Raw genomic sequence first — 115,343 nt, 5'->3', positions numbered from 1 at the left:
GCTGGTGCCGTTGCACTAAAATCGATGTGCATAGTTTCTCCTTTCCTAATTTGATAAAAATATTATATCAAGAAAGGTAAGAATATCAAAAAAAGGAATTAGCTTAGGTTATTCAAAAAGGTTTTTTTCAAGAATTAGTTGTTCAATTTGATTTTCTTTCATACGAGTATCAACTAATTTAAAACCGAACTTTTCATTTAGCTCAATCATTTCTGGATAGCGAGCATCTGTATGAGTACGTACTTTTGAGAACCCCTCACCTTTGGCCCACTCATGCTGTCTTTGCATAAGCTTTGTCGCTAATTTTTGACCTCGGTAAAATGGCACAACTCCACCTACCCAGCTATAGAAGTAATCACCACAATCATAGCCAACTTTAAAAGCGATAGGCTGGCTACCATCAAAGTAAAACTGCGCAAGAAACTTAGTACAGTCCTTTGTTTTTGAGTACATTCTGTCGACACTATACGGCGTACTAAAGATCTGAGAATTCGTTTGAGAAACGATTTCAAAGACCTCATCAGAGATTTGTGAATATTCTTTATACTCGTAATGATTCATAAGGACGGAGAATATATCATAAAATTTCAATACTTTACAAATAAATAGCTCTAAATCAATCTAAGTAAATATTATCTACTAGCTTATCATTTCATCAATACTTCGTTATTAAACTCTAAAACAAATTACGCAAGGTGTAATCGATGAAGAGTCTTTTCACGATATTATTTTTAATATCACTATCAACAGCTGTATCAGCACAATCTGACTTTCTAACAAAGCAGGAAGCAGATAAAATTAACGAATACATGGATGATATTTGTATGGATACATATTGTGGTGGTGACATCAATTGGTACACAAAAGGTATGAACTGTAGTGGTGACCAATGTACAATTTCATTTAAGGCCTACACTTGGGAAAATGATGCAGATACATTTGACGCAGACCTCCTAAAAGCAATAGAAGGAAAAACTAAAAACTTTCCTCGTCTAAGCTCATCACTTAAATTTGAAAACTACCAACTTGAAAGTAAGAAAAGAGCTTCTGTGAATATCTCATGTACGATGTACGGACTCAATAACGAAGAGCTTGCTAAATACGATAATGACAAACAAGAATACCTTTATATGACGATTCTTGAGTCATGTGTTGACCCTGTTGAAACACTCATTTTAAATTACTAAGAATATATAAGGGCCAATTAAATTGGCCCTTTTTTGATAACGACAGCTCTTTACTTCATTTAATTAACTTCTATGCTACAGATGTCAATTAATTAGACACCATCCCAGCTCTAAGACGCTGAAATCAAGTAACTTTACTGGCATATACTGGCATATAAACTGCATCATTTAAGTTGATGCTCAAATATACTTTTCTCATATTCATCCTAAATTTTTCTGCTTGGTCAGCAGACCTCCATCTCTTTAATTCAGATGATAGTTTTAATGATAGTTATGGAGAGAATATTTTTTCAGGAGATCTTAAGGCCGGTGAAAATATCCACTTAAAGAATAAAGTCGTAACCTTCAAAGAGATTTTAGGTAGTGGAAATACAACACTCATTCTTAATGTATACGATGAAGGATTACAAAGAAATCTCGCCTTACGCCTACCACATGGAAATGAAGAAAAGCAATATACACTCTATGATGGAAAGAAGTTCATTAACTACTCCTATGAAGGTTATAGCGAGTTAAATGAAACAGACCTTTCAATACCTAAGATTCACGAATATGAGAAAAGCTCATATCTTCTTGTGGACTTAATAGAAAATGATTTTGACTTAAAAGAATACTTTAACCATATTGAAACGATAACAAGCGACCAAAAAGTTCTAGTTGAAAATGCACTAATCGAATTTGCAAAAGAAAGTGCTATCTATCAATCAATAGGTGATTTCCATAACGAGCAACTAGTCTACTCAATGAGTAAACGTAAATGGTTTCTACTTGACTGGTCTTCAGGGCATACTCTTGCAAGACAACCTTCTTCACCGGTCCTTTTCACAGATCATTTTTTCACAAATAGTAAACGAGCGATTAGTGACTATGAAAGAGAGCTAATGATTCGATTAAACGAAGCGATATCAGCAGAGAGAACGAAACAGATAGGTCTAGATAATATTGAAATTGAAAAAATCAAAAGTAAACTTAGTGAATTATCAAGTCATGAAGAAGTTTTAAAAGTCTACAGTAGTCTTAAGGGCAGACATATGATGTCATTTTATACCCTATTACAAAAAGACTTTATTACAAATCACCTATCAAAATTTCCTACAGGGAAAATAAAAAAGAAAGAATTAGAAATCCTATTAAATAATCTTGGAAAGTTTTCACCTTTCTACTTTTCACAATTTACTGAAAAAGTAATGGCAAATATCTATGATCTCGAATCATTTATGTTCATCTATAAAAAAATGAATGAAATAGGATTAGACGAAGAACTTGAAGATGATATTTCTTTAATCATAGCTGATAATATGCAAAGAATACTATCCAATACAAAACATAGTGAAGAAGCATTAACGACAATAGAAAAACTAAAATCTGACTATGGACTAATTAGCTATCAAACAAAAGATATCCTCGAAAAGGCTTCAGAATTTCTTATACCTGCAAGAAGCTGTAATCAAGTCCTGTCTGAAATCTTAAATAACTAAAAAGTCTACCCAATGTTCCACTTCATTTAATGGGGACACATCAATACTCACTACTAATAAAGATTTTAAGTAAGCTTTTCAATAACTTCAATATGTTGAGGAAAAAGTTTAGAAAGCTCAGTTCTATCGGCCAATACGAAATCATTAAAATCAAAACCTGGTGCAACTGTACAGCCAACAAAACTATAGTCAGAGCCACTATTTGTATGTCCTCCAAACCAGTAACCGGCCGGCACGACATGCTGAAGTTTCTCTCCCTTTAAGATATCTTGTCCCAAAGTAATAATTTCCAAGGCACCGTCCGGAGAGATTTGATAAATAGTCATTGGTCCACCTAAGTAGAAGTGCCAAACTTCATCTGATGCGATCTTATGGAGAGAAGACTTCTTGCCTTGAGGCATTAAGAAATAAATTGCTGTTGAGTAATTGCGATCACCATTAAAAGGTTCTGGCAGTGACTTAAAGCTGTCGTGGCTACGGTATGATTCTTTAAAATACCCACCTTCCGGGTGAGCTTCTAATTTATACTTATCAATTATTTTTTTTATTTCAGGACTATGCATAATATAAACCTAACGAATATTCGATATAAGCCACTGAGTGAAATCATTCACCTCACCTTCATGAGATTGTAGATCTTCTTTAACAGAAACAAGAGCTTCTTCTACCGCCTTAACATCATACGGAATGCCTTTTAATTTTTCAGCAAACGACTCAATTAAAGGCGGATATAGGCAGTCGCTGAAGATAGTGGCCTCTTCAATTCGCCCTTTATTAGAATTTAAATGGACTTCAACACTTCCCCAGTTAAATCTTTCATCAAATTGATGATTAAACTTTGGAGTCTTACCATAGAGCCAATTCCAATCTTTTAATTCTTCGTAGTATTCATTTAATTTGGGAACAGACTTTAAGAAGTCGTAATTTAGAATTTCAACTTCGGCCTCTGCTTTATAAAAACGACAAAACTCTTCGATGATTGCTTTTGAAAGACTATCGTGATTGATCTCTGTATTAAGCTCGACTAAATTAATCACACGAGCGCGTGCAGATTTAATCCCCTTTGACTCTAATTTCTTCTTATTAGGATTTAAGTAATTTGCAAGCTTGCTTAGATCTGTATTAATAAGGAGCGTTCCGTGATGAAAGCTTCGGTCTCTTTTCACTTTGAAGGCCGAGCCAGAGATCTTTCTTGAGCCTTCCTGAGTACTTACCTCAATATCATTTCTCCCATTAGGATATGCTTCAATTCCAAACTCTTTTAAGGCATTAGTAATGATCTTATTATTTGCATCTTTGTCATATGATTCTTTTGAAGACATGAAAGTAAAGTTTGTATTTCCCAAGTCATGGAAAACGGCCCCGCCACCACTTTGTCGCCTGGCAAGCTTCACCCCATCTTCATCCATCTTGCTTGTGATACATTCTGTCCATGGATTTTGGTGCTTACCAATAACGACAGTTTCATCATTTTGCCAAAGAAAGAGGACGTGTGAATCAGTATCCATATCGTTAAAGATCCAATTCTCTGTGGCGAGATTAAAATATGGATCATACTGCTCAGCAATAAAAACTTTTACTTTCTTACTCATAATCTTCCTACTTATAAAACCGTTCTTTCAAGTCTAAGTCCATGACAATCATCGTAATAGCCCTCAACAACTTCGACTTGTTCAAATCCAAACTTTTTATAAAGAGCGATCGCACTACGATTATCCTCTCTAACAGTCAGTCCCATTGTCATTGAACCTTGCGCACTGATACATTGTTCCAGTAGTTTTGAGCCAAGTCCTCTACTTTGATGATCTTTCTTAACTGCAATATCTACGAGCTCAACATATTCATCTTCTTCAATAGTGCAGTAAAAGCCTAAGACATCTTGATCTACTAAGGCCATGAGTTGATAGCCAGGATAGTCCTCAGGAAACTCTACTAATGCGTGAAAAGTTTCTATCTCTGTTGATTCGTCTGCCCCGTAGTTTTCCAACTCGATTTGAAATAGCTGCTCAACTTCTGATAACTTAGGTTTTCTTAATTCCATAATATTCTCTTTCTTTAGTCTTCCTAATAAGATAGGACATATCTACTTGCTGGGCCATTCCATCTTTCCAAGTTTCTCTATGGAATACATATTTATCACCCATCGTATAAAGCCTAAACCTAAATTCAACATCTTCGTGATTACCTTTTAAATAATAAACATTGCCTTCAACGCTACCTTCTGCAGAAAAATCTACTTGGGCCATTTTTATTTGGCCATCACTAATCTCTAGATTCATATCCCTAGTTAGATCTTTACCTTCTTTATATCCATGTGCAGTGATAGTAATAACATGCTTACTTTTACCAATCATTGTCTCCGGATAAGACTCCGTCTTAATCGGTTTTCCATCTGACACTTCAAAACTCACATTATCCCATTTCCCTATTAAGAAGTTTATAAGTGAATTGTAAGTATCTTTTGATTCCATATTGAATACTCCTAATAAGGCATAAAAAAATTAATAAAGACAACCGTCCCTATTAAATATACTATCAAACTAAAATAAGAACCCCAAAAGAATTTTATAGAGGTCAGTGTGCCATAAGCAGAAAAAGTTTCAATTTTAGATAAAATAAATTCCACTATTTTTTTTCCAAATAGAAAACCAGATACTCCACCTGAAGAAATGAACGAAACTTTTTGTACACTGTCTGAATACAGGAATGGTGGTATCTATGCCGGCCAATATGCCGGTAACTCGGAATGGGAGAGACACCCTCACGGCGATGAAATTGTTATGGTCGTTGATGGAATGGCAAACTTAATTCTACTTATAGATGGACACGAAAAAAGAATTGAACTCAATAAGTTAGAGTTTGCAGTTGTTCCCGAGAATACCTGGCACCGATTTGAAGTCCCTGAAGGTGTAAAGATTATGGTGGTAACTCCACAACCAACTGATCATCAAATAGAGAAACCAATTTCTTAAACTATTTCTGGCTCATCATTATTCTTCAATAGGTTTTTAACCCATTTGGATTTTCTACTCCTATACTCATCTTCATTAAGATGAGTAGAAGTTCTCTTTAACTCATTATATTGCTCAATCAAAGCAGGATTCTCAGATAGCAAATTTTTAAACTTTAAAAAGTCTTCAAACTCACTTCCATTTTCAACTAATTGTATCGCTACATCATGATTATATTTATCAGTAACAAGCATACAAAGCTGAGGTGTTCTTAGAGTCCCCTCTTTCTCAACGTAACCTAGCTTCTTGATTTTTACCAAACTTGGTTCAAAGTATTTCTTATTTACCCCAACAAAGACATCGAGATCACCTTTGGAAACAGCTCCAGGAATTGATGAGGCTCCGATATGAATAATTCGAACATGCTCTAAGAGAGCTGATAACTCAGACTCTAATTCTTTAAAGATCTTATTTACTTTATCTTGGTATTCATGCGCTTCATAAAATTTCATTACCAATATCCTTAAATTTAATTTACCACTTGCATTATATAATGAAAATAAAGAAAACACTTAGATTAGTGTGACGTTTAGCGTATATTGATTACTATGACTAATAATATCCCATTTAAAGACTTTAATTTAAGCCCTGGCCTTCTTGATTCCATTGAAAAATGTGGTTTCACAACAGCAAGCGCCATTCAAGAACTAACAATTGATCCAATCTTAGAAGGTAAAGACATACTTGCTCTTGCTGAAACAGGATCTGGAAAGACTGCGTCATTTGCAATCCCAATCATCGAACATATCATCCATGACGACCTTGTTGAAGTTGATGATGTTCACTACGTTGTCCTATCTCCTACAAGAGAACTAGCACAACAAACTGAGAAAGTATTCAAACAGCTTGGTAGTGAGTCTGGAATTAATACGGTCTGCGTTATCGGTGGTGAAAGCCTCGAAAAGCAAAAAGAACAAATAAGTAAAGGTGCACATATCATTGTTGCAACTCCTGGCCGCTTAGTAGATCTATTGAAGCAAAAGGCCGTCCTTATTGATCGCACTTACGGAATCGTATTTGATGAAGCTGACCGATTATTTGACATGGGCTTTAAAAGAGATATCGAATACACTCTTGGACAAATGCCAGATGATAGACAATTAATCATGGTTTCAGCTACGACTAATATGGAAGTTTTAAATACGGCCTATAAGTTCAACTCAACTCCAATCGAACTCAAGTTGAATGAAGATAACATGGTTGTTGATCATATCGATCATAAGTTAGCGATGATTAATGCTAATGAAAAAATGGGCCTTCTTGTAAGTACCATCCGAAATCATGAAGATGCATACGCTCTTGTATTCTGTAATACAAAATTTCAAACACATTTAGTTGCTGAATGGCTAATCGCAATGAATTTCAAAGCAAAAGCAATCTCAGGTGGCCTCTCTCAAAGTAAGAGAACAAAATTAATTAAAGATTTTAGATCTAAAGAAACAACAATCCTTGTCTGTACAGATGTTGCGGCACGAGGACTCGATATTAAAGATGTTAATCTTGTTATCAACTATGATCTTCCTCAAGATGCTGCTAACTATGTTCACCGAATTGGTCGAACAGGCCGTGCAGGCTCAGAAGGTGAAGCAATAAGTTTTTGTTCATTTGATGACTGTGAATACCTAGACCCTATTCAAGACTTTATTGGTGACAAAATCCCAAAGTTAGAAGTGGGCCCAGAAGATATTTCTAAACAGCTAGCAAAGAAGCCATTCATTGACCGCAAAACTTTCAAAGTTGTGGATAGAGAAACTGGTAAGCCTCTAACACAAGAGCAAAAAGATCAGCGCAAGAAACCTCAGCGTAAGAAAACTCAAAAGAGATCTCAGGAAAGAGCAAAGAAAGCGCCTGTAAATGAACAAGCGACAACAAGACCTGTTAAGAAAATAGAGAAGAAGCCAATTGCACCAACGTTTACGATTCAAGCAGACTCTCAAGAAAGTGCTAAAAAAGCTGCTCTTGCATTCTTTAAGATAAAGTATGAATCTCAACTTAGCCTGGATGAAACGACACAGGGGCGCAAGAAATTCTTCCTATTTGGAAAGAGACTAACTAAGTTCACTTATAGCCTTAGACCAACGTATAAGAAGATCGTGATGCCATTTCTAATTAAGCTTATTAAAAAGGCAAAGTTGAAGCTATTCGCCAAGTTCTCATTTAATGGAAAGGATATTAAAATCTTCTTTTCTGGAGCAGACGAGAAAATGTTAACAAGAGATAATAATGAACTACTCCAAGCTCTTGAACATCTTACAAGGCTACACCTTTACAACAGTGTTGAAGTTCCTCGAGAAGTTAGACTAAATTTCAAGTGTAAGGGTATTAAGAATCAAGAAGACAGTCTTATAAAGATGGTTGAGCGTGAAACGGCCAAAGTTCTAGACTCTCGCGAGCCAGTCACACTTAAGGCATTAAACGCTTCAGATCGCAGACTTGTTCATCAACACCTTGATAAGCATAAAGAGGTTAAAACAGTCTCAATCGGCGAAGGTCGAATGAAGAAGATTCAAATAACACTAGCGTAACTTTCAAAACTACCGATCCGGGTGCTTTTTCGATAACCTTTTATGAAGAAAAGCACCCAGAACGTAAATTATAAAATCTCAACAGTACATGAATTATTTTTACCGAAAAAGTTTTCTCCCTTTTCACAAGAAATTTTTCTAACACCAATTAACTCTGAGAAAACATCTCTCATAGTCATTGAATAAGACTCTTTATAAGATTTAAATATAAGGTTCTTGTCTTGAATACGGCCTGTAAAATCTCCTGAAACATCATGATATGGGCGGCCGTACATTAGCTTTCGATCCCCTTCAATAACATAACGAGACAAAGAGTTCTCTTTGAACTTAGCTAATTCCTCTTGAGTAAGAAGAGGGTGCTTAGCTTTGCCTAAGTTTGGATATGTAATAAAATTTTGCTCTTTAATTTCAGAAATAATATCATTAACAACATTTTCATCAGAACATGTGAATAAGCCTGTCGACTCCTCTTCACCAGAATTGATACATTTATATGCAGTCTTAATAAGCCTTAATTGATTTTGAGTTTTTCTTTTTTCAACTTTATCGATCAAGTTTTGAGCATCGTTAATAACAGTCTTAACTAAATCCTCCGCCGTAACTTCATCTTCTCCTGGTCTTTTTTCGCTATTGAACTTTTCTGCATCCCATTCAGCTTTCGCCCATAAAATATTGCGATCTAAAGTATGAAAGCCAAAAACAGAATAAGGAACCATCCCAAGAGCTTCGTCTTCATCGATTTCCTTTAATAAGAACCTAGTCTGAACTTCACTGTTTAGGTCACGAAAGTTTACACCTTCGACCTCAACTCCGTTATACATTGAAAGGTTAATTGTTGAGTAATTTATATTAAGAGTATTTTTTTTAATCTTTACGTCTACAACTTGATCCTTATCCAAGATAACTCGAATAACATCACTTGCATGAGCTGAATTGAAAGTGCTCGCAATAGTTAAACCTAATAATAGTTTTTTCATTAAATTCTCCTCTCATCTCATCTCATCAATGTAGACAGCTCTAGTAATTGCTATTGTATTTCTTATTAAATATTTAGAATGATGTCGCAAATGAGATGCCAACAAGAATAACTCACACGGTATTGTGAAATCGACAGGTTGGCCAGTTACGATCGATCAATTCGGTTATAAAACCAACAACTGTCTAATTAATGACTAGTTAGATAAGAGAAAGGCCTAGGGCGACTTTTGAGATGCCAATTTAGAACCTCATAGCTTTGAATTCTTCGATAGAGACTTTAAACAGATGATTAGTTCTTTTCTCAATTAAGTCGATCTTTTTACTATTTTCCTGCTCCATAAGTAGAAAGCTTCTTAACTTCGTAAATATCCTCATGATTGCAATATTAAGCTGAACTGCTTACTTACTCTTTAAAACACTTAGAAGCATCGCAAGTAAAAACAAGAGATTACCTCTGTTTTCCTTCTCTAGCGAAACTTAAGAATTTATAAAAGTTGAATGGTAAAAGAAGACGAGGTTTTCTAATTTGAAATTAAGGCAAAAATGCTACTTCAAAGAAGTCGCTTTTTTATGGTGCCTCGAAACTAAGTTATTTTATCCATGATGTACTGGCAGATATCTTAAATCCTTGATAAAATTAAAATAAAAGAAGTTACTAAAGGTAACCCCAATATGTCTGATACCATCCTTCATCGAAAAAACCGTTTTACCTGGAGTCTCCTGGCCTTTCAAGGTGGCTTTGTAAACATGGGAGGCTTACTATCAATACATATCTTCGTTTCTCATGTAACAGGGTTCTCCGCAAGACTCTCTAAAGACCTCGTTGATCAAAACTACTTAAGCTCACTATACTTTCTCTTTGTCCCTATTTTCTTTTTGGCCGGTTCATTCCTAAGCTCCGTGTTAACTCAAGTTAGTAATAATCGCCAGGGACAAGAAACAAAGAAGTCCCCTGTTTATATTCAAGTGCTCGTCTTTCTCTCAATGATATTTCTCTCCATCGCACTCCTTGGAGACAATAATCACTTTGGAGAATTTGGGGCCCCATTTGAAGAAGTCGAAGGCTTTGTACTCCTATGCATTCTCTCTTTTGCTTGTGGTACGCAAAATGCAATTTTCACTCATTATTCGAAGTCAATTATCCGCACGACTCACCTAACAGGTTTAACAACAGACCTTGGTATTGGACTCGCAAAATACTTTATTTCAAAAGATCGCCGTGAAGGAAAAATAAATGCCATTAGAATGAATTTAATATTCTCATTTATAATAGGTAGTATCGTCGGCGCCTATGTTTTTCCCAAACTACATTTCATTGGGTTTATCATTCCCTCAATGATTAGCCTGGCCGTCGGCTTGAGACTCTACAGCACAAGAAAAAATTTAATATAATAATTAGAGACAGTTTTAAGATACTCAATTCATTTAGATAAAAAAAAAGCTACTTCAAAGAAGTAGCTTTTTTATGGTGCCCCGACATATACAAGTATCGAACTGAAATACTTAAAATAATGTATAACAACAAGGAATTTCATCTACTCACACGGGAAGAGTCACTTTTTAGGCTTTAATCCAATCTTCCTTCTATTACTGTCATAAGTGGGTATTTTCTCTTCCAACTTGTCCAATCTTTCAAAGACAACTTTAAATACTTTCGTTACATCCTCTTCTAACCTACCTACTTTCTGATCCAACTTACTCTCAAAAACATAGAAACTTCTAAGCTTAATGAAAACCCTCATTATTGCAATATTAATATCAATTGCAATATCTGACTTGAGTACACTAGATAGCATTGCAATACCACTCTCAGTAAAAACAAGGGGTTGATAGCGTCGTCCACCTTTTCCTTCTTTTGAGGTCACAATTTGTGACCTCAAAGCTTCATGCTCGCCACTTGTTAATTGAAACATAAAATCATCAGGAAACCTTTTAATGTTTCTTTTTACTGATTGATTAAGAACCTTTGTCTCCACTCCATAAAGTTTAGCTAAGTCACTATCCAGCATCACTTTCTGTCCTCTGATCACATAAATCATATTTTGAATTTGATCTAATTTAATATCCATTTTTCCTCCGTTTAACTTAACAGAGTTTGATAAATAAATTTTGATACTTATGAAATATAAAGATAAAAGTAGAGTCGAATTACTTCATTTGTGAAATAAGTTTTGATAAAAAAGCCCAATGAATCAATCTGGGCTTTTTCGAACAATTCTAAATGAGGTGCTCTAATTCTAAATAACGCCTTAAATGTTTATCGAAAGAAGATCTTTGACGACAAGAGGAGTAATTGCTCCATGTGCTTTTTCGTTGACCTTGCGTAAAGGAAAAGCAACTGGAGCGCATATTAAAGAAGTAGCTTTCCTGTGGTGCCCCGACGTCTCTAGCTATCGAACACCATAATAAAATCAAATAATTAGCTATTTTATTTTATCAGATATTCAACATATTCCAGCTCTATTAACTACATAAGATACAGTTTTTGTTAGATTTACACACTGTAAATAAAAACCTCTTAACTCGTAGTAAACAGTGTTAAGTATAGATTATATATACAGATCAAAGGTGCCAAAATGAAATCTAATTTTTTATTTCTTCTTCTATGTCTTCTAACTTTATTAAACTCAGCTCATGCGAATTATAGAGAAAAAATAACCACAGAATCAGAACTTCAAGCGGTAATAGATAAAGTGATCAATACCTTTAGGCCTGAATTAGAAGAAGGTGGAAGACGCTTTACCATTGAAAGAGACCAGTATAATCCAAATATTTCATTTAAGACTTTCCGCAAAAGTTCCAAAGAATCAGGAATATTAATTAGCGGTAAGGCCCAGAGATTTGCCGGTACCACTTCTGACGCTATTGCATTCGCAATATGTACACAACTGGGGAGTCTTATAGGCGGAGCTCCTTACCAAAGAGTAACAGGAGGCCTTGGTGCAGTAAATGGCCAAGCAATCTATTGGGCATCTCTTAAGTGTTTTAGAAAAGTATTTGAAAACGACTTCAATTATATGGGAGATACAACTAACCCTGAAATTCGTAAAAAATGTAGAGCAACTTGGGGATACAAGAATAGAGATAATGAAGCAGTCCAGCTGTGTGAAAGAACTGCACAGGCCGGACTTGATCTTGCAAAGATCAGCGCAGGATATGCTAGTAGTTACGCCAGTGTATCTAAGAAAGACAAAAAAGTTGTATTTTTAACAAATACAGAAAATCTTCTTCCACAATGTAAGCTTGATACAATCATGGCCGGCGCATTATGTAAGGAAGATGTAGACTCACAAGTGAGCTTCTTTAATGAGGGCCAGGGAGTTTGTACAAGAAAGAGTTTACAAAATAAGGAGGGTGTAAGACCACTATGTTGGTATCGCCCTGAGCGACAAGACTTATATCGATACGAGAAACCTCTTGATATCAAACAAAACTTACTCAATTACTTAATAAAGGGAAACTTAGAAGCAGCTAGAGAAGGCCTCGATAATGAGTATATTCGACCAAATAGTCGAGTCGACGAAAGTCCTAACCACGCTCTCCACAACGCTGTCATTCTGCGAGACAAAGCAATGGTAAAGTTACTTCTTCAATACGAAGGAGCGAGCGTTAACTTTAACAATCCAAAAGATATATTTAATGAAGCGTTTTCACCAATCGCCCTAGCGGTAAAAAAGAATTATCCAGAAATTTTAAAAATGCTCTTAGATGTGCAAAATCCTTACTTGTGGACCAAAGATAAAAATGGAAAAAACCTTGTTGATTTAATTAATACTCTCCCTGACAGTGAAAGTGTCTCGCTGTTAAGAAATATTTTCAGCACAGCTAAACTTAGAAAGAATCTGGTTTCATTAGCTAAAGAAAATAGATTAGACGATATAAAAAAGGTCTTTGCAGCTGACAGATATTATTTCAATGATCCACTAGATAAGTGGGAGGCTATCAAAGTCGCAATAAAAGAAAACCATAATGAAGTAGCGAAATTCTTCTTACAAAGAACTTATTTAGATTATAAAGGGAAAGAATTACTTGAAATCGCACTTACGAACAATAATCAGGATGTTGCTGAATTTATAAGAACTGAAATAGATCGAGAAAATGCGCAGAGTTCTTTAAACTACAGCATAAAAAACACACTCTATTTAGACCCAAAGTTTGAAAGCCTTATACAGTCCCCTCTTGTAAGCATGAATGCTAACTTGAGCTTTTGGATTAAACACAATGACTATGATTCCCCTATGACTAGCGGTCACTTATTAACTGTATCACTATTTAAAAATAGTTTTGAAAAATTTAAAAAAGTATTAAAACACAAAGATATTAATGTTGATTCAAATTCTAACCGAGCTCGTTCTTTGTTGAATCAAATTTATAAAATATCAGAAAAACAATTTAGCTATATAGACAAAGAACATAAGAAATTAATTGGAAAAAACTTAAGTGAGTTCTTACACCATAGTAATCAACTCACTACAAGAAAAGGGATCTATCTAAGTATCGTCTATGAAAACATCGAAGATGTAGAATCGATATTAACTTCTGCAAGTAGGAAGATGATTAATCAGGATCGTTTTAAGTACTTTACTAAAACTTCAGATGAAATTAGAAGACTACTCGTACGCTCTGATAAATTTGACATTCACGAGCGCCAAGATGAAATTGATAGTGAATCAATTTTAGGGCTGGCAATAAAAGCTAATGATATTGACCTTGCCTTTGAATTATTGACTATACGAGATGTTGATATTAATGGCACAACCACATGCTATCTCGAAGATTGTAGTTACAGAGGAGTAATTGCAACAAATCCTTTTGGCCATGCCTTAAAGTCAGGAGACCAAGGACTTATTAACTACTTTATGGACCGTGAGGACTTATTATTTAATGGAACATTTAATACACCCCTAGAAGCAGCCGTGGATAGTAAAAATATCGAAATTCTAAAGGTGATTTTAGAAGATAGCCGTCTTAATAGAAATAATGTTCAGATTTTAACATCCATTGTTCTTCAAGAAAATTACAAAATGCTTAAACTAGTTTTAAAGTCTAAATACAAACTGAATTTTTCAAAGTCGAATCTTGAGTATGCCATTGAAGTTGCTCAAAGCGATGGACTAAAGAAGTTTGAGAGGTATTTAAAAAGAGCATTGAGAAAAAGATATTAGATAAAAAAAGCTACTTCAAAGAAGTAGCTTTTTTATGGTGCCCCGACGTCTCCGGTTATCGAACTGCGATACTCGAGTCAGACACGCTAACATATTGAATTAGTAACTTTGGATACTACACTTATTTGTAGTGCTTAATAAAAGCCATATTGTCAGCAAGACAACATTTCCCAGAAGGGTTGGCTGTTTCACAAAAACATCCAGGGTCCTTCATCTTTGCTTTAATATCATCGAGAATTTCTTGCTCTCGACCTTCCTGTATTGCATCATACAACTCTTTCTTTGAGTGCTTAAAGCAATAACATATCAAGCCTTCAAGATTGAACTCCACTTTACTTTCTTCTTTTTTATCACAACAGCTCATTTTTCTTCTCCACAAGGCTTTTTATTTTCAAATGACCAGTAAGCCAGATAACCTGGACTTTCTTTAATTTCTTTAACTACTTTACAAGTAAAATCGTTAGAGATTTTGATTATGGCCTGACCTATACTCTTTTTAGGATTTGGCTTGGAGTGATCTACACTTAGAATGGCTGAATCTTTAAGCCCTGCTCTTTTCAAAGCTTCCCTTACTCCTAGCTCACAACCTCCGCAGGTCATTCCTTCTATATACAGAGTCATGACCTTACCCTCTGCTGTTATCTTCTTATTCTCAGCCTGAGATACAGAAGAAAGGATTATCGGAGATGACATTAATAATATTGTAAACACAGTAGCTATGCTCAAACTTACTCTTCTCACTTTTCTTTGTTTTAGATCAGCACATATACTTCCCTCACTACATTCTTTTTTCTCTAGTCTATAATTCATAATCCACCCCAAGCTTACTAACAGAGTAACAATCACTAATATAATCTCTCTATACTCTTCAAGAAAAAGTAGTGATGAAGCACCACCAAGGCCAATTGCCCCCAAGATAAGAGGACCAATGCAACAAATTGAACTTGCAACAGCACCTATCATTCCTCCGCGAGTTAACCATTTAATGACTTTAGTCTCTTGCATTTCGTTACCTTTTCACATCAAAAGACAAATGGCATTTTCTTTTAAGACCTGTGCCACCACTTGCTTCACATTCATCTACAAATTTACTCAAAACTTTCTTCATTTTTCGAAGTGATTTCATTCTTTCATCTACTTCTTCCATTTTCTCAAGGGCAATATCTCTTCCTGTTTTGCAATTTACTCCACTTTCCTTTAGGTTCAGCAATTTTTTTATCTCACTCAATGTAAACCCTGCTTCCTTGGCCATTTTTGTGAAGTTAATTTGACTGATTGTCTCTTCATTGTATTTTCTATAGCCTGAGTCTGTTCGGGCAGGCTTAGAAATAATTCCTTTTTTTTCATAGAAGCGAATTGTCTCTCTATCCAATCCTGTTAACTCAATGACATCTTTTGTCTGCATAACTATACCTCTACTAGATTATAAACTATGTACCACACTACCAGGTAAAGGATTCTTTTTTAGGAGTATTTTGAATAATTTTAATGATTAGTTCGAGAGTTGAGTTTTGGGTATAAAAAAACCCTTGTAAAAACAAGGGTTTTTAAGTGGTGCCCCGACGCGGATTCGAACCACGGACACAAGGATTTTCAGTCCTTTGCTCTACCAACTGAGCTATCAGGGCATAAATGATTTGGTTCCATTAAATTAATGGTTTATGTTCTCTTCGTCAATAGAAAATTAAAAAGTTTTTTAATTTTAATTTGAGATATCTTTAATTATGATGTCTGCTATGAATGAAAAGTTTTTAAGTATCGATAAAATTATTTTAACTCAAGGGCAAACAACGGTTAATGCTCTTCTTTTTAGACCACCTAGCTCAAAACTAAAAGATACCGGATATGCCATTTTTACTCATGGTTACACATCTCATAAGATCAGTATCTTCTCCTGGGCGCAAAAGCTTTGCGATGATGGAGTGCCTACTCTTTTATTTGACCAACCAGGTCATTTTACGGGCTCGTTTCATGATGTAGCTTCTTTTGAAGACTTTAAAAGTGATGCTCCAATGCTTTTTAGTCATGCCCTAAATAAATTAAGAGAAGCCTACCCTAACCAACAACAAAGAATTTTAGTGGGAGGACACTCTCTAGGTGCCCTTACTTCAATACTAGCAGTTCAAAATAACTATTTTGAAGGCTTAGATGTATATCACTGCGGTGTTGGCTTCGGTGTTCCACCAGAGGGCGTGACACACGTATTTGATACGCCATTTTACCAGGCTACAGTTAAGGCCCGCGCAGAACTTGTCTCCAAACATCTGGCACCAGAAATAATGTTTCCCTGGATCAAGGATCAGAAATATCACCTAACTCTATCAAACCATAAGATTCATCTCATCTCTGGTGAAGATGACGTGGTTGTCGGAAAAGAAGGAATGGAAAACTTTGCTAAGATCTTAGAAGACCTTGGCAATACCGTAACGATGGATAAGCCAAAGAAACTTGGCCACCACCTTCCTGATATGGCAGGAAGTTTTATTAAAAAGTATGCGAAAAAAATTGGATTACTTTAAATAAAGCCTAAGATTTTTAAGCATCCCCACGCGCCCCGTGCGCTCAAGTGGGGTGCCTTTGAAAACTCTTCGATACTCACGATTACTCATTTCTTCAAGATCACAAAAAATATCTTCAAGTGGCCTCATTAAAAAGAAGTCGATGAATTGCTTTCCACTTTCTTTGAAGGCACTTGAGTCGGCCTCAAGTTTTCGCTCAAGTCTCTTATTCCAAGGACAAACATCTTGGCAGATATCGCAGCCAAAGATTTCACCGTTTGCATTTTCAATCCCACTTGGAGGAAAGACTTCCTTAAAGTGTTCGATGGTAAAAGTTGAAATACACTTATCTGCAATAATCGTTCTCTTTTCAATATCAATAGCACCAGTTGGGCAAGCGTCACCACAACGAGTACACTGGCCACAGTGATCTGTTTCAAGCTTCTCACTGGGCGCTTCGACTTCCTTATTTAAAAGGAGTGAGCCAATGATGAAGTAACTCCCAATATGGCGATTAATCAGCATAGAGTTTTTTCCATACCAACCAAGTCCTGACTGGTAAGCAAAATCACGCTCAAGAATTGGTTGAGTATCAAGAGAGAACTTAAAGTCCAACTCAGGGTCAAGCTTTTGTATCTCTTCTCCAATTGCTTGAAGCTTATCTCTCACTTCATAGTGATAGTCGCGTCCTTTAAAGCCCACAACATAGTTAGCTATTTTCAGGCCATTGCTTTCTCCGCTTTCATAGAACTTCTTTGCACTTCGAGCAATATGAGAGTAATCGAATGCGATAACGAGTGTGGATTTAATATCGGGGTAGTAATTTTTTAGATCTTCTCTTTTAATAGCACGATCATCGGCAAGGTAGCCTAAGGCACCATGAAGGCCATCTTTAATCCAAGTCTTAAAACGCTCTAGTGACTTTGGTTTTGATTCAGCGACGACACCCCATACTTCAAGCCCTTGGGTACTTAAAATATTTTGAATGTCGTCTTTTTTGATCATGACTTATCGATAATCTCAATCGCACCTGTTGGACAAACTCGAATACATTCATAGTCTAGCGTACAGTGCTTAATTTGATCTTTATTAAGTTTAGTAAGTTTTGTCTTCTTATCTGCAACCCAAATTTCATGAGGGCAAATAGAAACACAATTCTGACAAGTCGAACAAATATTATGGTCTAGTAGGATTCTTTTTTTTTTATCTTCCCCTACTTCAAAAGTCTCTTCACCAGCTTCTTCGTGGTGACGAGCTTCTTTAATTATCTCAACCTTAACAGAGTTAGAGTAACCTTTAGAGAAGATCTTCCCATCCCCTAAAGTAACAACAACTTTATCTCCATTATATAGGCCCATCTTCTCTTTAGCATGAGAAACAATATACTTAACGTAAGAGCCAGTATCCTGCACTTCCTCGTCAACAAGATAAGGGTATACTCCCCAGTAAAGACAAATACGTCTCGCTGTTCGAAGATTATGAGTTACTCCAGCAACTGGAGTTTGAGGTCTAAACATTGAAACCTTACGACAAGAGTTTCCACCCTCTGTTACCGCAAGAATTCTTTTTGCCTCGACTTTTTCAGCAATCATTGATGCCGCAACCATGACAGATGAGTTTACAGAAGAGAGGTCAATATTTCTTAGAAGTGGACGCTCTTTTGGAGTCTTCTCAGCTTCATAAATAATATCACTCATCATTTGAACAGCCTCAACAGGATACATCCCAGAAGCGGACTCTCCTGAAAGCATTACTGCATCAGTTCCGTCCCAAATAGCATTGGCAACATCACTTGCCTCTGCTCTCGTTGGTGTTGGAGCATCTGTCATGCTCTCTAGCATCTGAGTGGCCGTAATAACCGGAATCATACGATCGTTACACTTTTGAATGAGATCTTTTTGAATTGAAGGAACAAGGTGGTTACCTACCTCCACTCCCATATCTCCACGTGCAACCATAATAACGTCTGTAACATCTAAAATTTCTTCGATATTATCAAGGGCCTGTGGCTTTTCTATTTTAGAAATAATTGGAACCCTAACTTTCAATTTATGAAGAAGGGCCTTTACCGACATAATGTCTTCTTTCTTACGAACAAAAGATAGAGCGATATAATCAATATTATGCTTAAGCGCAAACATTAAGTCTGCTTCATCTTTATCAGTAAATGCTGGTGCAGAAACTTCACAGTCAGGAAGGTTAATTCCCTTATTAGACTTAAGCTCTCCCCCAACTAAAACTTCAATTTTATAGACATCACGATCTCTTGTTATTGCCTTTGCAATTAACTTTCCATCGTCAAATAGGATTCTTGCACCATCATGACAGTCATCAACTAATTTTTCATAAATAGTCGGAATATAACAATCTTTATATTCTGGATAATCTGCTTGCTTTGAAGATGGCCCAATTACCCAAGTATCTCCATTCTTAAGCTGTAGTCCATTTGGTAATTTATCTGTACGAATCTTTGGACCTTGAAGGTCAATAAGAATGGCAACTTCTCTACCGATATTTTTTGAAGCTTGGCGAATATTAGAGATGAGTTGGGCGTGTGACTCATGAGTTCCGTGACTCATATTAACACGTGTTACATTAACACCGGCCATGATGAGTTTCTCAATCATTTCAACTGTATTAGAAGATGGCCCTAAAGTCGCAACAATTTTAGCGCGACGGACTTTGCCCATTCCCATTATCTCTCCCTGAATTCTTATATGCTATGTCTTTATACTTATGCTTTTCGAGATTCTTGTTGATCAGAGAACATACCACTTCTGATCTCACTTGATCTCTCCTCTAAAGCCTCAGCATTTGCAGCACGGATTTCTTCCATGCGATTTTCATACTGATTAATTAGATTTGATCTTTCAAGTTTTGAGTTCTCATAAAGAGTATTGTATTGATTCTCAAGTTCAGTAACTTTTGAAACATACTTTCTTTGAGACTCATCTCTTTCTCGCGCAAGCATATCTTCATAATACTCTACCATTCTTTTAACTTGAATGTCTGCTCTTTGTTTAACTTGAGAAAGTCTCTTATCAAACTCGCCTCGTAAGTTAGATAGGTTACTGTGATTTTCACGATCTTTCAATGCAATTGCATTTCTCGTGACTTCTTTAAGTTGATTAGACTCTAGACCGTGAGTCATGCGTATTCTTTCAATCTCTTTAGCATTTGCTTTTTTTAACCTATTTAACTTTGATTCATAAGAAGAAATTAACTTTTCGTTTGTCTCTTCTAATTGTTCAATTTTTTGCGTAAGTGACTTAGCAAGCTTATCTTTGCTCTCAATAAAATGCTCTTTGGCTTCTTGCATTTCTTGAGAATGCTTCATATGTGTATCTTGAATAAATTTCTTTGACTCATCTGCAAAATCTGCCTGCATTTGAGAGACAGCTTCCGTGTTACGATCGCTCATTTTCTGAACAGTTTCCCCAAATTGAGCTCTTTGTCTTTCTAAAATTTTTTTAGACTGTTCTTTATCATTATACGCCTCAAGCTCTTTGTCTCTTATCTGGCGTTTAAAGCTTCCTTGTAGCTCTTCAACGTCTCTATTAAGCTCAACATTGATATCACTTAGTGTATCACTCTTAAACTTGGCCATATCTTTTTCAAGACCTGCAATATACTCAGATGATTTTTGTTTTTGCGAGCGAAGTGCTTCTTTTGTTGACTGCGATCGACGTCTTTCTTGAATATCTGCATTAAAACGATCAGTATCAATTTGATCACGAATATTTTTAATTCGTGTCTCATATCCTCTTTCCGTCTGCTCTAATTTATCATTAAAGACATCTTCACGACTTCCACCAGATAACTTCTGATTCATCTCACGTCTTGCACGATAAAGCTCTTTCGCATGACGATTCTCAAGATCCTTAGCATTTTGAGAGAAGTCTCTTTGTTCAACTTGTCTCTTTCTTGAATTTCTATCATTGATTTCTTCAATTGAATTCTTAAAGCTCTTTTGGTTTTCAGAAAGTTGCTTATCTTTTTGAGCAGTCATATCTGAAATGCGTTGCTCTTGATAATCCTTAAGAGATTCCTCTCTACCCTTATGATTCTTTCTTAGGCCATCAACATCATCAGTAAATTTCTCATATAAGCGAGCACGTTTTTCACCGCTTTCTTTTAACTGATCCCTCATTTCATTTTCATAACTTGAGATAAGCTCACGGCGATCTTGCTTTGTTTCTAATTCATGCGAATGGGCCTTATCACGTGAATCACGATAGACCTTATCAATTGTTTCATTGAAGTGATCGTTCATCTTGCCCATTGTCGAGTCAAATCTTCTTTGTTGTGAAGAAAGGCGGTGATCCATATTAGAGCGATCGGCCATCCCTTTTGTCTCATAAGCTTCACGTATATTCTTAAAACGTGTATCAAACTGATCCTTGATATCTTTACGATCACGTTCAAACTCACGCTTATTTCCATCTAACTTACTTAGATAATTTTTTTGTTGTTCTTCAATTCTTCTCTTAGTATCTGCACTAGCTGTTTCTCTAAATTGGTCTTGCCTATCTTCAATCTTGTTAAGAGAGTTATCATAGGCTTGGCGCTGTTTATTTAAACGATATTCTTGAGTATCTTTTAATTCACCTACCTCACGATTATGATTCTTTCGTTGCTCATCAATAGTGTGCTGAAAGTTTTCGCGGTGTTGTGAAAGTCTCTTTGAATAATCTCTAACGTCCATAATTTTCTTCCGATTTAGATGCAATAAGATATATATACCCCTTCTATTCTATCAATTATGCCCAATATAAAAAGGCCGGGAATAAATGCCCCGGCCTTAGTATTTTCAGTCTTTCAGACTAATTTAGTAATGTATTTTTTTGAATTATTTTCCTAATTCAGAATCGATAAGCTCTTTGAATACTTCAAATGGTTGTGCACCATTAATTAGCATACCGTTCACATAGAATGTTGGAGTTGATTTAACACCTACATCAACACCTTCTTTAACAGTAGCATCAACTTCTGCTTTCATACGTCCAGAATCAAGACATTCATCAAATTTCTTCTGATCTAGGCCAACAGCTTTCGCTTTTGCCTTAAGTCCATCAACAGAAAGTCCAGATTGGTCAGCAAACATTGAATCGTGAAGCTTCCAGAATTTCTCACTCGCCTGCTCATTTGCACAAAGTGCAGCTTCTGCAGCTTTTGCAGCATCCTTGTGAAAGTTTAATGGGAAGTTCTTGAAAACGATTTTAACTTTATTTCCATAAGTTTTCTTGATTTCATTCATGATTTCAACACCCTTCGCACAGTAAGGACACTGAAAGTCAGAGTATTCAGTAATAACAACGGCCGCGTCTTTTCCACCAAACATTGGCTCTTTACCTGTCACAGGAATTTCAAAACGAGGTCTTTTTGGTCTTTCTAAGTAAATTTCAACTGGGCTATTCTTAGTTTTCTTAGATAGGTATGCTTCAATCGCATCACGCTTTTTTGTATTTTTTAAGAAATCAACAATTCTAGCTTTTAGCTGAGGGTTTACATCAGGAATATTTCTTTCCTTCGCAAATTCATTAATTTCTTTGTCAGAAACTTTTACGTCTTTTGCAACAACAACATCAATGAATTGCTCCATCGACATTGAACTTCTTGCTGGATCTTCATTTTTAAAATTTTCTAGAAGATAGGCCTTAACCTTTCCAAGTTTCATTTCATAAACTTTAAGCTGAGCTTCATACAATTCTGCTTCAGAACCTTTAAAAAGTTCATCATGACTAACTTCTTTTCCATTGAATTTAATCACTGCAGTGGCATTTGGTGCCTTTTTAAATAAGAAATTTGGTTTTGAATTTACTTCGCTCGTACACGCAATCATTCCAATTGCAGAAATAGCAACTAGGCCAAGAGCTAGCTTGGATTTTTTAAACATAATGATCTCCTTACATCAATTTAAATTAATTATATGTAAAAAAGAGAAATAATGCATTAGTGTTCACGTCATTTTTTTGTCAATTCGATAATTGCTTAACAAATAGATCATATTGCGGCGAAGTATTTTTAAGTTCTTCATGAATCCCTTTAGCAATAATTTTTCCACCTTCCATAACAAGAATCTGCTGAGCATCGAGTATCGTTTCAACTCGATGGGCAACGATAATTGTAACGGCCTGCTTTTGAACAAAGAGAATCATTTTACGAAGAGCTTCTTCAAGATCGCTATCTAATGAAGAAGAAATTTCATCAAAAAGAACAATTGGCTTCTTTAGGTAACACGATCGAATCGCCGATATAAGCTGCTTTTGGCCAAGTGAGATCTCATTTTGATCAAGCACTGTATCTGGTTTAATCCCCCATCTAGAAAGATAAGAGATCTGCTCACAAACTTCATTCCAGAAAGCATCAAAATTTCCAAAACCTGCTTGTCCCATTGTGATATTAAACTCAACAGTCTCAGAGAAGATATGCGAGTCTTGCGATACAATTCCAATTAATTCACGGTACTCATTAAAGTCATCAATATAATCAAAATTATATTCTTTCTTAACTCCGCTGTGATTTTCAACAAATACCTTACCTTCATCAGGAATAATATTTGCTGCCATAATATTTAAAAGAGTCGACTTACCACTTCCAGAAAGTCCAACGATGCCGATAAGATCACCTTGGCGACAATCAAAAGAAATATCTTCTAATGTAAATGGTGTCGAGTTCTCCCCTTTTGCAGGGTAAGTAAACTTTTGAATTTCGATATGCATTTTTTCGACATCATACTGACGTCTCTTTGCATTAACATCAGAAGACTTCTCTTTACCTAAATCAACAAGAAATTCATTAATACGTCCAACACCTGTTGCGGCCCTTTGGATATTGGCAACTTTTGATGAAACATCCTTAATAGGATTAATTGAACGCTGAATTAAATCAATTAGGGCAAAGATTAAAGCAACTTGAGTAATTCCACTATTAGGTATGATAAAGATGGCACAGGCCAAGAATACTGGAAAGAGGGACTCAGCAAATGAATAGTAAGAAGCATCCCAAACATTTGAAGAAAGGATCTTCTTAAGAAATTCATCAAAAACAAATAAAGACTTCTTCGATGTATATTGATCTGCCGGATTATAGTAATTCTCTCTCACACCACCAATCAAATCTGCAACAACGCGGTAGAGTTTTGCACGAGAATTTCTCACACTTAAGAAAACAGCACGCATATACTTAGAGCACCAAATTAAAACAAAGCAGGCCCCAAATTGAATTGCTGCAAGATAAACTCCCGCAACGGCATTAAGGCTCACAAAACTAATAAGTGAAGCAACAACAAAGAAGATATCAATAATGATTCCAAAAGTTCCTGAAGTCACAAGCTCTCTTAAACTTTCTGTGTCACTCATAATACGAGCTAAAACCTCTCCTTGAGGATAGCGATCATTACGATTCTCTTTTGAAGTTTGAAGCTCAACACTTGAAAGCCACTTTCCATAACAATGGGTTCTAACAAATTGGACTAGGCCCACAACATAGCGGTTGATAATTAAGTTATAAACAGCACGATTTAAAGCTGTCGCCAAAAAGATAAATGTCATGATCCCAAGAGTCTGACGATAAACTTCTTCAACTTCATAATTTGCAGTAAGTTTTGTAATTAACTGTGGAAGCGCAGCACCGAGTGCACTTGAAATAATAAGACATACCACCATGCTTATTAAATACTTCCCACTACCTTTATATAATAGGAATTTAGATGAGTTGTTTTCTAAAGTGCTCATAAATTCCTCCTTCTTGTTTTTGTGTAAAGTCGACAACTTTTGACTCTTCTCTTAGTCCTTCACTTTCACAGATCAAACTTAAATGATCACATTGTACTGCTGTTGTGTATCGGTGAGTGGACATAATAAGAGTTCGGCCTTCAAAAATCTTCATTGCGTTTAACTGACTTAAGATCTCTCTTTCTAAAACAACATCAACCGAAGAAAAAGGATCATCCCATATAATAAACTCACTCTCGAAAAGCAGTGACTTTATTAAAGAGACACGTTTAATCTGACCACCTGATAGTCTCTTCCCATTTTCTCCAACAACAAGGTTAAACAAGCTCTTGCGATCGGATGCTAAGTAATCAAGGCCAAATATTTTTAATAGCTCATAAGCCCTAGAAAGTTGCTCTTCAGTAAAGTCTCTTCCTAGCGCTAAGTTTTCTAAAATCGTTCCATTATAAAGATATGGGTCTTGAGCAACGTAGCTCGTACTGCGACCTTGCATCTTTAAAACTTCTGAAATCTTAACGAGTAACTCAGACTTTCCACAACCAGTTTTTCCAACGATTGCATTCTTTTCATCTTTCCAAATCTTTAGATTTATATCGTTATCCCAAAATGGAAGTTGTAGTTCAAATGATTCACTCTTCTCTTTAAAAGAGAATTCTCTTTTAAGCATTGTCTCAAGTTCACTTTCTTTGTCTAAGACAGCAACTAACTCCCTTACCCGTGCCCATGCTCCTGCCGAACGAGTAAAGACAACTCCAATCCAAGCAAGAAACATAATAGGCTCTAAAAATAAGTAAACAAAACCCGAGAATAAAATGAGAGAAGATGCTCCTAATTGCTCAGTAAAGATAATATAGGCACCCCAGATTAAAGACAGACCAACACCTGTAGGCATAAGGGGTATTGAAATTCCAACACGCTTACCTGCTTCATAAAAGTTATCAAGTTCTTCCAACGACTTCTTTGCAAAGAGATCAATAAAAGCCTTCTCTGCATGAAAGTTTTTAATAGTCTTCTTTCCGGCATAAGTTTCAATAATGATATTTTGAACCTCACCTTGAAGATCTTGAGTTTTGCGGTAAAACTTTCGATTTGTTGAAACGATGGCACTAAAAATAATAAATGCTACAAACATTGGAAGAAGTGCAATAAAAAGCTCTTTATTAAAACTTAGGAGTTTTGGAACTAGAATTGAAAGAGCGATGATAATATTTGCAATCTGTAAAAGAGCAAAACCAATAAGTGCTCTTACATGCTCAAGGTCACCACCAATAATCTGAAATATTTGTCCCTTTGGATAGTCTTTATAACGAGAAGGACTTACCTTCTCTAATTTCTTCATTAAATCAAAACGTAGAATCTTTTGTAGAACCCTAGCAGGATAAAAGAATAATAGCCTTGATGAAGTTCTAAATACAATAATCCCCAAGGCCAATAAGAACAAATGCCCAACAGGAATAGAGATCCCTTTGGAAATTTTTTCGGCCAAATCCTTTGCTATAAAAGGTAGTTCACTTTGGATATTGTGAGTTAGATAGAGGCAAATAAAGGCCCCAATATAGAAATACCAGTAATGGACAAACTGCGTCACCACTAGTGATGTTAACTTTTTATTAAGATAGTCTTTCATTCCAGCAAGTCTACTTGAATTACACCCATCAGTCACCTTTCTGTTTCTTGCTGGGATAGTTGAAATGTGAAAATACATTCTTAATTTAAGTTAAATTTACCTTCTCGAACTTGGTTATAAGAATAAAGCTGGCTAAAATCCTACAAAATTAATTGGTTTCATATAATACTAGGTTTCAAGAAGAACTATATTTAAGGAAAGAAAGTGATCTATCTCGTAAGTTTACTAACGATTATAATTCTCTGTTCAATTATGGTCATCACTCATCAGGCCATCAAGATTAAACAGCTCGAAGTTGAAGGCCGCGACCTCTCGCGCAGGCTCGAAGAAAAACAACATTTACTCTCTGTTTTATTTCACGACTTATCCAATTCCACGACCCTTCTTTCATTGCTCAGCGACTCGTCCTTATTGGCCATGAAAGACAAGGATGGAATTTTACAAAATCTAGGTCGCGTAAGTGGAGTCATTGAAAATATGGCCGAGCTTATTCAACATATTCGAAAAATCCAATCAATTGAATCCGGTAAATCAAATATCAAATTAGAACCAGTCCCATTAAAAGAATCCATTGAAAATTCAATACAGCTTATTAGAAAAAGGCTTGAAAAAAAGAGTCAACATATCCGTGTTGAATTTGAAGAACAAGATATCCAGGCCATGGCAGAACCATCATCGCTCTGTCACAGCGTCTTTAGCAACCTTCTAACCAATGCCTCTAAATTCTCACCAGAGGGCTCAGAAGTCCTAGTAAGGGTTACTCAACGAAACTCTGTTATTCGTGTTGATATTACAGACCAGGGAATCGGTATCCCTGAAACAATGATAAATAGTCTCTTCTCTTTTACTAATGAGACCCACCGTGAAGGAACTCACGGAGAAGAAGGCTCAGGCTTTGGTCTACCTGTCGTTAAAAAATATATGAAATTCTATGGGGGAAATATCAAGGCATTTAATAATATTGATGGCATCGGCTCAACTTTCACCATGACATTCGTTAACGCTGCAACAAATAATCAAGATACTGTTGAGAAATCGAAAGCGGAGCCTAAACAAAAGAGAAAGCCTTTGCGCGAGGTAAATCAGTAAATGTCCTGGAGATAAAAGACGAAAAGATGGTAGGACTATGCAGATTCGAACTGCAGACCTCTACCATGTCAAGGTAGCGCTCTAACCAACTGAGCTATAGTCCTACAAGTGTCTTAAAGTAGAAGAATAATATTCTAATTCACCAAACTCGTCAAAAGATAAAATTGACGCACAAACCTAAGCAACATCGTTGCAATTTTGCTAGTATAACTAAAAATCATGGAGGAATAATGAAAAATATTATTATGATATTAATTCTATCTAGTTGTGCTGTTTCTAAAACAAAACTGACTCCTGCTGGAGAAAAAGTAAAAGTAACATATCAGAAGCCACGTCATAAGAACTGTAAGCCTTTTACAAATGTTGTTGGTGAGAATGAAAACGGAATTAAAGACCTGGCCGTTAACCATGCCATCAACCTAGTTGCAGATGAAGGTGGAGACACAATCTGGATTAAAGAATCTGTAAACGAAGGAAACGTTTGGAAGGTTTTTGGACTTGGTTACCACTGTAAATAAGAATAAGGATTTTTAATGATAATTTTAGATAGTGCAAAAAAAGCAATCAAAAACTTCTCAATGCCTGACCATGTTGGATTTGGAAAAGTACTACTTCCTATCATGGCAACATGTGAATACAAACGAGGAGAATGGGGCGAGCTTGAAGTTAAGCCTTATGGCAAACTGGAGTTAGACCCAACATGTAAAGTTCTTCACTACGGACAAGAGATCTTTGAAGGAATGAAGGCTTATAATTTTAAAGGAAATGGACCGAATCTTTTTAGGCCCCTTGAAAATTTTAAACGCTTTAATCATTCAGCGAGACGTATGGCGATGCCAGAAGTTCCAAAGGAAATCTTCACTACTGCTGTTAATACAATCACTAAAATGGGTGAAAACTATATTCCTAAGCGCGGTGGTGAGTCTCTTTATATTAGGCCATTTATGATTGCCACTGAAAATAATCTTGGAATTAAGCCAAGCGAAGAATTTCTTTTCATGGTTATTGCCTCACCTGTCGAATCATACTTTTCAGGTGGAAGCTACAAGCTTCTTATTGAAAGAAATATGATCCGTGCTTGTGCAGGCGGTATGGGGACTGCAAAGACTGGTGGTAATTATGCTGGTGCCCTAAACGCTGGCGTAAGAACTCTTAAACTTGGTCTGCACCAAACTCTTTGGCTATCAGCAAGTGATCGCAAGTCGATTGAGGAATTAAGTGGAATGAACTTCTTTGCAGTTATTGATGGAGAAATTCATACTCCAGAATTGACAGAGACAATCCTCGATGGAATTACTCGACGCTCACTTATCGATATTGCTCGTCACAAAGGATACAAGGTTGTTGAGCGAAAGATTAGCATTGATGAATTAATTGAAGATATTAAGTCGAAGAAATGTACTGAGTGCTTCTCTTGTGGAACTGCCGCTATCATCACGCCGATCTGCTCTTTACACGAAGAATCTGGTGAGTTCTATAATATTCAAGAAGAGTTTGGACCGGTTTCAAAAGAGCTTCGTGAAACTCTACTGGGTATTCAAGAAAAAACTATTGAAGACCCGTTTAACTGGGTTGTTGATCTATAAAAAAGGCCCTCATCTGAGGGCCTTTGTATTTCTACTTCGCTAAATTTGGAAGGATTTGAAACATAACCATTGCAAGGATTGTTGGAAAAAGTGCTCCAAGAAGAAGCTTACCTGGGTTAATCCCATCTTTTCCAAATGTTCCTTTAAGGATACCAAAACCAGCTGGGTTTGGCGCGTTAGCAATAACAGTTAAACCACCACCAGCAACAGCACCAGCAACTAGGTTGTACTTAGCTGAATCTGTTAGATCAACTAGAGTCCCTAGATAAGTAAGAGCTGCGTTATCTGTAATAGCTGTTAGTGAAGTTGCACCTACGAAAAGAACAAAGTCACCTAGCTTAGATAGGATTGGCTGTAGCCACCAACCTTGTTGTCCACCTAGAGTTACTAGACCAGCAAGGAAGAAACCAACAAGAAGTGATTCTTTTAGCTTGATTTCGTCTTGGTACTCTTTTGTAACAGTTGTAAAACCTAGGAAGAATAGGAATAGAGCTAGGAAGAAAACCATATGGTGAGCAGAGAAAACAACTAGCCCCATAAAGATAATGTGAATTAGAGTCATCCACCAAGTTGGTGCCATCCAATTCTCATGCTTTTGTTTAATTTCAAGCTTTCCTTGAAGTTCATTTTTAAACATGAATGCAATAATTAGAGTTCCAATGATAATTGAAATTGTTGCCTTATAACCAAAGTTTGTAATCATGTGAACAAATCCCCAGTGCCACTTTGAAGCAACCATAAGAACAGGAGGTGCAGCAAAGTGAGAAAGTGTTCCACCGATTGATACGTTTACAAAAAGTAGACCAATCGTTGCATATTTAAACTTAAGACTCATTTTCTCATCTGAGAAGAAGTAATCTAAAAGGATTAAAGCAGTAACTGTCATAGCAGCTGGTTCAGTTATAAAAGACCCTAGAATTGGACCTACAATTAGAGCTGAAATATAGAAGGCCATCTTTCCAGGAAATGGAAGGAATTTTGCAATCATCCCAATAATTTTTTCAGCAAGCATAATGATTGGCCTCGTCCCTGCCATACACATAATAACGAAAACGAATGCCGCTTCTGTGTAGTTTACATCTTGCTCAAGATATTTAAGTGCCCCACCAATAACTTGGTGTGCATTATCATAAACTGCAAAACCTTGAGTGGCGCTATAGTAAACAATAAAGGCTGCGGCCCACATACCGAATACTGCTTCGACTTCACCTAAGAAGTGAAGAAGGTTTTCCATCATTGATCCTTCCGGATACTTGTGAGCTAAATGTTGAATTTTTGAAACTAGAAATGTGTGCAAAATTGCACATGCGAATAGAATCGTCCCTACGAGCTGTAGATTTGTTGGATTCATGAAACTTCCTTTGTAAATTGTGATCCTCTTTATTTTATTCTTGTCGGCAAAGGTGCGCAAGTACTGAAATTTCCAAACACCTAAAATAATTTACTATTTTTGTAAACTTTTTCTAAACCAACTCCGATAAGAAGTCGTGCTATTAAAAAGAATCTCTATCTCCATTCTCGCATTTTCAGTTGTAGTCAATGCTCTGGCCATTGAGCCTAGTTTCTTTAAAGAAGAGATTGATGTTAATGGAAAACAGATAAAGGCCAAAGACCTAGTCAAAGATATTGTTAGAATCACAAAATCAAAGTCACCTAAATATATTCCGATTAGGCGTGAAAATGCAGTTTCTGACGACATTCCAAGGCACAATAGCGCTAGCGCAGAGATTTGTATTCAATGTCGAGACATGGCCGAACTAGCTTCAAATATTTCAGACATCGTCGCTAAGGCAAATGAGGACAATCCAAAACCAAGTATTAAGGTCAAGCAAAAGGCCTTAAAGCTTAAGGCCATTGCCACCTATATTGAAACAGTTGATAAATTAGGCGAAGTGACTTGTCTAGAAAGTGACTTTGATAGCGGCAAAGAACGCTACAATACAAGAGATTTTGATGACTTCGAATTAGTTTTCACTTCTGATATCGCACTAAGTGAGTTCTCTTCACTAAGTATTGCACCAAGGACACAAACAAAAACCAGAATTACTTGGTTTCGCTCTACTGATGAAGTTGGCGAAGATATCTTTGTAAAAGTTGTTTTTATAAAAGACCAAGAACCATATTTTCAGATCTACTATCCACATGACACTTATGCTGATCCAATAAAACCAACAGATGTTGAAAGAAATATTCCAGAAGGTATAACTCTTGAAACTGACCATGATTCTGAAATGGCCCTAATGAAAGACCAAGAATATGACACCTTCATTGGAAAGGTTAAAATCAACAAGGCACTTCTACTAGAGCAAAGCTACTACGTCCCTACTTCTCTAACATTATTAGAGATGGAAACAGAGAGTAATCTTGGAGAGGACACAAAGCTTACAAGTAAGGTAGAGATCAATGACAAAAAACAAAGAATTAATGTAAACCTCAATAGTAAGTTGACTGAGGATACGACCCTAAATGGCCATCTTGACATCAAACCAAATAAACAAAACTTAAATCTCAAACTATCTAATCGATATAGTGACGATATCACAATTGATAGCAATGCAGATATCTCTACAGATAAGCAGCAACTTGACTTAAACCTAGTGCACCAAGGGAAATCCACAGCAAGGGCCGTAGCAAGAGCAGATGGTTACTTTCTTGCTGGAGTTACAGTGGCCACACCAGAGTTTCAAAATTTTGATATTGAAACTGATATGAGCTACGACACAAATCAGACAGCGACAATTGCCAATGACTTCAGGTTTCAAGGAACGACTATTATAAAAACTGGGACAGTGATTAATTCTCAGGGGGAAGTTGACTTTAGAGCACAAAGGTCATTTGAAGTATTTGATGATGCTAATATCACAATGGAAGTACAGCACTCGACGAGAGACAGAGGCGTCAATGTTGACCGTACCTCTGCCTTCATTTCTTTTGATATGAAATTCTAATTAAATGAATTAACCGTCATTACCAATAGAGGCAACTGGACAAGCATCCATTTGCTCTTGGCATAACTCTTCTTCTTCAGGTGTAGATGGCTGCTTAACAACGTATGCATTTCCGTCTTCATCTTCAGCGAAGAACTCAGGGGCACCCGTGTAACAAACGTTACATGCAATGCATCCTTCTCCGTTATCATCATCTGGATCAGTACAATACCACTTTCCAGCAACATTATCTTTGTGCTTCATTTCTTTATTTGCCATGTTAACTCCTTGATTTTATTAACACACAACACAATATTTCATTGATTATATTTTGCCTAAGTCTACTAGATTTGAGAATATAGCACAAGATACTCAATCATAAATTTCACAGGAGATTTTTAAAATGACGACGAGCCTTGAAAAAGCTAATGCTTGGGCCAATAACCCATATTTTGATGAAGAGTCACGTGCAGAAATCCAAGGATTAATTGACGCAGATGACATGAAAGAGATCGAAGAAAGATTTTATAAAGATATCGAGTTTGGTACTGGTGGACTTCGCTCTATCCTTGGTGCAGGAAATAATCGTATTAATAAGTATACAGTTAGACGTGCCACTCAGGCCCTGGCCGGTGAAGTTCTTGACCATAGTTCAAAAGAAGGAATCTCTACTCCATCAATTGCAGTAAGCTACGATTCTCGTAAATTCTCTTTCGAATTCGCAAAAGAAGTTTGTGGCGTTATGGCGGCAAATGGAATTAAGTCTTATATCTACAAGAGACTGAACCCTGTGCCATTGCTTTCTTACTCAGTAAGATACCACAAGGCCCAGGCTGGAGTAATGGTGACAGCTTCTCACAATCCTCCTGAGTATAATGGTTACAAAGTATACTGGAATGACGGTGCACAAGTTACTCCACCAAATGACAAAAATATTATCAATCGTTACTACGATATTACTTCGTACGATGCAGTTAAATTCATGGACTTCGCTCAAGCTGAAAAAGATGGATTCATTAGTTGGGTTGGTGAAGATGTAGAACAAAGCTTCTATAACGACATCCTATCTAAAACAGTAAATCCAGAAATGTGTAAACAAGATGGAAAAGATCTTAAGATCGTTTATACACCAATTCACGGTACAGGGCTTATTCCATGTACAACAGCACTTGCCCAACTTGGATTTACAAATGTAGAAGTTGTGAAAGAACAAGCTCAACCTGACTCAAGCTTCCCTACTGTAAGCTCTCCAAACCCAGAGAATGCATCAGCAATGAAAATGGCCGTTGATCTTATGAAAGAGACAGGTGCCGATATCGCATTTGGTTCCGACCCTGATACAGATAGACTTGGTGTAGCTTTCCAACACGAAGGTGAAACTCAATACATCAACGGAAACCAAATCGGAATCCTGATGCTGTACTACATGCTTCACAACCTTAAAGAAAATGGCAAGATGCCAGCTAACCCATACTTTGTGAAAACGGTTGTAACGACTCCACTTCAAGAACTTATCGCTGATAAGTACGGAGTTAAGTCTTACTCAACTCTAACAGGATTCAAGTGGATCTGTGGACTAATGAATAAGATCGAAAAAGAAGATCCTTCGGCAAATTTCCTCTTTGGAACAGAAGAGTCTTTCGGTTACCTTCCACACGACTTTGTTCGTGACAAAGACGGTGTTGCTTCAATCACTTTCATGTCTGAAGTCACGCTCTATTTTAAGAAGCAAGGAATGAACCTAATTCAAGCTCTCGATAAAATTTACGAAGAATTTGGATTTAGCCAAGAGTCTCTCCTAAATCTTGTTTACCAGGGTAAAGAAGGGGCCGAAAAAATTACACGAATCATGAGTCATTTTAGAGACTTAGCTCCGACAAGCTTGTGCGGACAGGAGATTCGCGTTATAGAAGATTATCAAACAGGTATTGTAAAAGACCTTGAATCAGGTGATGAGTCAAAACTGGATTACCCAGTAAGTAATGTTATTGGTTACCACTTCAAAAATGGAAACCGCCTGTATCTTCGCCCATCAGGAACTGAACCAAAAATTAAGTTCTACATTATGATTCAAGAAAAAGAAGGTGAACTTTCTGAGAAGAAAGCAAAGGCTTCAAAAGTAACTGATGAGTTCCTAGCATTTATTAATGAAACTGCTGAAGGACTATAAGGTTAAGGAGTATAAATTTTGAAAAGTGATAAACTTGCAGTTGTATTAGTTAGTGGTGGTATGGATTCGTTGGTTTGTGCTGCAATTGCAAATGAGAAGCATGAGAATCTTGCGTTTCTTCATCTTAACTACGGACAAAAAACTGAAGAACGTGAATTAGATTGTTTCCAAAAAATCGCAGATTATTACGGAGTCGACAAATCACTTCGTAAGGTAATTGATGTATCCTTTCTAAAGCAGATCGGTGGAAGCTCACTAACTGACGACGGAATTGATGTAAAACAATACAAGGGTGAATCAGAAGAAATCCCTGATAGCTATGTGCCTTTTAGAAATACTCACATCATCGCGATGGCCGTATCATGGTCAGAAGTTGTTGGTGCAAAAAATATCTACATCGGTGCAGTTAATGAAGACTCATCAGGATACCCTGACTGTCGCCCTAGCTACTATGCAGCCTATAACGAGCTAATCAAACAAGGTACAAAAGATGGTGACATCGAAATCATCACTCCAGTTATTGATATGGCAAAGAATGAGATTGTTCAAAAAGCGGTTGACCTAGGTGCTCCTCTTAAATTTTCTTATTCATGTTATGCTCGTGGAGATAAGGCCTGCGGAGTTTGTGATTCATGCGCCCTAAGGCTTAGAGGCTTCCAGAAGGCCGGGATTGAAGATCCAATTGAGTACGATCAAAGACCAAATTATCTTTCTTAAACAATAAAGAAATAAAAAAGCTCCCTTAATTGGGAGCTATTTTTATATTAATTTTTCTGCTCTTCTAACATCAAACTTCTCAACATTTTCATCAAAGAATGCCAAGAAATGTTTAACATGCTCTGTTTCCATATGGGCCTTCCAATGTGCCTCTGTTTCCCATATTTCATATAACCAAAAGCTCGACGGATCTTCTTCTTCCTGATGTGGATCGAACTTGGTACAACCAACTTCTTTATAAGTTTCTTCTACTAGTTTTAATAACTCAGTTTTAATCAATTCAGTTTTTTCAGACTTAGCCTTAATATTAACGATAAGAACTAGCATAAAGTACTCCCTATTTTAAAGTTGTAAGAAAAGGGCCCCTCTAAGGGGGCCATTTCTATTATTATTTTTAAATTAGTTATTCAGCAGCAGCTTCTGTTTCTGTTTCTTCTTCAACATCTGGTGCTTCTACTTTTGCAACTGGAGCAGTTATAAGTCCTGCATCAGTTAGAATTTTTACTTTTTCTTCTTTGTTTACGAACTTACCGTTTGCATCTTTAACTGCAAAACGACCAGATCTCTTTTTAACGATAGTGTATTCACCAGATTTTTTAACAACTTCCATGACTTCTCCTATAATAATTCTTTGCGTTTGTTATCTTTTAGGTGTTGAACAATTTCTTTTACTCGTTGAGAATCATCCTTAGGCACAATCATTACGGCCTTATCATTTGAAACGACAACAAGATCTTGAACATTAATTAAAGAAACATGCTTATCAGGAGCATAAATAATATTCCCAGTCGCATCCTTTAAAAAAGTTCCATTACTATCAATTATAGTGTTTCCTTCCACACGGTCAACTACTTGTTCAAGAGCTTCCCATGAACCAAGGTCATTCCAATCAAATTCGGCCTTAACTAAGCTGATACGGTTTGATTTTTCCATAATCGCATAGTCGATCGAGTCTTTTGGAATCTTATTATATACTTCTTCAAGCTTGGCCTCGTCGTCAAGACTTGCCTTCAATTCTTCATAGAAAGAAAACATTTCTGGAGAATGGGCCGCAAATTCTTCTTTAAAAACACCAAGTGGCGCCATAAACATCCCAGCATTCCAAACATACTTACCTGTTGATAAGTATTCCTTGGCCTTCTCAAAATTTGGCTTTTCAACAAATTCATCAACTTTGAATCCATCACCTACTGCTTCACTTGTTTTGATGTAGCCATAACCAGTGTGTGGAAAGTGAGGAGGAATCCCAATCGTCGTAATCGTTTGGGTATCGCTTGAAAGCTTCACGGCCTTCTCAAAGCTGGTCTTAAAGCCTGACTTATTTAAGATGACATGATCCGATGGCATAACAGCAATAATATCATCCGAGTTAGCTCCCGCAGCTTCAATAGCAGCAAGAGATAGAAGAATACAAGGTGCCGTATTTCGCCCAGCAGGTTCATAAATAATATGTTCTTCAAAAATTTGATCTTTTGAGCAAGAAATCGCCAACTCTGATTGATCACGAGTTGTGATGATAAAACGATTCTTTAAGTCTACACTTTCTTCAAAACGATCAAGAGTTTGACCTAGTAGAGTTTCATTTCCAACAAGGGAAAGATACTGCTTTGGTTTTGATTCTGTTGACTCTGGCCATAGGCGTGTTCCCTTCCCACCGGCCATAATAAGTGTGTAAATATTCATAAAAAAATGCCCTTAAATAGTATAAGGGCATCGTATCATAAAAAATGTAAATGTTCTAAATGGTGAATTAATCGAATTTTGTGAAGAAATAATCACGCCCTGCAAAAAGAGACGGATGCTTCTTAACATATTGCTTCGCTTCAATACTTCTCTCAAATGCCCCAAGGCTTACACGGAAGCGATTACCTTTTCCTGGTACATCCTTCTCATTTACGATTGGGCTAAAGCCTAAAACTCTAAAACCTTCAGCAAATTCCTTAGCATCATCAATTGACTCAAATGAACCGACTACGATTGTGTATTTACCAGTGTACTCATCAGTTTTTGAAGTCGATTCCTCAGCGATATTGTTTTCGACGACTTGTTGCTGAACAGGTTCTGCAACTCTTTCCGCAACGGCCTCGTCTACAGGAGAATCTTGAACACCGACATCATTGAAGTCTTTATTCTCATTTGAGAACTCATTAACCATCTTCTGCTTTAATGATTCTTCAATTCTCTTATTAAGCTCTTCTTTAGAAACCTTCTTTATCTCTTTGTCTTGAACTATTTCTTTAACCTTCTCCTCTTCTGGAGATGTTAGCTCAATCTTTTGCTTCTCATCCATTGGCTCAACAATCGCTTTTTCCTCTTTATTACTAAGTCCAGCTTTTTCAAAAGCATAATTAGATCCAATCTTTAGGCCAAAGAAGAATGATGTAATGGCAACCAGGATGACAAAGATGACAACCAATAAGATTTCTTTTTTCTCAAATACGTAGAAGTTACTTTTATCGTTCATAAGGATATTTTAATCTCTCCACAATTATTAGCAACTTGCTGAAAATACTAGGAAAAATAATCCTTTATTTCATATTTGAAATATATCCCGACATTGAGACTCAGGATAAAGACTCTCCTATCTTTATATTTTATAACCCGTGCAGTCTTATGAACTTTACCAAACCGGGAGAAAGAATATGAAAAAGATTTTAAAAAATAATAAAGGACAAGGTGTTATGGAATATATGATCATCACAAGTCTTGTTGGAATCATTTGCATCACTGCCGTAAAAACCCTTGGAACAAGAGTCCAAAAAAGACTAGAGGACGCATCCGACAAAATCACTAAGAGTATAAAAGTAAATTAATACACAATTATGAAAATACTTTCTTACGCTCTATCTATTACCCTAATTGTCTTCGTCTTCCTCGTAAGCTCAGCTGTTAGCGAAAAGTATCGCTGTAAGAATAGTATTGTCTTTCAAGCTTATGTGCACTCATTAATAAAATCACATAATAATAAAAAATCATCGAAAACATTCTCTTGTAAAAGCCTCCTCTCACTTGAGAGGTGGCTTGATTCAAAAACACGGATTAAGTTTGTAAAAAATAAAAATGGAAAATACCTGAAGTATCGAAAAGAGAAACATCACTTAGGATTTTCAAATGGTCTTAGATGAAAGAGGTAGTACTTCTCTAGTTGCGGTCTTATTTTTTATGGCCTTCATCGCCATTATCTTTACAAATATGGCACGCTCTTATGAAGAACTCCAAATAATTAAATATTACAATAAATCATATATCTGCTCTAAGAAGGCAATTGTTGAGTACAAGTCCTTCTATAAAAGAATTTCTTATATCAACGTCGGTCTTAAAAGCCTCTTTTACGCTCAATTTTTTCCCCTAGCAGCGTGGCTAAAACCATTTATGAAGTATGGGGCAAAAGGACTTAAGTATCTTCAAAGTGCGCTTCGCTACTTTCTACGCTACAAGCTCTTAACTATAACTGAGTGTGATGCAACTAATATTCTAGGTCTTCTTAAAACGGACCCATTAGGAAAAAAAATATGGAAAATCAAAAGAAGGCTCGATACTTCAGCTGTCTTTGAAAAGAAATGGAAGGCCTTTATGCCCTTTCACTACACAGGGAGTAACCTATCAGAAAATCACTCATTCGTTATTACCTTAAAATTCAAACTCGAAGAGGGAAAAATCTTAGACGATTTCACTCTCACCTCAAAACACATGGCACCCAAGGGTATTCAACAATTGAAGGACTTCTATGGACTTCAATTTTTGTAAGCACATTAATTCTTATGATTAACCTGGAGATTAAAATTGAAAATTCTAAACAACGAGAAATCCAAAACTTCATCAAAACCTGGAACTCAATCAAATAGTGACACCCCTTCATCACCACTACTCTTTAATAAAGAGAAGGAAGAAAAGATGAAGAAGGCCCTCTATCTTAGGTTCTGGGTTGCTTTGATTCTTACCAATATCTTCACCTATATCCTTTCAATTCCTTCGCCACAAAGACTTCCAGAGGAGCATATTACAGTGGAAAAAAACGAGAGGCTCCTTAAGCTTAAATTAAATGAAATGACCAACCTAGTAGGAAGTGAAGAGTATGTGTCTTTATATGCAGGCCCTACACACATCACAAATAAGGCCAAGATTGTGAAAAAACTAAACGATGAAGAAGTCCCTATTTATCTCGTAAAAATTTCTATTTCAGATTTGAATAGAATTGCTCCTTACAAGGCTTTAGAGCTAGATTCCTATCCAGTTACAGATCTACCTAAGTCCAAAGGAGGAGCTTATGAAATTGAAATTTAGCCTTATTACAATCCTATTATGTACAAGCATTCATGCACGTGAAGTCATTGTTTATACATACGACTCTGACAAAAACCACATGTTTGAAGTACTTAGCGAATTAATGGCAAAGAACGGAATTAAGAAAGAGGATTTTCGATTTATAAAGAAAAAGAACCCATGTGAAGATATCTATAAAAGCGCCCTACTTCACATATGCTTTAGAGGTGAAGAAGCTGAGCCTTTAGTTGTTAGACAAGATAAGCGAGTGCTTCAAAACACATTTGGGCAATAAAAAAGGGCCAATGTCTTGGCCCTCTTTCTATATCTGAAAAATAATTAAATATTAATCTAGATGAATTTTAAACTTAGGAGTAGTTCCCTTGTTTCTGTTATGCGCTTTTCTTTTAGCACCCATTTTTGTTTTTTTAGCATTACGCTTGTTTCTTGTAATACGAGTTCTTGATACCATGATAAATCTCCTCAATATATTTAAATCTAAATTAAAAACAGTTTTCGAGTATAGCTTTTTACTAAGTTTCCTGCCTTTTGTCAAAGTCATTAGCTTAATATGTATCGTAAATTTCAATATTTACGCAACTGGCTCAAATCAAATTACTCTGGCCATAGGCCAAGTCACTGAAATTTCATTATCAGGGATATCAAACTTCAGTATTTCCAATAAAGAAGTTTTATCGAGCAAAGCAATTCAAGCTCAGAATAAACTCTTTCTTAAAGGAAAAATGCAGGGCCAATCGATTGTTACACTTTGGACTAGTTCCGGCAAGAAGAAGATACATGAAGTTTACGTCCTCTCAAAATCAGGCCAATTTAAAGTACTTGAGGTCTTAAACAACCTACGTCACTTTGGTATAAATGGAGAAATTAAAGGTGATAAACTAATCATCTCTCAGGATATAACGACACTTGATCAGTACCTAGTTCTTAGACCGCTTCTCAATAAGAATAAGAGTATTATCTTTAAGGGTGAACTTAAAGATAAAGTCGCTAAGAAAATCATTGGCGAAATTCACCACAGCTTTTTTCAAAATTATTACGATGATATTCGCTGTGAAAAATCCAAGATTGATATCCACTGCTTTACTAACGAAGAGATCTTAAAAGATAAGAAGTTCTTAGCGCCACTACAAAGTAAGCTCATGGTTAAGTTCTTTCTCTCTCAAAGGTTTAATAATCTCGTTAACCATAAGCTTGAAATGAGAATTATACAAATTGAAAGAATGGATGGAAAAGAGATTAATTTCGGTCTTGATCAAGTCGACGTCGCTCTTTCCGATTTACTCGATGAGGGTGCATCAGCACTAGCAAAAAGTCAGAGCATTGTCTTTAGAAATACTGATTATAATGTGTCGACGCTAGCGACTCAAAAAATCCTTTTACGCACAAATAACAAATCAACAGTTCAAATGGGTTCAGATATCCCTTTTACCACGACAACGAATAACAATGGCAATAATACTCAATGGCGATTTGCTGGACTAAAAATTGAGATGCTTCTTGAAAAAATAAATAACAGATACAAAGTAAAATATAGCACAAAGCTAACGAGACCGATGGGACAGACAAATGGTGATACCTATATAAACGGGAGTGCACAAGAGTCGAGTTTTCTCATTAAAAAAGGAGTCCCGATTCAAATGTTTGAAATCGATTTAACGACTGATGACAACGCCGGCAGGAGACTTCCTATTCTTGGTCAGATCCCCATACTTGGAAAGCTATTTTCTTCGTCTGCAAAATTTAAAACGTATAAAAGAATTATTGCTATCGCTAAATTAAAATAGGAAATATATATGTCACAAATTAACCAGTACTTTTTCAATGAATTTAAAATGCTTTTAACAGAAAAGTCCAAGAAGACTATTCACTTAAATTTTGAAGAAATTATTTTAGAAACTTTAGAAAGAAATAATCTGCAAGAAAAAGACATCACAAACCTAGAAGATATAAGGGATTGGTTTAATAAGGTTTATCATCAAAGCTATATTGACGACCTTTTAAAGCTTTATGATGCAAACGAATTCATTATTCACTCTCCTAGTGATATCGAAGTTCACAAGCAAGATAATCTAAACCTTAAAGTAGAATTTCTAAGTAATGAGGACTTTGTTCTAAGCCTTGTCTTTCTAACACAAAAGCTTAGTATCGACTGGAGCTTCAGTACACCATTTGCTTCATTTAAAGATACGCGAGTGATAAGTGGCAATGCGATTGATCTTCGTGTCAGCCTTACCCACCCATGCCTTTCACCTAAGTCACAAGCAAAGGCATTTCTACGAGTTCACTCACAAGAGAATTTTAAAGTTTCAAATTTCACAGAAGATAAGGATGCGCAGAGTCTCATGACTGAACTTATTTCCAATTACAAAAATATTGTTATTGCCGGCTCCACGGCAAGTGGGAAAACTAGCTTTCTGAGGGCCTGCAAATCAATATGCCAAGAAGGTGAACATCACGTCATCATTGAAGATGTCGCAGAAATAGATGGTGATATCTCACACTCAACTCACTTACTTTCACACCCAAGTGAAGGAAAAAGCCTAAAGGACTATTGTAGCTATGCCCTTAGGATGTCTCCCAAGAGAATCATTCTAGGTGAAATTAGATCGAGTGAAGTTATTCCTTTCTTACTGGCCATGAATACTGGACACAAAGGGATGATGAGTACCATTCACGCCAATAGTGCAAAGGATACGCTCCTAAGATTAACTACATTGTTCTCAATTTTTTCAGAAAGTAAGAATGGTATCGACTTCGATCAAATCCTTAGGCTTATTTGTCAAAGTGTTGACCATGTCGTTTTTATTGAAAACAAAGAAGTCAAAGAAATTATCGAAGTTCACGGTAGTGAAGCAGATCGTCCAATCTATTCGACACTTTATTCAAGAACTAAGAAAATAGCTGATCACCAAAAAGGTCTATCCACTCACGAAGATCTTTGCCATCAACTTCAAGCGTAAAGTAATCGTCATTATTCTCGTCTAACTGAAAAGACTTATTGAGTAGCCTGGCCTCTTCAAGAGCAAGTCCAAAAACAGTGATAAAGTTTCGAGAGGCTTCATCTTTTTCCGTTGAGATTGCACAGAAATGATCTTCCTTGGCATCACTTATACAGCTTCCGGCTTCGTTTGGATAAAATACACTTTTAACGATAAGAGGAAGATTGGCTTCAATCAGAGGATTCATCGTTCTGTGAAAAAGAATCTTCGCTCCTTTATTAGTTAGAAGCTTTGTTTGGCGATAACTGAGATTGTGAATTAGTGGAGCATTAGTCAGAACCTTAGGGTCGTGGCCATAGACTCCTTTTACATCCTTCCAAATCACAAGTTCTTGTACATCATCAAGTGCCCAAGCAAAGATTGCAGCAGAATAGTCAGATCCTTCACGGCCAAGAGTCGAAGTCTGGCCATCAGTTGTTCGAGCAATAAAGCCTTGAGTAATGATAAGTGAATAGCTATTTAACTCTTTGCAATTTGCTTTCGTATTCTTAAAGAGAACCTTGGCCTCATTAAAATTTCGATTTGTGACAATATAATCACGAGCATCTGCATGAAAGATCTCTCTTCCCTGTTGCTCAAGATAGCTTGCAAGTATCGAAGTAGAGATTCGTTCTCCAATACTGTAGATAGAGTCAAGAGTGGCACTCGATTTAGGAAGTGCAAGATAACCTATTAATTCTTTTTTAAAGCTAGAGAGATCAACGGAAAGCTCTAGCTCATCAACGATCACCTTATGCTTTTCAAAAAAGGCTTCAACTAACGAAGTGGAGTCTTCATTGAAATAAATTGATTCAAGTTCATTAGTTGAATTATAGGTCGCAGAGAGTACAACAAGCGCATCATTTGGACATGCTAGGATTAAGTCTGCAATCTGCTTAATGGCAGCAGCACTTTTAATAGAGCTGCCACCAAATTTATATACACTTCTCAAGTTTCTAGTCTCTTGTTAACTTCTTGTATGTATAACGTTTAGGGTTAAGAGCTGCATCACCAAGACGCTTTCTCTTATCTTCTTCATACTCATCAAAGTTACCTTCAAACCACACAACTTTACCGTCACCTTCAAAGGCAAGGATATGAGTAGCAAGACGGTCTAGGAAGAAACGGTCGTGGGAAATGATAACGGCACAACCAGCATAATCCACTAGGGCCTTCTCTAGGGCCTGAAGCGTATTTACATCAAGGTCGTTTGTTGGCTCATCCAGAAGTAGAACGTTTCCACCTTCTTTTAAAACCTTTGCAAGGTGAACACGGTTTCTCTCACCACCTGAAAGCTCAGATACTTTCTTCTTCTGGTCTTCACCTGAGAAGTTGAACTTAGCGATATAAGCACGAGAGTTTACTTCTTGACCACCAACATTGATGAATTCAGTTCCATCAGCAACAACATCGTAGATTGTTTTCTCTGGATCCAGGTCACGTCCTTGATCAACGTAAGCCAGCTTAACAGTATCACCCACATCAAAAGTTCCTGAAGTCGGTTGTTCTTGACCTGTGATCATTTTAAATAAAGTTGTCTTACCTGCACCGTTTGGACCGATGATACCAACGATCCCACCAGGAGGTAGAGAGAACTCTAGGTTTTCATAGAGTAATTTATCATCAAATGCTTTTGAAACGCCGTGCGCTTCAATTACCTTATTACCAAGTCGAGGTCCGGCAGGGATGAAAAGATCATTGGTTTCATTTCTCTTCTCACTTGAAATTTTTGCTCTTTCCTCATAATTTTTGATACGAGCTTTTGACTTCGCCTGACGTGCCTTAGGATTAGAGCGAATCCACTCAAGCTCTTCCTTCATGGCCTTTTGTCTCTTTGACTCAGTCTTTTCTTCTTGAGCAAGACGCTTTGCTTTTGTTTCTAGCCAACCAGTGTAATTCCCTTCAAAAGGAATCCCTTGTCCACGGTCAAGTTCTAGAATCCATCCTGCAACATTATCTAGGAAGTAACGGTCGTGTGTTACAGCAATTACAGTTCCTTTATACTGTTGAAGGTGTCTTTCTAACCACCATACAGTTTCTGCATCAAGGTGGTTTGTCGGCTCATCTAATAATAGAATATCTGGTTTTTGAAGAAGTAAGCGACATAGTGCTACCCTTCTCTTTTCCCCACCTGAAAGGTTTCCACACTTCGCTTCTGACGGAGGGCAGTTTAGAGCTTCCATTGCAAGGTCAAGCTGGTTATCAAGTGTCCAAGCATCGGCTGCATCAAGTTTATCTTGTAGCTTCGCTTGCTTATCTAATAAGTCATTCATTTCGTCATCTGACATAGGTTCTGCAAATTTTGCAGAGATCTCATCAAATTTTGCAAGAAGATCAACTGTCTCTTGGCAACCCTGTTGTACTACTTCTCTAACAGTTAACTCTGGATCAAGTTTTGGCTCCTGCTCAAGGTAACCAACTGAGTAGTTCTTTGCTAAGTGAGTTTCACCTAAGTGGTCTTGATCAAGCCCTGCCATAATCTTAAGAAGTGTTGACTTACCAGCACCGTTAAGACCTAGAACACCGATCTTAGCTCCATAGAAATAAGAAAGGGAGATATTTTTTAGAACGTGCTTTTGCTTATAAACTTTCCCAACACGATTCATTGAATAAATAATTTGCTTATCATTTTGATAGGCCATCAGCTGACTCCATTTGTTTTTTAATTACCCAAATAAAGTACCTACAAAACGATAGAATATCAATTATAACTGCTCATAAGCTTAAAGATTTAAATGACTTATTAGGCGGAAAAAGTTTGCGACATAAGGCACAAAGAAGAAGACGACAAGCCATGCAAATTTGAATATCTTTAATCGTTGTAAAAATACTTCATTTTCACTTCGATAATCATCCCATAAATTAATTTCAATTGACTCTAGGTCTTCACAAATGTCTACTCCCTGGTGCTTTTTCATCTCAATAAGGGCCGAGAGTCTTCGAAACAGCTCCTTTGCCAAGTTTTGCTTCATCTCAACAATCGAATTGATTGATGAACGATGGATGAGTTGATTGATGGGAGTCCCAACGTCGTACATCAGTTTAAAGATAAGGTAGGAGTTTAAGATCTTACTAATTGGTGCGAGGAATTTATGCTTTAATTTTTTGATCAACAAAATAAAGCTAACAACACCAATCATATTATAGAGGAAGGCCAAGGCCAGGAAGAAGTAATCAGTCTTTAGCCCAAGAATATTAGTTGCAAAGATATTGAGAGCAAATGTAAGGCCCATGGCCATAAGAAACTGAAAGAGGGTCTCATTGATTGTTCCTGAGACCTTTTTCTCTATTTGTAGATCATTTGAAAGAGCATGGCGCATTTTTGCGAGGGTCCGACTTGTTGCAGCGCCAAATTCTTTTGCAATCTGAGCAATTTCACAAACTAGAGAATCATAGAATTTATAATTTGATAGTTGCGATAGATCTCCCATCAGATTGAGCTGGGATACTTCAATTAATAAGTCCTTACCTCTTTGGTACTCAGAACGCATTCGAAATTTCAATAAGTTAAACCTTTCGATTAGTCTTTCTGCAGGTATGAAAAGAGCGATAAGTGAAATCGATAGAAAAGATAAAATTGCCAAAATAGACCTCCTATCTTGACGTAACGCTATGTATCTGAAATAACAATATTCCATGGAAAATAAAGAAGAGTTATTTCACATTCGAAATGAAAAGCATGCTATTGAACAGCAATCAGAAAATATTGATCATCCTGATTTCTATCTCAATGATGAGCTACTAGAAGAGCTACAACTCTTTTGCCAAAATTTTGATCCATACCGTGATATGGATCTTGAAACGAAATTTCGTTTACAAGAATTTGGCGTTCTTGAACTCTCAAATCCTTTTGAGATTACAAATAAACTTCTTCTCTTGCTAGAGAACAACCTTCAGTATCGTATTAAGATAGAAAAAGAAAAGTAACAATGAACAAGAAAACCGCAGGTCGTCCACGCATTCGAACACCTAGGGTAGAACTACACCCTGCTAGTGTTAAATATATTTTCAAAGGTCATCCTTGGATTACAAAAGATAAGTACTCTTTAAAGTTTCCAAAGGGATCTCCTTTTATTACAGCAAAGCTTGATGAAGTTAAGAACGATGATGCGAAATTTGTTGTAATGCTTAATGATCCAACTCACGATAGTGTACTCGCTAGAATTTGGAGAATTGGCGAAGGCTCTTCTCACCTTGGTCCAAAGGAGTTTTACTTTGAATTACGTGAGCGTATGCAAGCAAGCTTTGAGGCACGTGGAAATATCGACAATCGAGAAAACTACTACCTAGCCTTTGGTGAGTCGGATTATCTACCAGGACTATTCATTATACGTTTAAAGGATAGAATCTTAATTCAATTCTATGCAAACTTTTGGAATCACTTTGAAAGTGATGTTCTAAAGATTGTAAAAGATTTCTACCCTAAAGATACGATTTGGGTTCAGAAAAGAAACCTTAAGCGCAAGAAAGAATTCTACTGTGCGACTAATAAACAACTAAAAGAAGATAATTTCATCATAGAAGAGTTTGGTGTTAAGTATCAGATCAAGCTTAACCAATTCTATGATATTGGAATCTACACTGACATGGCGGCCATTAGAGATCGTGTAAAAGATGACTTTAATGGGAAAAGTGTTTTAAACCTTTATAGCTATACAGGTGCTTACTCTTTATTTGCCCTCAAGCAAGGTGCAACAGATGTAACAAGTGTTGATCTATCGCAAAAGTACCTTGATTGGCTACATGAAAACCTAGAGCTTAACGAAACGAGTGAAGGCCATGAATCACTTTGTATGCCGACAATCAAGGCCCTCGAGAAGTTCAAGGCCGAAGGTAAGAAGTTTGATCTAATTATTTGTGACCCTCCAAGTGCATCAAGTGATGGAAAGAAAGTTTCCAAAGCTATTGATGCATACAAAGATATGATTCCTCTATTTGATATGATTTTAAATAAGGGTGGAAAAGCACATATCTTTTTAAATACACATTCAATTACACGTAAGAAATTTGAAAATAAGATCAAAGAATATATTGGCAACCGTAAGATTAGTATCACAGGATCACTTAAGCTTACTGGTGATTGTCCATCTCTCAAGGGCTTTATTGAAGGCGACTACCTTAAGGGATTAACACTTCTAAAGAAATAAAGGAAAAGAGTAGATGACAAATAACCTAGCAATAATTGTTCCCCTATTTATTGGTTGTATTGGTATCCTTCAAGGTGCACTAAACCGATTAATGACAAATGATATTGGACTTACTTGGATGGCCCTTCTTGGAAACTTTGTTACTCTCGTTGTTTGTACTGGATTCTTCTTTTTCGTTAAACATAACCCTGAACTCTTTCCTGAGTTTGTTCGCTTAAAAGAATTCCAATTTAGGTGGTGGTATGTCATCCCAGGTTTTTTTGGATTCTTATTTGTTGTAGGGCTCCCTCTAGGAATCTATGAACTTGGCGCCGTTAAAACAACAGTAGGTCTAATCGCGGCCCAAATGGTGACAAGTGTCTTATGGGATATATTTGTTGAGAATATCTCATTAACTGTACCAAAAGGACTTGGGATTCTTATGGCAATTGGCTCTGTTTTATTAATTACACTGTTTTAACAGTTAATTATAAATAGCGTTAACACACTTTCATTTTATAGTCTGACACAGATAATTCCTATGCTATAAAGTAAAAATGCTTTTAATGTATTTTCGTCTATTCATTGCAGGACTATTTTTAGTTATTGGTACTCTAATCTGGATTCCAATCTGTATGTTTCGCCCAGCGAACCGAGGGAATACTTACCTTATCGCCAATTACTATTCGTGGCTTACTCGCCTATTCTTACATATTAAAATTGATGCAAGAGTAAAGAAAGACCATAAAGACGTTAGAAATTCAGTAATCATTTCTAACCACCAATCTAACCTCGATATTTTCTTTGTTGGCCCAGCGCTACCGAAAAGAACAGTTTCGCTAGGAAAGCAATCTCTCGTTTGGATTCCTATCTTTGGCCAAATGTATTACCTCGCGGGAAATATTTTAATTAATAGAACAAACCGAACAAAAGCCTGGAAGGCCATGGCCGAAGTTGCACGAACAATTAAAGAAGATAATTGTAATGTATGGATTATGCCAGAAGGAACTCGTTCTAAAGGGCGCGGACTTCTACCATTTAAGAAGGGCCCATTTGTAGTTGCCATCCAAGGACAGCTGCCAATTTATCCTGTCGTATTTTCTGAATATGAAAAGTCATTTGATCTAAGAAAACTTAGGCCTGGAAAAGTTATCATTGAAGCTCTTGAGCCGATTTCAACAGAAGGAATGACGATGGATGATATTGGAGACCTTATGGACAAGACTCGTGAAAGAATGCTTGCCCATATTAATAAATTAGCTGAAGAATTATCTTAATCTTTCCTCTTATTAGAAGATATTTACTCTTGTCATGTAATCAACTTTTCTAGCGTCTGCTCTTCTTAGTGGTCCTTGCGTACCTGGCGCAGTTGTTCTTCTTCCATCATTTATAGCAGCATTACTTGTTGGACACTCCATCCCTAGGCCACAAAGGTCTTTTCTATTTAAGAAGAGAGCCGCTTCAATAAAGCTATACTTTTTACCATTGTAGATAATCTCTAAATCTTCAATCTTACCTGTTTTATTAGGAAGGATAACAAAATCACCCTTCTCTAGAATATCAAATAGGAATTCCTTGTACTGTGTATATTCTTTCGTAATTTTGAAAAGAACATCATTATAATCTCTACCATTAGTATCTTTAGAGTAAGCACTTACTGTATCACCAAAAATTCTAATTGATCTAATATCTTGATCACCATGATACTTAGTTCTAATTTTTAAATCACCAGAAGTTGCAAAGATTTGCTGGTAAGCAAATGAGTTAAGTGCAACAAATAGAACTAAAATTGATTTGATAAGTGTTTTCATATTTTCCCCTCTATACCTATAGAGATGCACTTTGTGTGCCAAGATTTATATGTAATTTTAAGGAGATAGAGTGTCTAAGACTAAGACAGTGTAAATAAAAAAGGCTCCGTTAGCTGGCCCTTCCCATAGCTCCAGAGACAACAAAGCCTGCATAAATGCAGGCTTGTTGAATATAATTTTCTAGCTAAAGTATTAGTGAGCTAGCACCACATCATATCTTGTTTACGCAAGATGCTGCGGATGCTTATTTAACAATTCTTTCACGCCATTTTTTGATATCTGGTGCTAGATAGTCGTACTTCATCTCATCAAGAGTATATTGAGAGAATTCGTAGTCTGTCGTGTGAGTAAGACACTCAGTTGGACAAACAGTAGTACAAAGACCACAGTAACAGCAAAGAGCTGTATCGATTGTGTATTGAAGAAGATCTAACTTAATTGGTGTCCCACCACTTGTCTTAAGTGCTGGAGCATCTTTTTCTCTTCTAACAGCTGTAATGTAGATACAGTCAACTGGACAAGCAGTTGCACACTGGTAACAAGAAATACAGTTTTCAACGTCATTAAATAGACGTGAACGAGAGTTCTTTGGAAGCTCTTCTCTTACTTCTGGATATTCAATTGTTACAGGCTTTACACCGTATACATACTTAAAAGTAATCCCTAGACCTTTAGTTACTGTTCTAACTCCAGTCCAGATATTCTTAAACCATTTTCCTAATGTTAGTTGCTCACCTGCTTGGTAAGTTGCTTGAGTGCTCATCGGTCAACCTCTCCTAGTACAATATCAATACTACCGATCGTAGCAACGAAGTCTGCGATCATCTGACCTTTTCCAAGTTCAGGTAGCATTGAAGTGTGTGTAAAACATGAAGACTTAACTTTAACTCTGTAAGGAGTTTTTCCACCATCTGAAACGATGTGGTAACCAAGTTCTCCACGAGGACACTCAGTTTTTGTATAAATCTCACCTTTTGGCAGCTTAATGATTTTTGGAACTTTCCCCATAACAGGTCCAGCCTCAATTCCATCAAGAGCTTGACGAAGGATTTTAATTGATTCAAAAATCTCGAAAACACGTACATAGTAACGATCCCAACAGTCACCAACAGTTCCCATTTCACCTTTACCTGTAACGATATCGAAATCAAATTTTTCGTAAAGTCCGTATGGCTTCTTCTTACGAAGATCCCACTCAACACCTGAACCACGAAGAACAGCACCTGTTGCACCGTACTCAAATGCCATTTCAGGAGTAACAATACCAACATTAGCAGTTCTGTTACGGAAGATTGCGTTCATACCAACAAGATCGTGGTACTTCTTCATATTCTCTTCCATTTTAGTACAGAAAGTATCAATACGACGAAGTTGATCATCATTGATATCATTCCACACACCACCAATCCAAATATAATTATAAAGAAGACGTGCCCCAGAAAGTTCTTCAAAGATTCTTAGGATTTCTTCTCTATCTTGGAATGCATATAAGAAAGGAGTAAAAGCACCAAGGTCAATTGCATATGTACCAAAGTACATTAAGTGTGATGCAATTCTTTGTAGCTCAGCTACAATAACTCTGATGTACTCTGCTCTTTCAGGAACTTCAGTTCCAAGCATCTTTTCAACACCGTGAACATATCCCCACTCCATTCCCATGGCACCAAGGTAGTCCATACGGTCAGTGAAAGGAATGATTCCACGATAATCTAAGTTCTCGCTGTGCTTTTCCATACAACGGTGTAGGTAACCAAGGTATGGTGTCGCTTCAACAACGATTTCAGAATCTGTTTTAATCTCAACACGTAAAACACCGTGAGTGGCAGGGTGCTGAGGCCCCATATTTACTGTCAGTAGATCAGTATGTAAGGCTTCTTGTTCTTGTTTTAATGTATTATCTTCCATTAAAAATATCCTTAAAATTAATTATTTAGCTTCTTCCATCTTCTTATTTAGAGCGGCCTCTAAATCAGTAGAAATCTTTCCATCCCATGAACCAGAGATCTTCTTTGGTTCAGCAGCATCAATTCTCGCCTTAGCGAAGAATTCGTGATCTGCGATATTCATTTTATGTTCAGGATTAACTTCGAAACCTTGCCAAACTTTTTGAACTTCATAGTCTTTACGAAGCGGGAAACCTTCCCAATCTTCTGGACAAAGAATTCTTCTATGATCTGGGTGTCCAACAAATTCAACACCATTCATATCGTAAACTTCTCTCTCTAAGAAGTTAGCCGACTTCCAAACATCACATACAGAATCAATTTTAGGAACATCATCTTTACTTGCTTTTGGAAGCTTAACTTTGATCATTACATCATCAGAGTTTGTAATAAATGAAGCCAGCATATAGTTAACTTCAATTTCACTCTCATAATCAACACCTGATACAACTTGAAGTACGTTGAACTGATATTCAGAACTATCTCTAAGCGCATAACAAACGTCTTTAATTTTTGAAGCATCAACTAAGATCGGCTTATCACCTGCTTCGTTTTCAATTAAAGAGGCATTTGCACCGCTAACTTTATCATTAATAAAAGTTACTAATTCATTAAGCATGCTTCACCCACTTATCTTTAAGAAGTCTCTCGTTAGCAACTTTCTTTTGAAGTGTCATTAAACCTTCGATTAAAGCCTCTGGTCTTGGAGGACAACCTGGTACGTAAACGTCAACAGGAATGATCTCATCAACACCTTTTAGAACGTGGTAACCGTGTTGCCAGTATGGCCCACCTTTGTTAGCACATGAACCCATCGAAATAACATATTTCGGCTCGGCCATTTGTTCATAAAGAGTCTTAATTCTTGGTGCCATTTTAAGAGTTACAGTACCTGCAACAATCATTAAGTCAGCACGTCTTGGTGTCGCCATGAAAGCACCACAACCGAATCGTTCTAAGTCATACTTAGCACCACCAGTTGCCATCATTTCAATAGCACAACAAGCTAGACCAAATGTCATTGGCCAAAGAGAGTTCTTTCTTCCCCAGTTAAGGAAGTCATCAAGTTTTAATAAAACAACACTATCTTGCATTGCCAGCAATCCTTTTTATAGATGTATAAAATTATGAAATTCTTAGGTTATAAATTACCAATGCTTAGCTTTGTAGTCAATTAAAGCCGAGGAAAAAAGAGAGTTTTTTGTATGGAAACGTTGGTGCATAGAGACATTATTGAGTTTAGTCGTCAATAAAATTTAGTCTAAATATGAACGACATCTAGCATTAAATTTAGATTCTTCCTGACCCATCTTTTTATTAGCACTCGCTATGGAGCGGCTTTGACTCTCCTTTAGATAGGTCATGCGCTTAAGATCATTTTGACAGACCTTGGTCATGATCGTTTCAAACTCCTCTATTACAGCTACTGGATACGGCTTAGACCAAGCCGATGAGATGAGGCTAGAGTCTTCGCTCGAACTATGCTCAACTATCTCGTGAGAGATACCTAATTTGTTTACCGCATGCTTAAACTGGTCATAATGTGCCCCTAGTTTATAAAACTCCTTTACAGCAAGCTCTCTTGAGAACTCCTCTCCATCTAAAATATTTAGGCACTGTGGAGAGATCGCTTTAAGCCCATAAATCTCGCGTCCGACACGACACTCAACTAAAAAGGCATCAACTTCCCCACCCTTGCCTTGGATCGTATCACTTAAAAAGGTAGAAACAGAGAAATCACTTAAGTAAGGATTAAATGGCTTCTTATAGATATAATGAGTTAACTCGTGAATAAGATCTAGAACGGCATTCTTAGTTGAATGAGACTTATCAATATAAACCTTGGACCTTGTCTCAAAGCGTACGCTTTCAGGTGAGCTTGGATTGAACTTTCTCACAAGGGTCGTATCTGTCACTGAAGCATCACCACTATCAATAACCTCTTCAAGTCGCTTGCGATCCTTGGCGGCCCTTAAGCGTGCCTTATCAATTAACTGAATCCCAAGCTTTGAGGTTGAGACGATTTCAATTAATTGCTCAATGCTACCCTCTTGAGTCGAACTCAGCTTGCGCCAATTTCCACCATACTTATCAGTAGCCGAGTGAATTACTCCACCGCGTTGCCCCCAACTGCTCGCATTTGCACTAAATGCCACAAGGTAAATTGTTAATATTGATAGAGCAAATGTAGGTAGATGACGTCGAAAATGCATTAGCTTAAAATCGACATCTGGGCAAAATTCTTGAGTAAAATTTGAGGAGAATTTCAAAAGGGCAAAAATAATTTCTATAACTTAATGCGTTTTGCACTTAAAGAACAAACGCATTAGAATAGAGCTGTTCAAAAAACATTATAAGAATCTAGAATTAAGGAGAAAAGAATGGAACATAAACTTCCAGAACTACCATGGGCAAAGGATGCTCTAGCACCTCATATCTCAGCTGAAACAATTGAGTACCACTACGGAAAGCACCACAATGCATACGTAACAAAGCTAAACGCTGCGATTCCAGGTACTGAATTCGAAAATATGACTCTTGAAGAAATCATCATGAAGTCAACTGGTGGCCTATTCAACAACGCTGCTCAAGTATGGAACCACACTTTTTACTGGAACTGTCTTGCTCCAAACGCAGGTGGTGAGGCAACTGGTGCAGTAGCTGACGCTATCAACGCAAAATGGGGATCATTTGATAAGTTCAAAGAAGAATTCTCTAATGCAGCTGCAACTAACTTTGCTTCAGGTTGGACTTGGCTAGTTAAGACTAAAGGTGGAGAGCTAGAGATCGTTAACACTGACGATGCACAAACTCCAATGACTGATGGTCACACTGCTCTAATGACAATTGACGTATGGGAACACGCTTACTACGTTGATTACAGAAACGCTCGTCCTTCATATATCGAAGCTTTCTGGAAGCTAGTTAACTGGGATTTCGTTAACTCAAATCTTTAATTAAACGAAAGGCCTCTTATGAGGCCTTTTTTTCTTCTTCTTCGATATAACCTAAAACTTTTACTTCAAAACCAAATTGCTTTTCTCTTCTTAAAAGCTTGAAACGAGACTTATCTTTAGTTGGATGCAGATGCTTAATCTGTCCTAACGTTTCTTGTAGTAATTTTGCCGATTCAATTGAGTGGCACTGAATTTTATATTGGTCCCCTTTCCTCTGCTCAACAGGTAAAAGGTAAAACTCATCTTCAAATAAATTTACATCAATCAAAAACATTCTCTTTCCCCAAAGTATAAGTACTTATTATTTCGGATGTTTTCGAAAAATATTAATGATTTTTTTTATTATGTCGATAGGTACATAGAATAATGGAGATATTTATGAAAAGAATTATTGCCGCTAACCTACTTGTTCTAATCGCTTTCACAATTAAAGCTGGACGTGAATATAAGGACCAAGATGCAATTCAATATGAAAAGAATCTAAATGCTCAAATTAGTCAGGCAGTTGAGATCGCTAACTTAAGACAACAAGTTGCGTATCAGAAAGAAACAATTAAAGGTATAAAAGATGAGTACCAAGCGGCACTCAATAATATGCAAAGCCTTGTCTCTGCAAACCAGCAGGCCAAGCAACATATCTACACTCTAAAAACAGGTAACGACAAACTAGCAAAAGCACTTGATAGAAATGGCCTCGTTACACCTGAGCTTGCAAAGTACATCACAAGAGAAAGTGGAAGACTTCCAGCAAGTAAAGATTCTAAAAAGTAAGAAAGCTATAAACGATAGAAATATCAAATTGAAAAAGAGAAAAGATCTCTTTTCCTGCGTAGTAATTCATATCTGTGCGAACTCTTAATTGGTCTGAGAATGGAATATTAAAACCCATTCCAAGTATGACAGAGCTATATGTTCGATTTACAAGCCCCGTGAGCATTTGTCCGTTATAAATAGAAGATCTCCCCTCAACCATCGTCCAATGTCCACCAAGATTCATATCAAGCCACTCTTCTGGTGAAATACGAAACATAAAGCCGAATTGATTTGTATCAAGATCGACCTTAAATCCTTGATGATCATTAGAAAGTGTTCCTGTTCTAAAAAAGCCTTCCAGTGCCAGTGCACCAAACTTCACTCCGACATTTGCAGAAGGAAAGATTGCCGTTGCACCATTGTAATAATCTGTTTCAGATATAACACCACTTAGTGATGCCCCACCTCCAGCATATAGCTCAGAAGCATTTCCGCTAGAGGTATAGATTAAAATAGTAAATATAATTATGGATAAAGTCTTAGTGAGTGCCACTCATTACCTTTTTTAACAAATTGAAAGCGATCGTTTAAACGGAACTCTCCGTAAATAAAGAAAGTAATTTCTTTAATATCGACTAAGTAACCACCCCAGTTTTCAGGATATGGGACTTCTTCTTTATAGCGTTCAAGCCCTTCATTATATTCTTGTACTAACCTCTTGCGATCTTCAACTGGTGAAGACTGATTAGAAATTGAACTTGCTACCTGGCTCTCATGAGCACGAGATTGAAAATAGTTCTTTGATACTTCAGTATCACACTTTGAAATTGAACCCCTGATTCTGACTTGCCTACCAAGTCGATGCCAGTAGAAAGTCATGGCCACATTTGGGTTTGCAATAATCTCCTGTGCCTTTACCGAATTATAATTTGTGAAAAATAGTGGCCTATTACCAACGACTTCTTTTAAGAGAAGCGTTCTAGCATTTGGTTGCCCTGATTCATCAACTGTTGAAAGAGTAAATGCAGGGCCATTTTCTTCTTTGGCCACGGCCTCTTTAAACCATGTTTCAAAAATCTCAACAGGAGATTCTTTGTAGTCACCTAAAAATTCTTTGTAATCACTCACACCCTACTCCGTAATAATTTGAAAGTCTCTTTTTGAGTCGTGAAAATCGCGGTTAATATCGAGGATCTCATAATAAACCTTAGGGAACTCATGCTCACCATAATTAAAATGAACTGGTTGAGTACGGTTTCCTAAAATATCCAACTTAAAAAACATTAAGTTTGGCAGGTCATCAATTGGAACAAGACTTTGCACAACACGATAAAAGTACTTACGAAAGTTATTTTTGTCGATGTTATCGATCACCTTTTCAAGTTTTATATAGATATTATCCACTTCCGAGTTAAGGATTCTTTGAATTCGCTTGGCAACATGACGAGTATGGGCCCTTTGCCAGAAAAAGATCTTACTTATGAAATACTTACCTTTTCCATTTCGTGTGACGACGCGATAACCGCGATCTTTTTTAATCTTATTAACCTCATCAATAATACGTTCTAATGGAACATTCTTAATATATTCAAAGATCTCTTTCCTTAAGACAAGACGGTACTTAACCTCTGTCGTGATATTCGTCTTGACCGTATCAAGCTCTTTAAAATCGATCTTTGAGAAAATGAACTGAGGAACCAATGCCTTAATCTTCTTCTTTGTCGATTTCCACTCACCGCGTGTAAAGTATCGATCCTTTCTAAGATAATTTGTTCCAAAATCAACAGATGTTTCAGTTACTCTATCCTTTGGTATAAAAGAAAAGTACGATTCTTCAATCTTATCTCTTCTTTTGTGAATAAGGATATTGAACTCTTCACTGTACTTATAAACTTTATTTGGAAAGAAATACTCTCCAACATCAGGGCCATTTAAGATCGAGATATGGTTTTTATAATAAGTCCAATCGTAATCAACATCACTAATAAAGATTCCGAGCTTGAATCCTCGACGTTTGAATTTATATTCATTAAAACCTTGGAAAAGTAACTTTACCCCCGTACCAAATGTTGCAATTTCATTTGCTAGGCTAAAGTCAGAAATAAGTTTTTCTTCAATATACTTTCGACCTGTATACTGACCAATCATTTTGTCCGTATTCAACTTATACTTCGGCTTAATGATTCGATCAAAGGCCTCTCTTGCGTGCGGAAGGCTTAGGTCAAAGATATAATCTAGAACATACTGCTCGCCTATTCCACGGCCTAGGTTATATTCTAATAACTTTAGTTGGAAGTTCTTAGAAACAAAGTCGGGTGTATTTACCTTCTCAACAAGGGCAACAAAGAAATCACTCTTTACTTTGGCACCAGTTTTGGCCTCCGTAGAAGTTCTTGTCACAATTTTTAAGCGAACCTTACTTTCATCCATGCGGTAGATATTAATATTGTAATTACCACTTGTAATAACATTGGCAAAAGCACTGGCATCAACAATATCCCCATAACCGTAAGCAGCACTCAATCCAAAATTTAAAGTCATTTGTGCCGGGATACTGACAAAGTCCCCAATGGCCAACCTCTTAAGAGTACTTTCTGCGTTATAAGGAAGCTTGTTAATTGAATAAGGGATCGCGAGAATTGCTTTCTTTTGATCATCAAAGTGACGAATAAAAGTTACTCGATCATTTTTAGAAAACGTTAGATTAATCGGTGTCACGGCATCAATATATGAGCCAGGGTTTACGTGACGATTAAAACTCCACTCATCGACACGAGCAAACTTCCCCTTCAAATAGGAAGGAGTCATTTCATAGCCGTACTTAAGACCGACACCTACACCTTTTATTTTATCCCAATCTAACAACTTTACAGTTGTGGACAGGTTAAGGTTGGCAATCTCTCTAACAATAATATCTTTAATCTTTCCATCTTTTAGAAAGCCAATATCTTCGGCCCTAGTCTCAAAAGATACATGAAAAGACATAGAGATAAGTATAGTCATTACAATGGACTTAATAAGGGAATAATTTTTCATCGACAAATGCTAACTAGTTTTAAACAGGTCGGCAAATGGAAATTAATGAAGATTTAACTGATTAACGTCTGTATCAACCATTAATAAATCTTTTAATTTTCTAGCAAAGAGTAAATTCTCATTTTTCTTTTTAAGAATTGCATATGTTGGAACACCAATATCATGCTGAGGGCCAAGACAGTACAACTCCTGAAAGATCGACTCATTACCAATTGCAGCAAGAACGATCTCCCCTCTTTGTGCCAACGTCGACAAATAATAAAGGTGCTCACTAAAGAAAGCTTCCTTTAAGTAAACCTTCTGCTCTTTAAGAACTTGCTTCGCATTAACAATCATTTTTTCATCAGATGAAAGAAAACCAATGGGTAGCTTTTTAACTAATTTTTCGAATGGTAAGTCGCGATATTTCGCTGCAACAGCAGTGTTTACATAGAAACGAAGCTGATTTTGGGCAACGAGGTAGTTTTCGTATAATTCGTTAGAAAGCTTCTTATCGCTGATGGCCACATCAACAGTATCATTTTCAAGATAGTACATTGTCTGAGAGAAATTCTTTGAGCGCTTTGTGATGGTATGGCCAAAATCACTATAGGTAGAATAATAGTCCGCTAATACCGCTGCAATATTTGGCGACTCAAGATGTGACTCAATCGAAAAAGTCACATCGTAACCACCATCGTCATGAGGTGTTAAATGATCAACAAGGCGCATCCCATTTGAGAAAACCCCCTTAGCATGAGAATAGACCTCCTCACCTTTTTTTGTTAAAACGATCTCCCTAACCTTTCTTTCGAAAAGTTGCACACCGTAATTTTGCTCAAGCTTTTTAATCTGCTCACTTACAGTTGATGAAGCAAGGCCCATTTTTTCAGCGGCCTTCTTTACAGATTTATGCTTTGCAGCTTCATAAAAACAATAGAGATGATTCCAATTCATACGACTACAATAGTTCGGAAATTCCGAATTTACAAACAATTGACTTAATATAGCTAAATAAAATCGCTACTATCTTACTAGTTTTACAAAGAGGATGGAAATGACGACGCAAAACACGATGTTTACAGCAATCAAAAAACAAAATGAGAATCGTATCAACCTTAGGAATGTTGATAACTTACGATTAATCAGTGCCTCTAAGATTGAGAAGAGTTCTTTCGATAACTCAATGCTAGATAAAATCAATATTCGCCACTCTGATTTAAACGAGAGTGATCTAAGAAAATGTAATATCAAATATGCAAAGCATAATAACTCAAACTACGAGGGTGTTGACTTCACTTGGTCAAACCTTGCAAAGAATCGTTTTAAAAGAATTAATCTGAAAGACGTGAACTTAGAGTGTACAAATTTAGAAGATAGCACATTTGATGAATGTGACCTTGCAGCGACAAGTATGAGATGGGCAAACTTAAGGGGTGTAACTTTCAAAAGTTGCAACCTTACTGGATGTGACTTCTCTAATGTTGACTTAACAGGGACGATCTTTATCAATTGTAACCTTAAAGGTGCTAAATTTAATATCAATACAAAAATGCCATTCTTAAGAGAGAATGCCATTTCTAAGTTAGGAATGGATTTCGTTGGAATCCAATAAGGCCTAGCTTTAGACAAACGCTCTAGCTGACAATGTTCGCTCTCGAACACATTGAGAGTATCGACACTATTTTGCTAGAGCGTCTACATCAATCGAGTATTTCTTATCATCTCCCCCCTAAATTCTTAGCTTTTCTTTACAAAACTTAATATAGTGTTAGTGAAAACTTCAAAGGAAATGAATTATATGAAACGTGTTCACTCACTTGCAGAAAGAGTCGCGAAGTATATCGTCGACCATACTAAAACTTGTCTTCTAATTTCATTTATCTTCTTAATTGCCCTAAGCTCAGGCCTACCAAAAATTCATGCTAACTACTCCGTTAAGGGTTGGCTAATGGATCACGACCAGCGCCTGCTAGATCTAAAAGAGCATGAAGGAATCTTTGGGAGTTCAGACACCATCGACATCATGGTCTATAAAGAAGATGGCCTCTTTGATGAAAATACCATTAAAACAATTCAAGATATCACTCAAGACTTGTGGCAGATTAAGCATATTGTACGAGTTGAAAGTTTAACGAATCACAACTCAATTGAATCAGAAGATGATGATATTTTTATTACGCCTTTCTTAGATGAAGAAGTTGAGTTAACTCCAGAGAATTTAAAACTTAAAGAACAGCTTGCCACTCATGATCGACAACTTGTTAATTCAACAATTTCGAAATCTGGCCGCTTTACTTATATCAGAGCATTCCTTGATACTTTCGAAGGAACACCTCCCTATGATCAAGTCGTAGTCGATACAGAGGCACTGCTTGAAAAATATAATAAGGCCGAAGGGATAAAGTTCTACCTCGGTGGAATCTCTTTTATTAATGAGTCACTTCAAAGAGCATCTGATCGAGACATGATGGTTGTCTTTCCAATCGTTGTTGGGGTTCTTTCTCTCATCCTTTTCCTATTTTTTAGAAATCTTTTAGGAATCGTTCTTCCATTCTCTCTCGTTGGCCTTGCCATTATTACGACATTTGGGATTGAAGGCCATTTAGGAATTGAGCTATCGAGTATTATTGCGGCCCTCCCGGCCATCTTGATTGCGATTGGTCTTGCTGACTCAATTCACATCTTAATCACCTATAGACACTTCTATATTTTTGATCGCATGAATGAGCACGATGCAGCTATTGCAGCTCTAAAGAAGAACTTTATTCCAACGCTACTGACAACACTGACAACAGCAATTGGATTCTTCTCTCTTACATCCACTGATATTAAGCCAATTTATAATCTAGGGATTCTTTCAGGGATTGGAACTTGTATCGCATGGTTCTACACTTATTTCTTCCTAGGCGCACTTCTAACAAAAGTACACTTTAAAGTGGGAGATCGTGACGATAAATTCCATGCGTTTGATGGCATCTTTATGTTTGCAGAAAAGCATAAGGTTATTATCAATATCCTGACACCTATTATCACAATTGCTTCAATTTACTTTGGAATGCAAAACTATATCAATGCTGACCCTATTGAATATTTTGACGAGCACACTCCTGTTAAGCAGGCCTTCAATATGGTTAGAAAAGAGTTTGGTGGCTCTAGAATGATTGAGCTTGTTTTTGACTCAGAGAAACCAGAAGGTGTGAAAGACCCGGCCTTCTTAAAGAAGTCAGAAGAGCTTGTTCAGTGGATGCTTAAGGACGAAAAGATTATTCGCGTTAGCTCAATTTTAGATATTGTAAAACAGATGAATAAGACTCTTCATAGTGATAATGAAGAATTCTATGCTATCCCTGAAACTCGTCGAGCAGTAGCAGATCAACTCTTCCTCTACACTCTTGGATTACCACAAGGGCTTGATCTCAAAAATCAGTTATCCCTTGATAATCGTCGTTTTCGCGTTCTTGTCATGTGGGACATTAATGACTCAACAGCGGCCATTGCTAAAACAGATAAAATTTTAAAGAAGGCCGATGAAATCGGGATTAAGATATATGAGGCGGGACAATCGCCAATCTACAATCGAGTTAATGACCTCGTTGTAAATACTCTTCTAACTTCGATGAGTATTTCACTGCCTATTATCTTTCTTATTATCCTATTTGTTTTCAAGGATCTTAAGCTTGCACTACTCTCCCTTATTCCAAATGTCTTTCCTCTATCGGTAGCGGCCGGAATTATGTACTTTGCGGGAGATGAGTTAAATATTGGTAACGTTATCGTCTTTGCCGTGTGTTTGGGTATTGCCGTCGATGACACCATTCACTTTATCTCAAATTACAAACTCAAGGTACTCCAAGGAATGAACGGTCATGATGCTCTTGCATCAACAATGCACCAAACAGGAAAGGCCCTAGCGTTAACAACAACAATGTTAACAATTGCCTTTGGACTCTTTTACTTAGGTGATTTTGTTCCAAACCAGAAGTTTGGGGTTTACTGCTCAGTGATCCTAACTCTTGCACTAGTTGCGGATTTAGTGATCTTACCTGCTGCATTACTGAGTTTAAAGAGCTCAAAAGTTGAGACAGACACTGCTAAGGTATAGAAAATTCATAGATCCTCAGCATATGTCTTAACTTACGAGCTTAAAATTGCTATAAGCAAGGACATATTTTGAGGATTATATAAATGACTGATAACCAAGTAAATCAAATGGATTACGAAGAATCTCGTAAAAAAATTCAAGAAAAGAAAGCTCGTCTTAATGTTGGAAAGAAACAAGAGGCACGCAACCTAGAAAGAAAGCCAGAGTGGTTGAGAAATAAAATTCCAACTGGTGATAACTTCAAAGAAGTCAGAAAAGAATTAAGAGAAAAGCAACTATTTACAGTTTGTGAAGAAGCAAGTTGCCCAAATATGTCGGAGTGTTGGTCTGCAAAGACGGCAACGATGATGATCCTAGGTGGTACCTGCACACGTGCTTGTAAGTTCTGTCATGTTGATACAGGAAACCCACAAGGTATTGTGGATTTCAATGAAATCGAAAATGCGGCAAAGATGGTTGAAACAATGTCTCTTAAGTATCTTGTTGTAACAAGTGTTGATCGTGACGATCTTCCTGACTTTGGAGCTGGACACTTCGCCAACGTAGTAAAAAGAATTAATAAGGACTACCCTGATACACTTGTTGAAGTTCTAATTCCGGACTTCAATGCTGTCCAAGAACATATGCACACGTTAGCAAAGAGTAATCCTTTTGTTATTGCTCAAAATGTTGAAACAGTAAGAAGGCTAACTCATGATGTTCGTGATCGTCGTGCAGGTTATGAAAAGACTTTAAATTGTTTAAAATTCTACAAAGAAAATTACCCTCATATTTCAACTAAGACTTCGCTCATGCTAGGACTTGGTGAAACTCATGAAGAAATTCTAGAAACACTTAAAGACCTAAGAGAAGTTGGTTGTGACATCGTAACTTTTGGTCAATATATGCGTCCGACAATGAGACACCTAAAAGTTGATCGTTACTACAGGCCTCAAGAATTTGATCGCTACAAAGAAATTGCCTATGAAATGGGCTTTGAATTCGTTGCTTCGGGGCCAATGGTAAGAAGTAGTTATAAGGCAGCAGATTATCTTGATCACCTAAGGGCAAAAGGTCATGACGTTTAACGATTTAATTAATGAACTTGATATCAAGAACTACACTCTTGAGTCCAAGAACCAAACTCATATCTTTCAAAAAGACAATTGGGACTATCTTGAAGCTCTAGCGTTTCAAGAAAAGGCCAATGAATTTATTTATAATAATCCGGAACAAATGGTTTATATCATCACTTCTCACCCAGAAGTTTTTACGATGGGAAGAGGCCTGCAAAGAAATCAAATTGAAGAACATGGATTAGTAGACTTTGACCAGGCCCTTGTGGGCAAGATCGATGTCCCTGTAGTGGAAATTAAGCGTGGCGGAGGTCTTACTTTCCACCACCCTGGACAAGTCATTGTTTATCCAATCGTAAATATTGCTCAACAGAAGCTAAGAACAATTGAACTAATCAATAACCTTTTTAAAAGTACAGTTAATGCAATTAACTTAAGTGATAATACAATTCGTGATCTTGATTTTGACCGGCCATTATTAGGTTTATGGCATGGAGAAAAGAAAGTTGCATCAATGGGTGTTCAGCTCAAGAAATTCGTCTCAATGCATGGGATGGCACTGAATGTTTATCCATCAGAGAAAATGAATAAGGCCTTGATGATGACTTTTCCATGCGGCCTACCTGGAGATATCTACAATACCCTTGTGAATATTTCTTCAGATGATCTCAATACAAACCATGAAGAATATCGTATGAGATTTATTAATCAATTAGTTCAAGAAATTTACAAGAATTAAAAAAGGGCCTCAAAAGGCCCTTTGCATATTTAGATTACTTACTACTATAAGACTTAATTTTTTCTTTAAACTTCTTCCTTTCGGCCTTCATCTCTTCATAGAAGTCTTTCTTCATGCCTTTTATTACCTCTCGCTGATCTTGATGACGAAGTTTTTTCATATTCTTTCTAAATTCTTTACTCTTTTCTCTGATCTGTTTTCTAATTTGTTTATTCTCTTCTTTCTTACCAAATTGTAAATTCTTCTTAAGAGCATAAATTTCATCTAAATGCTTAAGCATTTGAGCTTCATTATCTTTTAAAAACTTTTCTCTTTGTGAAAAGATTTTCTTTTCAAATGCAACCTTCTTCTTGTGTTGATTGTCCTGAAATTTTGCAAAATCACTTTCTAACTTCTTAAGATCTCCTTTAGAGAGCTTAGAAAAATCTCCATCCATTTCAGTCATCTTTTCATAACGAGCACCGCGATCTTTTTTATACTTCCTCTCACCTCTTCCACCACGGTCGGCAAGTGAAGAAAAAGCTAATAAAAAAGTAAATATCATAATCGAAAGAGTTTTCATCATTTTCTCCTTTTTATTCAGTTAACTGTTATACTATTCTTATAAAAAAAGGTTTCACAGGCCAGTAACTAGTGAATATTATAGCACTTTATTAAGCAGGCGAAACCTTTGATCGCAATATTCGTATAATAGGTATGCGTATAATGAAGAACTTTATCTGGTCAAATTCGCAATCAAAACTCGGCTCATCAGACCTGATGGAAATTGTTGCAAAAAATGATGATCACCAGGCGTTCGAGGCCCTTTACCAAAGACTAAGTTCAAAATTATATCAATTCGTTTATTACATTCTCTTAGACGAACAAAAGGCACAAGAGATTGTTCACGATGCTTTTTTAACTTTATATGACAAAAGAAAAATGTATCGGAAGGAATATCAGGTATCGACTTGGCTTTGGACAATTGCGCGAAACAAAAGTTATGACTACCTCAAAAAGATGAAAGAACAAAGTATTCCGGATGAAAGCGTGATCGTTAATATTGAAGATGAGCAATTATCTGCACTGGAAAAACTAATTGAGGATGCCAATTCAGAAGTCATCATTGAGGCCATCTCAAAACTGCCTTCGACACAGAGGCAGGCAATTACTCTCTGGATGGATGATTGCACAGGTGATGAAATTGCAGAAATACTAGGAAAGTCGAGGCAAGCAATAAAGAATTTAATTAACCGCGCTAAATTGAGATTAAAAGAAACACTTGAAAACACAATGGAGTCTTTATGAAAGATTCAATTAATGAGATTAATATTAAAACAAAACTAAAATCAAAAGCGACTATCAATCCGCCTAAAGAAATGAAGGCAGCTTTCAAAACAAAGTTTGAAGATCATCTCAAGCTGAAACAGAAGAAGAAAAAGCAATGGCTAAGTATTGCGCTTGCTAGTGCCACTTTCTGTCTTGCTCTCGTTCTTTTCCTTAATGTAAATCAATCTTCGAGTACAACAAGTAACGTTAAAGATTATTTGGCCTATATTGAAAGTAACTTTTCAAATGATGATCATGTCTTAGAAAGTCTTGATGAAGTTAACACCCTCTCATATAATGACATTGATACTGAATACAGTGATTATTGAAGAACGAAGGAAAGCTTGTGACAAGTGAAAGCAACGGCCATTTAAATGTACTAGGAACTCCCCTACAGATGTGTGGGTGTACACCAATGACAGGCTTTTGGCGTGATGGTTTTTGCCGTACAGATATCAATGACAGAGGCATGCATACAGTTTGTTGTATCGTTACTGAAGAGTTTCTTGAGTTCTCTAGAGAGGATGGAAATGACCTTTCGACTCCCATGCCACAATTTCAATTTGCCGGTTTAAAACCAGGAGATCGCTGGTGTCTTTGTGCAGGCAGGTGGCTTACGGCGTATAAGGCAGGGAAAGCCTGTCCAATCATTCTTGAAGCATGCCACGAGGAAACACTGGCCGTCGTTCCGATGCAATTTCTAACAGAAATGGCCTATAACAAAGCTTAGGCTTTACTGGCCCAGAGATTACGAATACAATATATTGAATGCAGCCGTAGTTCAGTTGGATAGAACGTCAGACTTCGGATCTGAATGTCGGGGGTTCGAGTCCTCCCGGCTGCGCCACTATAGTCCTTTTAAAAATCACAAAATTTATAAAATAAGCAGATCATCTAATTGAATGAGGAGGACGAGAAGCGAGGGAGCGCGCGACAGCGAAGAGCGAGCTGGATGCGAGCGGAAGCGACCGAGTCGGGCCGAACAAGGAGGCATGGAAGCCGACGTAGAGAGGCCGAGTCCTCCCGGCTGCGCCACATCGTGCGGCAAAAGTGCCCCAAAGGGCAGTTTTGAAGCACAGATGAATGTGATTCAAGGAAGCTAGCCGAGCAAAGCGAAGGCGCGGCTTACGGTTATGTAGCACTACCAAAATAAAGAAAAAGTGCCCCAAAGGGCAGTTTTGAAGCGCAGATGAATGTGATTCAAGGAAGCTAGCCAAGCAAAGCGAAGGCGCGGCTTACGGTTATGTAGCACTCCCAAAATAAAGAAAAAGTGCCCCAAAGGGCAGTTTTGAAGCACAGATGAATGTGATTTAAGGAAGCTAGCCGAGCAAAGCGAAGGCGCGGCTTACGGTTATATAGCACTACCAAAATAAAGAAAAAGTGCCCTAAAGGGCAGTTTTGAAGCACAGATGAATGTGATTCAAGGAAGCTAGCCGAGCAAAGCGAAGGCGCGGCTTACGGTTATGTAGCACTACCAAAATAAAGAAAAAGTGCCCCAAAGGGCAGTTTTGAAGCACTAAGAATTAATTAAAACTTACGACTAAAATTACACTCAACATAAGTCGAGTCTTCTGGACTATGGTTCTCGTTACTCCAAGCATGGTGAACACTCTTAGCGACACCACAACCAAAGTACATTGTCTTATCTGAATTATACTTAATAAGTGAGAACATATTTTCTTTTTCAAGAAGGCCATCATCATTACCAAAGTCTTCAACTTCTTCTCTTTGGTACTCTAAGTAGAGGCTGCGTGAATTATCAAGCGCAACACGAACCCTAGCACCATATGGAATATGCAAAGAATTGTCCTGTGCATTTAGATAGCGAATGGCGCGAACCCCAGCATAAGCTTCAACTTCAAAAAGCTCATCTTCACTTTGGTAACCTACGGCACCTGTTATATCACTAGGAATAATAGGAATACTTAACCTTACGTTGTAATATAGTCCTGACTCATCATATCTCTCTTCAACATCTTGAATAGCTTGCGCCTCGAGATTGAGATCAAGCTCGTTTGCAAATGAAGAAAATGAGCAAATAAGTGCAGTGGCCAACATAAGTTTTTTCATCTCTAGTCTCCTAAAAGGGGTCAGTGTTTAATTATCGTTTGAATAAAATGAATTAAAGAAAAGTTATCACTTAATAATTTCATTCTTTGCGAAATTGAAAATGTTTCCATGAGTCACAAAGTTTAGACACTTAACCATAATTAGATTTCAAGAACTTAAGTCACTAAATCATAAAAAGTTCTGACAATAGACACCTCGCGTCTTCAAATACAGAACCCTAGCGTGTACCTTCATCCAATGAAGAAACTAATCACAATAACGCTTATGGCAATCAATATTTTTGCCTCATCAACAACTCCAACAACAGAATTCAATGACTGGCTAAATGAGCTAAAAATTGAGCTTAATCAAGAACATGGCTTCTCATATGCCCTACTTGATGATGCCTTTGAAGGTGTCACATTTAATGATGATGTTATTAAGTATGACCGCAGGCAACCTGAGTTTGTTATGAGTGTCGGAAGATACCTAGACATTGTGATCAGTGAGGCAAGAATTGAAAAGGGTCAAAAGTATCAGGCCGAGCTAGAGAATATCTTCCTTGATATTTGGGATGACTATAAATTTCAAGACCGCTTCCTTCTATCATTTTGGGCCCTTGAAACAAATTTTTCATCGATTACTGGAAAGCTTGATATTATTCGCTCTCTTGCGACACTTTCATACGATGGGCGCCGATCTGCATTCTTTAAAAGAGAATTAATCAATGCACTAACGATGCTACAAAGAGGAATTTACTCATACCCAGGTGAACGTATGCAAGGCTCATGGGCAGGAGCAATGGGCTCAACTCAGTTTATGCCTTCAACAATGCTGGCCTATGCTATCGACTACGATAAAGATGGTCATATTAATATGTGGGAAAATCGTCGTGACTTCCTAGGCTCGTCGGCCAACTTCTTATCATCAGTTGGTTGGAATGGAGATGAAAGCTGGGGACATGAAATTGAACTTCCAAGTGACTTCGATTACTTCCATAGCGGCTTAAAATATAAAGAAGACCTACAGTACTGGATTGATCGTGGAATCACTTTAAAAGGTGGAACTCAGCTTCCATACACAAGTGGAAAAACAGCAATCTATCTGCCACAAGGAGCTAATGGACCTGCATTTATTGTTTATCCGAATTTCTTTACGATCTTTAAATGGAATAACTCTGAAAAATATGCTCTTGGAATAGGTGTTCTTTCTGACTTAATTGCCAAGCGTGGAGATTACTTTGATAAGTTTAACTTGAATGAAAAGTCTTTTATGTCATTTGAGATGGCCAAGAAGATTCAAGCAAAACTAAATGAGCTAGGTTTTGAAGCTGGGCCAGTAGATGGGATTCCAGGAAAGCAAACAACTGCTGCAATTCAAAGATTCCAACTATCTCAAGGAACCATTCCTGATGGTTACTTAACTAAAGAGCTGGCCGATCAAATTCTTTTAAAATAAATAAAATCTTAAGTTTAAATATCACACTCCTCTCCGATGAAGTAGTCACTATCTTAGTTAACACTTCACCGGAAAGGAGAATATATGTTGAAAGTGATGAAAGGGTTACAAAAGGGAATCGTCGGTATTGAGGGTTCAGGCCGTATTACTAAAGAAGATTACATTAATGTTCTTGAACCAATTCTAGATGAGGCCCTAAAAAAAGAAGAAAAAGTTGGTATCCTATTTTACTTAAATGAAACCTATGAAGGCTACACTCCTGGTGCTGTCTTTGAAGATACGGCAATGGGCCTAAAATATTTTAACGTCATGAAAAGATGTGCCGTTGTGACTGATAGTGCACTAATCACAGGAGCAGTGAAGCTATTTGCTCCAATCATTCCAATTGATTTTAAGTCTTACAATATTGACGAACTGGACGAGGCCAAAGACTGGCTTATGCGCGAAGTTGAGTCAGATATCGAATTTCATTTTGATAAGAATGACAATATCCTCACACTAACTTCCTTTCATCCCCTACGAGTTAATGATTTTGAAAAAATTCAAAATCTTCTCAATCAAGTTTATAAAGAAACTAAAATCATTTCTGGAATTATTCTAAACTCAGAACAGTTTCCAGGATGGGATGATCTAAGATCACTGCTTAGGCATTTTGAATTTCTTAAGGACAACCGCAAACACATTGAGAAAGTCGGCATTTGTACAAGTAATCAACTAATTCGAAACTCAGCTTCAGTTGTCAGTGATCATTTAGATAGTGTTGATGTTGCAGTCTTTGAGTACGGCGCGATTAACGAGGCACGGAATTGGCTGAGAAATATTGAATCGAAAGATGAGATGCGTGCCGTATGAAAGAAGGCCCTCTTTTTAGAGGGCCTTTTTTTGCTATTGTATTAATTAAAGAGAATCAATAACTGTGTTGAAAGTAGCTGAAGGTCTCATTGCCTTTGCAACTAATTCAAGATTTGGATGATAGTATCCACCCATATCAACAGCGCCACCTTGTGCACTATTAAGTTCTTCAACAATCTTCGCTTCATTTTCAACTAGATTTGAAGCTACTGGAGTGAAGATTTCTTTTAACTCAGCATCATCATTTTGATCAGCAAGAGCTTTTGCCCAGTACTGAGCTAGGAAGTAGTGAGAACCTCTGTTATCCAGCTCACCTACTTTTCTTGATGGTGACTTATCATTCTTTAAAAATGCAGTATTTGCTTCATCTAAAGTTTTTGCAAGAACTTTCGCTTTTGCATTTCCTGTTTTAATTGCAAGGTCTTCAAGCGAAACACCAAGTGCTAAGAACTCTCCAAGAGAATCCCATCTTAGGTGATTTTCAGCAGTAAATTGCTGAACGTGCTTTGGAGCTGATCCACCTGCACCTGTTTCAAATAACCCACCACCAGCAAGAAGAGGAACAATTGAAAGCATCTTTGCCGAAGTTCCAAGTTCTAAAATTGGGAATAAATCTGTTAGGTAGTCACGTAGAACGTTACCAGTTACTGAAATAGTATCCTCACCTTTGATGATTCTCTCCATTGAGTAACGGATTGCCTTTACAGGATCAAGGATTTTAATCTCAAGTCCAGCTGTATCATGATCTTTTAAGTACTCATTTACTTTTGTAATTAAGTTCGCATCGTGACCACGATTTTCATCTAGCCAGAATACTGCTGGAGTATTTGTAAGACGAGCACGAGTTACACCAAGCTTAACCCAGTCACGTACTGCAACGTCTTTTGTTTGACACATTCTCCAGATATCACCTTCTTCAACTGTGTGAGTAAATACAGTGTTACCTTCTGAATCCGTAACCTCAACAACACCTGCTGCTGGGATTTTAAATGTCTTATCGTGTGATCCATATTCTTCAGCTTTCTTTGCCATAAGACCAACGTTTGGAACTGTTCCCATTGTCTTTGGATCAAATGCTCCGTTTTCTTTACAAAAAGTTATAACTTCTTGATACATTTGAGCGTAACTTCTATCTGGAATACAGAATTTTGTATCTTCTTGATTTCCGTCTTTATTCCACATCTGTCCCGAAGTTCTAATTGCCGCAGGCATTGAAGCATCAATAATTACATCAGATGGAACGTGTAGATTTGTGATTCCTTTGTCTGAATCAACCATAGCTAGGCGCGGCCCATTTTCGATTGCTAGGTCTAGAGCACCTTCGATCTCTGCTTTCTTTTCAGCTGGAAGGCCAGAAAGCTTTGAGTAAACAGAACCAAGACCGTTAGCAGAGTTAACACCAAGTTCTTTGAACTCAGCTGCATATTTCTCAAATACATCTTTAAAGTAAACTTCTACACAGTGACCAAACATAATTGGATCACTTACTTTCATCATTGTTGCTTTTAAGTGAACAGAGAAAAGGATGTCTTTTTCTTTTGCATCGGCAATATTCTTAGCAAAGAACTCTCTAAGAGCATTTGCACTCATAACACCAGCATCAATGATTTCATCTTTAAGAAGAGATACTTTTTCTTTTAGAACAACTTCTGTCCCATCATTTTGCTTAAGAGTGATTTTAACATCTGTAGCATTTGGCATAATTGCCGACTTTTCAGAACCGTAGAAATCATTTGCATCCATGTGAGCAACGTGTGACTTAGAATCACTACTCCATGCTCCCATTCTATGTGGGTTTGCTTTTGCATATTCTTTTACCGGCCCTGCAACACGACGATCAGAGTTTCCTTCACGAAGAACAGGGTTTACAGCTGAACCAAGAACTTTCGCGTAACGAGTAGCGATGTCTTTTTCTTCATCTGTTGATGGTGCATCAGGGTAATTAGGAACTTTAAAACCGTGGTCTTGAAGTTCTTTGATCGCAGCTGAAAGCTGAGGAATTGAAGCTGAAATATTTGGAAGCTTAATGATATTAGCTTCAGCTTTTTTTGCTAGCTCACCTAAGAAAGCTAGGTCGTCTGATTGTTTTTGCTCATCTGAAAGAAATTCAGGAAAGTGAGCAAGGATTCTTCCTGCAAGAGAGATATCACGAGTTGTAACATCGATCCCTGCATGCTTTGTAAAAGCTTTAACGATTGGAAGAAGTGACTGAGTTGCTAGCGCTGGCGCTTCATCAGTAATAGTGTAAATGATCTTTGAGTTGTCTGACATTTTACATCCCGTGTTATGTGTTTAAAGAAATTTATAAAACGCCCTATTCTATAATAAAACCAATAACTTCGTCCATTGGCTGCGCATCACGGAAAAGTAATCCAAATTATTTACCTTAATTTAGTTTGACAACTCATACACTAGTTTTAATAATCAACCACCAAACCACACGCAATCATTTTCGGGGAGAAAAAATGAAATTTCTAGTACTTCTTACGCTTGCACTTCCAGTATTTGCAGGACTAACAATTGACAAGAATAAAGATATCCAAGAGATCAAAAAGATGACTGGATGCTATGCCATTAAATTTCAATCTGCTGAGACATTTGCTTATAGCAATGATTACGATTTCTATGATCGCTACGCTTCTGGTGCACTAGAGTGGATTTTTGTTGATTCAGAAAACGAAAATATGGTTAACCTTCAACATATTCTAGTTACACCACACGCTATTGTTAAGCACTGGAGACAACAGTGGGACTGGGAAGCGACAAATGCACTAGACTACAGGGGTTTTAGTAATTGGGATAATAAGGCCGTAAAGAACCCACAAGGCAATTGGGTTCAAAGAGTTTATCAAGTTGATGACTCTCCAAGATATGAATGTTCAGCACCATGGATTCACACGGACAAAACTTCGTACTGGGAATGTACAGCAAACGCTCCTCTTCCAAGAAGAGAGTTCTCTAAGCGAAGTGACTACAATGTTCTAAGAAGAACAAACCGCCACGAGCAGACTCCATACGGGCACGTTCATGATCAAGACAATATCAAATTAGATATGCTTGAGAATGGAATGCAGCTTAAGCTGGCCATGGAAAAGAGCTACAATACTTACCAAAGAGTTGACGATAGCCGCTGTCAACCAGCGATTGATTGGTGGAAGACTCATAAGTACTTCTGGCGTGATGTTGTTAGTGTATGGGATAAGGAGCTTTACTCTGAAGACTCAGTGAAGATTGACTTTAAGAAAACAGGTGCGCCTCTATGGGCAAGACTATTTGAGTTGGATGAGCAAATGAGCACAAGACCTGCCTACGACTCAAAAGAATCAACTCAAAAAATCAAAACGATTATTCAAAATCACATCCTAAGATAGAAATACAGGGCCTCACCAATTGAGGCCTTTTTTTGGCCTTCCAATTGCTTATATATAGGTAGTTATAATTTAAACTAAACAATTATAGGCACTTATGAAAAAGCATCTGTTCTTTTTATTTACACTTTGTACACTTTCTACGCAGGCAAAGCTCTACTATGCACCTGATGGTTCACAATACGAGCTGGGAGAATGCCAAAATGAATGTATGGATAAGCTCGCTCAAGAGACGCCAACACGTGTTCTTCAAATCGTTGAAGGCTCTCGCTATAAAGACTTTCTATTAAGAGAGGCCCTTACAAAGTATCTAGAAAATGAAAATATTGAAAATTTTGATAAACTCTACAAAGATTCATCATATGATAACTTTTGGCTCATGAATAAACGTCACACTACAGAGATGAATATCAGTATAAAGAATGCTAGTGACGATCAAAAGCTTACGGCCGCTATCGAATATATAAAGAATAACCCAGACAAGATTAAAGATAACTATCCCCTTATTAATGAATTAGGGCAACTGGTGGCCGCTAAGAATAAATCAGAGTTTGGTATTTCTAGTACAGAGAAAGAACTTCTTAGCGAATTAGATAGACAAAAGAAAATAAACCTTGGAGATCTCATCCAAGACCTCACTCACTATGACACGACTAAAATGAGTGGCCTCTATGAGCTACTTTCATTTGATAAAAGACAAGATGTCGTCTGTCAGCATATTGATGAGGAGGTAGCATACTTTGATGAATACATGACAGAAGATTGCCGAGAGTATGAAGAATGTCTTGAACTTACAGAGTCTACAATTTCCTCAATGAAGGATACATTTAAAGAGTACCTATCATACACTTGTGATGGTAGCTCCCTTAGCGACAATATTGATAACATTAGAGAACATGCAAAAGACACGCTCTCTTATATGTTTCCAGATATCGTTGCTAAGCTAAATTACAAAACGATGATGGATGAATGCTATGATTGTGGTGTAACAAAAACGCAAGACTATATTATCGATACACGCATTGTTCAAGAGGCCAATAAGTTCTTTAAAGTAACAAAGAGATGGACACAGGGCTGTGATGAGCTAGTACGAGAGAGTTCATTCTATAATATGGAAAGAAGAGCTTTAAAAAAGTTAAGAAAATATCCAAATCTTAAAATTAATGATGTCCAAACAAAGAGCTCAACATGTAAGGTACGATTGGATGCTACTAACTAATCTTCAGTATATGTAACGAGTTGATTTCCTAAGTCTTTATAGGCCTTAAAAAGTGAATCCTCGTTTACCCATCCACTATCGTTAAAGACATCAAAGTTCTTTCCCCAACTATTGTGGACTCGGTATTGATTGCGACATTTATTTTGATCATCACAGATCTTTCTAAAACCACTTAATAAGTACGCATGACCACCACAATAGCGTTGCCTCTGCTCTTTTGGACACATTTCCATATACCTAACAGAAGGGTCATCACAATAGCGAGTCCAAGTACAACTTGAAATAGCAGCAGACTTATCCTTTTCAAAAAGTTCAGTCATTTTTTTTCTAAACGTATCGACATCAGTGATTCGCTCTTGCTTAAAGCCAATGGGCGGCAGCTTAACCTGACTTTTGTCTTCCTGGCACTTCTTAGGAATAAGTACTTCATTTAAAAACTCTTCAAATGCATTTATTGAAGTGATCCTAGTTGCTGCTCGTGAAAGGTTGTCTAGCATCTCAGAGCTAAAAGGAAAGAAGTCTTTAAAAAAGTCTTCTGAACACTTATTACAAACACCATCTTTTAAAGAGTTATCCTTGACCTGATGGTAGATCTCATTAATTGCAAGCAGTTGGGGATAGTCGACAATTCGAAAGTCATTATCAGGATTGTTGAAATTTTCAATTTGTTGATAAGGGGCGCACTCTTCTTTTGCAAATTTAAGACTTACCTTCTCACCTTTTGTTAAGGCATCAATAACTTGAGAAAGGTTTCCACCGTTGAGTCCAAGAAATTCACTTTGGTTTCCTGACTTTAGTTGAGTTTTTCCTAGAACATCTAAAACAGAGATTTGATCGTCTTTTGTACAGTTACCACTTTTTAAGCATGACTGATCCATTAAAGAAGTCATGGCAAATAAATAACATGTCCCAAATCCATCTTGATCGCGAACAATCGGGTTCGTTTTTACTTCTACTTTATTAACAACTTTTTCACTTCCCATTGGAGGAAGGTATTGATAAGCGCCATGTTCATACTCTTTCCAACGCATATCTTCAGTGATCACCAACGAAAAAGCAGGAAGAGAAAACATAAGAATAACTAACGATTTAATCATGGATTAAACTCCATGCACTCTTTAGGCTTCCATCAGAAAAGAGGCAAAAGCCATACTGATTATTATCCTTATCTTTTAAGATTTTATACTGACTATTTTTAAATTCCTTGCAGGCCTTTGATCCGGGATGTCCAGTAAGCCCAATTCCTTTCTTTGGGACCACTTTAGCATTCAGGCATAACTTAGAGCTTAGGCACTCTTTATTCATCAGTGAATGATTCTTTCCCTGATAAATCTTCACTTCTTTAAACTCACCTTTCTTATAAATCTTCATTACCTGAAAATCTTTTTCCACAGCAAAAGTAAGGAATGGGATTAGAAAGATCAATGCTATTTTCACGTCTAGCCTTCTGCTCTAAAGAATGATTGGATACGGCCAAAGAACTTTTCAATCCAACTTCCCTCAACTGATGAAGGATTTCTTTGGGCCTCTTGAGTCTCGGCCATAACCTCTGCGACTTCCTCAAGAGCAAGATCCATTTCATCACCGTGCTCAATTGAAACCTCAGGGCTAGACTCTTGAGACTTTGGTTCAATTTCTTCACCATTTTCATCCACTTCAGTAACTGTTGCTCTCTCCTCTAGCTTAGATCTTTGATAAAGATAGATTGGCGTTGAAGCAGGAACAAATTGGATAAGTTGGCCAATAAGGCTTCTTTTATGAGTGATACTAATATCACCACGAGCAACGGCCTTCTCTTCAGCGGCCATCATACGCTCATAAAATTTTGGGTCTACAGTTTTGGCATGTTCTTTTAAGATTTTCCATTTCTTTACCGCAAGGGCATCAACCATACGAGCAAAAGTAACAAGAATTTCATCTTTAGGAACAGATGTATTTACATTCTTTAAGTGGGAATAGCTCTTTTCAACATCATTTTTAAAACTCTTTACGATACTATTGATTTTAGGGAAATGAATATTTCTTGCCTGTGCATTGTAAAAAGCCTGAAAGACACGAACGGCGCGATACTTTCCAATTCGCTTTGATTTATAAACAAGCCCCATAATCGAATCAATGATTTCAGGCTGAAGCATAAGTGAGATTAGCCAATTTACAACCTCAGCATTTCTCTCCTTCTTAAGCTTTGTTAACAGGGCCACAGGATTCTCGTGAACAACTTTAGTTAGTTCCTCAAGATCAGGTCTTTTTACCCCTTTAAAGAATATAGGTAGGCTGCGCTGTTCTTTCTCACTCTCCACACCAAGATTTGCTAGTAGGATCTTAAGCTGCTCCTCACATTCACTATGACAAAGGTCACTTCCATTTAAATCTCTTAAGTGCTCTCTCACAAGTCGATATTCATAGTAGTGATTACCAATATGTAGAAGGTTGCTTTGTACTTCTTTATCTAGTTGAATTTTAAAAATTTCTGGAGTTGGTGAATTTTCAAATTTTGATAGAATAAATTCTTGAAATTCACTTCCATAGCCTTTTGAACTAACGTAGCTCTTTAGTTTCGTTTTTGTGATCTCAGTTGATTCGAATTTCTTATTAATATCTGAGAGTCTTTGAAATGAAATAAAGTTCATTTCAAAGTCACGAAAGAAAACTTCCCAGTCTCTTACATTCACTGAGTAGTGTTTCGTAAAAATATTATTATCAAGCCTCTCAATCTTCTTCCAAATCGCAAGTGTTGTTGCTGGCTCTTGATGCTCACTTGAGTTTCTTAAACGATTATTTAAAATCTCAAGCTTATTGATCTTCTGTTTTAGTGCATATTCTGGTGTGTCATAGAAAGAACTCTTTCTCATTCCTAAAAATGACTTAAGAACGCCACCACATGATGCAAATGAATTAAACGTAAAATTGAATACAATTAAATAGGTAAATAATCTTCTCATAGGCCCTCGTCGTCTTATCGGTGACTTGGGCCTAATCTTTAAAGAAAAGAGCTTAAATCACAATGTGATTTCAATTACTTAAACAGGGACAAGTACTGTCCATAGCCTTCTTTTTCAAGGTCGGCCTTGGGGATAAAGCGCATGGCAGCTGAATTAATGCAATATCGTTTACCTTCGGGACCAGGGCCATCATCAAATACATGACCTAGGTGTGAGTCTCCGCTTGAAGAGCGCACCTCTGTTCTTGTCATAAGTAACTTATTGTCTTGCTTAGTACTAACAACTTTTTGATCAATTGGTTTCGTGAAAGCTGGCCAGCCAGATCCTGAATCATATTTATCAAGAGAGCTGAAAAGAGGCTCACCAGTCACGACATCAACATAAATCCCCTCTTCTTTATTATCCCAATACTTATTAGCAAAGGGCCTTTCCGTTGCATCGTTTTGAGTTACTTCAAATTCGAGTGGAGATAACTTCTCTTTTAGTTCTTTTAGATCAGGTTTCTTATACATAACTTTATCCTTTTTATTTTCAAGTTTTTTCTTTTCGCATTTTAGAGGTTTTGAAGCGACATCACGAATATAGCCACCTCTTCCTGATAATTCTTTATAAGCATTATAGCGTATCGGATTCTTCTTATAATAGTCCTGATGATAATCTTCTGCTGGAAAGAATTTGTGGGCCTTTTCAATGGCCGTAACAATTGGTTTGTCATACTTCTTACAGGCCTCAAGATTATTTTTTGAATTTAGGGCAATTTGTTTTTGCTTTTCACTATCGTAAAAAATCACAGTACGATACTGACTGCCACGATCCGCGAATTGCCCTCCACTATCAGTCGGGTCAATATTTTGCCAGTATATCTCAAGTAACTCTTCATAACTAACAAGGGAATCTTCGTAGGTAACCTGAACGACTTCAACATGGCCACTGCCTCCACTTGAAACCTCCTGATAACTTGGACTCTCTTTTGCTCCCCCCATATAGCCAGAAACAACGGAGCTTACTCCTTTAAGCTTCTCAAATGGCGCTTCCATACACCAAAAACAGCCACCACCGAATGTTGCTGTGGCCTTGGCCGCAAAGATACGAGGACTTAACGCGACCAACATAGTTAAGAGAACAAACTTCATTTTACCTCCGTGAAACTTTCTTTTACTTCCTTCGTATAAGTATTCGTCGTAGATAACGAAATTGTTACATCCTAATTTTAACACAAAGGTCAGTGGCCGACTGAAAGAGTTTGACCTCGTGATTTAGGCTACTTAAAATTAAAATATGAAAAAATTTATACAATACTTTATCGATAATCTTTTAATTTCTAACGTTCTATTCTTCAGTGTCTTTGTGATCGCAATTTTTGCTTGGACTAAAATTCCAAAAGAAGAAATGCCTGACTTCGAATCCCCTTATGTTAGAATCGTGACAGTCTTTCCAGGGGCCAGTGCCGAAGATGTTGAATTCTTTATCACTAAGCCAATTGAAGAAGAATTAAAAGATGTTGCTGGGATTGAAGAGGTTCGCTCTGTTTCATCAACAGGTTCAAGCTCAATTACAGTTGTTATGCTTGAGAATTACCCTAACCCAAGAGAAGTGTACTTAGATATTCAGGATGCGGCCCTTCGTGCAGATCTGGCCAACGAAGCCGAACTACCAACCTTTCACCAATTCAAGTCATCTGAAAAAGCATATATTGATATCGGTTTCTATCTTGAAGGAAAGAGAGACTTATCAGTAGAGGATCGCGAACGCCTACAACAATTGGTTAGAAATTTTGAAACCCAAGTTAAGACTTTACCTGCTGTCTCTGGTGTTGACCGCAGTGGTTATCTTGATCCAGAAAATCATATTCTTCTAAGTCCGACAAAAATTAAAGAGAATAAAATCTCCATTCATAAAGTTGTCTCAAGCTTAAGAGAAAGTCATATTAGAGCACCGATTGGTGTTCTTGAAGACACTCAACAATCAAAGGTTACATCAATCAATGAACTGATTGATGAGAGCGACTTTAAGGACCTCCTTGTAACGGGAAATTATGAAGGAGAAGGTGTCACGCTTGATCAGATTGCGACTTTCAGAAAGTCTTTCGAGAAAACAAATAGCATCTATAAAATCAATGGCCACGAAGGAATCATGCTGAACTTAAAGAAGAGTCATAACGTTGATATTCTTGAAGCAAATAAGGCCACTGTTGCCTTTATTGAAAAATATAAAAAGGGTCAACTTGATGATCTTAAAATCGTAACTCTAGATGATGAATCCTATGATGTTAAGAATAGACTCGCTATTGTCGCAAGTAATGGACTGTTAGGATTTGCACTTATCGTGCTTGTTCTCTTCCTATTCCTCGACTTTAAATCGGGAATCTGGGTAAGTATGGGGATTCCTTTTACTCTTTGTTTTACCCTGATTTGTATGCTTATTTTTGATTACACAATTAATAATATGACTCTTGCAGCAATTATTATTGTGATGGGGATTGTCGTCGACGATGCCATTATTGTCGCAGAAAATATTGGCCGAATCACAGAGGATCACAAAGGAACCCTGAAAGAGTTAATGGATAAGGTAACATCAAATGCTGCAAGCCTCTTGATGCCAATCACAAGTGCTATTGCAACGACTTGTGTGGCCTTCCTTCCACTTCTCTTCTTTGGCGGTTGGTTTGGAAAGTTTGTCTATGTCTTACCATTTATTATTACAATGATGCTTGTGGCCTCTTTACTCGAGTCTTTTACAGTTCTTCCGGCGCACGTTTTCCAACGTAAGCCTAAGAAGAAGCATGAAGTAAGTTGGTTTAGAAAATATGAAGGTATTTATGCTAGCGTTCTAGAAAAGGCCCTAAACTACCGTGCTCTAATTATCGTGGCCTTTATTGCTTCAACTGCGCTTTCTGGCTACCTCTTCAAAACCAAGCTGAAGTTTGTCATGTTCCCAAGAGAAGAAAGTAAAGAGCTAAGTTTAAGTGTTTACACAAAGAAAGGTACGTCAAAAGATGAAATGAATGAGTACCTAAAACCAATCGAAGATATACTTCTTTCACAAACGAAGGAGCTAAGTATCGTTGGCTTCCGTTCAAATGTGGGACAATCAAGACGCGGTGGTGCAGTTAATTACAATCGTGCCAATATCAATATTGAAATTCTACCGGCAGATGAAAGAAAGCTCTCGGCCAACCAGATTATCGATATTCTTAAAGACAAAATGAAAGATCTGCCAAATATTGAGCAGGTGCGCTTCTTTAAGTCTCGCTGGGGAAGTGGTTCAGGATCAACGATTGAAATACAAATTCAAGAAAATGATGACAAGATCAGAGCAGAGATCGCAGATCTACTTGCGCAACACCAAAAGAATAACAAGACTCTAAAAAATGTAGAGATTGAAAGGCCAATTAATACAAAAGAATATAATTTTAAAATTAATCAAAATGAGATTTTAAGATTTGGGCTTACGCCAAGTGATGTAACCACTTCCCTTCGTACTTTCGTCCAAGGAACAGTTCTCTATACTCTTAAGAGTACGGATGAAGAAGTTGAAGTTAGGCTTACCGTGGCCAAGAACTACAAGGTTGATATTGAAAGACTAAAGCAACTAAGAATTGATAATGGTAAAGGTGGATACGTTCCGATTTCACGCTTTATTACAATTGAAGAAGTGATTAAACCATCTAATATTGAGCGCGTCGATTATAAGCGAACAACCATGGTATACTCTGATATTGAAGAGAGCTCAGGCATTACTCCTCTAGAAGTAGCAGACCATTATGAGAACGAGGTTTTTCCAGATATCTTAAAGAAGTATCCTTCATCAATTATTAACTTTGTAGGTGAAATTGAAGAGACAAGAGAATCAACTGGTGATTTTATGATGGCCGGCTTCCTCGTTATCGCTCTTATCTATATGATTTTAACAATACAGTTTAAATCCCTTTCTGCACCTTTAATTATTATGACAATTATTCCTATTGGTATTTCTGGAGTTATCTATATTCTCATGGCCCATAATATGGAGATCTTTGGTTTCTTCGCAGTTATTGGTGCTCTAGGAATGGTTGGGGTTGTCGTTAACGACTCCATTGTCCTCATTGATAAACTCATCAAAGACACAAAGTTTACTACTGATAAGAAGGAGCTATACAAGCAAATTGGTCAGATCTCTTCAACGAGACTTAGAGCGATTATCCTGACGACCCTAACAACTGTTATTGGCGTTCTGCCAACGGCCTACGGCTTTGCGGGGTACGATTCAATGCTATCTGAGATGATGTTAACGATGGGTTGGGGCCTTGCAATCTCAACAGTCATCACATTATTCTTAACACCTGCAATCTTCTCATTTTTGTCGAAGTTTCTAGTGACAGAAGACCTCCCAGAAGAAGAGGCGTTCTTAAATAATAACTAATACCATAAACACCTGATATCACGACTAAAGATCATGATATCAGGTGCCTTCTCCAATAAAATAAATTGTCTACTTTTTCAACGCCCCTTTACGATTTTTCAACATAACGAAATCAAAGACTAAATAATGTTAATTTCTTCATATGATCAAATTCAGTATTTCGAAGAAATTCCTAATGATGCTTCTAGGCACCTACCTAGTGTGTACATCTTTGGCCTTTGGCCAAGATTCTACAGGCGAGCTTGAGCTCTATATTCAAGAGCTTGCTATTTACAATGACCTAGGTGAAAACGTAGGAAGTAAATTAATTTATGGAATTAATGAGCTTGAAACAAAAATTGGAGAAAAGCTTGATGTTGAAAAAATCACAAATGATCTCGAGAATCTAAAAAAAGAACATGAAGAACTTTATGAGAATGTTGAGCTAGAGGTACTCCCTCTTGATGAAACACATGTCTCAATAAAGTTTGAAATGCAAAAAAAGAGACTTATTAAAAGAATTATTATTAAGCTTTTTGACAATGAAAACTTAGAAGATGAAATTGATAACAACCTACGAGAAAAGTTAAAGCTTCGCCGAGGTGCTTACTTTAAATCAAAGCAGATGCTTGAAGACTTAAACAGGATTGAAGATTTTTACAAACTAAAAGGTCATGCATTAGTAGAAGTAAAGAAGAGCTTAAAGCTTAATCGAGAAGATGAAATAAGCATCATCTTTGATATCCATCTAAAATCAAAAGAGATCAAAATTGATAATATCGATTTTGTAGGAAATCATTCCATAACGTCGCGACAATTAAAAGAGCTTATCTCTTCAAAAGAAAGTCACCTCTTTTCCAAGAATCTTTTTATAGAAAAAGTATTTTATGAAGATGCAGAGACGATTAAGAGACACTATATGGAGCAAGGCTTTATCAACATCGAGGTAACTCCATCATTTAAAATTAATAAGAATAAAGCGGACCTACACTTTACGATAAAAGAAAACAATCAGCTTAAACTCGATCATTTAACGATTAAAGGAAATACTGTCTTTTCAAACGACGAGATATTAAAAACCTTAGCTATCAATCTACCATCTGCTTTCTCAATAAAAAAACAGAGAGAAGCAATTCAAAACCTTAGAGAGCTCTATGGCCAAAAAGGATATGTATTTGCTCATATCACAATGAACTACGATCATGCCAAAAGAAGTGCTAATTTAAATATTGAAGAAGGTAGTTCTCAAAAAATAATCAAAATGGAAATTGTCGGAAACACAAAGACATCTCCAGAAGTAATTTATGAAATGATCTCTATCTATAATGGACAAGTTGTTGATACTAAGAAGATTAATGAATCAATTTTAGCTCTTTATAAGAGTGGGTATTTCAAAGATGTAAAAATTGATTACACTCCAATGACTAAGAACGCTGGAAAAATCATTATTCAGGTTCAGGAGAATAGTACACAAACAATTCAATTCTCATTAGGCTCTGTTTATGGAGGTGCAGGTTTTGGTGTTTCACTAAGCGATGGCAACCTTTTTGGGACAGGGAGTTCTCTGGCCTTAACAACAATGATTTCAAAAGAGATCAATCGTATTGGACTAGTCTATAATGACCAACACCTTTTCGGAACAAATATTAGTCTAAATATCTCGGCCAATCATGATACTGAAAGAAGCTTTCACTATAACGAAAATAAAACTGCTATTCGAATTCTTTTTGAGAAGCAGCTAACTAAGAATATCAAGCTTGGTTTAGGGACAAGGCTTGAGTACGTCTCTGTTAATAGTCTTTCACAACAATATGCTTCTGAAATTGATCTTTCAGATACAAAGGATATTGTTAGTGGTCTTATCGGATCATTTGCCTATCAATTTGAAGAATCAAGTGAAGAAGGACTAAGAACGAATGGAGCGATTTCAATTCATCTACTCCCCTCTTTTAACCAACAAGACCTCTTCTTTAAAAGTATTGTGAACGCACAGCTCGCACGAGATCTTTATCGTAACCAAGACGGAGCTGCACACCGTCTATCGGGAAGAATTACACTGGGCTACGCTTCTGAGCAGACACCATTTTATGAACGTCTCCAGGGAGGTGGAAATGGAACAATTAGAGGTTTTGAATACGGCTCAATCAGTAAGGATGGCCAGCTTGGATCAAACTCAATGGTCTCGGCCAATCTAACCTATAGCATGCCTATTTATAAAGACGTCTTTAGTGGTGTTCTTTTTCTAGATGCTTTTAGTCCTGGTGATAGCTCATTTGCTCTTGATGACTTTAGACTTGTCGGAGGTCTTGGCCTAAGGGCAAAAATGGATGCTGGTTTTGTTTCTGAAACATTTGAGGCAGGTCTAACAATTCCACTAATTAGTAAAGACGGCGACATAACAAAACCATTCTATTTTATTATCGGGGAATACGACCCTGCTTATAACCTATAAGGAGATTAAATATGACTATAAATCAATTATCTCAAATTATTACGGCCTTGGCCTTGCTAGGCTCATTAGGAGTCCAAGCAAAGGGTCTAGAAGTTTGTGAAAGACTTCAAAAGGACATCAAGCTTGAAGAAGTCGATTTTCAAGAAGCATTAAATGATGCACATGACCTGTCTGGATCTGCAAAGCATTGTAAGGCAGCAAGAAGCTATCAATTGGCCCTAGTGAAGGATCAGAAGCTTGCCCTTGATCAAGGTGTTGATATTAAATTACTCAACGAGCTCTATAAAGGAAATTTCTTAAATGACTATGCAAATTTCTCACTGTCACTAAAGAAGCTTGTTAAGAATCACCCTCAATCAGAGACGATTCATTACCAACTTGCAGATCTCTACAATCAGAACTTACCTACTGATATAAAGAATATGCCCATTGGAAATTTCGTCAAGGCCGATGGTAGTGCTAATGATATCGTCAATGAAGCAATTATGATTCAGGAAGACTTCTTAAAGAATTACCCTAGCTCAATAATGGCCAATGACATCTCAAATAAGCTCAATAATTCAAAAACTAAGAGATTAGAGAAGACTCTATCAGATTTTAAATATGAAATTTGGCTTAATAAAAAGTCCAAAGACAAGGATATCTATGAATATCAAGCGGCCCTCTTAATGGAGGAAGTCGCCTCTAATGAAGATGGCCGAGTAAAGGCAAAGTCCCTTTTAGAGTTGTTTGAGTTATATAATGACCATCAATCGAAGCTAACAGATGCGAAAGAAAGAATGGCACAAATCGCTTATCTTTTAATAAGCGAAAGTGAGAATGTAAAAAGTCGTGAAATCAAGAGAGTTAATAAAGAACTTAAGAAGTCACAAGTTAAAATAACAAAAGCTGACGAAGACCAGTTAAATCAGGAAATCCAAGAAGTAAGTGAGATCAAAAAGTCTCTTCTTAGTGACGCTGACTTAAAAGAGTTAATTAAGAATAAGAAAGGCCGCGACCGTTCAATCTTTATGCCTATTGAGTTTTCTGACTCAGAGAAATCGCTGATGCTAAGAACTCTAGGAGTTGTCGGTGTGATGATGGCATTTGATAAGCCAATGATGGATTTTGTTCAAGACAATAAGAATGACACACTAACAACGATTACTGACTTTACAAATAATTACGGTGAAGCAGCTGGTCTTGTTCCACTAGTGGGAGCATCAATGGCCATAGGCCTCGTCTTTAAAAATGACCAATTCAAGCGTGCGGCAGTTAGAAGTGTTGGTGCCGTTCTCATTGGGCAACTGGCTACGCAACTTCTTAAGTCACTAAGTTCTCGTGCTAGACCTCGTGAAGGAAAAGGGCCTTACCACTTTGATGGTGTAAATTTTGGTCGAAATAATACGTCATTTTCTTCGGGACACTCAGCAGGAGCTTGGTCCGTTATGACAGTTTTTGCCACAGAGTTCAAAGACACTAAGATTGTTCCAATTGCAGCTTATTCACTAGCAGCACTAACAAGTTTTGCACGAGTTTATAAGAATGCTCACTGGTTCTCAGATGTGACTCTAGGAGCACTAATTGGATGGGTATCCGGTAAGTTAATGTATAAATTATTTGATAAAAAACAAGACGGCCCAGTAACATTTACGCCTGTAACTGGTGACCTAAACGGTGGTGCGGTAACATACAAAGTAGAAGGACAAAAGGACCTTAGGGCCTGGCCAATTGACTACTATAAATTAGTATTTTCACCAGAACCTAAAGAATAACAAAGCTTAAGGAAGTTAATTGAAAGCTATTTTCACTCTAATATTCACAATAATCATTGCTCTAGGTACTAATACTAGTACCTGGGCATTTGATTTTGTCGTCGAGGAAAATCACGCCGTTTTAAGAGATATCGAGAGTCTCGTAAATAAGAGATGGCATAACCTCGAAGAGCTTCAAGATAATCAAGAATGGATTGATACTCAACTTAAGCTTCAATACTTCGGTACAATATATCAAAAAGGATGGACTGGACCTAAGGTTCAAAGAAGTATCTACCCCACTATTAACGGACAATTTCTTGTGGTGGATTCAATTACATTAAATGCGCCAGTTTTAGAACAGATGGCCTATATAGGAGTTAATTTTCTTTTTAAAACAATCCTACCTGTTGTCCAAGGTTCACCTATTGAAGAGAGAAAGTTTTCAAAGGTAACAACAGTTAGTTCTTATGAACAGGCCATAAACCTGAATCATATGAAGGTTAACGAGCTGCCACTGACAAGAGAGAAGCTTAATCAATTGAGTGATGGTGAGCAGATCAATACAGTTCTTATGAGCGGATTTGCAACACGTATGAATTTAATCTGGTTGGATTTTCTTGACGTCGTTATCCCCATTTTAGATCGCTTTGGGCCTAAGGCAAAATTTAAGGTCATGAAGTCTCTTGATATTACAATTGAAAAAGCTGCCCATGATATTGCATTGATTACAATTAAGAACTTAAGTGAAAGATCAAAAGGCCTAGGCTCGGGACTAAGTATTTTCTTAGATGAGGTTATCGATCTTCCAATTTCAATTGGAATTAATGGATCTAATGGCTACTCTCCTATCGTATTTAACTACAAGAAGAGAGAGCGTAAAATTAACGAAATTGTCTATAAAGTAGATCTGAGTACCCAAGAAGGACTTGATGCCTACATAAGTTTTCTTAGTCAGGATTTCTCAAAGCTTCAAGATCTTGAAGAAGCTAGAAATAAGAGCGTTGATCTTTATATTCAAAAAGAAGGCGATGTCAGAAATAGTGAGTTCAATTGGGGACTTAATCTATTGCTTTGGAAATCTGGTGCACGCTACATAAAAGAAGATGGAAAGTACACGACTACATTTAATAATGGAGATGCCTACAATTACGACATCGTTGAGCATAAGAAGATTACTGATCACAAAGGATTTTCCGGAGCTGAAAAACGCAGCTTTGAAGTTAAAGCAATAATCCCAACCAACGTTGATGCTACTTCAAGCTTCAGTATGGAGCTTAGTTATTCTTACGTTGATGAAATCGCAACAGGAAAAGAGCTAAATAAAGAGGCCGATCTTCTCTATGAAAGATACCTCGACAATGGCATGAGAATCGATTTTGATAGAAAGAAGAAATACGGCAAGGTTCAAATTTACTCTTCATTGATATTTTCAACAAAGGCGATTTCAAAGCTTATTCATTCAGAAGACTTTGACCTATGGGAGTCCATAGCTCTTGCCTTTGATTATACAAACTCACTAATTTGGATTGATGAAGGAAAGAGACGACAATTTGAAAGAAGTAACTATGTTTACGAAGACTCCCATAATGGACAAACAAATCGCCTTTCTCAAAGAGAAAAGAAAAAACTTAAGCAGTTAGAGAATCTAAAACTAGCAAAAAAGATCTATCGTATACTCGATAGACTACGCTCTAATGAGTTAACAAAAGATAAGGCAATTCTACTAGTTGAAAGTCTTAGAAGATCAAAGCTTGGACCAAAGCTACAACGCACGATGGTCAATATCATTGGCCTAAACGACCTTATGGGACAAGGTTATATTAGAGGAACGATCTATTAAACTTTAAGTTTTCTAAGTTTCTTTCCATGTAGGTAACAATTTTGGCCATGATCCTGAACAATTCCACAGGCCTGCAAGAAAGCATAGATAATCGTACTTCCCACAAAGCGGAATCCCCTCTTTTTCAAATCTTTTGAAATTTTATCACTTAACTCAGTCTTAGAAGGATAATCTTTTAGACTTGCAAAGGTATTATAAATTGTCTTTCCATTGGTGAATGACCAAATATACTTATCAAAGCTTCCAAATTCTTTTTGAACTTCGAGAAAATATTTAGCATTCGATACCGTTGACTCAACTTTTAGGCGATTTCTAATAATTCCTGGATCTAACAAGATCTTTTCAATCTTGGCAGGAGTGATCTTAGAAACTTTCTTTACGTCAAAGTTATAGAAAACCTTACGATAATGATCTCTTTTGTTAAGAACAGTTTCCCAGCTTAGGCCGGCCTGTGCGCCTTCTAAAATGAGGAATTCAAAGAGAGTTCTATCGTCGTGAACAGGTCTTCCCCACTCTTTATCGTGATAATCGACATATTGTTTATTGGACAACTTTAACCATGCGCATCTTTCTTTCATAAGAAGTATTATAAACCTTTTTTTAATTCTAATTAAGGATTAAAATAATCATTCATGTACTTTCAGAAAGGATAATAAATGAGTAAAGTAGTCAAAAACTTAAGCTTCTGGGTACTCGTCGCAGGTGTACTTGGATATATTTTAGGATCAATCTTTGGTGATCCACTTTGGGCAACGTCAAAAAACCCACCAGATATTTATCAAATAATCGTCATGATTAAAGATGTCTTCATCAGCTCTCTTAAGATGATGATTGCACCAATGATCTTCTTCTCCCTAATTGGTGGGATCATTAGTATTGGTGAGATCACAAAACTTAAGTCCATGGGAATGGTGACAATTACTTACTATATCTCAACGACAATCATTGCAATTATTATTGGATTAACAGCAGTCTTCTTTATCCACCCATGGAAAGACTCTGGGGTAACGATAAAGACGAAAGATTCAATTCAGCAGCAAAAACCTGCAAAGTTTATTGCTGAAGGCTCAAACTCAATTCCACTTGTTATTAAGAATGTTTTTACTACAGCACTTGTCAATCCATTCCATGCCCTAGCAAATAATAATATTCTTGGAATTGTGACTGCAGCACTACTTCTAGGCTTATCTTTACTTATTGTTCATCATACCTCGAGTCCTCTTTATCAAATTGTTAAGGATCTCAATATCGTCATTAACCGGGTCCTTCACTGGATCATTAATCTGAGTCCAATAGGTATTTTTGCCATCGTTTTTGATTTTAAAGTCAAAGTATCAGGAGATATCTTTTCAGAGCTTCTCTCATTTGCCCTTTTAGTTTTCGGTGCAACAATGGTTCATGGACTTCTAGTTCTGCCATCAATTGCTTGGTTCTTTGGTGGACTAAACCCTGTAAAATTATTTAAGAAGACTGCAAGGCCTTTACTTCTTGCTCTCTCAACAGCGTCGAGTTCTGCAACTCTCCCTGTAACAATGCAAACTTGTGAAGAGGAATTAGGCGTTTCAAAAGGTGTTAGTGGGTTTGTTTTTCCACTAGGTGCCACAATGAATATGGATGGGACGGCCCTGTTTGAAGGGATTGCAGCGATCTTCTTAGCAAACCTTTATGGAGTCGAGCTTTCAGGAGTTGCCATGTTTTCCATCTTCTTTATGGCCATGCTCTCTTCAGTAGGTGCCCCAGGAATGCCGTCAGGTTCAATGTCAGGGATGCAGATGGTGCTTTTGGCCGCGGGGATTCCGCTGGAAGCAATTGGTATTCTTCTGGTAATTGAAAGGCCTCTGGATACTTTTAGAACGGCCGTAAACGTTGAAGGAGATATAATTGGAGCAGTTGTTACCCAAAGATACTTAGATAAGAAATTAACATAAAAACAAAAGGCCGCATGAAGCGGCCTTTTTTATTGGAGTCTAAGAAAGCTTATTTTACAACAACATCAAATGCTAAACTAACTTTATCATCAATCGCTTTATCACCAAGGCTCTTAAAGAATGAAGCAGATCCATACTTAAGACCAAAATCTGTACGATTAAACTCTAGAGAACCAACGAAGTTCTTACCTTTTTGAGCGGCCAGGAACTTAACTTCTTTAGTCTTTCCTAAAATTGTAAGGTCAGCTGTTACAGTAAAGCCTTCAACTTTTTTAATATCAAGAGTAGCTGTTGGGTACTTAGTTACATGAAAGAAGTCTTCATTTTTTAGGTGTGCATTTAATTTATCTAACCACTCACCTTGAAGGTCTGTTGCAGTAAAAGAGTTCATATCAACAACAACCTTACCTGATACAAGTTGACCTTTCTCAAGCTTAACATCACCAGACTTAATCTTAACTGTACCGAAGTGACGACCTGTTACCTTAGTACCTTGCCAGAAAACTGTTGATTTTGAAGTATCAATTTTTTCTGCGTTAGTTGCAAATACAGTAAATACCGCAAGGGCGAAAACCATAAATTTACTCATAATATTCCTCCGTTTGAATTATGAAATTATTTTTAAAATATCTTAACAAAATACAGAGGAAAATAAAGATCATTATTAGCGACATCTTGTGCTATAATTCGACCATGATGTGGATAACAATTGAACAAATAAAATGTCTTCAGGCCTTAGAAAAAGCAGGAAGTTTTACAAAGGCTGCCTCAGAGCTTTCAAAGGCAAAGTCAGCGGTAATTTACTCAATTAACAATCTCGAGGAACAAGTGGGATTTGAGCTAGTTGACCGTTCATCATATAGGCCAACGATCACTGCCAAGGGACAAGAGTTTTTAAGCGAGGCACTAAAACTCACAAAACAGTATGATGAACTCATTCACAAAACTCAACAAATCTCATCAAATGTTGAGACGAGATTATCAATTTCAGTCTCAGGAATTTATGGCCTAGATAGATTATATCCGATTATCAAAAATGCCATGGCCCGCTACCCTTCCACAGAAATTATTCTTGAAAGAGAAGTACTTAGTGGTGAAAAAATGCTTCTAAACGACAGGGTCGATCTAGCAATTTTCGAAGATCTCTCTAGTATAAAGAACTTTGATTATAAAGTTGTTGGTAAAGTTGATATGTATCTTGTGGTGGCCAAGGGTCATCCATTTCTAGACCTTCCAAAAAAACAGCAAAACTTTAAAAGCTTGGCACAATTTCCACAGATCATTCAACGAAGTACTATTCCAGATGACTCCACAAGTATTGGCGTTATTGAAGAATCACTCAAGTGGAGGGTGACAGATACGCCGTCTAAGAAAGAGATTATTCTCAATGGATTTGGTTGGGGAAGACTTCCCTGCTCGTTAATTGAAAAAGAGCTGAAGAAAGGCCAGCTCATCCATTTAAAGCACCTCGAATCAAAAGTTCCTGTCACATTTTGCTTAGGACATAAAAAAGAGCACCACTTAGGAGAGGTCGCCCAATTTATCTGGGATTCTTTCTAAAATAGCGCAAATAAATTACCTGATTCTGGCATTTTTTCCCATTTCTTAAGCATTTAGTGCTAAGTTGCAGCATTAATATTGTTAAAATCAAGGTAAGAAATGAAAACTGTTTACATAGGTAATCTCAATTACAAGATCACTTCTGAGCAACTTAAAGGTATCTTCTCACGCTATGGACGCGTTCAAGATGTAAACCTTCTAACAATCCCTGGAACTCAAAAGAGCAAGGGTATCGCTTTTATCAAAATGCAAAATGAACAAATGGCACAAAAAGCAGTCGATGGACTTGATGGTTCGATGCTTGATGGTAGAACTGTAAAAGTCTCTATTGCCAAAGATAATTTCGAAGAGCAGAAGAAACGCAAGAAAGAAACGAAAGCTAAAGTGGAAAAAGAAGAAGCTCAAGAGATCATTATTGAAAAGAAGAAAGCTCGTCGCCGTCGCGGTCTCAATGAATTATTCGAACACTTAGGAAAGAAATAATGACGAATAACGATATCTTAAAAAAACTTCGTATTGCCCTTTCTCTAAAAGACTTTGAAATTATCGAGATCTTAAAACTTGTTGATTTTGAAATGACAAAGACTGAGCTATCAGCATTATTTCGCAAAGATGATCACCCAAATTACAAAGAGTGTGGAGATCAAGTTCTAAGAAAGTTTCTAAACGGTCTAATCATCAAGAACCGCGGAACACGCGAAGAGAGAGAGGCCAAAGCTCAAGCATATAAAGCTCAGGCGAAACCAGCAGCAAAAACACCATTTAAGAAAAAGGCAAAAACAGATGCTCCATATAGGAAAAAACAATACTCTAAAAGTCCTAAAAAAACTTCATAACGGCTATAGTTTAATCGATGAAGAAAATATTCAGGAAGTATTTCTTCCAGAGAATTTCGCACCCTTAAAGATTGAAGTTGGTTCAAAGGTTAAGGCCTTTGTTTATCCTGATACACAAGGGGAATTAGTTGCAACGACTGAGCTTCCAGTTGCAGTTGTTGGTGAATATGCCCTACTCGATGCCATAGAAATCCAAGACTTTGGGGCCTTCTTTGACTGGGGAACATCCAAAGACCTTCTCGTTCCAGGTAATGAACAGAAAATCAAAGTTAGAAAATTTGAATCCCATATTGTTCGTATCTGTAAAGAAGATGGAACAGGCCGTATCTTTGGAACAACAAAACTTGGAAAGTATATTGAGTCTTCTGATTTCGATATTACAGTAGGCGATGAAGTTGACGTATATCTCGCTAAAGAAAGTGAATTAGGTTTTAGAGTTATCGTAAACAAGAAATTCATTGGTATGATTTACAAGAATGAAATCTTTCAACGTGTCTCTTGTGGAAAATACTATAAAGCATTTGTAAAAAAGCTTCGTGAGGATGGACTTGTTGATGTCGCCCTCCAAGAACAAGGTGTAAAGAATCTTGTGGATTCAAAAGATATTATTATCGACTTCTTAGAAAGAAATGGTGGTTCCTCATTTTTAAATGATAAGAGTTCTCCGGAAGATATTAAGAACTTCCTTAATATGAGTAAGAAGACCTTTAAAAGAACGATTGGAATGCTTTATAAAGACAAGAAGATTACTATTTCAGACAGTGGAATCAAGTTAAATCAATAACAAAAAGAAAGGCCCACAAAATGTGGGCCTTCTTTTTTAAGTACTCAAATATATAATTTAAAATTAACCTTGAACTACTTTTACATTTACGGCACATGGACCTTTAGGACCTTCACCTAATTCGTATTCTACGCTATCACCGTCATTTGGCTCTCCACCTTGAACTGAAGAAATGTGGAAGAAAAGATCTCCACCGTCATCTTTTGTGATAAATCCAAAACCTTTAGCTGAATTGTAGAATTTAACTTTACCTGTACTCATTTAATTAACCTCGTAAAAAATTTTTTTTCGTTAAAGAGATTTTACCTCAGTGTTCCCATAATTCCTAAGAAAAAAGGAAAAAAAATTTATTTTGCTGATCCTTGTCACTTAGACAAACGCGATGCTTCAAAATGTGCTCTAAACGTATTCTCTAAGTCACTGATTTTATAGGTTTCTTTATTTGCCTTCGTTCCCCATATTGCACCTGGCCAAGAACGATCATTTTCATAACGACAGATTATATGCACATGAAGCTGGGGAACCATGTTACCAAGGGCCCCAATATTTAATTTTTGAGGGCCATACTTATCTGTAAGAAAGCGACTAACCTCATTAATCTCCTCTAGTAAAGTCACTTGATCTTCCCACGAGAGCTCATGAATTTCACGAATCCCCTCACGTTTTGGAATAATAACGGCCCACGGATTTTCCGTATCCGGCAAGAGCATAACTTTTGAAAGCTTCATATCATCTATTTCAATTAAGTCTTTTTTTAAAACTTCGTGTAGTTTAAACATCGATACCTTCTTTCTTCTTTATTGATTTTACGGCCCTATATGCCGTCGAAAAACAGCCTTGTAAGAGATAGCCACCTGTTGGTGCTTCAAAGTCTAGCATCTCTCCAACAAAGTAATACTGGTTATTTTTAATAGCAGACAAATCATCATTTAAAGTTTCAAAGCAGACACCGCCAGAAGTGGAAATGGCCTCTTCGATTGGTCTCGTTCTTCTTACTTCAATCGGACAATCCTTTATCGTCATGGCCAAGTACTCAATATTTTCTTGGGCCCTTGAGCGATCGAGAACCTCATAAAGTAAGGAAGTAGCAATCTTATCTAAGCCTAATTGCTTTCTTAGTCGATTAGTTAGAGAGTCCTTACTTCTTTTTGAAAGCTTTTCTATGACCTCTTCTATTCTTAAATCTGGTTTAAAGTCGATATGAAGATAAGCGCTTTGAGTCTTTTCTAATTCATCACGAAGTCCATTTGAGATTGCATAAACAGCACCACCTTCAACACCATAAGGAGTGAGCATAATCTCTCCTCTTGCACTTTGAGTTTCATTAAAGACAACAATATTCTTAACAAATCCACGATCAACTTTTTCTTGAAAGTGTTTTGACCAATCAATTTCAAATCCACAATTCATGGCCTTTAAAGGAGCGGTTGTTACCCCGAGGGCCTCAATATAATCCATCCATAATCCATCACTTCCGGTCTTAGTCCAACTACCACCACCCATTGCAAGTATGTAATAGTCAGCTTTCTGGGCCTTATCGCTATGATCATGCTTAAAAATCAGATCACCATCTGGCGTAATATTTGTAAGGGAGTGCTTTAGATGCAGATGAAAGTTTTCATGTGACTTTAGTGTATTCATCCATTGATGTAAGATATCTGCGGCCTTCATTTTCTTTGGAAATACTCTCCCACTTGTTCCGACAAATGTTTCCGTACCAAGGGAATTTGCCCATGAAACGAGATCACTTGCACTAAAGTCTTTTAATAAAGAAGTAAAACGCTCTTCATCTTTAAAATATTTTTTTGCAAACTTATCTAGCTCTTCACTATGAGTTAGATTGAGACCACTATTTCCTGCAACTAAGAACTTCTTACCAACACCACCGGTTTGTTCATATAGGTGAACCTCTATTCCAGAATTTAATAATTCATAAGCACAGAAGAGGCCGGCGGGGCCTCCTCCAACAATGGCAACGATAACTTGATTTGACATGATAAAATATTATCACGCCAACAAGTTAGAGAAAAGCCTAAGCTGCTTTTGATGATATCGTATCCATATCAATCTTGTAGCGCAAAGCTTCGATCAAGCGGTCAACCTTCTCCTGAGATATAGGTTCTTTTCGACGAGAATCATTGATTAAATCATTCCATGCTATCACATGATCAATGACATCTAAGTCCATATCATTGAGTTTAACCAAGGCCAGTGGCCAATTTTCGAAGCTGCGATTTTCAATCTCACGATCCGTGAGTAAATTCACATTCTGATGGCGAGGATCCAAAATAATTTTATTATATGTGTAGATAACATCATCTTTCTTACCTTCAATAACCTGAAAGAAGAAACCACTATTGTACATTAGAACACCTGTCACATCTCTAGCGTTATTATTTCTAAACGAAGAAGAGACAATCTTATCCAAGTCCTTCTCTGGCTTAAAGTCACCTGTTTTTTCGCTGATATAAATGATTTGATATTCTTTGCTCATAGAAACCACCTTGCTGCATATTTACTTTTATTATAGATGTTTAAGAGTCCAAATGAAGACAAGAATGCTTAAATTGCAGTTTAATAATGAATCGTTTCATTCCATATTTATTTCACTATGACTAAGTAGAGTTCCAATATGTCCGTCTTTAATGATCTTAGCATTTTCGCTAATTTGATATTTTGATTGGTACCCATAAACTTCCACAGCCTTAAATAAAAAGAACATTATTGTTAGAAGTGTGGCCCAAAATTTCATCTCTAGCTCCTTGTAATATCAGTATCATACTGCTCAACGAACTCTGGAGACTAGTAAAGATAGAGGCCATAAATCAAAAATAATATTCATTTAACAGTCCAGTAAATCCATGGACTAATCGCATTAAATAGTTTAAGGTGAAGCCGTTAATTCATTGATAATTTAAATAAGAAGGATAATTTATGATTTCCACTTCCAATGTCAGTTTAAGCTTTGGTGGCAAGAAGCTATTTGAAGACGTTAATATCAAATTTACGCCAGGTAATTGCTACGGTTTAATTGGTGCCAACGGTGCTGGTAAGTCTACATTCATCAAAGTTCTTTCTGGTGAAGTTGAGCCAAATACAGGAACAATCAACATTACTCCAGGCGAAAGACTTTCAATTCTTAAGCAGGACCACTTTGCATACGAAGAAGAACAAGTTCTTCAAGCTGTTCTTATGGGTAATGAGAAGCTTTACTCAATCATGAAAGAAAAAGATGCCATCTACATGAAAGAAGATTTCAACGATGAAGATGGAATGAAAGCAGCTGAGCTTGAAAGTGAATTTGCTGAAATGAATGGTTACGAAGCTGAGTCAGAAGCAGGAATTCTTCTTTCTGGTCTTGGAATTGGAACTGAGTATCACTACAAATATATGAAAGAGCTTACGGGGCCAGAGAAAGTTAAGGTTCTTCTTGCTCAAGCACTTTTTGGTTCACCTGATATTCTTCTTCTGGATGAGCCGACAAACAACCTTGATATCAAGGCCATTCAGTGGCTAGAGAACTTCCTACTAAATTATGAAAAGACAGTTATCGTTGTATCCCACGACCGTCACTTCTTAAATAAAGTATGTACACATATTGCAGATATCGACTTTGGTAAGATTACAACTTATGCAGGTAACTATGACTTCTGGAGAAAATCTTCAGAGCTTGCTCAAAAGCTTCGTGCAGACCAAAATAAGAAAGCAGAAGATAAGGCCAAAGAACTTAAGGCCTTCATTCAACGATTCTCTGCCAATGCTTCAAAATCATCTCAAGCAACTTCAAGACAAAAGCAACTTGAAAAGCTTGAGCTTAATGACCTTCCAAAATCAACGAGAAAGTACCCATTTGTACAATTCGATCCGAAACGTGAAGCAGGAAAAGAAATTCTACGTGTTGAAGGAATCACTAAGACAATCGACGGCGTTAAGCTTTTAGATAATGTTACATTCATGATTAACAAAGACGATAAGATCGTTCTTCTTGGTGAGAACGATGTTGCTAAGTCAACTCTTATGAAAATCCTTATGGGAGAAATGGAGCCAGATTCAGGTTCTGTTGAATGGGGTGTAACAATCACTAAGTCTTACTTCCCTAAAGATAACTCAAGCTACTTCATGGATGGTAAGAACGATCTTGTGAACTGGCTAAGACAATACTCAGAAGATAAGGATGAGACATTTATTCGTGGCTTCCTTGGTAAGATGCTTTTCTCTGGAGAAGAGGCCCTTAAGAAGACTAATGTTCTTTCAGGGGGAGAAAAAGTTCGTTGTATGATGTCAAAGCTTATGCTTTCTGGAGCCAACGTTCTCCTTGTTGACGGACCGACTGATCACCTTGACCTAGAAAGTATCACGTCAGTGAACGAAGGCTTCACAAGATTTAAAGGTAACCTAATCTTTACTTCTCATGACCACGAGTTCATTCAAACGGTAGCAAACCGTATTATCGACCTTGACCACACAACTGGAAAAGTAATTGAAGATAAGTACGTTAGCTACGATGACTACTTAGCATCAAAAGCATAATCGCTATCAAATACTAAAGGCCTCTTATGAGGCCTTTTTGCCACTTTTACCTTATTACAAGGTTATTTCCTGTAAGAAAATCCTCTAAGCATATAAAATCCCGTAATTTAAAATGTAAGAAAGTAAATTTCCTTAGCTAAACAAAATTTTAATTTCAAAAAAGTCATCCCACGCGCTAGAAATTGCCAAATTCAGTTAAAACTCAGAGGGAGATTTTATGAAAAAATTGGTTCTACTACTAGTCCTTACGGCCCTGACAGCAACGACTTTCGCCGCACCGGAAAGAGGCAGAAGAAATAATAATGATGACGAGTTAAGAAATCGTCGCTCGCGTGATGCTCGAGATAGCAGATATAACAGAGACTCGCGCCGAAATAGACAACGCGATAGAAGATATGATGATCGTCGCAGTGACCGAAGATATGATGACAGACGTTACGATGACAGACGCTACGACGACAGAAGATATGACGATCGTCGAACAACAAGACCTGATCCGACACGTGCTTACCGTCGCTACCGTCACACACCAAACCGTGACTATGTAAGACACAACCGTCGTTGGACAACGGCCCGTGATTACCACAGAACAGTAAGACCAATCTATGTTTACAATAACCGCTGGCTAAGAGTTCGTGTCTCTTATGTTGATGGTTACTACTGGGATTATGATTATCCATACTTTATCTACAACGGCTACCGTCATCGTTATAGCGCGTATGATACGTGTAACTACGAGCTTGTTGATAGCTGGAGCGATTCAGTTGAGAGAACTTTCTACACATACTCATGTTCGACAGGCTATGACCTATGTGCAGATCTGCGTGATGAGCTGAATGATTATGAATACGATTACCGTTATTTCTGTGCCGAAAGATATAACTGGTAGATTCAATACTTATATAAGGGCCACAAAAGTGGCCCTTTCTTATTTTCGAATGAATCGATTAAATGAAGAAAAAGAAATTAAGATTGAGAGAACGATGATTAGAATAGCAAAGCCGAATATTTCAACAGAGCTGAAAATATAATTTAAATCGAATTGAAGTTTAGCAACAGCATAAGTCACAAGCTGTCCTAAGGTAATCCCTACCACAACGGCACTTACTGACATAAGGGCCATCTCTTTCATAATGGACTTTCTAATCTCACTAAAACGAATCCCAATAATATTAATAAGAGAGATATCTTCTCGACGAGATTCTAATTGGTGGGCAATAAGTGAGTAGATCACAAGAAGTCCCACAAGAAAGACAATGAAACTCATGGTAACGAGAATCTTTGTGATACTCTCCATTATAGTAGCAACTCTTTTAAGAGAGCTTTGAATATCAATTAATGACACATTTTGAAACCTGGCCGCGAAGTCAGATTGAAGCTGATCATTAACAACTCCATCACCTTTTCCAATGGCAGCAATGAAAGTCTTTGGTGCATCTTCGAGTACCCCTGGCCCAAATGAGATAAAGAAATTTGGCAAGAAGCTCGTCCAACGAATTGAGCGTAAGCCTACAACTTTAGCAATAATTGGCATCCCTAGAATATTGTATTCTAATTCATCACCAAGGTTAATTCCCAGTCGACTCGCATAGCGCTGTTCTAATGAAACTTCTGCCACTTCATCAGATTCAAAATCAAAGCGCTTAGGCATTCGTCCTTCGACAATCTCCTCACCTCTTACAAGATGATCGCGGTAACTTAAGTTAGCACTGCGATTGCGACTACGTTGCTCTCTTTGTTCCTCACGAGTGAGATCACTAAGTTTATCTGGGTTATAACCTTCACCATTAATCTTTACGAGACGGCCACGAACCATTGGACTGATATTGAGAAGTTCTAATTTTTTATCTGAGACAAAAGTTTTTAGATCCTCAACTTGTTCAGGTTGAATATCGAAGAGGAAATAAACAGGGCGCTCCTCGGCCGGCATCGAAAGCTCTGCTCCAATGATATTCTTTACTGAAGGAATAAGTGTCATGAGACTCGTTGAAATGAACAGACATAAGAAGATAAACAAAGTTGAAATCTTATGACGAGTCACGTACTTAAAGGCCATATTAGATGATAAGCTAAGTTTTGGATTAAGTTTTCCAAGCCATGAAAGAACAAAACTTCCCACAGGAAAGAAGACTCCCACAATTAGGAGGAAGACTGCAATGAATGCACTACCAACAATTAAGCTCTCAGATAAGTAAATCGCCATTACCCAATAGAAAAGTACAATTGGAATAAATAGTAGATAGTCATAGAAGTTTTTCGATAAACTTGTGTCGTGATCAAAGAGTGCCTTTTGATCAACTCTTAAATAAGGAATAATAAGAGCTGGGGCCAAGACAATAGTTGAGGCAACACCAACGGCCATCGTCACAAAGAAAGTAGAAAGATTAAAATCTAGCTCAAAATTAATTCCTAAATTTCGACTAACCATGCTCTGAATAACAGGACTAAATGCCGTCCCAATCGCAATTCCTAAAAGTGAACCAAATAGGCCTAGAAAGAAAAGCTTTAATGTATAGATCTTAAAGATATCCTTCTTCTTCATGCCAATAAAGCCAAGAATCGCTAGATCCTTTCTTCTCTTTAAAAGGAATCCTCTAAAGAGGTAGATGAGGCCAAGACCTGCTAGAAATAGTCCACACAGCGAAACCAGCCCAAGAAAGTCTGCGAGATAATCCATTGAACGCCCCACTCTTTCAGAATTAGACTGAGGAGATCGGATGCGAATTGAAGAGTCAATGATTTTAGCTTTTAAATCCTTTTCTGTTTTAATAAGTTCTTTGTCGCTTAACTCTTTTGCCATCTTAAAGTGTAGGCTTCGCCAAATTGTACTACCAGGTTTGATAAGATCAGTAGAATCGAGAACTTCATTTTTCAGATAGAGTCTTGGAGCAAGTTGCCCCATGGAAAAACCGGCCGAACCATCTTCTTCGACAATTCCCGCGACTTTAAATATTTTAGATCCAATCTTTATCTCCTTGCCTACATCAAGTCCAAGTTGACCAACAAGTTCAGGATAAATAAAGACTTCATTATCTTTAATTTCCTTAAAGCTCTTACCTCTTTTAGAGATGATATCGCCGTAGAATGGAAAGCCAGTTCCAAGACCTCTGATATTAACGAGTCGACTTTTTTCGCCGTTAAAGAGCATCGAATAAAGTGAGCGATTGCGAGTCATCTCACTATAGTCGAGATTAGATTTTGCAATCTCTAAGCTATCTTTTGTAATGGCAATACGTGAACTCACGGAAATATCAGAACCGAGAAGTGTTTTTGATTTTGCTGTAAGCGCACTATCAAAAGAAGACTTAAAAACTTCAATAGTTGAAAGGCCAACCATTCCTATCGAGAGATTTAGAATAAAGATGATAAAGAACATTGGAGAGCTTCTAAGCTCTCGCATAACCATTTTAAGCTTCAAGACTTAGCACTCCATTTTCTAAGTGATAAATCTTCTCACACCTCTTTGCTAAATCCTTATCGTGAGTGACAAGAACAAGGCTCATCTTTTCATCACGAACAATATCAAAAATGAGATTCATGACTTCATCACCTGTATTCTCATCAAGGCTTCCACTTGGCTCATCTGCCAAAAGAACACCAGGGTGAGTGACGAGAGCGCGAGCAATGGCAATCCTTTGCTTCTCTCCACCACTTAACTGATTTGGAAAATGCGTCTTTCGGTGACTCATCCCTACTTTTTCAAGAAAGTAATCCACACGACTTTTATCAGAAACACCATTAACCTCAAGAGGAAGCAGGACGTTTTCATATGCATTTAAGTGTTCTAATAAATGAAATTGTTGAAAGACCACACCAATATGCTTTGCTCGAAGATCAGTGATCTCTTCACTATTTAGATCTTTAAGTGAATTATTGCGATATGAAATATCACCACTAGTGGCATCATCAATTCCACACAGAAGAGATAAGAGAGTGGATTTTCCACTACCAGATTTTCCAAGGATTGCGATGGTCTCCCCTTCGCTAACTCCAAGCTCAACACCTTTTAATACATTGAGGATTTCTTCTCCTTGAGAAAAATCCTTTCTTACTTCTTTGAGTGATAATACTAATTCAGTCATTATAAAGCTTTCCTTATAAACGGTGCGACCGTCTTTGCAATGATCTTGTGTCCTTCCTCATTTGGGTGGATGCCATCGTCAATATTATACTGACGCTGTCCTGCTACATCCTTAAGTAAGAATGGAAGTAGTGTAACTCCCTCTTCTTTCTTTAAATCAGGAAACATTCTTTGAAATTCTTTCGTATACTCAGGGCCATAATTTGGTGGGATCTGCATTCCTGCGAGAATAACCTTTACACCCTTACTCTTTGCAAGCTTGATAGCATTTTTTAAATTCTCTTTTGTTGAATGAAGCTTTATTCCACGTAGCCCATCATTTGCCCCAAGAGCAAGTAGCATGACATCAGGCTTTCCTCTTAAAGACCACTTAAGGCGAGAAACAGCTGAAGCAGAAGTTGAGCCACTGATACTTGCATTCATCACTTCAATTTCGATTCCATCTTTTTTCAAGATATCTTTCACAAGATTTGGGTAGGCCTTCTCTGGATCAATTCCATATCCGGCAGTAAGAGAGTCTCCTAGAAAGAGAACTTTCGGCGCAGCAAATGTTGAGAGACTAATTAATAGAACTAGTAAAAATTTATTCATAACAACTCCAATCATATTATTTTAGGGCATCACAGCAAAAATAGCGAAGTTCATTTCGCTTTTTTACAAAGATTTAACAAAGCCTTTATTAATGCTTTGCTGGCCCTCTTTCATCAGTTAAACTAGATAAGTGAGTCAAGGAATCGAGATACTTCAAAATATATTTGGTTATAGTGCCTTTCGCGGCAATCAAGAAAAGATTGTGGAAAGTGTCATTGCAGGAAATAACGCACTGGTCCTCATGCCAACAGGTGGTGGGAAGTCTCTGTGTTATCAAATTCCAGCACTTGCCCGCTTTGGGACGGCCATTGTTATCTCTCCCCTCATTGCTCTTATGAAAGACCAAGTTGATGCCCTCATTGAAAAAGGCGTCGAAGCGGCTTACTTAAATTCTTCAATTTCTCATAGTGAACAGGATGATATTGTGGGAAATCTTCTCAATGGAAATATTAAGATTCTCTACGTCTCGCCAGAGCGTATGATGAACGAATACTTTCAGCGAATCTTAGATCGCATTGAGATTTCTCTCTTTGCCATTGATGAGGCCCACTGTGTTTCTCAATGGGGCCATGACTTTAGACCTGAGTATATGCAGCTAGGCATGATCACAAAGAAATTTCCAGACATCCCTCGCATTGCTCTAACTGCAACGGCCGGTGAAGCAACACGTGGTGAGATCATTCGCTGCCTAAACCTCCATGGCTCAAATCTCTTTATCAGCTCTTTTGATCGACCAAATATTACTTATGAAGTTCAAAAGAAGACAACGAAAGAAAAAGACTTCTATCGTCTCACGCAATTTGTTCAAGACAATCTTGATGGCCAATCAGGAATCGTCTACTGCCTTTCACGCAAGGGTGTTGAAGAATGTGCAGACAAATTAGTTAAAGCAGGATTTAAGGCCTATGCCTACCATGCGGGAATGAGCGCCAGTTACCGCGAAAAAGTTCAAGAGAAATTTATCACTCAAAAGAATGTCATCGTTGTGGCAACGATTGCATTTGGAATGGGAATTGATAAGGCCGACGTACGCTTTGTTGCCCATATGGATATGCCAAAGTGTCTTGAGTCCTACTATCAAGAAACGGGACGAGCAGGACGAGATGGACTCCCTTCTCAAGTTCTGATGTTCTATGGACTAAGAGATCTTGTTCTTTTAAAAAGAATTGCTAATAAAGGCGTTGGCGCAGCAGCTCGTCGCCGCGTGAATGAAGAAAAGCTTGATGCCATTCTTGGTTTTTGCGAGGCCACAACTTGTCGCCGCGAAGTTCTTCTTAATTACTTTAATGACCCCTATCAGGGCCCATGTGGTAATTGTGATATCTGCTTAAGTGAACAGACTAAGCAGAAGCTTATTAATGCAACTGAAATTGCCAAGGCCGTTCTCACTTGTGTTTATGAAACTGACCAGCGCTACAACGTCCACTATATCGTGGATGTTCTCAAGGGAAATATTTCTGGCGTCATTCAAAAAAATGGCCACCACCATATCACAAGCTTTGGTTATGCAAGTAAAGAAGACGAAGGGTTTCTCTATTCTCTTTGTCGCCAACTAATTGCTCAAGGTCATCTAAAGATGGTTATGGACGGAAGTTCAGAGATTAAACTTACTCAATCGGCCATCGATGTTATTGAAGATCGCAAGCAAGTCATGATTCGTGCAGACTTTAAAAAAGGTGCACCAGCATCAAAGTCGTCTGCGACTAAAACAAAAGCAACAAAGAAGAAAGCAGTTCGCAAAAAGGCCACAACTCGCAAGAAAGCTGTCGCCACATATAAGCCTAATGACGGAACAGATAAAACAACGTATGAGAATTTAAAAGTTCTACGATCAAAGCTTGCAAAACAGAAACGCACTCAGGCCTTTAAGATTTTTCCAGATAAGACTCTGATGGAAATGGCCGCTCAACGTCCACAAACTCTCGATGATCTTGAAAGTATCTACGGGGTTGGACCTAAGAAGCTTAAGCGCTTTGGAAAGATTTTCCTAGAGGCATTAAATGGGGATGCTTAAACTATTTCTTACGCAAAAGATAACGATTATATTCATCTACGGATTCCTCTAAATTTAATTTATGTGGTAAAATTACATATAGAGGAGACTGAATGAAAAAAGTATTACTTCAAGGCCTAATTTTACTACTAGCAAGTACAACATTTGCAGAAGACTATGGTATTGCAAGATACAATACTCTACATAAAGTCACAGGTAGTGGAGGCATACTACTTTTTTTCCCTGACAATGATGATGGAAGAAACCTCCTTAGATATGGACCTGGGACGCTTTTTCATAAGCAAACTAAAGAGTGTGCATCAATCAACTTACTAGATAGAGACAAACAACCACTAAAAAAGATAGGCTGCCCAAAGCATGTCTTAGAAAAACTCGAATTAGATAAAAAAGTGCGAAAACATCAAGATTGGGCCTCTTTTAAAAATGACTTAAAGAACTGCCTACAAAAAGAAGACCTTGTTTGTCTGCGCGGCTTGATTTCTCCGAATGTTAGAATTTCACCAAATGCACCAGGCTTCTTCTTGAAGAAGGAAAAATTATTAAGAAATGAGCTTGAGAAAAAAGACTTCAAACTTATTTTAAACAAACTAAACAACTTCAAAAAATTCGACACAGGCTTTGGCATTTATTACACTTTAGACGTAGCCGACCATAATATTTACATAGAGTCTATAGAATCAAATAACGAAAAGTTTTTAATAATAAAAAGATTTACTACTAGTTCCGATTAAGGCTCCTTCAAAAAGACAGGAGCCTTTAATTACTAATACCCCAACTCGTCAAGGTCTCGACATATTGAATCTAAGTTATATTCAGAGTTTGTACAATTACTTTCCTTCAATTGATAATAGCCAGCTTGATCTAAAACCTCACTTGTTAGTGAAGGTACTAAATCAAGGGACGGATTCATATATGGAACGCCTATCCTATACGCAAAAGATAACGATTATATTCATCTACGGATTCCTCTAAATTTAATTTATGTGGTAAAATTACATATAGAGGAGATTAAATGAAAAAAGTATTACTTCAAAGCCTAATTTTACTACTAGCAAGTACAACATTTGCAGAAGACTATGGTATTGCAAGATACAATACTCTACATAAAGTCACAGGTAGTGGAGGCATACTACTTTTTTTCCCTGACAATGATGATGGAAGAAACCTCCTTAGATATGGACCAGGGACGCTTTATCATAAACAATCTAAAGAGTGTGCATCAATCAACTTACTAGATACAGACAAACAACCACTAAAAAAGATAGGCTGCCCAAAGCATGTCTTAGAAAAACTCGAATTAGACAAAAAAGTGCGAAAACATCAAGATTGGGCCTCTTTTAAAAATGACTTAAAAAACTGTCTACAAAAAGAAGACCTTGTTTGTCTGCGCGGCTTGATTTCTCCAAATGTTGAAATTTCACCAAATGCACCAGGCTTCTTCTTGAAAAAGGAAAAATTATTAAGAAATGAGCTTGAGAAAAAAGATTTCAAACTTATTTTAAGCAAACTAGACAACTTCAAAAAATTCAACACAAGGTTTGGCATTTATTACACTTTAGAGGCAGCCAACCATAATATTTACATAGAGTCTATAGAATCAAATAACGAAAAGTTTTTAATAATAAAAAGTTTTACTACTAGTTCGGATTAAGACTCCTTTCAAAAAGATAGAAAGAACATCCTTCAATGTAACTTGATAAATTCATTGAATTGAATCCGAATAAGTATAATTATCTTTAAGCGTTTATTTAATCAGCAGTATCATTTGGAGAAATATTGATACCTTCAATAATCCATTTATTATTATAACTCTTTGACTTAGTAAATCCTACACCATAGTGTTCGTCGTCTACAACAAATCTTAAGTATGCAACTCCTTCATTTTTATCTATTTCTAATTGTCCAAGTATATCGATAATATTTTTCAAACGTTTCTTAGTTAGAATGTAGTGTTCACAAAAGAATCTCCAGCGCTTTGGGAAGATTTTTTTGGAGCACTTAGCGAATTTAAATTACACTTTATTAATGGCAAGTATTACCACTTCAATTCAATATCTGTTACCTTTTTACCATCTCCCAAAATGATAAGAGAAGGCGTTGAATATCTTAATTGATCTTTATTACCGAAGAGTCTATAACCTACAAATTCGTTGCCAACTTTAACATCTTTAAACGGAGACCACTTATCATAATAGCTTAGATAATCAGCATCAATAAAGAAGCTAAATTTAGATCCAATCATATCCCTTTGTTTTTCATCTAGCTTGTAAGCATCTTTATTCCACTTAATATCAATTCCTACATTATAGGCTTCGTAATAAGTCAAATATAACATGATCGCTAATGATTGATCTCTGATTAACTTAGCCGAATCAAAAACCGACTTAACTAAAGCGTTTCGTAGGTAATCTTCCATATTTATTTTTGTCTGATTAAGTATAATAATAGTTCCATCACTAGAAAGATAATTCTCGAATATTTTTCGGTCTCTACTTAGTAATATTTCTCTAAATTCATATAATTTATTTTCTGCTTCGAGCAATTTATTACCATATATTGTTTTTAGTGCTTCACTCGTAGGAGGACGAACAAACTCAATACTTACTTCAGCTACATTTAAATAATACGATTGTCCTTCAATATTAATAACTGCATATTTCTCAGTTAATTCATCAACTAGAATCGTTCTTCCATGATTAATATAAAAACTAAATTTTTCAGGATAATAATCATAAAACAACATATCATAACCAAGCGTATAAAGAGTTTCTTTTGTTTCAGGCTTTCTTCGACGTACACAAATGGTTTTCTTATATTTCCCTAGAAACTCAATATATTGATCTGCAGTATCCACATATGCCCCTAACTCACTACACTTGGTCATGTCAGAATGATTTTGGGGGGAATCACCTTTCTTCCAGTCCACAAAACGTAGAGCTACCTTCTTAAATTCTTTATCATGATAGAGTTTAAAGCGAGGAATTTGACGAACATTTTTATTTTCTTTGGAAGGTTTAACAAGTTCAAGAACGAGCTGAGTTTTCTTAAATGGAAAACCTTGAAAATTGTTTTCTTTTAAAAAGATCATCGCTTTTTTATCGATGGCGCTTCTTTCCACGAGTGAATAGTCTTTTGCGAAACTATTAAAAGAAAATAAAATTAAAATGAATAAAATATTTATTTTAACCATAAGTCTCTCCTCCTACCTAGAACATGTACAACTAGGACTACTTGTTCTCAATATGCCACTAGCTGATGTATTGCTACAGAAACCAGACATTTCAAACTGATCAGTACTACTAGAGAATCTTTTAGAATCTACAGGTTTAAAGTATTCAACATTTTCAAGCGATGTATATATCAATGAGCACCCCACTTGATTACCAGCCCCATTCTTATTAGCAATACAACTCACCTCACAGACAGGATTCGAAATAAAATAGGGGCCACTCCCATCCTGCCCATACTCTTTTCCTTCTGGAGGAATTGGACGACAAAGCTCTGCTGTAGAATTCCCAACAAAGAAAATAGTTTCGACATAATTTCCCTCACACATCAAATTTATGAAATAATTATCGGATATAAATGAACTGAATGTTACCTATTTCCACACAAGTTATATTGAGTCCGAGTTCATCGTATTTAGCAGTGTCAAAGTCAAGAAATTCTAAAGAAAGAGATTCCAGAAACTAGAACTTTTAACAAAAAAATTGCCAACAATATGAGAGAAGTTGATTGGTATGAATGTGAGTCTGTTGTACGAGGAGATTTATTACTCAGACGTGCTACTTCCTTCATTTCTAATGAAGGCAGTCTGGTATCATTTATTTGCGAGAGAAAAAGGGGAAAGAACTTTGATACACATTACAACTTAACTAGGTGAATAAAATCTCCTGTTTTTTTTACAACACAAGATATTACAATATATTTTATCAGGAGAAAGCGATGAGGATAATTATTCGATTACTAATTTTGATAATAGTATCTACTAACGCAATAGCAAGTAATGAATTTGACACAAAAAAATATGAAAGCTCTGCTGGCTACATGGGCGCAGCTTATGAATTCATCTACTTCCCTGAAAATGATACAGGCAAAGGACGCTTAAAATATGGCAAAGGGACAATGTATCATATTAAAAGCCAAGAATGTGCATCATTGTATGCTACGATGGGCCAAGCAAGAAATATAAAAAAAATAGGTTGTCCTAAGCATGTACTTGATAAATTAAAAAGAAACGAAGAAGTAAGAATACATAATACGTGGGAAGACTTTAAAGCAGACTTTAAGAATTGTTTAACCAAGGAAGATTTAGATTGTCTAAGAGGCTTAGTTTCTCCAAAAGTAAAGTATAACCCTGGTTCTTTTGGTCATTTTTTAAACAAGGAAGAATTGTTAAGGAATAGGCTTGAATCAAGACATTTTCAATTTCTTCTGGGAAAGCTCGATTCATTTAAAAAACGAAAGTCATCTATTGGACCATATTTTTACTATGAAGATAAATATTATGATGTATTGATTGGAACATACTCTACACCTAACACTAATCAAAAAACACTAATAATAAAACGATTTTTCACTCAAACATTTTAAAGCGGCTATAAGAATTCGGCTCCAGGAGCTTATTAGTATCTACTTATTACCGGCATTCGGTTCCAGGTGCTTTTTCATTCGCCTCAACAAAAATGCGCCTAAATCGTTATGAGAAATTGCTGCAAGGATCACTGCCGATTGAGAATCAATTACCTAGCGTTACAGAATTCATTATATAAATTATTTGTATCAAATGAACAAACAATCTTCTCTAAGAAGAAATTTCTTTTGTCATCTTTTGAATATTTGATTAACTTTTTTACTTCAAAAATATTTTCATGATCATTAACAACATCACTTAAAATATTTGAATAAGAGTCAATATCTAATCTTTTATTCTGATTTATAATTTCAAAAACTTTAGAGAAAAATATGTATTTAACAGTCTGACATTTTTCATTCGAAATATATACAGAGTGCAAATACTTCAAATAGCTCTGATTATATTTTTCAGCAAACAAGAGTCTGTAATATAATTCAGTATAAAATATCGGGCCACAACTAAGAGGTAATGAAATATGTGTTACTCCATTTCGAGAAAGAATATGATCAATAATCATTGTCCCCTTAGACTGACCAAAAGAATCTTTCTGAGCTTGCCAAAGCTGATACAGGCTATCTTTACTTATATTTGAATAATCACGATTATCGTAGATATACTTCAATAATTTATAACAACGATCTCTTTTACCCTCTATTTCCCTATCAGACCTAAAGCAAAATGCAAGGTTATCATTTAAATAATCCAATAAATTCTGCTTCCTTAAGTAACTTTCATCATAATTTCTTCGATAACTAGCCAGCTGCGAGTAGTAGATAGACCATACAGGAAAGAACAAAGTATAATTATTCATTAAAGGAACAAGATTTTCTTTTTCTTTATTAGTAAGCATATCATGATAACCGTCATCAAAATTTAGCATACTAAACGATAAGATCAGCCATACAAAAAGCTTTCCAAATGTTAGAACGAACGCCCACGCCCACTGAGCCTTGCCACTTAATGGCCTCCCTCTCCACTTATAGTAAGAAAAAATGCTCAAATAAATAATTAATCCATCAAGAAAAATCAAATTATTCCTCTTTTACACACCGTCAATGGAAAAAACATCTAGAGCCTGACTTGTAACAAGTAATAAAAGATAAGCCACCTCTAGTCACCAATTCAATAACTTAAAAGACTACTTTGAGCAAGAACAAGATGGTTCCGACTCTCGAAGACCACCACTAGGATCTGAATTATTACAATACCCCGTCATAGTAATCGAGTCCTCACTCACTGAGAAATACTTCCCTGGAATCGGCTTAAAATACTCTACATTCTCCATATTATCATCATACACTAGAGAACATCCTATGTTAGCCTCTTCTCCCTTTATAGGGATGCATGTGACAGGACAGGATGGTGTAGAGTCATAATATGGGCCACTACAATTTTCCCCATAACTCATTCCATCACGAGGCTTTGGCTTACATAACCCATCACAATACACTTGGTCACTTTGACGACAACAACTTGCTCCCTCGCACAACTGTAAACTAGCAAAAAAACGACCTTTGTACTCAAATTCATCTAAATATAAATATTCTAAAGTTAGGTCAAAGCTATAATTACTTGGAAATAATGGTTTGGCCAATGTGACTTTATTACTCTCCTCTCCATTAAATAATTTCTTTAACTTGTCGTTTGTATAAGTAAGGTCATCTAATTCATTAAAGTCTACATATAAATCTGGTTCACTATTTAATACAACCTCTACACTATCTCCTTTATCAATAACAGTAAGATAATCCTTTAACTCTCCTGAGTTATCCTTATCTTTAAGTTTTATTTGAAAGTCACAAGTCGCAGGCAATGTATTTGCAAGAGTAGACATATTTTCCAGAAATACTTTTTGCATACTTTTCACCTCACCGGTAAAAATATCTTTTACATAAACATTATTATTTAAATATAAACCTAAAAAACTATGGTTATCTCTTAACTGATTCGGTGAAAATGTATTTAATATATTTTTTTTAAAATTGCCAGGATCACTAATAAACGAAGAGAGTGCCCTTCCAAATAATGAGGAAGGATTATCTTGACGTACGAAGTTATGGCTTGAAGGAGGAGGTGACGTATAACTTCCACTATATTTATTCAGAATATCATCATCTAAAATAATATATCCATAATTTGGATATTGATAGCCAGAGTTATGAGGAGGAGCGACGCCTAAAGCTGCAATTTTACGAGACTTAACATAATCACTATCTTCGTCGTTACTATACTCCAATGCATATGGAAAAGTATACAGATAAGACTGGTCTACATAAAGTGCACCTTGCGAGTGGCCAATTAATATAGTATTCATACTATTATCAACATTATTTAAAAGTTTTGTTTTCAATTGGTTTAAATCACCGCCTAATTCTTGATCTTTATTAATTCGATCTTTAATTTTTGAAACTCGCTTTATAATCTCCTCATGCATCAAACGCTCCGATTCACTTGTGTACACGGGACAAGGAAAATCTTCTACCAAGTAAGCTGCAAAACATTTATCAACAAAACTTTCTTCGACAGGTTCTATTATGTGTGAAAGCTGGTTAATTTGTTTTTGAGCTTCCTTTAAATCATAATAAGCATCATTAGCGAGATCACTAAAAACACCAAGAAGAATGCTTCCTCCTTCTGACCTATTATGAACAAAGTCAAACTCAACAGCCTCCCTCTTGCTAATCAAGCTCCCATTAAAAAAAAGAGATTCTAAATTTTTATCACTAGTCTCATATAAACTCTTAATACTATTTGTCTGCAGGACAGGACGACGCACATTACCTACTCCATTTACATAAATCACGTTAAGTGCTTTTGAATTACAAACAGTCGCATATACTTCCGCAAAAATGATCATAGAAACGAAAATCCATTTACTCATCATAACTATCATAAATCAACCTCCAGCGTTCTTTAACCTCAAGTTCCCCTCTTGACATAAACTTCGCAATCTTATCTTTAGTAAAATTTCGATAATCCCTATAATACTTTACTAAAACAGCACTCAAATACTCATGCGGAAGTTCACAATATTTATCAGGAAACAATTGATACGGGTATTTCTTGAAATCATTATTAGACCTTAAGTAGTACATTTTATTAATTCTCAATCTTTTTTTGTACTGTTTACCTAGAATTTTTTTATATAATTTTAAATGGTACGCCCTACTTGACTCAACATCATGATGAAATCTATAAGAGACCTCATCATTAGGCATCAAACTTTCTGCATACGAATAGCACCCTTCCGAAAGACTCTCCTTGCGAAGCCATTCATAAACTGCTTTTTCATCATTTAAATCAAGCTCTAATAAGTCATAAGTATCATATACCCACTTTTTAGAAAGATACTTCGCTTCAGGAACTCTAAGAGTTTCAGCGATCCACTCCTGAACTTCTAAAAGTTTTTCTTCTTTTGATTTCTTTACAACTTCGTTTTTTTCTTTTGGATTACAACCAAAAAGAATAAACAATAAACTAATTAAGACAATCTTCCTCATTAAATTCATTCCTTGTTTCAGAATTATATAGATCATATATTTCGACTCTTTTTATTACTCTATCTACATTATCAAAGGTATTTCCTTCTAACTCAATAGCCAAGCTACTTGCTAACTGGTCATAATTTACCAAATTCTGAGACTTGAAATATTGAGACAAACAAAAAACTGCCTTTTCTCGTTTAAAAATCGCTTCATTAACCTCTAATTCGGTCATTACACTTAATAATCGAGTGTTTTCAACTTGAACGTTCTTTAGTTTCTGCAATAGATCTGAATTACCTTTGGCATAATTTTCAAGACCTCTTTGAATATCATCTCGTATCAAATCATTATCACTGTCTACTCCGATCAAAGTTGAAGCATTTTCTAAACGATCAGGATAGGGAACCGCCAGATTAAACACATTAATTATCTCAGAATGTTCAGTAACAATATTATTACTACCTTTCGTTTCGAGTTTTACCGTATACTCCCCCTGCAAAGGAAATAAGTACTCTAGAACATATGATTCCGTAATAATAATTTCTCCATTAACATACCATTTAAATTCTTTTACATCTGTAAAGTTAGACTGTGACAATGAAGCATTAAAAATAACTTTAAGATTCGTATCTATCATGTATGCATAATTGGCCAGAGGTGTGCCATTTATGTTTAAATAATTAAAATTAATCTTAGCTTTAGTTTCCGCTGCGAGATTGTCTGTGACAATAAGTTCAATCGAGAATTTCCCATATGATGATGGTTTGATGCTTACGACGCTACCTTCGTAAGTATACTCATTAAAATTCCACTTAAAATCCAATCCTTCGCTATCATCGTATGTCCCTAAAGCATTACATTCAATACGATCAGCCTCTTTTTGACTACATTCTGCTTGTATTACAGGAGACTTATTTACTTCAATAGTTTTACTTAATGTGGTTACTTTTCCCTCGTTGTCTATTACACGATGCTCTATGTCTAGAGGTGATTCATCTAACAATTCTATTATAACTGACTGACCTTCATAAACTTGATCATTAATATAAAAAAATGATGAAGCTATGTACCCATCAGAATCTCTTGATGTCGACACACAACTAAGTTGAGTATGTATTGATTGCGAACAATCAAAAGAAGCGATAGGTGCAATATTCCCATTAACAAAAATAACTTGATTAGCTGTCGCACTTAATCCGTTATCATCTGTAACAGTTAATGAAACATTTACATTTCCACTCTCTGATACAGATACTTCATCAAGATTAAAGCTTGTATATTCAACTCCATTAACATTCCATATACTAGATACAATTACACCATCATCTGTTGAGTGATTTTGACATGATACTTTTAAAGAACTTGGTGAATGACAATTAAAGCTTACATAAGGAGCTAAATCTTCTTTTACTTCTTGATTATTGTATTCCACTGAGTCAACATAGCTCCCATAACTTGTTGTAACCGTCATCTGAATAACATAATTATCAGGTTCACTATATTCATAGTCGAAAAAATCCCACGTCCAACTAGAAGAAGCTGGATCAAATGTCTCAACACTCCCATCACCCCAGTCAATTTCAATTGATTGAATCTCTTCTTCTTTTGCAAGTGCGACAACATCACATCCAACGTAGAGTCCACCTTCATCAAAGCATTCAAGATTTGAAATAAAATCCTCACCTTCTTCAGCAATAATGACTCGTGCAGTTTGTGAAGCACTCATTCCATATTCATCTACAACTGTTAATGTTGCATAATATGTGCCCGGATCATAAAAATGCGTATGGATTGGCTCATTTCCAGTGTAGACAGTGCCATCCCCATAATCGAAAGTACGGCTTACGATTTCCCCTGTCGGAGACATCGAAAGATCTATATTAAATGCTACGTGAGGTGCAAAATATTGTTTTTCATATCTAAAGTTAACAAGTGGAGGCTGAGCAGCGACTTCCTCGTTTGTAACAGTTACTTGCTTTGTTAAAGTTTTAACTGTTTCTCCATTTTCACCGGCCTTAATAAACTCAACATTTACCTCATATGTACCAATCGATTGATAAGAGTGTTTAACTCCTCCCTCATCCGGTACCCAATGTTCAGAGACCTCTCCGTCGCCCCAGTCAATGACAAGACCATCAAAAAGCCCTGCAGGGTCAAAGACTCCACGAAACTCGATAAAAACCTCTTTTGGAGCAGAAGGAATAATGTCAAATTCCATAACAGGTGCAATGATCTCCATTTCTTCATTTGTTCCAACAAAAACTTTTCTTTGATATCTAAAGACTTGATTATAAATATCAGTTACTTCAAGAGTTACATCATGCGCTCCGTTTGCGATGTTATTTATAAAAATAGAATCAAGATGATAGAAATTTGGAAGATTATATTCTTGCTCATTTACAATAAATTTTGCACTTGTTATTTGATCACGAGGAATACTTTGGATAAAAACAAGCTCTAGCATTCCATCTTCTACTGCATACTTAAAGAAAGCTTCTCGATCATTTGTTATCGGTGCAGAAACAGTAATTTTTCTTTGTGCTGTCGACACGTACCCGAGATTGTCTACTATCTTGGATTTCACATAGTAAATACCTTCTTGATTAAATGTATAAGTAAAAATATTGCCTTCATTTTTCTGCAATACTTCTCCATTAACAGAAAAAGAATGCTCTAATATTCCATTTGCAGCACTTGAACGACTTGAATCAAAAGTTAATGTTTCACCAATTAGAACTTGTGTTTCAACTTTCTTAATACGAGAAGTCGGCCTCGATGCATCAAAACAACTCCCTGTACCAAGAGTTAGCATATTTCTCAACTTACACTCAGGTGCCTGCGCACTCAATCCAGTTGATTCAATGACGACATTGTTGGCCAGTCTTACTTCAGTGTCTGATATGATAGACATTTGCGGAGTTATAATTTGAGTATCTCTCCAAATACTAGAAAATTCATCACGAGATTCAATATTGATTGCCCCCGTAATATTATAAGAAGATGAATAACCAAGAGTTGCTCTTTTTGTACCGTATAGATTCAAATTAACAGCATTAACAGAAGATGTATTTCTAATATGAACCCTTGAGTCTGCCGACTCGCCATTAGAAACCAATGAAATGCTATTAACATTAATTGTTGCTTCCTTTTGAATTGCAATTATTTTTTTTGAATAAAGATGAATATTGTTTGCAGAAATATTTTTTCCTGCGTGTAGACGAATACCATCTCTAGCATCAAGACAGATATCTCCAGTCGTATTGATTTTAAAGTCTTTATGGTATCTAACGAGGCATGGCGTATGTAGCTCTATATTTTCATCACCTAGTAAATCAAAAGCTATTGTTAGGTTACGACTTTTAAGATGAGACTCGGTTTTATATCTGTCAAGATCTGCTAGGGAGTTGGCCCTAAAGTTCTTTTCGCACACAATTGCTGTATCAAATTCTTGTTGTACACAAGACTCATCCGCTGAAACACTAATATTTAATACGAATATAAGAATTCCCAACAAAGAAAATAGTTTCGACATAACTTCCCTCACACATCAAATTTATGAAATGATTATCGGGTATAATCGAACTAAATATTACCTATTTCCACACAAGTTATATTGAGTCCGAGTTCATCGTATTTAGCAGTGTCAAAGTCAAGAAATTCTAAAGAAAGAGATTCCAGAAACTAGAACTTTTCTCAAAAAAATTGCCAACAATATGTGAAAAGTTGATTGGTATGAATGTGAGTCTGTTGTACGAGGAGATTTGTTACTCATTTTCACTTCGTGAAAATATCGTTCTCTTTATGCGTTAACTTTCCCATTGGCCCTGAGACGAA

113 protein-coding genes, 3 tRNA genes and 1 pseudogene (1 of these 117 only partly in view) are annotated in these 115,343 nt (G+C 36.7%); 52 read left to right on the top strand and 65 right to left on the bottom strand.

All coding sequences use genetic code 11. The annotated features are described in order from the left end of the window. A protein-coding gene (locus ABMA76_RS04460) for a tRNA-binding protein (protein WP_392909393.1) crosses the window boundary here: on the bottom strand, window positions 1-32 show its beginning. 340 nt of this gene lie to the left of the window's left edge; the window shows 32 of its 372 coding nt (coding positions 1-32); the start codon lies at window positions 30-32; its stop codon lies off the left edge, out of view. Window positions 33-108: 76 nt separating this feature from the next. Then, complete coding sequence (locus ABMA76_RS04455; protein WP_392909391.1) at window positions 109-561, bottom strand: GNAT family N-acetyltransferase; 453 nt, start codon at window positions 559-561, stop codon at window positions 109-111. Window positions 562-704: 143 nt separating this feature from the next. Between ABMA76_RS04455 and ABMA76_RS04450 the strand changes: the two genes are divergently transcribed. After that, the gene (locus ABMA76_RS04450; protein ID WP_392909389.1) at window positions 705-1,187 is read left to right on the top strand and encodes a hypothetical protein; all 483 of its coding nucleotides are present in this window, start codon (window positions 705-707) and stop codon (window positions 1,185-1,187) included. A 176-nt stretch (window positions 1,188-1,363) separates the two neighbouring features. Next, complete coding sequence (locus tag ABMA76_RS04445; protein ID WP_392909387.1) at window positions 1,364-2,665, top strand: hypothetical protein; 1,302 nt, start codon at window positions 1,364-1,366, stop codon at window positions 2,663-2,665. Window positions 2,666-2,730: 65 nt separating this feature from the next. Here the strand turns inward: ABMA76_RS04445 and ABMA76_RS04440 are convergent, their stop codons facing one another. The 4 genes from ABMA76_RS04440 to ABMA76_RS04425 are packed head-to-tail and all read right to left on the bottom strand — an operon-like array spanning window position 2,731 to window position 5,136. After that, on the bottom strand, window positions 2,731-3,228 hold the full coding sequence (locus ABMA76_RS04440) for a cupin domain-containing protein (RefSeq protein ID WP_392909385.1): 498 nt from the start codon (window positions 3,226-3,228) through the stop codon (window positions 2,731-2,733). A 9-nt stretch (window positions 3,229-3,237) separates the two neighbouring features. Continuing rightward, window positions 3,238-4,257, bottom strand: coding sequence for a lipoate--protein ligase (locus ABMA76_RS04435; RefSeq protein WP_392909383.1), 1,020 nt, complete (start codon window positions 4,255-4,257; stop codon window positions 3,238-3,240). Window positions 4,258-4,268: 11 nt separating this feature from the next. Then, the gene (locus ABMA76_RS04430; protein ID WP_392909381.1) at window positions 4,269-4,706 is read right to left on the bottom strand and encodes a GNAT family N-acetyltransferase; all 438 of its coding nucleotides are present in this window, start codon (window positions 4,704-4,706) and stop codon (window positions 4,269-4,271) included. Beyond that, on the bottom strand, window positions 4,687-5,136 hold the full coding sequence (locus tag ABMA76_RS04425; RefSeq protein ID WP_392909379.1) for a hypothetical protein: 450 nt from the start codon (window positions 5,134-5,136) through the stop codon (window positions 4,687-4,689). The genes ABMA76_RS04430 and ABMA76_RS04425 overlap by 20 nt, the downstream gene beginning before the upstream one ends. Window positions 5,137-5,334: 198 nt before the next feature. Here ABMA76_RS04425 and ABMA76_RS04420 point away from each other — a divergent pair, with 198 nt between their 5' ends. After that, entirely contained in the window at window positions 5,335-5,637 is a 303-nt protein-coding gene (locus ABMA76_RS04420; protein WP_392909377.1) for a cupin domain-containing protein, read from the top strand. Here ABMA76_RS04420 and ABMA76_RS04415 read toward each other — a convergent pair. Then, window positions 5,634-6,128, bottom strand: coding sequence for a GrpB family protein (locus ABMA76_RS04415; protein ID WP_392909375.1), 495 nt, complete (start codon window positions 6,126-6,128; stop codon window positions 5,634-5,636). The genes ABMA76_RS04420 and ABMA76_RS04415 overlap by 4 nt on opposite strands. A 96-nt stretch (window positions 6,129-6,224) precedes the next feature. Between ABMA76_RS04415 and ABMA76_RS04410 the strand changes: the two genes are divergently transcribed. Further along, window positions 6,225-8,201, top strand: coding sequence for a DEAD/DEAH box helicase (locus tag ABMA76_RS04410; RefSeq protein ID WP_392909373.1), 1,977 nt, complete (start codon window positions 6,225-6,227; stop codon window positions 8,199-8,201). Between the two features lie 68 nt (window positions 8,202-8,269). Here the strand turns inward: ABMA76_RS04410 and ABMA76_RS04405 are convergent, their stop codons facing one another. Then, on the bottom strand, window positions 8,270-9,178 hold the full coding sequence (locus tag ABMA76_RS04405) for a hypothetical protein (protein WP_392909371.1): 909 nt from the start codon (window positions 9,176-9,178) through the stop codon (window positions 8,270-8,272). A gap of 673 nt (window positions 9,179-9,851) precedes the next feature. Between ABMA76_RS04405 and ABMA76_RS04400 the strand changes: the two genes are divergently transcribed. Further along, window positions 9,852-10,571: a YoaK family protein gene (locus ABMA76_RS04400; RefSeq protein ID WP_392909369.1), complete on the top strand. Its 720-nt coding sequence runs from the start codon at window positions 9,852-9,854 to the stop codon at window positions 10,569-10,571. A 161-nt stretch (window positions 10,572-10,732) separates the two neighbouring features. Here ABMA76_RS04400 and ABMA76_RS04395 read toward each other — a convergent pair whose 3' ends face one another. After that, window positions 10,733-11,248 (bottom strand): ORF6N domain-containing protein, encoded by a 516-nt coding sequence (locus tag ABMA76_RS04395; RefSeq protein WP_392909367.1) that lies wholly within the window; start codon window positions 11,246-11,248, stop codon window positions 10,733-10,735. Window positions 11,249-11,755: 507 nt separating this feature from the next. Between ABMA76_RS04395 and ABMA76_RS04390 the strand changes: the two genes are divergently transcribed. After that, window positions 11,756-14,344 carry a hypothetical protein gene (locus ABMA76_RS04390; RefSeq protein WP_393061002.1) on the top strand — a complete coding sequence of 863 codons (2,589 nt, stop codon included), beginning with the start codon at window positions 11,756-11,758 and terminating at the stop codon, window positions 14,342-14,344. Between the two features lie 121 nt (window positions 14,345-14,465). Here the strand turns inward: ABMA76_RS04390 and ABMA76_RS04385 are convergent, their stop codons facing one another. From ABMA76_RS04385 to ABMA76_RS04370, 4 genes are all read right to left on the bottom strand, one after another. Beyond that, window positions 14,466-14,708 carry a hypothetical protein gene (locus ABMA76_RS04385; RefSeq protein ID WP_392909363.1) on the bottom strand — a complete coding sequence of 81 codons (243 nt, stop codon included), beginning with the start codon at window positions 14,706-14,708 and terminating at the stop codon, window positions 14,466-14,468. Further along, the gene (locus ABMA76_RS04380) at window positions 14,705-15,349 is read right to left on the bottom strand and encodes a mercuric transporter MerT family protein (RefSeq protein WP_392909361.1); all 645 of its coding nucleotides are present in this window, start codon (window positions 15,347-15,349) and stop codon (window positions 14,705-14,707) included. Before ABMA76_RS04380 ends, ABMA76_RS04385 begins: the two co-directional genes overlap by 4 nt. A gap of 4 nt (window positions 15,350-15,353) precedes the next feature. Continuing rightward, entirely contained in the window at window positions 15,354-15,749 is a 396-nt protein-coding gene (locus ABMA76_RS04375; protein WP_392909359.1) for a MerR family transcriptional regulator, read from the bottom strand. Window positions 15,750-15,896: 147 nt separating this feature from the next. Continuing rightward, window positions 15,897-15,972: transfer RNA gene (locus tag ABMA76_RS04370), tRNA-Phe, on the bottom strand. A gap of 108 nt (window positions 15,973-16,080) precedes the next feature. Here ABMA76_RS04370 and ABMA76_RS04365 point away from each other — a divergent pair. Then, the gene (locus ABMA76_RS04365; RefSeq protein WP_392909357.1) at window positions 16,081-16,863 is read left to right on the top strand and encodes an alpha/beta hydrolase; all 783 of its coding nucleotides are present in this window, start codon (window positions 16,081-16,083) and stop codon (window positions 16,861-16,863) included. Here the strand turns inward: ABMA76_RS04365 and queG are convergent. From queG to ABMA76_RS04330, 7 genes and pseudogenes are all read right to left on the bottom strand, one after another. Then, entirely contained in the window at window positions 16,855-17,847 is a 993-nt protein-coding gene (queG, locus tag ABMA76_RS04360; RefSeq protein ID WP_392909355.1) for a tRNA epoxyqueuosine(34) reductase QueG, read from the bottom strand. The two genes, ABMA76_RS04365 and queG, sit on opposite strands and share 9 nt — an antisense overlap. Beyond that, entirely contained in the window at window positions 17,844-19,538 is a 1,695-nt protein-coding gene (gene pyk / locus ABMA76_RS04355; RefSeq protein ID WP_392909353.1) for a pyruvate kinase, read from the bottom strand. Before pyk ends, queG begins: the two co-directional genes overlap by 4 nt. A gap of 38 nt (window positions 19,539-19,576) precedes the next feature. After that, window positions 19,577-21,547 (bottom strand): hypothetical protein, encoded by a 1,971-nt coding sequence (locus ABMA76_RS04350; protein ID WP_392909351.1) that lies wholly within the window; start codon window positions 21,545-21,547, stop codon window positions 19,577-19,579. A gap of 144 nt (window positions 21,548-21,691) precedes the next feature. Beyond that, window positions 21,692-22,738 (bottom strand): DsbA family protein, encoded by a 1,047-nt coding sequence (locus ABMA76_RS04345; RefSeq protein WP_392909349.1) that lies wholly within the window; start codon window positions 22,736-22,738, stop codon window positions 21,692-21,694. Window positions 22,739-22,817: 79 nt separating this feature from the next. Continuing rightward, window positions 22,818-23,564 carry an ATP-binding cassette domain-containing protein gene (locus ABMA76_RS04340; protein ID WP_392909549.1) on the bottom strand — a complete coding sequence of 249 codons (747 nt, stop codon included), beginning with the start codon at window positions 23,562-23,564 and terminating at the stop codon, window positions 22,818-22,820. A 228-nt stretch (window positions 23,565-23,792) separates the two neighbouring features. Continuing rightward, window positions 23,793-24,509: pseudogene (locus tag ABMA76_RS04335) on the bottom strand (ABC transporter transmembrane domain-containing protein); the annotation flags it as partial. 40 nt (window positions 24,510-24,549) lie between these two features. Continuing rightward, window positions 24,550-26,283 (bottom strand): ABC transporter transmembrane domain-containing protein, encoded by a 1,734-nt coding sequence (locus tag ABMA76_RS04330; protein ID WP_392909348.1) that lies wholly within the window; start codon window positions 26,281-26,283, stop codon window positions 24,550-24,552. A 126-nt stretch (window positions 26,284-26,409) separates the two neighbouring features. Here ABMA76_RS04330 and ABMA76_RS04325 point away from each other — a divergent pair, with 126 nt between their 5' ends. Then, on the top strand, window positions 26,410-27,294 hold the full coding sequence (locus ABMA76_RS04325) for a sensor histidine kinase (RefSeq protein ID WP_392909346.1): 885 nt from the start codon (window positions 26,410-26,412) through the stop codon (window positions 27,292-27,294). Window positions 27,295-27,321: 27 nt separating this feature from the next. On the opposite strand, the gene ABMA76_RS04320 is transcribed toward ABMA76_RS04325, so the two are convergent. Further along, window positions 27,322-27,398 (bottom strand) — tRNA-Val (locus ABMA76_RS04320). A gap of 126 nt (window positions 27,399-27,524) precedes the next feature. Between ABMA76_RS04320 and ABMA76_RS04315 the strand changes: the two genes are divergently transcribed. Continuing rightward, on the top strand, window positions 27,525-27,812 hold the full coding sequence (locus ABMA76_RS04315) for a hypothetical protein (RefSeq protein ID WP_392909344.1): 288 nt from the start codon (window positions 27,525-27,527) through the stop codon (window positions 27,810-27,812). A gap of 15 nt (window positions 27,813-27,827) precedes the next feature. Continuing rightward, window positions 27,828-28,880 carry a branched-chain amino acid aminotransferase gene (locus ABMA76_RS04310; protein WP_392909342.1) on the top strand — a complete coding sequence of 351 codons (1,053 nt, stop codon included), beginning with the start codon at window positions 27,828-27,830 and terminating at the stop codon, window positions 28,878-28,880. 31 nt (window positions 28,881-28,911) lie between these two features. On the opposite strand, the gene ABMA76_RS04305 is transcribed toward ABMA76_RS04310, so the two are convergent. Further along, window positions 28,912-30,231 (bottom strand): putative Na+/H+ antiporter, encoded by a 1,320-nt coding sequence (locus ABMA76_RS04305; RefSeq protein WP_392909340.1) that lies wholly within the window; start codon window positions 30,229-30,231, stop codon window positions 28,912-28,914. Between the two features lie 136 nt (window positions 30,232-30,367). Here ABMA76_RS04305 and ABMA76_RS04300 point away from each other — a divergent pair, with 136 nt between their 5' ends. Then, complete coding sequence (locus ABMA76_RS04300) at window positions 30,368-31,828, top strand: hypothetical protein (protein ID WP_392909338.1); 1,461 nt, start codon at window positions 30,368-30,370, stop codon at window positions 31,826-31,828. 9 nt (window positions 31,829-31,837) lie between these two features. On the opposite strand, the gene ABMA76_RS04295 is transcribed toward ABMA76_RS04300, so the two are convergent. Further along, window positions 31,838-32,086 carry a ferredoxin gene (locus ABMA76_RS04295; protein ID WP_392909336.1) on the bottom strand — a complete coding sequence of 83 codons (249 nt, stop codon included), beginning with the start codon at window positions 32,084-32,086 and terminating at the stop codon, window positions 31,838-31,840. A 124-nt stretch (window positions 32,087-32,210) separates the two neighbouring features. On the opposite strand from ABMA76_RS04295, the gene ABMA76_RS04290 reads away from it, so the two are divergent. After that, window positions 32,211-33,977 (top strand): phospho-sugar mutase, encoded by a 1,767-nt coding sequence (locus tag ABMA76_RS04290; RefSeq protein ID WP_392909335.1) that lies wholly within the window; start codon window positions 32,211-32,213, stop codon window positions 33,975-33,977. Between the two features lie 18 nt (window positions 33,978-33,995). Beyond that, window positions 33,996-34,694: a 7-cyano-7-deazaguanine synthase QueC gene (queC, locus tag ABMA76_RS04285; protein WP_392909333.1), complete on the top strand. Its 699-nt coding sequence runs from the start codon at window positions 33,996-33,998 to the stop codon at window positions 34,692-34,694. A 42-nt stretch (window positions 34,695-34,736) separates the two neighbouring features. Here queC and ABMA76_RS04280 read toward each other — a convergent pair whose 3' ends face one another. From ABMA76_RS04280 to ABMA76_RS04265, 4 genes are all read right to left on the bottom strand, one after another. Continuing rightward, window positions 34,737-35,021, bottom strand: coding sequence for a putative quinol monooxygenase (locus ABMA76_RS04280; protein WP_392909331.1), 285 nt, complete (start codon window positions 35,019-35,021; stop codon window positions 34,737-34,739). Window positions 35,022-35,097: 76 nt separating this feature from the next. Further along, on the bottom strand, window positions 35,098-35,304 hold the full coding sequence (locus tag ABMA76_RS04275; RefSeq protein ID WP_392909329.1) for a hypothetical protein: 207 nt from the start codon (window positions 35,302-35,304) through the stop codon (window positions 35,098-35,100). Window positions 35,305-35,312: 8 nt separating this feature from the next. Further along, entirely contained in the window at window positions 35,313-36,377 is a 1,065-nt protein-coding gene (locus ABMA76_RS04270) for a mannose-1-phosphate guanylyltransferase (protein WP_392909327.1), read from the bottom strand. Window positions 36,378-36,444: 67 nt separating this feature from the next. Next, window positions 36,445-37,158: an SPOR domain-containing protein gene (locus ABMA76_RS04265; protein WP_392909326.1), complete on the bottom strand. Its 714-nt coding sequence runs from the start codon at window positions 37,156-37,158 to the stop codon at window positions 36,445-36,447. A gap of 178 nt (window positions 37,159-37,336) precedes the next feature. Here ABMA76_RS04265 and ABMA76_RS04260 point away from each other — a divergent pair, with 178 nt between their 5' ends. From ABMA76_RS04260 to ABMA76_RS04235, 6 genes are all read left to right on the top strand, one after another. Beyond that, window positions 37,337-37,507 (top strand): Flp family type IVb pilin, encoded by a 171-nt coding sequence (locus tag ABMA76_RS04260; RefSeq protein WP_021268293.1) that lies wholly within the window; start codon window positions 37,337-37,339, stop codon window positions 37,505-37,507. 298 nt (window positions 37,508-37,805) lie between these two features. Next, complete coding sequence (locus ABMA76_RS04255; RefSeq protein WP_392909324.1) at window positions 37,806-38,441, top strand: hypothetical protein; 636 nt, start codon at window positions 37,806-37,808, stop codon at window positions 38,439-38,441. A 36-nt stretch (window positions 38,442-38,477) separates the two neighbouring features. Further along, a complete protein-coding gene (locus ABMA76_RS04250) occupies window positions 38,478-38,978 on the top strand; it encodes a hypothetical protein (RefSeq protein WP_392909322.1) in 501 nt (166 codons plus the stop codon). Beyond that, window positions 38,962-39,252 (top strand): hypothetical protein, encoded by a 291-nt coding sequence (locus ABMA76_RS04245; RefSeq protein WP_040314888.1) that lies wholly within the window; start codon window positions 38,962-38,964, stop codon window positions 39,250-39,252. Before ABMA76_RS04250 ends, ABMA76_RS04245 begins: the two co-directional genes overlap by 17 nt. A 448-nt stretch (window positions 39,253-39,700) precedes the next feature. Further along, the gene (locus tag ABMA76_RS04240) at window positions 39,701-40,762 is read left to right on the top strand and encodes a hypothetical protein (RefSeq protein WP_392909320.1); all 1,062 of its coding nucleotides are present in this window, start codon (window positions 39,701-39,703) and stop codon (window positions 40,760-40,762) included. Window positions 40,763-40,771: 9 nt separating this feature from the next. After that, window positions 40,772-41,938, top strand: a complete 1,167-nt coding sequence (locus ABMA76_RS04235; RefSeq protein WP_392909318.1) for an ATPase, T2SS/T4P/T4SS family — start codon at window positions 40,772-40,774, stop codon at window positions 41,936-41,938. Here the strand turns inward: ABMA76_RS04235 and ABMA76_RS04230 are convergent. The 3 genes from ABMA76_RS04230 to ABMA76_RS04220 all read right to left on the bottom strand — a co-directional run bounded on the left by ABMA76_RS04230 (window position 41,868) and on the right by ABMA76_RS04220 (window position 45,540). Then, window positions 41,868-42,908 (bottom strand): aspartate kinase, encoded by a 1,041-nt coding sequence (locus ABMA76_RS04230; protein ID WP_392909316.1) that lies wholly within the window; start codon window positions 42,906-42,908, stop codon window positions 41,868-41,870. The genes ABMA76_RS04235 and ABMA76_RS04230 overlap by 71 nt on opposite strands. Window positions 42,909-42,912: 4 nt before the next feature. Next, the gene (ettA, locus tag ABMA76_RS04225; protein WP_392859919.1) at window positions 42,913-44,598 is read right to left on the bottom strand and encodes an energy-dependent translational throttle protein EttA; all 1,686 of its coding nucleotides are present in this window, start codon (window positions 44,596-44,598) and stop codon (window positions 42,913-42,915) included. Between the two features lie 81 nt (window positions 44,599-44,679). Beyond that, window positions 44,680-45,540, bottom strand: a complete 861-nt coding sequence (locus ABMA76_RS04220) for a hypothetical protein (protein WP_392909314.1) — start codon at window positions 45,538-45,540, stop codon at window positions 44,680-44,682. A 52-nt stretch (window positions 45,541-45,592) separates the two neighbouring features. On the opposite strand from ABMA76_RS04220, the gene ABMA76_RS04215 reads away from it, so the two are divergent. The 4 genes from ABMA76_RS04215 to ABMA76_RS04200 all read left to right on the top strand — a co-directional run bounded on the left by ABMA76_RS04215 (window position 45,593) and on the right by ABMA76_RS04200 (window position 48,359). Beyond that, a complete protein-coding gene (locus tag ABMA76_RS04215) occupies window positions 45,593-45,883 on the top strand; it encodes a hypothetical protein (protein WP_392909312.1) in 291 nt (96 codons plus the stop codon). Between the two features lie 2 nt (window positions 45,884-45,885). Beyond that, window positions 45,886-47,103, top strand: coding sequence for a class I SAM-dependent rRNA methyltransferase (locus ABMA76_RS04210; protein WP_392909310.1), 1,218 nt, complete (start codon window positions 45,886-45,888; stop codon window positions 47,101-47,103). A gap of 13 nt (window positions 47,104-47,116) precedes the next feature. Beyond that, window positions 47,117-47,563: a DMT family transporter gene (locus ABMA76_RS04205; protein ID WP_392909308.1), complete on the top strand. Its 447-nt coding sequence runs from the start codon at window positions 47,117-47,119 to the stop codon at window positions 47,561-47,563. Between the two features lie 76 nt (window positions 47,564-47,639). Next, a complete protein-coding gene (locus ABMA76_RS04200) occupies window positions 47,640-48,359 on the top strand; it encodes a 1-acylglycerol-3-phosphate O-acyltransferase (protein ID WP_393060999.1) in 720 nt (239 codons plus the stop codon). Window positions 48,360-48,371: 12 nt separating this feature from the next. On the opposite strand, the gene ABMA76_RS04195 is transcribed toward ABMA76_RS04200, so the two are convergent. The 6 genes from ABMA76_RS04195 to ABMA76_RS04170 form a co-directional block, all read right to left on the bottom strand. After that, on the bottom strand, window positions 48,372-48,893 hold the full coding sequence (locus tag ABMA76_RS04195) for a hypothetical protein (RefSeq protein ID WP_392909304.1): 522 nt from the start codon (window positions 48,891-48,893) through the stop codon (window positions 48,372-48,374). A gap of 244 nt (window positions 48,894-49,137) precedes the next feature. Continuing rightward, window positions 49,138-49,656, bottom strand: a complete 519-nt coding sequence (locus tag ABMA76_RS04190) for a 4Fe-4S binding protein (RefSeq protein WP_392909302.1) — start codon at window positions 49,654-49,656, stop codon at window positions 49,138-49,140. Then, entirely contained in the window at window positions 49,653-50,798 is a 1,146-nt protein-coding gene (locus ABMA76_RS04185) for an NADH-quinone oxidoreductase subunit D (protein WP_392909300.1), read from the bottom strand. The genes ABMA76_RS04190 and ABMA76_RS04185 overlap by 4 nt, the downstream gene beginning before the upstream one ends. A gap of 21 nt (window positions 50,799-50,819) precedes the next feature. Continuing rightward, complete coding sequence (locus tag ABMA76_RS04180) at window positions 50,820-51,455, bottom strand: NADH-quinone oxidoreductase subunit C (RefSeq protein WP_392909298.1); 636 nt, start codon at window positions 51,453-51,455, stop codon at window positions 50,820-50,822. Beyond that, entirely contained in the window at window positions 51,448-51,930 is a 483-nt protein-coding gene (locus ABMA76_RS04175) for an NADH-quinone oxidoreductase subunit B (protein ID WP_114706451.1), read from the bottom strand. The genes ABMA76_RS04180 and ABMA76_RS04175 overlap by 8 nt, the downstream gene beginning before the upstream one ends. Window positions 51,931-52,092: 162 nt before the next feature. Continuing rightward, the gene (locus ABMA76_RS04170; protein WP_392909296.1) at window positions 52,093-53,049 is read right to left on the bottom strand and encodes a hypothetical protein; all 957 of its coding nucleotides are present in this window, start codon (window positions 53,047-53,049) and stop codon (window positions 52,093-52,095) included. A 168-nt stretch (window positions 53,050-53,217) separates the two neighbouring features. On the opposite strand from ABMA76_RS04170, the gene ABMA76_RS04165 reads away from it, so the two are divergent. Further along, window positions 53,218-53,793, top strand: a complete 576-nt coding sequence (locus tag ABMA76_RS04165) for a superoxide dismutase (RefSeq protein ID WP_392909294.1) — start codon at window positions 53,218-53,220, stop codon at window positions 53,791-53,793. 16 nt (window positions 53,794-53,809) lie between these two features. Here ABMA76_RS04165 and ABMA76_RS04160 read toward each other — a convergent pair whose 3' ends face one another. Then, a complete protein-coding gene (locus ABMA76_RS04160; protein WP_392859900.1) occupies window positions 53,810-54,067 on the bottom strand; it encodes a hypothetical protein in 258 nt (85 codons plus the stop codon). A gap of 104 nt (window positions 54,068-54,171) precedes the next feature. Between ABMA76_RS04160 and ABMA76_RS04155 the strand changes: the two genes are divergently transcribed. Beyond that, window positions 54,172-54,564 (top strand): hypothetical protein, encoded by a 393-nt coding sequence (locus ABMA76_RS04155; protein WP_392909292.1) that lies wholly within the window; start codon window positions 54,172-54,174, stop codon window positions 54,562-54,564. Here the strand turns inward: ABMA76_RS04155 and ABMA76_RS04150 are convergent. From ABMA76_RS04150 to ABMA76_RS04135, 4 genes are all read right to left on the bottom strand, one after another. Beyond that, on the bottom strand, window positions 54,554-55,099 hold the full coding sequence (locus ABMA76_RS04150; protein WP_392909290.1) for a hypothetical protein: 546 nt from the start codon (window positions 55,097-55,099) through the stop codon (window positions 54,554-54,556). The genes ABMA76_RS04155 and ABMA76_RS04150 overlap by 11 nt on opposite strands. Then, on the bottom strand, window positions 55,072-55,674 hold the full coding sequence (gene pdxH / locus ABMA76_RS04145; RefSeq protein ID WP_392909288.1) for a pyridoxamine 5'-phosphate oxidase: 603 nt from the start codon (window positions 55,672-55,674) through the stop codon (window positions 55,072-55,074). The genes ABMA76_RS04150 and pdxH overlap by 28 nt, the downstream gene beginning before the upstream one ends. 3 nt (window positions 55,675-55,677) lie before the next feature. Next, entirely contained in the window at window positions 55,678-57,531 is a 1,854-nt protein-coding gene (locus tag ABMA76_RS04140; protein WP_392909286.1) for a hypothetical protein, read from the bottom strand. Window positions 57,532-57,624: 93 nt separating this feature from the next. Further along, window positions 57,625-58,518 carry a LysR family transcriptional regulator gene (locus ABMA76_RS04135; protein ID WP_392909285.1) on the bottom strand — a complete coding sequence of 298 codons (894 nt, stop codon included), beginning with the start codon at window positions 58,516-58,518 and terminating at the stop codon, window positions 57,625-57,627. Between the two features lie 100 nt (window positions 58,519-58,618). On the opposite strand from ABMA76_RS04135, the gene ABMA76_RS04130 reads away from it, so the two are divergent. The 4 genes from ABMA76_RS04130 to ABMA76_RS04115 all read left to right on the top strand — a co-directional run bounded on the left by ABMA76_RS04130 (window position 58,619) and on the right by ABMA76_RS04115 (window position 63,460). After that, the gene (locus ABMA76_RS04130) at window positions 58,619-59,176 is read left to right on the top strand and encodes a pentapeptide repeat-containing protein (protein WP_392909284.1); all 558 of its coding nucleotides are present in this window, start codon (window positions 58,619-58,621) and stop codon (window positions 59,174-59,176) included. Window positions 59,177-59,362: 186 nt separating this feature from the next. Beyond that, window positions 59,363-61,666 carry an RND family transporter gene (locus tag ABMA76_RS04125; protein ID WP_392909283.1) on the top strand — a complete coding sequence of 768 codons (2,304 nt, stop codon included), beginning with the start codon at window positions 59,363-59,365 and terminating at the stop codon, window positions 61,664-61,666. 83 nt (window positions 61,667-61,749) lie between these two features. Further along, a complete protein-coding gene (gene lipA / locus ABMA76_RS04120) occupies window positions 61,750-62,733 on the top strand; it encodes a lipoyl synthase (protein ID WP_392909282.1) in 984 nt (327 codons plus the stop codon). Then, window positions 62,723-63,460: a hypothetical protein gene (locus tag ABMA76_RS04115; RefSeq protein WP_392909280.1), complete on the top strand. Its 738-nt coding sequence runs from the start codon at window positions 62,723-62,725 to the stop codon at window positions 63,458-63,460. Before lipA ends, ABMA76_RS04115 begins: the two co-directional genes overlap by 11 nt. A 34-nt stretch (window positions 63,461-63,494) precedes the next feature. Here ABMA76_RS04115 and ABMA76_RS04110 read toward each other — a convergent pair whose 3' ends face one another. After that, window positions 63,495-64,022 (bottom strand): hypothetical protein, encoded by a 528-nt coding sequence (locus ABMA76_RS04110; protein WP_392909278.1) that lies wholly within the window; start codon window positions 64,020-64,022, stop codon window positions 63,495-63,497. Between the two features lie 143 nt (window positions 64,023-64,165). Here ABMA76_RS04110 and ABMA76_RS04105 point away from each other — a divergent pair, with 143 nt between their 5' ends. The 4 genes from ABMA76_RS04105 (at window position 64,166) to ABMA76_RS04090 (ending at window position 65,615) form a co-directional block, all read left to right on the top strand. Then, window positions 64,166-64,747: an RNA polymerase sigma factor gene (locus ABMA76_RS04105; protein ID WP_392909276.1), complete on the top strand. Its 582-nt coding sequence runs from the start codon at window positions 64,166-64,168 to the stop codon at window positions 64,745-64,747. Then, on the top strand, window positions 64,744-65,097 hold the full coding sequence (locus tag ABMA76_RS04100) for a hypothetical protein (protein ID WP_392909274.1): 354 nt from the start codon (window positions 64,744-64,746) through the stop codon (window positions 65,095-65,097). The genes ABMA76_RS04105 and ABMA76_RS04100 overlap by 4 nt, the downstream gene beginning before the upstream one ends. Window positions 65,098-65,114: 17 nt before the next feature. Beyond that, a complete protein-coding gene (locus ABMA76_RS04095; RefSeq protein ID WP_392909272.1) occupies window positions 65,115-65,498 on the top strand; it encodes a DUF2237 family protein in 384 nt (127 codons plus the stop codon). Between the two features lie 40 nt (window positions 65,499-65,538). Beyond that, a tRNA-Arg gene (locus tag ABMA76_RS04090) sits at window positions 65,539-65,615 on the top strand. A gap of 680 nt (window positions 65,616-66,295) precedes the next feature. On the opposite strand, the gene ABMA76_RS04085 is transcribed toward ABMA76_RS04090, so the two are convergent. Next, complete coding sequence (locus tag ABMA76_RS04085; protein WP_393060997.1) at window positions 66,296-66,838, bottom strand: hypothetical protein; 543 nt, start codon at window positions 66,836-66,838, stop codon at window positions 66,296-66,298. A gap of 237 nt (window positions 66,839-67,075) precedes the next feature. On the opposite strand from ABMA76_RS04085, the gene ABMA76_RS04080 reads away from it, so the two are divergent. Together ABMA76_RS04080 and ABMA76_RS04075 are read left to right on the top strand one after the other, a co-directional pair. Further along, window positions 67,076-68,275 carry a lytic murein transglycosylase gene (locus tag ABMA76_RS04080; protein ID WP_392909268.1) on the top strand — a complete coding sequence of 400 codons (1,200 nt, stop codon included), beginning with the start codon at window positions 67,076-67,078 and terminating at the stop codon, window positions 68,273-68,275. A gap of 84 nt (window positions 68,276-68,359) precedes the next feature. Further along, the gene (locus ABMA76_RS04075) at window positions 68,360-69,127 is read left to right on the top strand and encodes an STAS/SEC14 domain-containing protein (RefSeq protein WP_392909266.1); all 768 of its coding nucleotides are present in this window, start codon (window positions 68,360-68,362) and stop codon (window positions 69,125-69,127) included. 45 nt (window positions 69,128-69,172) lie between these two features. On the opposite strand, the gene ABMA76_RS04070 is transcribed toward ABMA76_RS04075, so the two are convergent. Continuing rightward, window positions 69,173-71,398: an NADP-dependent isocitrate dehydrogenase gene (locus tag ABMA76_RS04070; RefSeq protein ID WP_393060995.1), complete on the bottom strand. Its 2,226-nt coding sequence runs from the start codon at window positions 71,396-71,398 to the stop codon at window positions 69,173-69,175. 194 nt (window positions 71,399-71,592) lie between these two features. Here ABMA76_RS04070 and ABMA76_RS04065 point away from each other — a divergent pair, with 194 nt between their 5' ends. Together ABMA76_RS04065 and ABMA76_RS04060 are read left to right on the top strand one after the other, a co-directional pair. After that, window positions 71,593-72,498 carry a DUF6607 family protein gene (locus ABMA76_RS04065; protein ID WP_392909262.1) on the top strand — a complete coding sequence of 302 codons (906 nt, stop codon included), beginning with the start codon at window positions 71,593-71,595 and terminating at the stop codon, window positions 72,496-72,498. Window positions 72,499-72,592: 94 nt separating this feature from the next. Further along, window positions 72,593-73,714 (top strand): hypothetical protein, encoded by a 1,122-nt coding sequence (locus ABMA76_RS04060; protein WP_392909261.1) that lies wholly within the window; start codon window positions 72,593-72,595, stop codon window positions 73,712-73,714. Here the strand turns inward: ABMA76_RS04060 and ABMA76_RS04055 are convergent. From ABMA76_RS04055 to msrA, 4 genes are all read right to left on the bottom strand, one after another. Then, a complete protein-coding gene (locus ABMA76_RS04055; protein ID WP_392909259.1) occupies window positions 73,711-74,811 on the bottom strand; it encodes a hypothetical protein in 1,101 nt (366 codons plus the stop codon). The genes ABMA76_RS04060 and ABMA76_RS04055 overlap by 4 nt on opposite strands. After that, entirely contained in the window at window positions 74,804-75,151 is a 348-nt protein-coding gene (locus ABMA76_RS04050) for a hypothetical protein (protein ID WP_392909257.1), read from the bottom strand. The genes ABMA76_RS04055 and ABMA76_RS04050 overlap by 8 nt, the downstream gene beginning before the upstream one ends. A gap of 2 nt (window positions 75,152-75,153) precedes the next feature. Beyond that, complete coding sequence (locus ABMA76_RS04045) at window positions 75,154-76,656, bottom strand: hypothetical protein (protein ID WP_392909255.1); 1,503 nt, start codon at window positions 76,654-76,656, stop codon at window positions 75,154-75,156. A 74-nt stretch (window positions 76,657-76,730) separates the two neighbouring features. Further along, entirely contained in the window at window positions 76,731-77,789 is a 1,059-nt protein-coding gene (gene msrA, locus ABMA76_RS04040; RefSeq protein ID WP_392909253.1) for a peptide-methionine (S)-S-oxide reductase MsrA, read from the bottom strand. Window positions 77,790-77,934: 145 nt separating this feature from the next. Here msrA and ABMA76_RS04035 point away from each other — a divergent pair, with 145 nt between their 5' ends. The 4 genes from ABMA76_RS04035 to ABMA76_RS04020 all read left to right on the top strand — a co-directional run bounded on the left by ABMA76_RS04035 (window position 77,935) and on the right by ABMA76_RS04020 (window position 87,064). Further along, a complete protein-coding gene (locus tag ABMA76_RS04035) occupies window positions 77,935-81,057 on the top strand; it encodes an efflux RND transporter permease subunit (RefSeq protein ID WP_392909251.1) in 3,123 nt (1,040 codons plus the stop codon). Window positions 81,058-81,199: 142 nt separating this feature from the next. Beyond that, window positions 81,200-83,488 (top strand): outer membrane protein assembly factor, encoded by a 2,289-nt coding sequence (locus ABMA76_RS04030; protein WP_393060993.1) that lies wholly within the window; start codon window positions 81,200-81,202, stop codon window positions 83,486-83,488. 11 nt (window positions 83,489-83,499) lie between these two features. Then, window positions 83,500-85,242 carry a phosphatase PAP2 family protein gene (locus tag ABMA76_RS04025; RefSeq protein WP_392909247.1) on the top strand — a complete coding sequence of 581 codons (1,743 nt, stop codon included), beginning with the start codon at window positions 83,500-83,502 and terminating at the stop codon, window positions 85,240-85,242. A 19-nt stretch (window positions 85,243-85,261) separates the two neighbouring features. Next, window positions 85,262-87,064, top strand: a complete 1,803-nt coding sequence (locus tag ABMA76_RS04020; RefSeq protein WP_392909245.1) for a hypothetical protein — start codon at window positions 85,262-85,264, stop codon at window positions 87,062-87,064. On the opposite strand, the gene ABMA76_RS04015 is transcribed toward ABMA76_RS04020, so the two are convergent. Next, window positions 87,061-87,642: a DNA-3-methyladenine glycosylase I gene (locus ABMA76_RS04015; protein WP_392909243.1), complete on the bottom strand. Its 582-nt coding sequence runs from the start codon at window positions 87,640-87,642 to the stop codon at window positions 87,061-87,063. The two genes, ABMA76_RS04020 and ABMA76_RS04015, sit on opposite strands and share 4 nt — an antisense overlap. A 78-nt stretch (window positions 87,643-87,720) precedes the next feature. Here ABMA76_RS04015 and ABMA76_RS04010 point away from each other — a divergent pair, with 78 nt between their 5' ends. Next, a complete protein-coding gene (locus tag ABMA76_RS04010; RefSeq protein WP_392859848.1) occupies window positions 87,721-88,992 on the top strand; it encodes a dicarboxylate/amino acid:cation symporter in 1,272 nt (423 codons plus the stop codon). A 49-nt stretch (window positions 88,993-89,041) separates the two neighbouring features. On the opposite strand, the gene ABMA76_RS04005 is transcribed toward ABMA76_RS04010, so the two are convergent. After that, window positions 89,042-89,581, bottom strand: a complete 540-nt coding sequence (locus tag ABMA76_RS04005; protein WP_392909241.1) for a YceI family protein — start codon at window positions 89,579-89,581, stop codon at window positions 89,042-89,044. Between the two features lie 104 nt (window positions 89,582-89,685). On the opposite strand from ABMA76_RS04005, the gene ABMA76_RS04000 reads away from it, so the two are divergent. From ABMA76_RS04000 to ABMA76_RS03985, 4 genes are all read left to right on the top strand, one after another. Then, window positions 89,686-90,552: a LysR family transcriptional regulator gene (locus ABMA76_RS04000; protein WP_392909239.1), complete on the top strand. Its 867-nt coding sequence runs from the start codon at window positions 89,686-89,688 to the stop codon at window positions 90,550-90,552. A 99-nt stretch (window positions 90,553-90,651) separates the two neighbouring features. After that, complete coding sequence (locus ABMA76_RS03995) at window positions 90,652-91,035, top strand: RNA recognition motif domain-containing protein (RefSeq protein ID WP_392909237.1); 384 nt, start codon at window positions 90,652-90,654, stop codon at window positions 91,033-91,035. Continuing rightward, entirely contained in the window at window positions 91,035-91,388 is a 354-nt protein-coding gene (locus ABMA76_RS03990) for a DUF1456 family protein (protein ID WP_392909235.1), read from the top strand. Before ABMA76_RS03995 ends, ABMA76_RS03990 begins: the two co-directional genes overlap by 1 nt. Beyond that, window positions 91,336-92,172 (top strand): S1 RNA-binding domain-containing protein, encoded by an 837-nt coding sequence (locus ABMA76_RS03985; RefSeq protein ID WP_392909233.1) that lies wholly within the window; start codon window positions 91,336-91,338, stop codon window positions 92,170-92,172. Before ABMA76_RS03990 ends, ABMA76_RS03985 begins: the two co-directional genes overlap by 53 nt. Window positions 92,173-92,235: 63 nt before the next feature. Here ABMA76_RS03985 and ABMA76_RS03980 read toward each other — a convergent pair whose 3' ends face one another. The 5 genes from ABMA76_RS03980 to ABMA76_RS03960 form a co-directional block, all read right to left on the bottom strand. Continuing rightward, window positions 92,236-92,433 carry a cold-shock protein gene (locus ABMA76_RS03980; protein WP_021267754.1) on the bottom strand — a complete coding sequence of 66 codons (198 nt, stop codon included), beginning with the start codon at window positions 92,431-92,433 and terminating at the stop codon, window positions 92,236-92,238. A gap of 104 nt (window positions 92,434-92,537) precedes the next feature. Then, window positions 92,538-92,951, bottom strand: a complete 414-nt coding sequence (locus ABMA76_RS03975) for an HIT family protein (protein WP_392909231.1) — start codon at window positions 92,949-92,951, stop codon at window positions 92,538-92,540. Beyond that, a complete protein-coding gene (locus ABMA76_RS03970; protein WP_392909229.1) occupies window positions 92,944-94,167 on the bottom strand; it encodes a TIGR03862 family flavoprotein in 1,224 nt (407 codons plus the stop codon). Before ABMA76_RS03970 ends, ABMA76_RS03975 begins: the two co-directional genes overlap by 8 nt. 37 nt (window positions 94,168-94,204) lie before the next feature. Further along, complete coding sequence (locus tag ABMA76_RS03965) at window positions 94,205-94,666, bottom strand: BLUF domain-containing protein (protein ID WP_392859829.1); 462 nt, start codon at window positions 94,664-94,666, stop codon at window positions 94,205-94,207. Between the two features lie 96 nt (window positions 94,667-94,762). After that, entirely contained in the window at window positions 94,763-94,924 is a 162-nt protein-coding gene (locus ABMA76_RS03960) for a hypothetical protein (protein WP_392909227.1), read from the bottom strand. Window positions 94,925-95,106: 182 nt separating this feature from the next. On the opposite strand from ABMA76_RS03960, the gene ABMA76_RS03955 reads away from it, so the two are divergent. Both ABMA76_RS03955 and ABMA76_RS03950 read left to right on the top strand, forming a co-directional pair. Next, the gene (locus tag ABMA76_RS03955) at window positions 95,107-96,702 is read left to right on the top strand and encodes an ABC-F family ATP-binding cassette domain-containing protein (RefSeq protein ID WP_392909225.1); all 1,596 of its coding nucleotides are present in this window, start codon (window positions 95,107-95,109) and stop codon (window positions 96,700-96,702) included. Window positions 96,703-96,919: 217 nt separating this feature from the next. Then, window positions 96,920-97,591, top strand: coding sequence for a hypothetical protein (locus tag ABMA76_RS03950; RefSeq protein ID WP_393060991.1), 672 nt, complete (start codon window positions 96,920-96,922; stop codon window positions 97,589-97,591). A gap of 39 nt (window positions 97,592-97,630) precedes the next feature. On the opposite strand, the gene ABMA76_RS03945 is transcribed toward ABMA76_RS03950, so the two are convergent. The 3 genes from ABMA76_RS03945 to ABMA76_RS03935 are packed head-to-tail and all read right to left on the bottom strand — an operon-like array spanning window position 97,631 to window position 101,374. Then, window positions 97,631-100,120, bottom strand: coding sequence for an ABC transporter permease (locus tag ABMA76_RS03945; protein WP_393060989.1), 2,490 nt, complete (start codon window positions 100,118-100,120; stop codon window positions 97,631-97,633). Then, window positions 100,110-100,784: an ABC transporter ATP-binding protein gene (locus tag ABMA76_RS03940; protein ID WP_392909219.1), complete on the bottom strand. Its 675-nt coding sequence runs from the start codon at window positions 100,782-100,784 to the stop codon at window positions 100,110-100,112. The genes ABMA76_RS03945 and ABMA76_RS03940 overlap by 11 nt, the downstream gene beginning before the upstream one ends. Beyond that, window positions 100,784-101,374 (bottom strand): arylesterase, encoded by a 591-nt coding sequence (locus tag ABMA76_RS03935; protein ID WP_392909217.1) that lies wholly within the window; start codon window positions 101,372-101,374, stop codon window positions 100,784-100,786. Before ABMA76_RS03935 ends, ABMA76_RS03940 begins: the two co-directional genes overlap by 1 nt. Before the next feature lie 130 nt (window positions 101,375-101,504). On the opposite strand from ABMA76_RS03935, the gene recQ reads away from it, so the two are divergent. The 3 genes from recQ (at window position 101,505) to ABMA76_RS03920 (ending at window position 105,039) form a co-directional block, all read left to right on the top strand. Continuing rightward, window positions 101,505-103,388, top strand: coding sequence for a DNA helicase RecQ (recQ, locus tag ABMA76_RS03930; RefSeq protein ID WP_393060987.1), 1,884 nt, complete (start codon window positions 101,505-101,507; stop codon window positions 103,386-103,388). 92 nt (window positions 103,389-103,480) lie between these two features. Continuing rightward, entirely contained in the window at window positions 103,481-104,119 is a 639-nt protein-coding gene (locus ABMA76_RS03925) for a hypothetical protein (RefSeq protein WP_392909213.1), read from the top strand. Window positions 104,120-104,400: 281 nt separating this feature from the next. Further along, window positions 104,401-105,039 carry a hypothetical protein gene (locus tag ABMA76_RS03920; protein ID WP_392909211.1) on the top strand — a complete coding sequence of 213 codons (639 nt, stop codon included), beginning with the start codon at window positions 104,401-104,403 and terminating at the stop codon, window positions 105,037-105,039. A gap of 97 nt (window positions 105,040-105,136) precedes the next feature. Here the strand turns inward: ABMA76_RS03920 and ABMA76_RS03915 are convergent, their stop codons facing one another. The 3 genes from ABMA76_RS03915 to ABMA76_RS03905 form a co-directional block, all read right to left on the bottom strand. Then, complete coding sequence (locus tag ABMA76_RS03915; protein WP_392909209.1) at window positions 105,137-105,316, bottom strand: hypothetical protein; 180 nt, start codon at window positions 105,314-105,316, stop codon at window positions 105,137-105,139. A 107-nt stretch (window positions 105,317-105,423) separates the two neighbouring features. After that, on the bottom strand, window positions 105,424-106,578 hold the full coding sequence (locus ABMA76_RS03910) for a hypothetical protein (protein ID WP_392909207.1): 1,155 nt from the start codon (window positions 106,576-106,578) through the stop codon (window positions 105,424-105,426). 12 nt (window positions 106,579-106,590) lie between these two features. Next, a complete protein-coding gene (locus tag ABMA76_RS03905; RefSeq protein WP_392909205.1) occupies window positions 106,591-106,944 on the bottom strand; it encodes a hypothetical protein in 354 nt (117 codons plus the stop codon). Between the two features lie 389 nt (window positions 106,945-107,333). Between ABMA76_RS03905 and ABMA76_RS03900 the strand changes: the two genes are divergently transcribed. Next, complete coding sequence (locus tag ABMA76_RS03900; protein ID WP_392909203.1) at window positions 107,334-107,981, top strand: hypothetical protein; 648 nt, start codon at window positions 107,334-107,336, stop codon at window positions 107,979-107,981. Window positions 107,982-108,130: 149 nt separating this feature from the next. Here ABMA76_RS03900 and ABMA76_RS03895 read toward each other — a convergent pair whose 3' ends face one another. From ABMA76_RS03895 to ABMA76_RS03880, 4 genes are all read right to left on the bottom strand, one after another. Next, a complete protein-coding gene (locus ABMA76_RS03895; protein ID WP_392909201.1) occupies window positions 108,131-109,054 on the bottom strand; it encodes a hypothetical protein in 924 nt (307 codons plus the stop codon). Window positions 109,055-109,162: 108 nt separating this feature from the next. Beyond that, on the bottom strand, window positions 109,163-110,917 hold the full coding sequence (locus ABMA76_RS03890; protein ID WP_392909199.1) for a hypothetical protein: 1,755 nt from the start codon (window positions 110,915-110,917) through the stop codon (window positions 109,163-109,165). Beyond that, window positions 110,898-111,524, bottom strand: coding sequence for a hypothetical protein (locus tag ABMA76_RS03885; RefSeq protein WP_392909197.1), 627 nt, complete (start codon window positions 111,522-111,524; stop codon window positions 110,898-110,900). The genes ABMA76_RS03890 and ABMA76_RS03885 overlap by 20 nt, the downstream gene beginning before the upstream one ends. Further along, a complete protein-coding gene (locus ABMA76_RS03880; protein ID WP_392909196.1) occupies window positions 111,502-115,041 on the bottom strand; it encodes a PKD domain-containing protein in 3,540 nt (1,179 codons plus the stop codon). The genes ABMA76_RS03885 and ABMA76_RS03880 overlap by 23 nt, the downstream gene beginning before the upstream one ends. Window positions 115,042-115,343 lie beyond the last annotated feature (302 nt).

Origin of the sequence: Halobacteriovorax sp. ZH5_bin.2 (assembly GCF_043196375.1) — a bacterium.
In the GTDB taxonomy this organism is placed as follows: domain Bacteria; phylum Bdellovibrionota; class Bacteriovoracia; order Bacteriovoracales; family Bacteriovoracaceae; genus Halobacteriovorax_A.
The sequence above is the reverse complement of the archived record's forward strand: the minus strand, read 5'-3'. Positions and strand labels throughout refer to the sequence as shown.

What these genes read in the sequence shown, in the direction of transcription:
- ABMA76_RS04340 (WP_392909549.1), bottom strand. Translation starts at nt 23,564, where the DNA reads ATGCATATCGAAATTCAAAAGTTTACTTACCCTGCAAAAGGGGAGAAC.
- ABMA76_RS04440 (WP_392909385.1), bottom strand. Translation starts at nt 3,228, where the DNA reads ATGCATAGTCCTGAAATAAAAAAAATAATTGATAAGTATAAATTAGAA.
- ABMA76_RS03960 (WP_392909227.1), bottom strand. Translation starts at nt 94,924, where the DNA reads ATGAAATTTTGGGCCACACTTCTAACAATAATGTTCTTTTTATTTAAG.
- ABMA76_RS04035 (WP_392909251.1), top strand. Translation starts at nt 77,935, where the DNA reads ATGAAAAAATTTATACAATACTTTATCGATAATCTTTTAATTTCTAAC.
- ABMA76_RS04450 (WP_392909389.1), top strand. Translation starts at nt 705, where the DNA reads ATGAAGAGTCTTTTCACGATATTATTTTTAATATCACTATCAACAGCT.
- ABMA76_RS04005 (WP_392909241.1), bottom strand. Translation starts at nt 89,581, where the DNA reads ATGAGTAAATTTATGGTTTTCGCCCTTGCGGTATTTACTGTATTTGCA.
- ABMA76_RS03970 (WP_392909229.1), bottom strand. Translation starts at nt 94,167, where the DNA reads ATGTCAAATCAAGTTATCGTTGCCATTGTTGGAGGAGGCCCCGCCGGC.
- ABMA76_RS03980 (WP_021267754.1), bottom strand. Translation starts at nt 92,433, where the DNA reads ATGAGTACAGGTAAAGTTAAATTCTACAATTCAGCTAAAGGTTTTGGA.
- queG (WP_392909355.1), bottom strand. Translation starts at nt 17,847, where the DNA reads ATGATCAAAAAAGACGACATTCAAAATATTTTAAGTACCCAAGGGCTT.
- ettA (WP_392859919.1), bottom strand. Translation starts at nt 44,598, where the DNA reads ATGGCCTATCAAAATGATAAGCAAATTATTTATTCAATGAATCGTGTT.
- ABMA76_RS04210 (WP_392909310.1), top strand. Translation starts at nt 45,886, where the DNA reads ATGAACAAGAAAACCGCAGGTCGTCCACGCATTCGAACACCTAGGGTA.
- ABMA76_RS03955 (WP_392909225.1), top strand. Translation starts at nt 95,107, where the DNA reads ATGATTTCCACTTCCAATGTCAGTTTAAGCTTTGGTGGCAAGAAGCTA.
- msrA (WP_392909253.1), bottom strand. Translation starts at nt 77,789, where the DNA reads ATGAAGTTTGTTCTCTTAACTATGTTGGTCGCGTTAAGTCCTCGTATC.
- ABMA76_RS04255 (WP_392909324.1), top strand. Translation starts at nt 37,806, where the DNA reads ATGGTCTTAGATGAAAGAGGTAGTACTTCTCTAGTTGCGGTCTTATTT.
- ABMA76_RS04420 (WP_392909377.1), top strand. Translation starts at nt 5,335, where the DNA reads ATGAACGAAACTTTTTGTACACTGTCTGAATACAGGAATGGTGGTATC.
- ABMA76_RS04195 (WP_392909304.1), bottom strand. Translation starts at nt 48,893, where the DNA reads ATGAAAACACTTATCAAATCAATTTTAGTTCTATTTGTTGCACTTAAC.
- ABMA76_RS04085 (WP_393060997.1), bottom strand. Translation starts at nt 66,838, where the DNA reads ATGAAAAAACTTATGTTGGCCACTGCACTTATTTGCTCATTTTCTTCA.
- ABMA76_RS03965 (WP_392859829.1), bottom strand. Translation starts at nt 94,666, where the DNA reads ATGAGCAAAGAATATCAAATCATTTATATCAGCGAAAAAACAGGTGAC.
- ABMA76_RS03910 (WP_392909207.1), bottom strand. Translation starts at nt 106,578, where the DNA reads ATGGTTAAAATAAATATTTTATTCATTTTAATTTTATTTTCTTTTAAT.
- ABMA76_RS04390 (WP_393061002.1), top strand. Translation starts at nt 11,756, where the DNA reads ATGAAATCTAATTTTTTATTTCTTCTTCTATGTCTTCTAACTTTATTA.
- ABMA76_RS04405 (WP_392909371.1), bottom strand. Translation starts at nt 9,178, where the DNA reads ATGAAAAAACTATTATTAGGTTTAACTATTGCGAGCACTTTCAATTCA.
- ABMA76_RS04270 (WP_392909327.1), bottom strand. Translation starts at nt 36,377, where the DNA reads ATGAATATTTACACACTTATTATGGCCGGTGGGAAGGGAACACGCCTA.
- ABMA76_RS04190 (WP_392909302.1), bottom strand. Translation starts at nt 49,656, where the DNA reads ATGAGCACTCAAGCAACTTACCAAGCAGGTGAGCAACTAACATTAGGA.
- ABMA76_RS04415 (WP_392909375.1), bottom strand. Translation starts at nt 6,128, where the DNA reads ATGAAATTTTATGAAGCGCATGAATACCAAGATAAAGTAAATAAGATC.
- ABMA76_RS04080 (WP_392909268.1), top strand. Translation starts at nt 67,076, where the DNA reads ATGAAGAAACTAATCACAATAACGCTTATGGCAATCAATATTTTTGCC.
- ABMA76_RS03935 (WP_392909217.1), bottom strand. Translation starts at nt 101,374, where the DNA reads ATGAATAAATTTTTACTAGTTCTATTAATTAGTCTCTCAACATTTGCT.
- ABMA76_RS04030 (WP_393060993.1), top strand. Translation starts at nt 81,200, where the DNA reads ATGATCAAATTCAGTATTTCGAAGAAATTCCTAATGATGCTTCTAGGC.
- ABMA76_RS04445 (WP_392909387.1), top strand. Translation starts at nt 1,364, where the DNA reads ATGCTCAAATATACTTTTCTCATATTCATCCTAAATTTTTCTGCTTGG.
- ABMA76_RS04400 (WP_392909369.1), top strand. Translation starts at nt 9,852, where the DNA reads ATGTCTGATACCATCCTTCATCGAAAAAACCGTTTTACCTGGAGTCTC.
- ABMA76_RS04180 (WP_392909298.1), bottom strand. Translation starts at nt 51,455, where the DNA reads ATGCTTAATGAATTAGTAACTTTTATTAATGATAAAGTTAGCGGTGCA.
- ABMA76_RS04170 (WP_392909296.1), bottom strand. Translation starts at nt 53,049, where the DNA reads ATGCATTTTCGACGTCATCTACCTACATTTGCTCTATCAATATTAACA.
- ABMA76_RS03920 (WP_392909211.1), top strand. Translation starts at nt 104,401, where the DNA reads ATGAAAAAAGTATTACTTCAAAGCCTAATTTTACTACTAGCAAGTACA.
- ABMA76_RS03995 (WP_392909237.1), top strand. Translation starts at nt 90,652, where the DNA reads ATGAAAACTGTTTACATAGGTAATCTCAATTACAAGATCACTTCTGAG.
- ABMA76_RS03950 (WP_393060991.1), top strand. Translation starts at nt 96,920, where the DNA reads ATGAAAAAATTGGTTCTACTACTAGTCCTTACGGCCCTGACAGCAACG.
- ABMA76_RS04055 (WP_392909259.1), bottom strand. Translation starts at nt 74,811, where the DNA reads ATGATTAAATCGTTAGTTATTCTTATGTTTTCTCTTCCTGCTTTTTCG.
- ABMA76_RS03990 (WP_392909235.1), top strand. Translation starts at nt 91,035, where the DNA reads ATGACGAATAACGATATCTTAAAAAAACTTCGTATTGCCCTTTCTCTA.
- ABMA76_RS04045 (WP_392909255.1), bottom strand. Translation starts at nt 76,656, where the DNA reads ATGAGAAGATTATTTACCTATTTAATTGTATTCAATTTTACGTTTAAT.
- ABMA76_RS03905 (WP_392909205.1), bottom strand. Translation starts at nt 106,944, where the DNA reads ATGTGTGAGGGAAATTATGTCGAAACTATTTTCTTTGTTGGGAATTCT.
- ABMA76_RS03940 (WP_392909219.1), bottom strand. Translation starts at nt 100,784, where the DNA reads ATGACTGAATTAGTATTATCACTCAAAGAAGTAAGAAAGGATTTTTCT.
- ABMA76_RS04165 (WP_392909294.1), top strand. Translation starts at nt 53,218, where the DNA reads ATGGAACATAAACTTCCAGAACTACCATGGGCAAAGGATGCTCTAGCA.
- ABMA76_RS04135 (WP_392909285.1), bottom strand. Translation starts at nt 58,518, where the DNA reads ATGAATTGGAATCATCTCTATTGTTTTTATGAAGCTGCAAAGCATAAA.
- ABMA76_RS04350 (WP_392909351.1), bottom strand. Translation starts at nt 21,547, where the DNA reads ATGGACGTTAGAGATTATTCAAAGAGACTTTCACAACACCGCGAAAAC.
- ABMA76_RS04075 (WP_392909266.1), top strand. Translation starts at nt 68,360, where the DNA reads ATGTTGAAAGTGATGAAAGGGTTACAAAAGGGAATCGTCGGTATTGAG.
- ABMA76_RS04200 (WP_393060999.1), top strand. Translation starts at nt 47,640, where the DNA reads ATGCTTTTAATGTATTTTCGTCTATTCATTGCAGGACTATTTTTAGTT.
- ABMA76_RS03890 (WP_392909199.1), bottom strand. Translation starts at nt 110,917, where the DNA reads ATGATAGTTATGATGAGTAAATGGATTTTCGTTTCTATGATCATTTTT.
- ABMA76_RS04375 (WP_392909359.1), bottom strand. Translation starts at nt 15,749, where the DNA reads ATGCAGACAAAAGATGTCATTGAGTTAACAGGATTGGATAGAGAGACA.
- ABMA76_RS04160 (WP_392859900.1), bottom strand. Translation starts at nt 54,067, where the DNA reads ATGTTTTTGATTGATGTAAATTTATTTGAAGATGAGTTTTACCTTTTA.
- ABMA76_RS04275 (WP_392909329.1), bottom strand. Translation starts at nt 35,304, where the DNA reads ATGGAAGTTGTTAAAAAATCTGGTGAATACACTATCGTTAAAAAGAGA.
- ABMA76_RS03925 (WP_392909213.1), top strand. Translation starts at nt 103,481, where the DNA reads ATGAAAAAAGTATTACTTCAAGGCCTAATTTTACTACTAGCAAGTACA.
- ABMA76_RS03880 (WP_392909196.1), bottom strand. Translation starts at nt 115,041, where the DNA reads ATGTCGAAACTATTTTCTTTGTTGGGAATTCTTATATTCGTATTAAAT.
- lipA (WP_392909282.1), top strand. Translation starts at nt 61,750, where the DNA reads ATGACTGATAACCAAGTAAATCAAATGGATTACGAAGAATCTCGTAAA.
- ABMA76_RS04175 (WP_114706451.1), bottom strand. Translation starts at nt 51,930, where the DNA reads ATGCAAGATAGTGTTGTTTTATTAAAACTTGATGACTTCCTTAACTGG.
- ABMA76_RS04295 (WP_392909336.1), bottom strand. Translation starts at nt 32,086, where the DNA reads ATGGCAAATAAAGAAATGAAGCACAAAGATAATGTTGCTGGAAAGTGG.
- ABMA76_RS04155 (WP_392909292.1), top strand. Translation starts at nt 54,172, where the DNA reads ATGAAAAGAATTATTGCCGCTAACCTACTTGTTCTAATCGCTTTCACA.
- ABMA76_RS04435 (WP_392909383.1), bottom strand. Translation starts at nt 4,257, where the DNA reads ATGAGTAAGAAAGTAAAAGTTTTTATTGCTGAGCAGTATGATCCATAT.
- ABMA76_RS03885 (WP_392909197.1), bottom strand. Translation starts at nt 111,524, where the DNA reads ATGAGGAAGATTGTCTTAATTAGTTTATTGTTTATTCTTTTTGGTTGT.
- ABMA76_RS04380 (WP_392909361.1), bottom strand. Translation starts at nt 15,349, where the DNA reads ATGCAAGAGACTAAAGTCATTAAATGGTTAACTCGCGGAGGAATGATA.
- ABMA76_RS04000 (WP_392909239.1), top strand. Translation starts at nt 89,686, where the DNA reads ATGATGTGGATAACAATTGAACAAATAAAATGTCTTCAGGCCTTAGAA.
- ABMA76_RS04330 (WP_392909348.1), bottom strand. Translation starts at nt 26,283, where the DNA reads ATGTATTTTCACATTTCAACTATCCCAGCAAGAAACAGAAAGGTGACT.
- ABMA76_RS04130 (WP_392909284.1), top strand. Translation starts at nt 58,619, where the DNA reads ATGACGACGCAAAACACGATGTTTACAGCAATCAAAAAACAAAATGAG.
- ABMA76_RS04345 (WP_392909349.1), bottom strand. Translation starts at nt 22,738, where the DNA reads ATGTTTAAAAAATCCAAGCTAGCTCTTGGCCTAGTTGCTATTTCTGCA.
- ABMA76_RS04280 (WP_392909331.1), bottom strand. Translation starts at nt 35,021, where the DNA reads ATGCTAGTTCTTATCGTTAATATTAAGGCTAAGTCTGAAAAAACTGAA.
- ABMA76_RS04425 (WP_392909379.1), bottom strand. Translation starts at nt 5,136, where the DNA reads ATGGAATCAAAAGATACTTACAATTCACTTATAAACTTCTTAATAGGG.
- ABMA76_RS04105 (WP_392909276.1), top strand. Translation starts at nt 64,166, where the DNA reads ATGAAGAACTTTATCTGGTCAAATTCGCAATCAAAACTCGGCTCATCA.
- ABMA76_RS04260 (WP_021268293.1), top strand. Translation starts at nt 37,337, where the DNA reads ATGAAAAAGATTTTAAAAAATAATAAAGGACAAGGTGTTATGGAATAT.
- ABMA76_RS04070 (WP_393060995.1), bottom strand. Translation starts at nt 71,398, where the DNA reads ATGTCAGACAACTCAAAGATCATTTACACTATTACTGATGAAGCGCCA.
- ABMA76_RS03900 (WP_392909203.1), top strand. Translation starts at nt 107,334, where the DNA reads ATGAGGATAATTATTCGATTACTAATTTTGATAATAGTATCTACTAAC.
- ABMA76_RS04110 (WP_392909278.1), bottom strand. Translation starts at nt 64,022, where the DNA reads ATGAAAACTCTTTCGATTATGATATTTACTTTTTTATTAGCTTTTTCT.
- ABMA76_RS04395 (WP_392909367.1), bottom strand. Translation starts at nt 11,248, where the DNA reads ATGGATATTAAATTAGATCAAATTCAAAATATGATTTATGTGATCAGA.
- ABMA76_RS04305 (WP_392909340.1), bottom strand. Translation starts at nt 30,231, where the DNA reads ATGAATCCAACAAATCTACAGCTCGTAGGGACGATTCTATTCGCATGT.
- ABMA76_RS04430 (WP_392909381.1), bottom strand. Translation starts at nt 4,706, where the DNA reads ATGGAATTAAGAAAACCTAAGTTATCAGAAGTTGAGCAGCTATTTCAA.
- ABMA76_RS04365 (WP_392909357.1), top strand. Translation starts at nt 16,081, where the DNA reads ATGAATGAAAAGTTTTTAAGTATCGATAAAATTATTTTAACTCAAGGG.
- ABMA76_RS03975 (WP_392909231.1), bottom strand. Translation starts at nt 92,951, where the DNA reads ATGTTTAAACTACACGAAGTTTTAAAAAAAGACTTAATTGAAATAGAT.
- ABMA76_RS04125 (WP_392909283.1), top strand. Translation starts at nt 59,363, where the DNA reads ATGAAACGTGTTCACTCACTTGCAGAAAGAGTCGCGAAGTATATCGTC.
- ABMA76_RS04060 (WP_392909261.1), top strand. Translation starts at nt 72,593, where the DNA reads ATGAAAAAGCATCTGTTCTTTTTATTTACACTTTGTACACTTTCTACG.
- ABMA76_RS04185 (WP_392909300.1), bottom strand. Translation starts at nt 50,798, where the DNA reads ATGGAAGATAATACATTAAAACAAGAACAAGAAGCCTTACATACTGAT.
- ABMA76_RS04215 (WP_392909312.1), top strand. Translation starts at nt 45,593, where the DNA reads ATGGAAAATAAAGAAGAGTTATTTCACATTCGAAATGAAAAGCATGCT.
- ABMA76_RS04025 (WP_392909247.1), top strand. Translation starts at nt 83,500, where the DNA reads ATGACTATAAATCAATTATCTCAAATTATTACGGCCTTGGCCTTGCTA.
- ABMA76_RS04310 (WP_392909342.1), top strand. Translation starts at nt 27,828, where the DNA reads ATGATAATTTTAGATAGTGCAAAAAAAGCAATCAAAAACTTCTCAATG.
- ABMA76_RS04290 (WP_392909335.1), top strand. Translation starts at nt 32,211, where the DNA reads ATGACGACGAGCCTTGAAAAAGCTAATGCTTGGGCCAATAACCCATAT.
- ABMA76_RS04265 (WP_392909326.1), bottom strand. Translation starts at nt 37,158, where the DNA reads ATGAACGATAAAAGTAACTTCTACGTATTTGAGAAAAAAGAAATCTTA.
- ABMA76_RS04315 (WP_392909344.1), top strand. Translation starts at nt 27,525, where the DNA reads ATGAAAAATATTATTATGATATTAATTCTATCTAGTTGTGCTGTTTCT.
- pyk (WP_392909353.1), bottom strand. Translation starts at nt 19,538, where the DNA reads ATGGGAATGGGCAAAGTCCGTCGCGCTAAAATTGTTGCGACTTTAGGG.
- ABMA76_RS04065 (WP_392909262.1), top strand. Translation starts at nt 71,593, where the DNA reads ATGAAATTTCTAGTACTTCTTACGCTTGCACTTCCAGTATTTGCAGGA.
- ABMA76_RS04410 (WP_392909373.1), top strand. Translation starts at nt 6,225, where the DNA reads ATGACTAATAATATCCCATTTAAAGACTTTAATTTAAGCCCTGGCCTT.
- ABMA76_RS04235 (WP_392909318.1), top strand. Translation starts at nt 40,772, where the DNA reads ATGTCACAAATTAACCAGTACTTTTTCAATGAATTTAAAATGCTTTTA.
- ABMA76_RS04385 (WP_392909363.1), bottom strand. Translation starts at nt 14,708, where the DNA reads ATGAGCTGTTGTGATAAAAAAGAAGAAAGTAAAGTGGAGTTCAATCTT.
- ABMA76_RS04010 (WP_392859848.1), top strand. Translation starts at nt 87,721, where the DNA reads ATGAGTAAAGTAGTCAAAAACTTAAGCTTCTGGGTACTCGTCGCAGGT.
- ABMA76_RS04115 (WP_392909280.1), top strand. Translation starts at nt 62,723, where the DNA reads ATGACGTTTAACGATTTAATTAATGAACTTGATATCAAGAACTACACT.
- ABMA76_RS04205 (WP_392909308.1), top strand. Translation starts at nt 47,117, where the DNA reads ATGACAAATAACCTAGCAATAATTGTTCCCCTATTTATTGGTTGTATT.
- ABMA76_RS04100 (WP_392909274.1), top strand. Translation starts at nt 64,744, where the DNA reads ATGAAAGATTCAATTAATGAGATTAATATTAAAACAAAACTAAAATCA.
- ABMA76_RS04455 (WP_392909391.1), bottom strand. Translation starts at nt 561, where the DNA reads ATGAATCATTACGAGTATAAAGAATATTCACAAATCTCTGATGAGGTC.
- ABMA76_RS04015 (WP_392909243.1), bottom strand. Translation starts at nt 87,642, where the DNA reads ATGAAAGAAAGATGCGCATGGTTAAAGTTGTCCAATAAACAATATGTC.
- ABMA76_RS04245 (WP_040314888.1), top strand. Translation starts at nt 38,962, where the DNA reads ATGAAATTGAAATTTAGCCTTATTACAATCCTATTATGTACAAGCATT.
- ABMA76_RS04140 (WP_392909286.1), bottom strand. Translation starts at nt 57,531, where the DNA reads ATGTCTTTTCATGTATCTTTTGAGACTAGGGCCGAAGATATTGGCTTT.
- ABMA76_RS04240 (WP_392909320.1), top strand. Translation starts at nt 39,701, where the DNA reads ATGCAGGGCCAATCGATTGTTACACTTTGGACTAGTTCCGGCAAGAAG.
- ABMA76_RS03985 (WP_392909233.1), top strand. Translation starts at nt 91,336, where the DNA reads ATGCTCCATATAGGAAAAAACAATACTCTAAAAGTCCTAAAAAAACTT.